Consider the following 113,493-nt stretch of genomic DNA (forward strand, 5'->3'; position numbering starts at 1 on the left):
GTCTGTCGCCGCCTCGGGCTGGACACCCTCGAGGCCAGCGATGGCCGCAGCGCCCTGGAGACCTGGCGCCGCGAGCGTCCGCAGATCGCGCTGCTCGATGCACGCATGCCCGGGCTCGATGGTCCCGGCTGCGCGCGGGAGATCCGGGCCAGCTCCGCAGGCGGCCCGCGCTGCCGCATCGTCGCCGTCAGCGCGCACCTGGAGCCCGACGAGCGCGCAGCCTTTCTCAAGGCGGGCGCCGATGCGATCCTGATCAAGCCCTTCGATGAACGCGAGCTGCTGCGCAGCATCGATCCGGGACTGTCCGGTCCGGAACCGGCTGCGGCCCGGCTCACCAGCGATCCGGAACTGCTCGCACTGCTGACCACCGAACTGCCTCAGCAGCTCCGCGATCTCGAACACGCAGTCGAGTCGCGCAATCTCGCCGCTGCCCGCGACGCCGCCCACACCCTGCGCGGCACTGCGGCGTTCTATCACCTCGCGCGGCTGCGCCAGACCGCATCGGCTCTGGAGGACTGGCTGCGCGACGCGAACACGCTGCACGCCGCCACGCGCAGCCAGCGCGAACTCGACAACGTGCGCCGCGCGGTCGGCGACACCCTCGAAGCGATCCGGGCGAAGTAGAGGAAGGCGCTACGATGTCGCGCCGCGTTCGAGCACGACATAGGCGCACACCACGCCGCCGTCGTCGCTCAGCGACACATGAGCAGCGCCGATCCCCAGCGCCCTCATGCGGGTCCGCATCCGGCGGCTGAACACCAGGCGCGGCCGCCCACTGCTCTCGCGCACCACGCCGGCGTCCTTGTAACCGACACCGGAGAAGCCGGTGCCGAGCGCCTTGACGAAGGCCTCCTTGGCGGCGAAACACATGGCGAGGGCACGCGCGGTGTTGGCGCGTGCGCGCACCTCGCGCAGTTCGGCCGCGCACAGCAGCCTGGTCAGCACGCGGCGACCATGGCGATCGAGCAGCTTCTGCATGCGCTCGACGCGCAGGATGTCCACGCCCACGCCGTAGATCGCCGCGGTGGCGGCCGCAGCGGGTGACTTCACCATCCGCGCGCGTCGGTCATCGCCCGGCGCATCTCGGCCACGGCCGCTGGCAGGCCGACGAACAGGGCGCGCGCGATGATGCTGTGACCGATGTTGAGCTCGACGATCGGTGCGATGCGCGCGATCGACGCGACGTTGTCCAGATTCAGCCCGTGCCCGGCGTGCACTTCCAGACCGGCCGCGTGCGCCTGCGCCGCGAAGCGCGCGATGCGCGCCCGTTCGCGCTGCTGCCGCGCACCGCGCGCCTCGGCATAGGCACCGGTGTGGATCTCGATGTGCGGGGCACCGGTGCGCAGCGCGGCCTTGAGTTGCGCCGGCTCCGGATCGATGAACAGCGCAACGGCGATGCCGGCACGCGCCAGCCGCCGGCATGCGGCCGAGATCTCGGCCTCGTGGCCGGCGACGTCGAGTCCGCCCTCGGTGGTCAGCTCCTGACGCCGCTCGGGCACGAGGCAGGCACACTGCGGCTTGACGCGGCAGGCGAAGGCCACCATGTCCTCGGTGACGGCCATCTCCAGGTTGACCGGCACCGGACAGCGCGATTTCAGGCGACGGACGTCGTGCTCCTGGATGTGGCGCCGGTCCTCGCGCAGATGGATCGTGATGCTGTGCGCCCCAGCTGCCGCAGCCAGCAGTCCGGCTTCGACCGGATCGGGGTAATCGGTCCCGCGCGCCTGGCGTACGGTGGCGACGTGATCGACATTGACCCCCAGGCGGATCGCTGCAGGGCGAGCTTGCACGGGACGCGGCATTGCGATGCGGTCTCCAGACGGTCGTGACGGCGCACGATAGCCCAAAGCGCGTCCGGGAATCACGCGCCGTCACGGCGCATGCGCCGCAGCAACGCCGCCGACTCCAGTTCGCGCCCGCCGAGCTGACGCCGGATCGATTCGCGCAGGACGCGGCGCAGTTCGCCGCGCAATGCGGGATCGTCGAAGCGCTCGTCGCGCAGCGCGCTCAGGCAGGACCCGCTGTAGCCCTCGCTGGCGATGACGAAACCGCCGTCGGCATCGAGCCGGTAGTGCGCGGCCGCATCGAGATGCCGTGGAAAGCGCAGTCCATAGCCGATCTCGGCGAGCAGACGCTTCTCGAACAGCCGCAAGCCACCCTCCGCCTCGCCGGCGGAACCCGTCAGGCAGGCCAACACCGCCTCATAGAGCGCGAACAGCGCCGGGTGCGGATCCTGCCGCGGCACCAGGCGCATCAACAGCTCATTGAGGTACCAGCCGAAGAACACCCGTTCACCCGTGAGCACGACGGGGGCGGACCGCGCCTCCGCCGCACGCAGGGTGCCCAGCTCACCACCGCTATACCAGGAAAGCATCAACGGCGCGAACGGCTGCAGGACACCGCGCAGCCGCGACTTCGGACCGCGCGCGCCGCGGGCCACCAGGCCGACCCGTCCCTGCGCCGGCGTGAAGACTTCGAGCAACGCACTGCTCTCCCGGTAGGGACGCTGCGCCAGCAGATAGGCCGGCTCCAACTGCACCTGCGCGCGCATCGCCGCCGCGAACTCAGTCGTCCGGTGTCAGGCCGAACCGTCGCAATGCCTTGGGGTCGTCGCTCCAGTTCTCGCGCACCTTGCACCACAGCTTGAGAAACACCTTGCGCCCGAACTGGCGTTCCAGCTCGCGCCGCGCTGCGGTGCCGACCTTCTTGAGCGTCGCACCGTTCTCGCCGATGACGATTTTCTTCTGCCCTTCCCGCTCGACCCAGACGATCGCACTGACGCGGTCGATGTCCTCGTCCCGCTCGTAGTGCTCGACTTCCACCGTGAGTGCGTAGGGCAGCTCCTCGTGCAGGTTGCGGATCAGCTTTTCACGCACGACCTCGGCGACTGTGAAATCGTCGCCGTGGGCGACGACCTGGCCTGGCGGATACAGGGCCGGGCCTTCCGGCAGCTGGGCGAGGATCTCGTCCACTAGCGGGTCCAGGTTGTCGCGGCGCAGCGCCGAGACCGGCACGACGAACGCGTACGGGCGCATCGCCGCGAGCTTGTGCAGCACCGGCAGCAACTCGGCGCGGTCCTTGAGCTGGTCGATCTTGTTGACGATCAGGCCGACCGGGGTGGTGCCGCGCGCCAGACGCTCGAACACGGCCTGATCCTCTTCGGTCCAGCGACCGGCCTCGACGACGAACAGCACCAGATCGACGTCGCGCAGCGCCGAGGCGGCCGCTTCGTTCATCACGCGGTTGAGCGCGCGCTTCTGCTGGCGGTGCAGGCCGGGCGTATCGACGAAGACGATCTGGTCCTCGCCCCGATGCAGCACGCCCTGGATGCGATGCCGCGTCGTCTGCGGCTTGTGCGAGACGATACTGACCTTGCGTCCGACCAGCGCGTTGAGCAACGAGGACTTGCCGACGTTCGGCCGGCCGGCGATGGTGACGATGCCGCTACGCATGGCCGTCTTCGAGCTGCGCCAGCATCGCCTGCGCCGCCTGTTGCTCGGCGCCGCGCCGGCTCGACGCCTGGGCATCGGCATGCACGTCGCCGTCGGTCAGCGAGCAGCGCACCCGGAAACGCCGCGCATGCGGGGGCCCTTGTTCCTCCAAGACCTCGTAACGCGGTAGCGGACGCGCACGCGCCTGCAGCCATTCCTGCAGGCGCGTCTTGGCGTCCTTGAGCTGCTCGGCCTCGGGGAGTTCGGCCAGCAGCGGCTGCAGCAGGTTCCGGCAGACCGTCCGCGCTTTGGCGAAACCGGCGTCGAGATACACCGCACCGAGCAGCGCTTCGACGGCATCGGCGAGGATCGAATCGCGGCGGAAGCCGCCCGACTTCAGCTCGCTTTCGCCGAGGCGGATCACCTCGCCCAGCCGCAGCTCACGTGCCAGACGCGCCAGGGATTCCTCGCGCACCAGGCCGGCACGCAGGCGCGACAGGGCGCCCTCCTCGGCCCCCGGCTTGTCCGCGTAGAGCGTGTCCGCGGCGACGAAGTTGAGCAGCGCATCGCCGAGGAATTCCAGGCGCTCGTTGTTGCGTCCGCCCAGGCTGCGGTGCGACAGGGCGCGATCGAGCAGCTCGGGATCGGCGAAGCGGTGGCCCAGGCGTGCCTGCAGACTGTCGAGCGGATCGCTCAAGACTGCGCGTTGGCGAGCGGCACGTCGTCCGCGAACTCGATGACGATCGAGATGTTGTAGAACAAGTGCTCGCGCGCTTCGTATTCGTAGCTCAGGAAACGGCCGGACTGGGTGCGCTTGACCTTGACGTCGGCCGGTTCGAGATACTTGATGTCCTCGATGTCCCAGTAACGCTTCAACGCGTTGCGCAGCTGGCCCGGCTCGGAACGGCCGCTCTCCGGATCGGCGGCGACTTTGTACACGGCGCGCGCGACCGCCATCTGATTCAGATAGATCGGCAGGCACTTCACCACGAGGATCGCCGCCAGGGCGATCACACCGAGCACGAACAGCATCCCAAACCAGCCCAGACCGCGTTGACGGCTCCGCATGCGCATGATCGCTCCTTTGGTCCGTACCACCTTTCAGCCCTACTTGATCCGTTTGCCGATGCGCGAAAAATCGATGCGGGTCTCGGCGCTGTCCCACGACATCCAGATCATGAAGGCCTTGCCGACGAGATTCCGCTCCGGAACTGTACCCCAACGGCGGCTGTCGTCCGAACCGTCGCGGTTGTCGCCCATCGCGAAGTACTCCCCCGGTGGGACGACGAACTCGAAGTCGTCCGGGCGCCGCGCAGGATTGACCAGCACGTGATGCTCGACGCCGGTCAGGTTCTCGGTCAGGCGATAGACCACGCCCGGCGGCGGCAGCCCCGGTGCGGTATAGACGCCGGCCGGCTGCAACGGCGCCGGCTCGCCGTTCACGAACAGCTGCTTGTCGCGGTAGGCGATGCGGTCGCCGGGCAGGCCGACGATGCGCTTGATGAAGTCCTTGCTCGGATCGACCGGCCAGCGGAACACGACGACGTCGCCGCGCTGCGGTTCCCCGGCCTTGAGGAACTTGTAGTGGAACACCGGGTCACGCAGCCCGAACGTGAACTTGTTGACCAGGATGAAATCCCCGACCAGCAATGTCGGGATCATCGAGCCGGACGGAATGCGGAACGGCTCGGCGACGAACGAGCGCAGCACCAGCACGATGAAGATGACCGGGAAGAAGGAGTTGCAGAACTCGACGAACGCGCCCGGCTTGGCGCCGTCGATGCGCTGTGCGCGGCGCGGTGCCAGGAGCCACCGGTCCAGCGCCCAGACCACGCCGGTGACCAGCGTCAGCGCCGTGAGAATCACCGCGAAGTCGATGTGAAAGTCCGTCATTCCTCTGCCCCGTTACCCCGCCGGCGCATCACTTCTTGCGATCGACGCCGAGCACCGCGAGGAAGGCCTCCTGCGGGATCTCGACGTTGCCGACCGCCTTCATGCGCTTCTTGCCTTCCTTCTGCTTCTCCAGCAGCTTGCGCTTGCGGCTGACGTCGCCGCCGTAGCACTTCGCCAGAACATCCTTGCGCAGCGCCTTGACCGTCGTGCGCGCGATGATCTTCGAGCCGATCGCCGCCTGGATGGCGATGTCGAACATCTGCCGGTGGATCACTTCCTGCATGCGCTCGCACAGGTCGCGGCCGCGCGTGTACGCGGCGTCGCGGTGCACGATGCTGGCCAGCGCATCGACCCTGTCGCCGTTGACCAGCACGTCGAGCTTGACCAGGTCGGCGGCCTGGAAGCGCACGAACTCGTATTCGAAGGACGCGAAACCGCGCGACACGCTCTTGAGGCGGTCGAAGAAGTCGAGCACGACCTCGGCGAGCGGCATCTCGACTTCCATCTGCACCTGCGAGCCGAGATAGCGCAGGTTCTTCTGCACACCGCGCTTTTCCATGCACAGCTGCATCACCGTACCGACGTAGTCCGGCGGCATCAGGATGCGCGCATTGATGATCGGCTCGCGGATCTCGTCGATCGAGCCCGGCTCCGGCAGGTCGGAAGGATTGTCGATGCGCACGACCTCGCCGTCGGTCTTGAGGATCTCGTAGACCACCGATGGCGCGGTGGTGATCAGGTTGAGGTTGTATTCGCGCTCCAGCCGCTCCTGCACGATGTCCATGTGCAGCATGCCGAGGAAGCCGATGCGGAAGCCGAAGCCCAGCGCGGTGGAGTTCTCCGGCTCGAACTGCAGGGCCGAGTCGTTGAGCCGCAGTTTCTGCAGCGACTCGCGGAAGTCCTCGAAGTCGTCGGCATCGACCGGGAACATGCCGGCGAACACGCGCGGCTGCACCTGGCGGAATCCGGGGACCGGCGTGTCGCAGGGCCTTGCCGCGAGCGTCAGGGTGTCGCCGACCGGCGCACCGAATATGTCCTTGATGCCGGCGACGACGAAACCGACCTCGCCGCATTCCAGCTGCTCCTTGAACACGCGCTTGGGCGTGTGCACACCGAGCATGCCGACCTCGTAATCACGGCCGGTGGACATCACGCGGATCTTCTCGCCCTTCTTCAGCGAACCGTTGACGATGCGCACCAGCGAGACCACGCCCAGGTAGTTGTCGAACCAGGAATCGATGATCAGTGCCTGCAGGCGGCCCGCCGGGTCCCCCTTGGGCGCAGGCAGCTTGTGCACCACCGCTTCGAGCACTTCCGGCACGTTCAGCCCGGTCTTGGCCGAGATGCGCAGTGCATCGAGCGCCGGGATGCCGATGATCTGCTCGACCTCCTCGCAGACCCGCTCCGGCTCGGCGTTCTGCAGGTCGATCTTGTTGAGCACCGTCAGCACTTCGAGGTTCTGTTCGAGCGCGGTGTAGCAGTTCGCCACCGACTGTGCCTCGACGCCCTGCGAGGCATCGACGACCAGCAGCGCGCCCTCGCAGGCCGCCAGCGAGCGCGACACCTCGTAGGAGAAATCGACGTGTCCCGGCGTGTCGATCAGGTTGAACTGGTAGAGCTCGCCGTCCCTGGCGCGGTAGTGCAGCTGCACGGCCTGCGCCTTGATCGTGATGCCGCGCTCGCGCTCGATCGGATTGTTGTCGAGCACCTGCTGCGTCATCTCGCGCTGCTCGAGGCCGCCGGTGAGCTGGATGAAACGATCCGCCAGCGTCGATTTGCCGTGGTCGATGTGGGCAATGATGCAGAAGTTGCGGATGTGATCCTGACGCACGGCGGATAGTGCTTGCATTGAAAAGCGGCGCCAGGAACGGCGCCGCCGGGGACAGAAGCTGGAGCGAAGTGGCGAAGTATAGCGTCTTAGCCGCTCGCGGCACCGATCCGATCGGGATCGAAGTGCCCCTCGGCGACCACCTCGCCGCGCTCGTCGAGCAGCACCGGGATGCGCCGCCCGAAGCGCATGCGCCACTCGGCGCGCTCATCGACGCAGGCGTGTTCGATGCGCCAGGCGGCCGTGGCCGGGTGGGTACGCAAGGCCTCCTCGAAGGACTCGCACAGGTGGCAGCCGTCGCGGCCCAGCAGCAGATAGGTCTTCACCGTCGCGTCACTTCTCCGCGACCGGCGGCACGTCGAGCGCGAGAAACATCGGTGCGCCGCCGCGCTGGACCAGCACGGCGATGGTCTGCCCGGGCGTCAACCGCGCGGCCACCTCGTCGAAGCGCGCCGGGCTGTCCACCACCTGGCCGGCGAGCTGGATCAGGATATCGCCGCTGCGCACGCCGGCCCGTGCCGCCGGCCCCTCGCCGACCTCCGTGACGAGGACGCCGCCGCCGACGATCTGCGCCGCCCGGCGCTCGTCCGCGCTCAAGGCACGCACCCTCATGCCCAGGCGCCTCGCCGGCGGCTGCGCCGGCGTCGCCGTGGGCTGCTCGGCGCGCAGCGTGCCGACCTCCACCTTGAAGCGGATCTCCTTGCCGTCACGCATCACGTCCAGCGTCGCGATCTCGCCCGGATCGGTGATGCCGACCATGTGCGGCAAGCCCCTCGAACTGGGCAGCGGCTCGCCGTTGTAACGCAGGATCACGTCGCCCTCGCGCAGCCCGGCGCGCGCCGCCGGGCTGTCGGCCAGCACGCGCGCGATCAGCGCGCCTTCGGCCTTGGCCATGCCGAACTGCCGGGCGAGATCGCGATCGACCTCCTGGACAACCACGCCGAGCCAGCCACGCGTGACCACGCCGGTGTCGCGCAGCTGGCGGGCGACCTTGGCGGCGATGTCGATCGGGATCGCGAACGACACGCCCATGTAGCCGCCGGACTGCGAATAGATCTGCGAATTCACGCCCACCACTTCGCCGGCGAGATTGAACAGCGGCCCACCCGAGTTGCCCGGATTGATGGCGACGTCGGTCTGGATGAACGGCACGTACTGCTCGGTCACCAGGGCCCGCCCCTTGGCCGAGACGATGCCGGCGGTCACCGAATAGTCGAAACCGAACGGCGAGCCGATCGCCAGCACCCACTGCCCCGGCCGCAGCTTCAGCGATTGGCCGATCTTGACGACCGGCAGATCCTTGGCGTCGATGCGCAGCAGCGCCAGGTCGCTGGCCTCGTCGCTGCCGACCAGCTGGGCGTTGAACTGGCGCCGGTCGAGCAGGCGCACGATGACCTCGCGCGCACCGCGGATCACGTGGTAGTTGGTCAGGATGTAACCGTCGTCCCAGAGGATGAAGCCGGAGCCCAGGGACTGCTGGTCGGGGAAGAACTCGTCGCCATCGGCGGGCTCGTCCTCCTGCTGCTGCTCGAAGAACTTGCGGAACCATTCGGGCGCCTCGTCCAGCCCATCGGGCACCGACGGTTCCGCGCCCTCGGCCGGCGGCGTCTCGGCCGGCACCGTGCTGATGTTGACGACGGCCGGCGACACCTGCTCGACCAGATCCGCGAAATCGGGATAGGACGCCGAGGACGGCGGCGCGCTCCGGCCGCACGACGACAGCAGCGGCAGGAACGCGACGGCCAGGCACGGCAGCAAGCGGACGACGGACGGCATGTACGGCTCCAGCCGTGGATGCGGGCGGACAGAAGTGCCGCGAATTTCAATGGATTCGCGCCCGAATTTCAAACGGGGCGCCGGCCGGCGCCGGTGACCTCAGGCTTGTGCGGAACGTGCGCAGGCCGCGCCGGCGTGCGCGTCCCTGCGCAGCAGCACCGGCCGGTAGCGCGGCGATGTTTCCGCATCGCGGCTGGCCACGCGCGCGGCCGCGAACCCTCCGGCCAGGCCGGCCAGGCCGAAACCGGCGACGAGCAGGTCGTGTGCCTGCAGCACCAGATGGGCGAAGGCCCCCGCCGCGAACATGCCGGCCAGCGGGACCAGATAAACCCACAGCGATGCGCGCATCAGCGCCGCTTCGTCCACGCCGACGATGACCGCGTCGCCGCAGCGAAGATCCTGCAGAGACCCTTCGACCCGGACCTGTGGCCGACTGCGGCCGACCAGGCGCGCGAGCACGCCGCCGCCGCAGCCGCGGCCCTGCGCACAGCGCGGGCAGGACTCAGGCCCGAAGGCCCGGACCCAGATCCGGCCGTCGCAGACCCGCACGACGATCGCGCGCTCCTCGATCACGGCGCGGGGCGCTCGCCGTCCGCCGGCAGCGGGCCGATCAAGGGCTGCGGCGCGACTACCGCCTCGTCGGCCGGCAGGTTCTCGCCGATCATGCGCACCGTCTGCGGCGGCGCCTCGCCGACCACGGTGACATGGACCCGGCCGATCAGCCGTCCGAACGCGTGCACCGCGCCCATGCTCGACTGGCCCTGGAAGCCCTGCACCGGCACCTCGCGGCGGGCGCTGAAGACCGAGACCGCCGAAAGACCGTCACTCAACAGGACGTGCTCGACGATACCCTTGCCGTCGGCGGTCGGGCGCAGCTCGCGCATGGTCACACGGAACCCCGGGGGCAGCTTGCGGAACTGCCAGGGCAGCGGTCCGACGACCGGACCCGCCAGCGGTCCGGCCGCGGCCGGCACCGGCTCGGACGACGGCTCGGCCGCCGGGTCCAGACCGGACCGGAACGCCTGCGCCGGAATCGAGGGCGGGAACTCGACTTCGGTGAACTTCATCTGCTCGAGCAGCTGGCCATCGCGCGCGATCAGGTTGACCTGCAGCGGCACGTCGGTCTCGCTGTCCGCACAGATGTGGTAGCCGTAGCGGAAATCGTCGCGCGGCGTGATCGCCAGGCCCCGGCAGCTGCGGCCCGCGACGCGGGCCGAACCGAGCTCCTGGAACTCGTACACCTGGGCGATTTGCGCGACGCGCTCGGCGCTCAGTTCCGGGAACAATCCCTTCGGCGTGGTGCGGTCCACGGTCACGCGCCGGTCCTTGGGCAACAGGCAGATCACCCGGCCGTCGCGCTTGAGCACCTCGCGCGGCGTGCCGTCGAGCGCCTGCACGCGCTCCATCTCCACGCCATCCTCGAAGCCGTGAATGACGCGCAGTGTTTCCAGACGGTCCTGGGTGCGATAGACGATCACACCCTGGTAATTCGCACTGCGCGCGGCCTCGCTCATGCGCACCAGCAGGTCCGCCGGTTCCGCCCCCAGTGCCGGCGCACAAGCCGCGGCACCGATCAGGCAACCCCAGGCCAGACGCACCAGGCGCATCAGCGCGGCTCCCCGGACAGCTCGGCGGACACCGGCATCGCCGCCGGTTCGCTGACGCTGTGCGCGGCGAAGCGCGCATAGGACAGGGTCGCACCCATGCCGCGGTTGGCCAGCGTGTTGCTGTGCTCGATCAGGTAGTCGCGCAGTTCGTCCGGAATCGTGCCGCGCCGCGCCTGCGCGGCGGCGTCGCTGTCCAGCGCGACCGACAACAGCTCGCGCGGGCGCCGCTGGGCGGGCGGCAGGGAGACCTCGCCGGCAACCTGCGGCACGCCCAGAAAACTGGGCGATCCGCCAGACTCGGCGGGACGCAGGTTGAGGCTGACGGCAATCGCCGCGACCGAGGCAGCGGCGGCGAGCCCGGCCAGCGGCTTCCAGTAGGTCCGCGCCCGCGGCCGCACCAGCGGCGTGACGCGGCCAGTGACCGACGCCGGCCGCTCGTCGAGTCGCGCCATGACCCCGGTACACAGGTCGGCCGCAGGCCTGCGGATGCGGACGCCTTCCAGCACATCGCGCGCCATGCACAAGCGGGTCCAGCTGGCCTTGAGTTCGTCGGAACGATCGAGCTCGTCGAGGATGCGGTCCAGCTCGCTGGCGGTACATTCGCCGTCGAGCAGCGCGGAAAGCGAGTCTTTAGCCATCGGGACACCTTGCGGCAGGCGATAAAAGCAGAACCACGAGAGCGTCAAAAAGTTCCATCTGCGTTCCGTCGTCAGTCGAGCAGGGGGCGCAGCGCGGTATCTATGGCCTCGCGGGCGCGGAAGATCCGCGAGCGCACGGTACCGATCGGACAATCCATCGCCTCGGCGATCTCCTCGTAGGACAGCCCGTCCAGCTCGCGCAGCGTGATGGCCTTGCGCAGATCCGGCGGCAAGGTCTGGATCGTGTGCTCCACCCTGTGCCGGATCTCCTCGCTCAACAGCTGGGCTTCCGGCGTGGCAACGTCGCTTAGATGTTCGGTGTGGCCGTAAAGTTCGGCATCGGCGATGTCGATGTCCTGCTCCGCCGGGCGCCTGCCGCGCGAAACGAGGTGGTTCTTCGCCGTGTTGATGCCGATGCGATACACCCACGTGTAGAACGCCGACTGACCGCGAAAGCCGGGCAGCGCGCGCCATGCGCGCACGAAGGTTTCCTGGGCGACGTCGGGCGCGTCGGCCTCGCCGACGAGACGGCCGACCAGCTGGATGATCTTGTGCTGGTACTTGCGCACCAACAGTTCGAAGGCGCGCTGATCGCCGGCCTGGGCGCGGAGCACCAGCTGTTCATCGATCGAGTTGTCGGGCATCTGGAGCGACCACGCTGAAGCGTGACGGCACGGTTACACTTGGAAAATGAGCCGGCGACAAGGCCGGCCCGGCAATCAGGACATTCTAGCAATACCGTGACCCGCGACATGAATCCCCCGAGCGCATCGAGCACCGACGTGCTGCTGATCGGCAGCGGCGCGGCCGGCCTGTCCTGCGCGCTGCGGCTCGCGCAGGCCGGCATCGCGGTCACGCTGGTGTCCAAGGGCGCGCTGAGCAGCGGCAGCACGCTATGGGCGCAGGGCGGTATCTCGGCGGTGCTCGATGCCGGCGATTCGGTGGAGAGCCATGTACACGACACCCTCGTCGCCGGCGCCGGCCTGTGCGACGAACGGGCCGTGCGCCACGCCGTCGAGCGCGGGCCGGACTGCGTGCGCTGGCTGATCGGTCAGGGCGTCGAGTTCACGCGTGACGAGGATGATCCGGTGGGCAACGGCCTGCACCTGACCCGCGAAGGCGGCCACAGTCATCGCCGCGTGGTCCATGCCGCCGACGCCACCGGCCGCGCCGTGGAAACGACGCTGTCCGGACTCGCCGCCACGCATCCGCGCATCCGCGTGCTGGAGGACCGGCTCGCCGTCGATCTGATCGTCGATCGCGCCGCCAACCGCGTCGTCGGCGCCTACCTGCTCGACGTCCATCATGGGGGTGTGCAGGCGCTGGCGGCGCGCGCCGTCGTGCTGGCCACCGGCGGCGCCAACCAGGTCTATCTGTACTCCAGCAACCCGCACGGCGCCTCCGGTGATGGCATCGCAATGGCCTGGCGCGCCGGCTGCCGCATCGCCAACATGGAGTTCATGCAGTTCCACCCGACCTGCCTGTATCACCCCGAGGCGCGCAATTTCCTGATCAGCGAGGCCTTGCGCGGCGAAGGCGCGGTGCTGCGCCTGCCCGACGGCGACGGACGGCCCGGCGAGCGTTTCATGCCGCGCTTCGACGAGCGCGGCGAACTGGCGCCGCGCGATGTCGTGGCGCGCGCGATCGACTACGAGATGAAGCGGCTGGGCCTCAAGCACGTTTTGCTCGACATCACGCACAAGCCGGCCGAGTTCATTCGCAGCCACTTCCCGAGCATCCACGCGCGCTGCCTGGAGCTGGGCATCGACATCACGCGCGAGCCGATCCCGGTGGTGCCGTCGGCGCACTTCACCTGCGGCGGCGTGTTGACCGATCTCGCCGCGCGCACCGACGTCGATGGCCTGTACGCGATCGGCGAGGTCGCCTGCACCGGCCTGCATGGCGCCAACCGCCTCGCGTCGAACTCCCTGCTCGAATGCCTGGTGTTCGCCGAGGCCGCGGCCAACGACCTGATCGAGACGCTGCCGGGGCGCCCGCCGCCGGGTCCGCTCGCTGCGTGGGACGAAAGCCGTGTGCGCGATTCCGACGAGGACGTCGTCGTTGCGCACAACTGGCTGGAGCTGCGCACCTTCATGTGGGACTACGTCGGCATCGTGCGCACGACCAAGCGCCTCGAACGCGCGCTGCACCGCATCGAGCTGCTCAAGCAGGAGATCCAGGACTATTACGGCAACTATCGCATCAGCGCCGACCTGATCGAACTGCGCAACCTGGTCACCGTGGCCGATCTGATCGTGCGCTCGGCGATGAGCCGGCGTGAGAGCCGCGGCCTGCATTACACGCTGGACTATCCGAATCTGCTGCCCGAGGCCCGGCCGACCGTGCTGCCCGGCCGCGGCTGATTTCGTATCCGGCCGTCATCGCATTGACGCGGATCAGTTCTGGCCCTCGGGCCGGCTCCGATCATCTGCGTCCGATATCGAGCGATATCGTGATCGGAGAAGCAGCACATGAAACGTACAGGATCCACCCTCGCCGCTCTGGCTGCCGCCGCTGTGTTGGGCACCGGCTCAGCCTTCGCCGCCGACAGCCCACTGCTGGTGCGCGTCGGCGCCCACAACGTCGATCCCAAGTCGGACAACACCGACATCGGCGTCAGCGTCGATAGCAGGCTCGGGCCGACCTTCAACATCGACTGGTACTTCACGCCACACCTGGCGCTCGACATCCTCGCGGCCCTGCCGTTCAAGCATGACCTGACGGCCAACGGCGACAAGATCGGCTCGGCCACGCACCTGCCGCCGACGGTGTCGCTGCAGTACCACTTCGCGCCGGGCGGCCGCATCGACCCGTATGTCGCGCTGGGCGTCAATTACACGATGTTCTGGGACACCAAGCTCGACGACGGCACGGCGCTGGATCTGGACAATTCCTTCGGCCTGGCCGGCCAGATCGGCGTCGATTTCGCCGTCGCGCCGAAATGGGTGGTTGGCGCCGATCTGCGCTACATCGACATCGACACGGACGCCGACATCGGCAACGGCGCCGTCAAGACCACCGTCGAGATCGATCCACTGGTTTACGGCATCAACGTCGGTTACCGATTCTGACCACCGCACCGAGCGCCTGACAGGGCGCGCAAGCGCCCGTCAACTGGGGAACGGCGCAAGCCGTTCCCCCTCTTTTTGTGCATCCTGCACGAGCCCGGGCCATCCGTGGCCCGGACTTTCAAAACAAGGGGTTTCTGCGATCTGCGCGGACGCGCCGGCTACTCTGCGGACAAGCGTGCGCGCAAACGCCGCAGCAGTTCCGGCGGCAGTTCGTCGCCGAGCAGCGCGCGCGCCGTGGAAGCGCCATCCTGGAGCCGGAATCGCAGGACGAGCAGCGCCGGATGCACGATCGAATCGGGCATCAGTTCGGCCTGGGCTTGTGCCCCATCCGCGCGGTGCAGGGTCCATCCACCCTCGGCGTGCCAGACCATGCGCGTCCATGCCCGCGGTCCGAACCCCAGTGCCCGATGACGCCGCACCCAGACCCACGACCCGGCGAGCCCGAGCACACAGGCCAGCATCGGCAACATCGGCGGCTGCGCGGCCAGCAGCAACGCGAAACCGATCAGATGCAGCACGAATGCCCAGCGCAGCGCGCGCATCGATGGGCGCGGACTCAGATCAACGGTGGATACGAAGCTGTTCGACAATGGCGAGGTATTCGTCGGGCGGCGTTTCGTAGCCCATGACCCAGGCCCAGATGTCCGGATCCTCGGCCAGCGTGATCAGGCGCAGGAACTCCGCTTTCTCTGCCGCCGGCGCCGCGTGGAAACGCGCCGCGTAGTAGCGCTCCATCAGCACGTCGAGTTCCTTCATGCCGCGGCGCAACAGCCAGCGCAGGCGCCCGTCGGCTGCTGGCGGAGTGTCCGGTTGCGACGTTCCAGTCTGCGGAGTGGAAGACTCCATGCACGGCCCCGCCGTCACGGGAAACGGGACACCACGGTGCTCAGACCGTTCTCTCGACGATCATCTGCTTGATGCCGGCGATGGCCTTGGCCGGATTCAGCCCCTTGGGGCAGGTCTTCGCGCAGTTCATGATCGTGTGGCAGCGGTACAGCTTGAACGGGTCTTCCAGCGCGTCGAGGCGCTCGCCGGTGGCCTCGTCGCGCGAATCGACCAGCCAGCGGTAGGCCTGCAGCAGGATCGCCGGACCGAGGTAGCGGTCGGAATTCCACCAGTAGCTCGGGCACGAGGTCGAGCAGCAGGCGCAGAGGATGCATTCGTAGAGGCCGTCGAGCTTGGCACGGTCCTCTTCCGACTGCAGGCGCTCGCGCGTCGGCGCCGGCGAGTCGGTCTTCAGCCACGGCTCGATCGACGCCAGCTGCGCGTAGAAGTGCGTCATGTCCGGCACCAGGTCCTTGACCACCGGCATGTGCGGCAGCGGATAGACCTTGGCGTCGCCCTTGATCTCGTCGCAGGGCTTGATGCAGGCGAGCGTGTTGGTGCCATCGATGTTCATCGCGCACGAACCGCAGATGCCCTCGCGGCACGAACGGCGGAAGGTCAGCGTCGGATCGACTTCGTTCTTGATCTTGATCAGCGCGTCGAGGACCATCGGCCCGCACGCCGCCATGTCCACTTCGTAGGTATCGACGCGCGGATTGGCGCCGGTCTCCGGATCGTAGCGGTAGATCTTGAAGGTCTTGACGTCCTTCGCCCCCGCCGGTGCCTGGAAGGTCTTGCCGGCGGACTTGTCGATCTTCGAGTTCTGCGGAAGGGTGAACTGAGCCATCTTGGTTTACTCCGTAAACCCGTGATCCGTGATCCGTGATCCGCGATTCGGCGCAGCTGAGCTTCTACGAATCACCAATCACCAATCACCAATCACGGCAGTATCAATATTTGCGGGCGACCGGCGGGATGTGCTCGACCTCGTTGTCGAGCGGCTGCATGTGCACCGGCCGGAAGTCGATCTTCACGTCCGTCGGCGACGTGCGCCAGGCCACCGTGTGCTTGAGCCAGTTCTGGTCGTCGCGCTCCTTGATGTCGTCGCGGGCATGCGCGCCGCGCGATTCCTTGCGGTTCTCGGCGCCGACGATGGTCAGCAGCGCCTGGCCGAGCAGGTTGTCGAGTTCCAGCGTCTCGGCGAGATCCGAGTTCCAGATCATCGAACGGTCGGACACGGCCAGATCCTGCTCGAAGTTCTCGATGATCCCCTTGAGCTTGACGATGCCTTCCTGCATCAGCGACCCCTCGCGGAACACTGCGCAATGCTTCTGCATGGTCTTCTGCATGTCGAGCCGGATCTTCGCCGTCGCCGTGCCACCCTTGGCGTTGCGGAACTTGTCGAGACGCGCCAGCGCACGGTCTTCCGAGGCATTGGAGATCTTCTTGTGCGGCTGGTTCGGCTTGACCAGCCTGGCGGCCTGGATCGCCGCGGCACGGCCGAACACGACGAGGTCGAGCAGCGAGTTCGAGCCCAGGCGGTTGGCACCGTGCACCGACACGCAGGCTGCCTCGCCCACCGCCATCAGGCCCGGCACGACGGAATCCGGGTTGCCGTTCTTGAGGGTCACGACTTCGCCGGTGTACAGCGTCGGGATGCCGCCCATGTTGTAATGCACCGTCGGCACCACCGGGATCGGCTCCTTGGTGACATCGACGCCGGCGAAGATCTTCGCCGACTCGGAGATGCCCGGCAGGCGCGCGTGCAGCACTTCGGGCCCCAGATGTTCGAGGTGCAGATGGATGTGATCGGCTTCCTCGCCGACGCCGCGACCTTCGCGGATCTCGGTGGCCATCGCACGCGACACCATGTCGCGCGGCGCCAGATCCTTCACGCTCGGCGCGTAGCGCTCCATGAAACGCTCGCCGTTCCTGTTGGTGAGGTAGCCGCCCTCGCCACGTGCGCCCTCGGTGATCAGACAGCCGGCACCGTAGATGCCGGTCGGGTGGAACTGCACGAATTCGAGATCCTGCAGCGGCAGGCCGGCGCGCAGTACCATGCCGGCGCCGTCGCCCGTGCAGGTGTGCGCGCCGGTGCACGAGAAATAGGCGCGGCCATAGCCGCCAGTGGCGAGAATCACCATGTGCGCGCGGAAGCGGTGCAGCTGTCCGGTCGCAAGATCCCACGCAAGCACGCCCTTGATCGAGCCGTCATCGTCGGTCAGCAGGTCGAGCGCGAAGTACTCGATGAAGAACTGCGCCTTGCACTTGAGCGACTGCTGGTAGAGCGTGTGCAGCATCGCGTGGCCGGTGCGGTCGGCGGCCGCGCAGGTGCGCTGCGCCGGCGGGCCCTTGCCGAACTCGGTGGTCATGCCGCCGAACGGGCGCTGGTAGATCTTGCCTTCCGGCGTGCGCGAAAAGGGCACGCCATAGTGCTCCAGTTCGATGACTGCGTTCATCGCCTCGCGCGTCATGTACTGGATCGCGTCCTGGTCGCCGAGCCAGTCGGAGCCCTTGACCGTGTCGTAGAAATGCCAGCGCCAGTCGTCGCGGCCCATGTTGCCGAGCGCCGCCGAGATGCCACCCTGCGCGGCTACCGTGTGCGAGCGCGTCGGGAACAGCTTGGTGATGTTCGCGGTCTTGAGCCCGGCCTCGGCCAGGCCCAGCGTCGCGCGCAGGCCGGCGCCGCCGGCGCCGACCACGATCGCGTCGTATTCGTGATGAACGATGTCGTAAGCAGCCATGATTATTCCTTAGGCCAGTGCGATCTTGAGCACGGCGAAGATGCCCGCGGCGGCGACCACCACGTGCGCGAACTTGGACAGCAGCAGCGCGGCGAGCTTGCGCCCCTCGCTGCCGACGTAATCCTCGATGACCACCTGCACGCCGAGCATCGAGTGATACAGGGCGGTGCCGATGAACAGCACCAGCACGACGGCGACCGACGGCGCCGCCACCCAGTGGCGCACCGCGTGGTAATCGGTCTGGCCGGTGGCCAGCATCGCCACCGAGAACGTGAACCACAGCGCCAGTGGGATCAGCGCGACCGCGCTGACGCGCTGCACCCAGAAATGATGGACGCCCTGCTTGGCCGAACCGAGGCCGCGGGCGCGGGACAGGGGAGAACGCAGGCTCATCGGGATCTCCTCATGCGTAGCAGGCGATGGCCCAGGCCGCAGCCGTGAGCGTCAGCGAAACCACGACCACGGCGTAGCCGGAACGCTCGGCGGTCTTCAGTTCGAAGCCACGGCCGATGTCCCAGAACAGGTGGCGGATGCCGTTGCACAGGTGATACATCAGCGCCCACGACCAGCCGAACAGCAGTACCTGGCCGTACCAGGCCGTCAGCTGCGCGCTGTACGCCGCATACCACTGCGGCCCGCCGGCGAGCGCGACCAGCCAGCCGGTCAGCAGCAGCGTGCCCAGGCTCAGCCCGATGCCGGTGATGCGGTGCGCAAACGACAGCAGGGAGGTCCACTGGAAACGGTAATACTGCCCCAGCATGAACGGCGATAGCGGACGACTGCCCGCCGATGGTTTTGTACTCATTCCGGCTCCCCAGAGCGGCTGATCGGGATGTGATTTCTCAAAGGCTAGAAGTCGATGCAGCGGCCGTTCTTCTCCCAGTCGCCGTAACGTGTCGGCTCCGGCCCATCGGTGCGGCCGCCAATTTCCCGCACCGGCTTCTGCTGTTGTTCGAGGAATTCGGCCAGAGGAAGGGCGTCGCGAGCCGTCGCCGGCTCGGTGGGCTGGGATGCGGACATCTGCGGTATGGACACGGGATAATGCGGCCTGTCTAGCCGCCATAGTGTCGCAAATCCGCACGGTCCTGAGCAATGAACGACCTCACCGCCGTCGATCTGTCCGAACACGCCTTCATCCGCGTCCAGGGTGCCGAGGCCCTGGACTTCCTCCAGGGACAGCTGAGCAGCGATCTGCGCCTGCTGACCGCCGAGCGCGCACAGATCAGCAGCTACAACAGCCCGAAGGGCCGCATGCTCGCGGTGCTGCACCTGTTGCGCAACGATGGCGAGATCCTGATCGAGCTCCACACCGCGGTGGCCGCGAGCGTGCTCCAGCGCCTGCGCATGTTCGTGCTGCGCGCGAAGCTGTCGCTGGAACGGGCCACGGAGCTCCGCGCGATCGGTCTGGTCGGCGAATCCGCGGCGCGGTCGCTGGCCGCGGCCGGCCTGCCGGTTCCGGGCCAGCCGCTGGACTGCGCCCACGACCCGCAGCGTCGGCTGATCGTCATGCGTCGCATCGGCGCATCACCGCGCTACAGCCTGATCGGACCGCAGCCCGCACTCGCGCCCCTGGCCGAGCGCTGGTCGCCGCTGCGCGAGCACTCGGCCTGGCGCCGCGCCGACATCGAAGCCGGCGTACCGGTGATCTACCCGCAGACCAGCGATCACTTCGTCCCGCAGATGGCCAATCTCGACCGTCTCGGCGGCATCAGTTTCGACAAGGGCTGCTACACCGGCCAGGAGATCGTCGCGCGCGTGCATTACCTGGGCCAGCTCAAGCGGCGCCTGTTCGTCTGTCGTGTCGATGGCGCGGCGCCGTCGCCGGCCGAGAGTGTCGTCTCGGGCCATCCCGCGGCGGCTGCAGGCGAAATCGTCGATGCGGTCGAAACCGGCGACGGTGGCGCGCTGGCCACCGCCGTGCTGCAGCTCGGCGCCGTGGAGTCGGCCGATCTGCGGCTAACCGATGGCCGCGCGCTGCACCTCCAGCGCTGAGAACCAGCGCACGCGCGGACGCAGCTTCGGGATTACACTGCCATCGTTCGATGTGCGCCCGGGCGCTGCGCCGCACCGCCCCGACCGATCCGGAGATGACGATGCGCCGCTTGCTGCTGATCACCGCACTGTGCCTGCCGTTGTCCGGAATCGCGTTTGAGCCGCAGCTGGCCGATCTCGACAGCTTGCCGCTGCACGTCGCACCCGCAGCAGTGACCGGCAAGGCGATCGAGGCCGCGCGCGCCGTCAAGGGCAGCGGGCCGGCACTGTTTGCGGTCACCGTGCCGCTGCCGGTCGGACTCGACGGGGGTATCTGGGATGCGGTCGATGCCGACACGCTGCGCTGGCGCACGCGCGTGTATTCGGCGACGGCACGCTCGGTGGTGATGGAGTTCTCGCGCTTTCACCTGCCGGCCGGCGCGGAGCTTTGGATCTACGACGCCGACGGCAGCACCGTGCAAGGCCCCTACACCGCCGCCCACCACAATCCTGACGGCGGACTGTGGACGGCGCTGGTGCCGGGCGAAACCGCCGTCATCGAGTTGCGCGTGCCGCGCGCGGCACGCGATGAGGTCCGGCTGCAACTGGGCCAGCTCGGCCACGGCTACAAGAATGCCCGCGATCTCGGGGATTCGGGCGCCTGCAACATCGACGTGATCTGCCCGCTCGGCGACGACTGGCGCGACGAGATCCGCGCCGCGGTCAAGCTGCAGATCCCGGTGGTCGGCGGGGTCGGCGTGTGCAGCGGGACCTTGGTCAACAATCTTGCCGAGAACAACAAGCCCTATGTGCTGACCGCTTCGCACTGCGGGATCGGCGATGCCGGCAGTCCGGCGTCCGGCGTCGTCGTGTACTGGAACTTCCAGAACAGCGTCTGCGGCGGCACGCCCGACGCCGGCGACACGCAGAACCAGACCGGGGCCGTGCTGCGCGCGCGCGACCGCAACACCGACCTGTCGCTGATCGAGCTGAACCAGGTGCCCAGCAGCGCGTACAACGTGTACTACGCCGGCTGGGACGCGAGCGGCACCGGCGGCACGAGCGGCGTCACCCTGCACCACCCGTCCGGCGACGCCAAGAAGATCAGCCAGTTCACGAATCCGCTGACCCAGTCCACGGTGCAGATCGAACAGGGGGGGCCGAACATCCCGGCCTGGCGGGTCAGCTGGGCGCAGGGCACCACCGAGCAGGGCTCGTCCGGATCGGGCCTGTGGAACCAGAACCGCCAGATCGTCGGCGTGCTGTCCGGCGGCGCGGCCGCCTGCGCCGGCAGCGTCGGCAACGGCCAGCCGGACTACTACGCGCGCCTCGAAACGCAGTGGCAGGCCACCAGCCAGGCCTCCGGGCAGCTGAAAGCCTGGCTCGATCCCAACAACACCGGCCAGCGCAAGGTCGCAGGCCGGAATCCCGGGGCCACGCCGTCGCCGTCGCCTTCGCCCTCGCCTTCACCGACACCGACGGCGGGCGGCGGCGGTGGTGGGGGCGGCGGCATGCCTGTGCCTGCTGTGCTGTGCTTGTGTCTGGCCGCGCTGGCACGCCGGTACGTCGCTTGAGGTGGGCATGGCCGCTGGCACTGGCCCTGACTGCCAGCCTCGCGCCGGCGTCGGACTTGCGGGTCGATCCGCGTGACCTGGACGCGCTGCCACTGCACAGGGCGGACGCAACGGCCATCGCCGCGGCGGTCGCAGACGCCGACATGGTCAAGGGGTTCGGGCCGACGCTGTTTGCGGTCACCGCGCCGCTGAATCTGACGCTCGCCGATGGTCGCTGGGATGCGCCCGCTTCGGGGCGGCAGCGCTGGCGACTGCGCGTGCACTCTGCGGACGCACGCTCGCTGCTGCTGTATTTCTCGCGCTTCAATCTGCCCGAAGGTGCGGCCCTGTGGATCTACGACGCCCAGGGGCGGACCGTCCGGGGACCGTACACGTCGGCGAATGGCATCGCCGACGGCACCTTGTGGACGGCGATGGTGCCGGGCGACACCGCCGTCGTCGAGCTGCAGGTGGACGATGCCCAGCGCGACCGGGTCGAGCTCGCATTGGCGCGCGTCGGGCACGCGTACAAGAACACGGCGCAGCTCGGCGATGCCGGCGCTTGCAACATCGACGTCGCCTGTCCGCTCGGCAACGACTGGCGCAACGAAGTGCGCTCCACCGTGAAGCTGCAGATTCCGGTCAGCTTCGGCCTGTTCGTCGGCCTGTGCACGGGAACGCTGGTCAACAACACGGCGCAGGACGACCGCCCCTTCGTGCTGACCGCCAATCACTGCGGCATCGGCAGCCTCGGCAGTCCGGCATCCGGCGTGGTCACCTACTGGAACTTCCAGAACAGCGGCTGCAACGTCGTCAACGCAACCGACGCACAGACGCAATCGGGTGCGACACTGCGCGCCAGCGACCGCGGCACGGACCTGGCGCTGATCGAACTCGATCAGCACCCGGACGCCGCGTTCGGGGTGTACTACGCCGGCTGGGATGCCACCAGCGGCACCGGCGCCCGCCGCGGCGTGAGCCTCCATCACCCGTCCGGCGACGCCAAGAAGATCAGCCAGTTCAGCACGCCACTGTCGCCGTCCACCGTCCAGCTCGGTCCCCTCGGGCCGAACGTGCCGGCGTGGAAAGTCCAGTGGTCGCTGGGAGCCACCGAAACCGGCTCTTCCGGCGCCGGCTTGTGGAACGAGAATCGCCAGATCGTCGGCGTGCTGTCCGGTGGAAACTCGGCCTGCAGCGGCAATGTCGGCAACGGCCAACCCGACTACTACGCGCGCCTCGACCACCAATGGCTCGCCTCGTCCCAGCCCTCCGGCCAGCTCAAGGCCTGGCTGGATCCGATCGACAGCGGCTGCAGGGCGGTCGGCGGCAAGAATCCCGGCAACGCGGCGGCGGTCAGCTGCGACGCCGGCTCCGGCGGTGGGGGCGGCGGCGCGCTGAACGTCGCCGCGCTGCTGGTGCTGCTCGGTGCGCTCAGCGCACGCCGTGCATCGCGCGCCTGAGCAGCGGCGTCAGCAGCAGCACGAGCAGGCCGGCGCCCAGACCGATCCAGACCATCGTCGAGAACAGGCCTTCGTACTTGGCCGCAGCTTCGGCCATGTCGAGTGCGCTGCCTTCCGGGATCTCGATCGACGCGAGCTTGCCGAACTGCGCCGCCAGCACTTCCGAATAGGCCGTCGCCAGCCAGAACGCGCCCATCATCACGCCGACGACGCGCGCGACGGACAGGGTCGTGACCGCCGACAAGCCGATCGGTGACAGGCAGACCTCGCCGATTTCGAGCAGCAGGTAGGCCAGCACCAGCCACCAGACGCTGGCCATCGCCCCGGTCGCGGCGATCTCGGCGGCGGCGATCAACGGCAGGAAGGACAGGCCGGCGACGGCCAGGCCGATCGCCATCTTCAGCGGCGTGCTCGGATTGAGTCCGCGCCGTTCCAGGTACGGCCATAGCCAGGCAAACAACGGCGCCAGCGCGACGATGAAGAAGGCGCCGAGGAAGGTCAGCGAACCGGCGGTCTGCGGCACCAGCACGACGTCGTGGGCGAGCGCCAGCACCAGGCCCAGCGCCATCAGCGCGACCATGCCGTGCGCGAGGCCGCGCCGGCCGCGATCGGCGGCGGCGAGCGCGGCGACCATCAGCACCGGGCTCGCCGCCAGCGCGAAGATCGCCCAGGGCAGCGCCGTCTGCCCATCGACCGCGACCCCGAACAGGTCCTTGGTCAGCAGGCGGTCGGTGAAGGTGATCCACGAGCCATAGGTCTGCTCGTACATCGTGAAGAACACCAGCACGGCAAGAATCAGCACGACCAGCGCGATCATCTGTCCGCGCTCCGCGGCCGTGCACCGGGCCCACAGGAACCAGACGAACCAGGCGACGAAGGCCAGCGCGATCAGGTGCATCGCGCCGTGCACGGTCCAGGTGCGCTGGATCAGCTGCCAGACGACGAGCACGCCGCCGGCACCGCCGAGGTAGATCCAGATCTCGCGCGGCAGTCCGGCGACGCGCTCGCGCAGTTTGGCCGGGTCATTGGGCTCGGCATGGCCTTCGAGATACTTCTGCCCCCACAGGAACACGCCCAGGCCGGCGACCATGCCGATGCCAGCGGCGCCGAAGCCGTACTTCCAGCCGTAGGTCTCGCCCAGGAACGCACAGACCAGGCTCGCGAACAGCGCACCGACGTTGATGCCGGCGTAGAACACGGTGAAACCGGAGTCGCGGCGCGGGTCGTTCTCGCCATAGAGCTTGCCGACGATGGTCGAGATGTTGGGCTTGAGAAAGCCCACGCCCATGATGATCAGCGCCAACGAGAGATAGAACACCTGCAGCGCGGATTCGTCGCGCACGACCACGCCATCGACGACGCGCGCCTTCTCGCCCTCGACGGCCATGCCCAGATGGCCGAGCACCAGCAGGATGCCGCCGAACACGACGGCCTTGCGCATCCCCAGATAGCGGTCGGCGAGTAGGCCGCCGATCACCGGCACCGCATAGACCAGGCCGCCGTAGGCGCCAAGCAGGTCGTAGCCGGCGTCGTCGCCGAACAGGTGGTACTTGAGGATGTACAGCAGCAGCAGCGCCTTCATGCCATAGAAGGAGAAGCGCTCCCACATCTCGGTGAAGAAGCAGACGTACAGGCCCTTCGGGTGGCCCAGGAAATTGCCCGGGCGCACATCGGCGGTCGTGGTCATGGTGGTCCGGCTTAAGTGAGTTGCCGGCGAGTATAGGCACGCGCCCGCCGTCATCGCTGAGGCTTTCCCCCCAGTCCGTCGGCAGGGCGAATCCGTTTAACATCGCGACTCGCCTCCCGGAGCCGTACAACGATGCGATCCCTGCTCGCGGGCACCGTGCTCGCACTCATCGCCCCCACCGCCATGCCCTCGCCCACTCCCAACGGTCCGCGCCCCTTCACCGCCGACGACCTGGTGCGCCTCGAGCGCGTCTCCGACCCGCAGCTCTCGCCGGACGGGCGGCAGGTCGTCTACACGCTGCGGCGCACCGACTGGGACCAGAACAAGGGCGTGCTCGACCTGTGGCTGCTCGACCTCAAGTCTGGTCAGACGCGCCAGCTGACCCGGGCCGAGGGCAATCACAGCGATGCGCGCTGGTCCGCGGACGGCCGCTGGATCTATTTCCTGTCCACGCGCAGCGGCAGTTCACAGGTGTGGCGGCTCGATCTGACCGACGGCGGTGATGCCAAGCCGGTGACGGAGCTGCCGCTGGCGGTCAACAACTTCGCGCTCGCGCCGGATGGCAGCCGCGTCGCGGTGGCGATCGACGTCTTCCCCGACTGTGCGGACCTGGCCTGCAGCAAGCAGCGCCTCGACGAACGCGCCAAGCAGAAGAACAGCGGCATGCGCTTCGACAAGCTGTTCATCCGCCACTGGGACAGCTGGAAGGACGGCACGCGCTCGCAGCTGTTCACGCTCACGCTCGGCGCCGACGGCAAGGCCGCGAACCCGGTCCACGTCAGCAAGGGCATCGACGGCGACACGCCGTCCAAGCCCTTCGGCGACGCCAGCGAATACGCGTTCTCGCCGGACGGCAAGCATCTGGTGTTCACCGCGCGCATCGCCGGCACGACCGAGGCCTGGAGCACCAACCTGGACCTTTGGTGGGTGCCGGCCGATGGCTCGGCGGCGCCGAAGATCCTGACGCCGACCAATGCCGCGATGGACGTCGGTCCGGTGTTCTCGCCGGACGGCCGCTATCTGGCCTGGCGCGCGATGAAGCGCCCGGGCTTCGAGGCCGACCGCTTCGCGATCCTGCTGCGCGATCTCAAGACCGGCGACACGCGCGAAGTCGCGCCCGACTGGGACCGCTCGGCCGACGGCCTGGCGTTCTCGCACGACGGCAAGACACTGTACACGGCAGCCGACGATCTCGGCAGCCATCGCCTGTTCGCCGTCGATGTCGCCAGCGGCAAGGTCGAGGCACTGACCGGTGCGGGCCACGTCGCCGGCTTCTCCGTCGGCGCGGACCACATCATCTACGGCTTCGACACGCTCAACAGCCCGGTCGATCTCCATCGGCTCACGCTCGCCGACGGCAGGACCGCGCGCCTGACCCGGCACAACGCGGAACTGCTCGCCGACGTGCGCTTCGGCGACTACGAACAGTTCCGCTTCGCCGGCGCAGGCGGCGACACCGTCTACGGCCACGTGATGAAGCCGTGGAACTACCGCAAGGGCAAGAAGTATCCGGTCGCCTTCATCATCCACGGCGGGCCGCAGGGCAGCATGGGCAATGACTGGCATTACCGCTGGAACCCGGCGGTGTACGCCGGCTGGGGCTACGCGGTGGTGTTCATCGACTTCCACGGCTCGACGGGCTACGGCCAGGCCTTCACCGACGCGATCTCCGGCGACTGGGGCGGCAAGCCGCTGGAGGACCTGCAGAAGGGCTGGGCGCACGCGCTCAAGACCTACGACTTCCTCGACGGCGACCGCGCCGCCGCGCTGGGTGCGAGCTACGGCGGCTACATGATCAACTGGATCGCCGGCAACTGGCCCGACGCGTTCAAGGCGCTGGTCAATCACGACGGCATCTTCGACAACCGCAGCATGTACTACTCCACCGAGGAGCTGTGGTTCGACGAGTGGGAGCACGGCGGCCCGCAGTTCCTCAACCCCGCCAACTACGAGAAGCACAACCCGGCCAACCACGTCGCGCAGTGGAAGACGCCGATGCTGGTGATCCACGGCGAGAAGGACTACCGCGTGCCGCCCGAACAGGGCATCGCCACCTTCACCGCGCTGCAGCGGCGCGGCATCCCCAGCCAGCTGCTGATCTTCCCGGACGAGAATCACTGGGTGCTGAAGCCGCAGAACAGCGTGCAGTGGCACGAGACGGTCGGCGCCTGGCTGAAGCGCTGGATCGGCAACTGAGGACCAGGACATGAAGACCCAGCTCCTGACGGCATCGGTCGGCGCACTGCTCGCCAGCTGCGCGACTCAGGCTCCGGTCGTCGCACCGGCCGCGTCGCCGCAGCCGGACGCGGCCGCGCTGGACAGCATCACCGCCGACGACCTGCTGCGCCACGTCCGGGCGCTGTCGTCGGACGCCTTCGAAGGCCGGCTGCCCGGCACGCTGGGCGAGGCCAAGACCGCGGCCTACCTGATCGAGCAGTTCAGGACGATGGGCCTCGCCCCAGGCAATCCGGACGGCAGCTACGTACAGCGCGTGCCGCTGGTCGGCATCACCGGCACGCCGAAGATGCAGCTGTGGGCCGGTCCGAAGAAGTTCGAAATGAAGCCCGGCACGGACTTCGTTGCGGTGACCTCGCGCTTCGTGCCCGAGGTGAGCGTGCGCGACAGCGAGCTGGTGTTCGTCGGCTACGGCGTGCAGGCACCCGAGTACGGCTGGGACGACTACAAGGACGTCGATGTACGCGGCAAAACGATCGTCATGCTGATCAACGACCCGGCCGTGCCGCGTGCCGACGATCCCGCCCGGCTCGACGACAAGATGTTCCGCGGCAAGGCGATGACCTACTACGGCCGCTGGACCTACAAGTACGAGATCGCCTCGAAGCTCGGTGCCACGGCCGCGATCATCGTCCATGAGACCGAACCCGCCGGCTACCCCTGGGCGGTGGTGCAGAACAGCTGGAGCGGCGAGCAGTTCGAACTCGCAGCGGCCGACAAAAACATGGGCCGCGTGCCGGTGCAGGCCTGGATCAGCAACGAGCGTGCGCGCGAGCTGTTCGCCGCCAGCGGACTGGATTTCGACGCCGCCAAGGCCGCGGCGGTGCGCCGCGACTTTCGGCCGATGCCGCTCAAGGCTCTGGCGAACTTCTCGATCCGCAACAGCCTGCGCGAAGTGCAGTCGCAGAACATCGTCGCCCGCCTGCCTGGATCGGACCCGGTGTATGCCGACGAGCACGTGCTCTACACCGCACACTGGGACCACCTGGGGCGCAATCCGTCGCTGCCGGGCGATCCGATCTTCAATGGCGCGCTCGACAACGCCACCGGCGTCGCCGGCCTGCTCGAGATCGCCGAGGCTTACGCCAGGCTCCCCGAAGCGCCGAAGCGCTCGGCACTGTTCATGGCGGTAACCGCCGAGGAGCAGGGTCTGCTCGGCGCGCGGCACTACGCGACCCAGCCCCTGTATCCGCTGTCGCGCACGCTCGCGGTGATCAACATGGACGGCCTCAACCCCTGGGGGCCGACGCGCGACATGCAGGTGATCGGCAGCGGCCAGACCACGCTCGAAGACCTGCTGCAGGACGTTCTCGCTCGCCAGAACCGCGTCGTCGCCGCCGACGCCGAACCGGAGAAGGGTTTCTACTACCGTTCCGACCAGTTCGAGCTGGCCAAGGTCGGCGTGCCGGCGCTCTACGCCGACAGCGGCTCGGAGGTGATCGGCAAGCCCGAGGGCTATGGCCTGCAGAAGCGGCGCGAGTACACCGCCAACGACTATCACAAGCCGTCGGACGAAGTGAAACCCGACTGGGATCTGAGCGGTGCCGCGCAGGACATGCGCGTGCTGATGGAAGTCGGCTGGCGCGTCGCCAACGAGCGCCACTGGCCGCGATGGAAGGACGGCTCCGAGTTCAAGGCCGTGCGCGAGGCACAGCTGGCGCAGCCGTAGGCCGGACGCACCCGCCGGCGCAGCCGATCCTATGCGGCGCGCAGCAGACCGAGCGACTCCTGGTAGCTGCTGGCCAGCGGACCTTCGCTGCCGAGGGCGAAATCGGGCTCCAGATCGAGTTTGGCGAAGGCGGGGATGCCGTCCGGCACCGGCTCGCCGCCTTTGTCGGCACGCAGGCGCAGCACGGCGACGATGACCACGTCGGCATAGTCGGCGGCGCCCTCGTGCGCGCGCCGCAGGTCCGGCCACTGCACCGGCAGATCGACCAGTTCCGCCGGGAAATGCCAGGCGCGCAGCACCATGCTGCCGACGCGCGGCGCCAGGCGATCGATCACCTCGTCGAGTTCCGCCGGCGTGTCGATGGCATCCGTATGCGCCTCGGCCATGCGCAGGATCGGCAAGGTGCCGACGCGGTGGATCAGGCCACCGAGCATCGCCAGCTCCGGCTGCAGCAGCGTGCATTGCGCCGCCAGCGCGCGCGCCAGCGCGGCCACCTCGACGCTGTCGCGCCAGCACGTGCCGAGCCGTTCCTTGAGCATCGGGCTGTTGCTGCGGAACATCTGCTCCAGCACCAGCCCGTTGACCAGCAGGCGGGTGTACTGCAGGCCCAGCCGCGTCACCGCCTGCTGGATGCTGTCCACGCTGCGGCCGCCGCGCACCGCGGCGCTGTTGGCCACCCGCAGCAGACGCACGGCCAGGGCCGGATCGGACTGGATCTCCTTGACGACCGCGGCCACCGCGACGTCCTCGTCACGCAGCAGCGCCTGAATGCGCAGCGCCACCTCCGGCAGGGTCGGCAGGGTCAGGCGATCGTGGGTCAGCGCATCGACAACGATGCGATAGAAGCGGTCGGCGATGGCCATGCGCGGGCGTTCGGAAAGGGTCCCGCGCACATCTTGCGCCTTCGTCGCCGCGCCTGCATCCGGCCCGCGACGAACGTGCCGGAAGTCAGCCTGAACGGAGCCGGGTCGTCACACGCCGATCAGACGGCGGCAGTCAACCCCGCATTCACGACGTGGTGCCGCTCGCGCAGCACGCGACCCATGCGCTCGCGCCCGAAGGCGTCCGTGTATCGGCCCTCGTGCCAGGCCAGATGCCCGCCGATCATCACCTGGCGCACGACGCCCTGCGGCCGGTTGACGAGCTGGTGATGCGCAAACGCGTCGCGATAGACGTACTCGACGCTCGCGTCCGGATCGTAGCGGCGCAGCGCCTCGGGATCGACGACGACCAGGTCCGCGCGCGCACCGACCGCCACCGTGCCGACGTCCAGGCCGAAGAACTCGGCCGGCTCCTGCGTCAGCCGACGCACGGCCTGCGCGACGCGTTCCAGGCCGTCCTGCTGCGCGATCCGGAGCGTGCGCAGGTTGCCGTCGTAGAAGGCCATGTTGGTCAGGTGCGCGCCACTGTCGTTGAAGCCGGGCAGCAGCAGCGGATGGAACAGCAGCCTGCGGATCGTTTCCGGATCGCGGTTGGCGGTCACCGTCCACCAGCGCAGCTCCGTGTCGTAGCGGCGCAGCAGGTGCAGGAAGAAGGCGCAGTCGTCGCCCACCGGCGCGGGGAAACTGGCGAAAGCCTCGGCCTCGGCGCTGCTGCGTGCGCCCTGTGCGTCCTGCTGCCAGCGCTGCAGGCGCTCGTAGACCGCCTGCATCGTCTCGCCGCTCCAGTCCGGCACCGGGCAGCGGTCGATGGTCATGTCGCGCAGATCGCGCGTCAGCACGTTGTCGTCCATGCGCAGCCAGCGCTTGAGCCGGGCGAGACTGAAACCCTGCTTGCCGCGCATCCACATGCGCCGGAACTCGGCCTGCCAAGCCGGATCGGCCATGATCGCGGCGCGGCCGGCGCGGTCCTCGAGTTCGCACTCGTTGAGCCGGCGCAGCACCGGCACTTCCTCGGCGATCGGCGTGACCACCCCGTCGCTCCACACCTTGAACGGCGCCGACAGCGCCTGGAAACGGAACACGCCGCGCAGCAGCCGGGAGTTCAGCAGGCGCGACAGGATCAGTCCCAGACGCACGATCGAACGGTTGGTGGTGACGTCGATCGCCGCGACCGCGGTGGTCTTGAGCGGGCGACCGTACAGGCGCCCGGAGGTCAGCAGGAAATTGCGGAACACGGCGAGCTTGTCGTCCTTGGGCGGCGTCGCCTGCCAGACGCGACCCCAGCGGCGCACCACCGCAGTCAGGCGCTTGAGCTCCGCGAAGGACGCGAACTGCGTCGGGATCTGCTTGTGCGTGTTCGGCGCGTTCGCCAGGTAATGGAACGGCAGCGCGTCGGTCGAGAAACCGACATAGCCCTCGCGCATGCCCTTCTCGACCAGCGCCTCCATGCGCGCCAGTTCGTCCTCGGTCGGATCGCGGCTGACCGAGTCCTTCAGGCCCATGACCTCGATGCGCAGCATCGAGTGCGGGATCATCGGCACGACGTTGGGCCCCAGCGGGAGGCGGTCGAAGTGTTCGAGGTAATCCGCCGAATCCTGCCAGTCCACGCGGTCGGCGACCTTGCGCAGCACGTGCTTGGGCACGTTCTCGACGCGCGCGAAACAATCGACGATCGGGTCCGCGCCGTCGCGGCGCTGCGCGCCATAGGCCAGACCGAGGCTGCAGTTGGCGACGACCACGGTCGTCGTGCCGTGGCGCACCGCCTCCGGCAGCTGCGGTTCGACCTCGACTTCGAGATCGAAATGCGTGTGGATGTCGAGCAGGCCCGGCATCAACCACTGGCCGTCGGCGTCGATCACCCGCTGCGCCTGCGCCGGGTCGAGACCCGGCCCGATTGCGGCGATGCGGCCATCGCAGACCGCCACGTCCGCCCGCTGCGGCGGCGCACCGCTGCCATCGAACACCCAGGCGTTCCTGAACAGGCCATCCCAGGCCTTGCGTCCACCGTCCATGACCTACTCCTCCCAACAGTCCGCCGGCATCGTAAGGCGTCATCGCGGACGCCACCGATGGGAATATTGGCCCACTGGCCGCGGCGCCGGTCCGCCTCTAAAGCCCGACGACCATCACCACCCCGCCGAGCGCCAGCGCCACGCCCAGCACCTGCCGCGGCCGCACCGGCTCGTTCAGGAAGACCGCCGCGAGCGGCAGGATGAACACCGCCGCGAGTTCGTTGAGCACCGCGGCGATCGAAGCCTGCGTGTACTTGTAGCCGGCCAGCCACATCATCATCGACAGATAGGTGCCGACGAAGGCGCCGGCGACGATCGCCGGCCAGTGCGCGACGCCCCGGTACGCGCGCCACAGCACGCCAAGTTCGCCACGCGCCACGGCGATCAGCAGCATGCCGCCCAGCCCGGCGGCCACGCGCAGGCTGACGACCCAGAGGAACGTGTACTGCTCCAGCATCGGCTTGGCGATGACCACGCCCAGCGCCATCAGGAACACCGAGAACACCGCCCAGGCCACGCCCGCGCGCAGCGCGCGCCCATCGATCCCGGAGCCGGCACGGCTCCAGGTCACCAGCACGATGCCGCCGAGCACCAGGCCCACGCCGGCGAACTGCCCTGCTCCCAGGCGCTCGCCCAGATACAGGAAGGACAGCAGGATCACGGACGGCGAATACAGCGCCTGCGCGACCGCCATGCGGCTCGCGCCGATCGAATTGAGCGCACGGAAATACAGCGTGTCGCCGGCGGCGATGCCCAGGAACCCGGACAGCAGGATGAGGCCGACGTGCGCTGCCGGAATCGACGGAACCGCCGGGCCGTCCACGATCAGAACGGTGAGCGCGAACAGCGGCAGCACCATCGCGTTCTTGACCAGGTTGAGCGCGAACGGCGGCAGATGCTCGCCGGACTTCTTGAACAGGATGACGGCGATCGCCCAGGCCAGCGCGCAGCCGAGTGAGAACAATTCGCCGAGGCCCATGGATGGACGGTCAGTCGTGCGGTCGCGCAGTGTACGGCATGCCCCGCGCTCCGCCGCTCACCCGCGCAGGTCGCGCGCCCAGGTTTCGGCCCAGCGGCTGACCGGCTCGAACAGCGCCAGCAACTCGCGGCCGCGCACCGTCAGCGCGTAGCCGGCGTCCGCAGGCTCGACCAGCCTGGCCTCGCGCAGCTCGGCGAGGCGCTGGTTCAGCACCGACGGCGACATGCCCGAGCAGGCCGCCTGCAACGCACGGAAGTTCAGCGGCTCGCCGCGCAGCTCCCACAGCACGCGCAGCGTCCAGCGCCGGCCGAGCAGGTCCAGCAGCATCATCACGGGGCGGCCGCTGCGCGAGCCGCGGACGCGGCGATCGATCAGAGTCATGTTGCGCTACGTTTTCAGAAGCACTATGCTTCGATTATCGTAGCACTGGAGCCGCCCGATGTCCGCTCGTCTCGTTCCGCTCGATCCGCCCTACACCGCCGAGATCCAGGCTGCGTTCGATGTCGTCATGCGCGGCGCGCCGCCGCTCAAGCTGTTCCGCACCGTCGCGCACAACCCGCGCGTACTGCAGCGGATGATGGCCGGCGGCCTGCTCGATCGCGGCAGCATCCCGATGCGCCTGCGCGAGCTGATGATCCTGCGCACGACCGCGCTGTGCGGCGCCGAGTACGAATGGGGGGTGCACGTGGCCGCGTTCGCCGCGAAGGCGGGCCTGAGCGAGGCCGAGTGGCGCGCGACCGCCAGCGGCGCCGATCCGGGCAGCTGGAGCGGACCGGACCGCCTGGTTCTGCGGCTTGCGCAGGCGCTGTACGACACGCACACGGTCGATGACGCGCTGTGGGAAGCGCTCGCCGCGGCGTTCGACCCGGCGCAATGCATCGAGCTGATCATGCTCGCCGGCCAGTACCACGGCATCTCGTTCCTGCTGAACGCGCTGCGCGTCGAGCACGAATCCGGCGCGCCACGCTGGAGCGCCGGCGCCTAAGCCCAGGAGGCTCAGGGCTTCGCGCGGGAGAGAATGCCGGTCGTCGAATAGCCCTGGTGGAAGTCCAGCACGACGACCTGTCCGCCGTGAGCCACCACCGCGTCGTAGCCGGCGATCTGCTCGGGCCGGTAGTCGCCGCCCTTGACCAGCAGGTCGGGCAGCACCGCGCCGATCAGGCGTGCCGGCGTGTCCTCGGAAAACGGCACGACCCAGTCCACGCTGCGCAGGCCCGCGAGCACGCGCATGCGATCGGCGCAGGCGTTGACCGGACGCGTCGGACCCTTGAGCCGACGCACCGAGTCGTCGTCGTTGACGGCGACGATCAGCACGTCGCCGAGCCGGCGCGCGGCTTCCAGATATTTCACGTGACCGACGTGCAGGATGTCGAAGCAGCCGTTGGTCATGACGATGGTCTCGCCACGCGCGCGCGCTGCCGCCACATGCGCCAGCAGTGCGGTTTCATCGAGCACGCCGATGTCGTCCTGCGGATGCCGCAGCGCGGCTTCCAGCTCGGCACGCGTCACGCTCGCGGTGCCGAGCTTGCCGACGACGATGCCGGCGGCGACGTTGGCGAGGCGACAGGCCTGCGGCAATTCCATGCCGGCGGCCAGACAGGCCGCGAGCGTGGCGATCACCGTGTCGCCGGCACCGGTGACGTCGAACACTTCACGCGCCTCGGCCGGCAGGTGCAGCGGCTGCTCCTGCGCCGCGCGCAGCAGGCTCATGCCCTTTTCGCTGCGGGTCAGCAGCAGCGCATCCAAGCCGAGCGCGGCGCGCAGCGATTCGGCGCGCGCGAGCAGATCCTCGTCGTCCGCTGCGACGCCGGCGACCGCTTCGAGTTCGGCGACATTGGGGGTGAGCAGCGTCGCGCCGGCGTAGCGCGCGTAATCCCTGCCCTTGGGATCGACCAGCATCGGCTTGCCGGCTTCACGTGCGCGCGCGATCAGCGCAGCGACTTCGACCAGCGTGCCCTTGCCGTAGTCGGACAGCACGACGACATCGCAGTCGTCCAGCCGCTCGGCGAAGCGCTGCTGCAGCACCGCGCGATCGAAGGCGCCGGCCTGGGCGAAGGACTCCTCGAAGTCCATGCGCAGCAGCTGCTGGTTGCGCGACATCACGCGCAGCTTGGTGATCGTCGGCAGGCGCGGCGACTCGATCCAGTCGGCCTCGACGCCGCGATCGGCCATCGCCGCCCGCAGCTGTTCGCCGTCGGCGTCGGCGCCGATCACGCCGAGCAGGCGCACCTGCGCACCGAGGCTGGCGATGTTGAGCGCGACGTTGGCCGCGCCGCCGGGGCGCGTCTCGTCGGCGCGCACGCGCACGACCGGCACCGGCGCCTCCGGCGAGATGCGCTGCGTCGGCCCGGTCCAGTAGCGGTCGAGCATCACGTCGCCGACCACCAGCACGCGGGCACGGGTGAAATCGGGAAGTGACGCCGTCACGACAATGATCCTCCCGCGTCATTCCCGCGCACGCGGGAATCCAGATTCCGGACCGATCGCGCCCGCACCCTGGATGCCCGCCTTCGCGGGCATGACGAAAACGGAAAGGAGCGCAACGCGGGCATCAGATCAGTGCCAGCCACTCCGGGTATTTCTCGCTGCGGCCCTTGACCTGGTCGAGATAGGCCTTCTGCAGCTGCGCGGTGATCGGCCCGCGCGATCCGGCGCCGACCGGACGGTTGTCCACCTCGCGGATCGGCGTGACTTCGGCGGCGGTGCCGGTGAAGAAGACTTCGTCGCAGACGTAGAGCTCGTCGCGCGTGATGCGACGCTCGCGCACCTCGTAGCCCAAATCCTTGGCCAGCTGCATGACGCTGCGGCGGGTGATGCCGTCGAGCGCGGAGGTGACATCCGGCGTGCTGATCACGCCGTTGCTGATGACGAAGATGTTCTCCGCGCTGCCTTCGGCGACATAGCCCTCGGGGTCCAGCATCAGCGCTTCGTCGTAGCCATCGCGCAGCACTTCGTTGAGCGCCATTGAGGAGTTGAGATAGTTGGCGTTGGCCTTGGCACGGCACAGCGAGGCATTGACGTAGTGGCGCTGGAACGAGCTGGTCTTGATGCGGATGCCGCGCTCCATGTTGTCGGCACCCAGATAGGCGCCCCAGGTCCACGCGGCGATGATCACGTGCGTCTGCAGGCCGGCGGCGCGCAGGCCCATGCCTTCCGAACCGTAGAACACCATCGGCCGGATGTAGGCCTCTTCGAGCTTGTTCGCGCGCAGGACTTCCTTCTGCGCCTCGTTGAGCTGCTCGGGCGTCCACGGCATCTTCATGCCGATGATCTTCGCGGAGTTGAACAGACGCCGGGTGTGGTCCTCCAGCCGGAAGATCGCCGTGCCCTTGGGCGTCCTGTACGCACGCACGCCCTCGAAGCAGCCGACGCCGTAGTGCAGCGTGTAGGTCAGCACGTGCGTCGTGCATTCGCGCCAGGGCCTGAGTTCGCCGTCGTACCAGATGTAACCGTCGCGGTCGGCAAAGGACGTCATGTTCGGAATTCCGGGGTCGCAAAGAAACGAGCGGCAATTATAGGGCCGGCATATCATCTTGCGCTCGAAAAACCTCGAAGACCGTGCCCGTCACCCCGTCCGCTCCCGCCCGCATCCTCATCGTGCGCCTGTCGGCGCTCGGCGACCTGGTGTTCTGCACCAGTCTGCTCGACGGTCTGCGCCGTGCCTTTCCGGACGCACACATCGCCTGGCTGGCGCAGTCCGGCTTCGCCGGCGTGCTGCGCGACGATCCGCGCCTGGACGAGCTGATCACGATCAGCAAGGACACGCTGAAGTCGCCGGCCGCGTTGTGGCGGCTGCGCCGCGAACTGCGTGCTCGCCGCTTCGACTGGGTGATCGACGCGCAGGGCCTGGCCAAGTCGCGCGTCCTGGCCTGGCTCGCCGGCGGCACGCGCCGCGTCGGTTTCCGCTCGAAGGAACCGCTTGCGTTCCTGCTGCACGAACAGTTCGACAAGGGTGGCGACCCGGCAGACATCGCCTCCGAATACCGCTATCTCGCCGAACGGCTCACCGGCGCACCGGCGGCCGCGCCGCGGCTGCCGGTTGCCGCGGCCGCTGCCGCGCGCGTCGCAGAAGCGATGGCCGCCCGACGGCTCGCGTCCGGCTTCCTCGCCCTGTGCCCGTTCACGACGCGTCCGCAGAAGCATTGGCCCGACGAGCACTGGCCCGCGCTGGCACGGCGCCTGGTCACCACCGGCCTCGGGCCGTGCGTGGTCTTCGGCGGTCCGGCCGATCGCGAGCACGCGCAGCGACTCGTCGCCCAGATGCCGGCCGGCAGCCTCAACCTGGCGGGCCAGACGGCACTGCCGGATCTGGCCGCATGGCTGTCGCAGGCCCGTGCAGTCGTCGGCGTCGACACCGGCCTCACGCACATCGGCATCGCCGTGCACACGCCAACCATTGCGCTGTTCGGATCGACCTGTCCTTACACGCAAGGCGCGGAGTCGCCGCTGCGCGTGATCTACGACGGCTTGCCCTGCGCGCCCTGCAAGCGGCGCCCGACCTGCAACGGCGCATTCACCTGCATGAGACAACTCACTCCGGAGCGCGTGGCCGACGCCGTGACCGACCTGCTGGGTCGCGTCCGATGAAGATCCTTCACGTCGAAACCGGCATGCACCTCTACGGCGGGGCGCAGCAGGTCGCCTACCTGCTCGATGGCCTGGCCCTACGTGGAATCGAGAACGTGCTGGTGTGCCCGCCCGGCGCCGCGATCGGCGCGAAGTTCCGCGGCACCGGAGTCAAGGTCGTTGAAGTGGCCTGCGGCGGCGACGTCGATCTGGGGTTCATCTTCCGCCTCAAGCGTGTGATTGAACGGGAGCGCCCGCAGCTGGTCCACCTGCACTCGCGCCGCGGTGCGGACGTGCTCGGCGGCCTCGCCGCCCGGCTCGCCGGGGTACCGGCGGTACTGTCGCGGCGTGTCGACAATCCCGAAGCCGGCTGGTGGGCGCGCCTGAAATACCGCCAGTACGCGCGCGTGATCTGCATCTCCGAGGGCATCGCCGCAGTGCTGCGCGCAGAGGGCGTCGATGCGGCGCGCATCCGCGTCGTGCGCAGCGTGGTCGATGCGCCGGCGTGGACATCGCCGGCGCCGCGCGCCGAGTTCCTCGCCGAATTCGGCCTGCCCGCGAACCGGCCGGTCACCGGCGTGGTCGCGCAGCTGATCGAGCGCAAGGGGCATCGCGTGCTGTTCGAGGCACTCGCGCGCCTCGCGCCCGGGCGGCGGCCTTTGCTGATCTGTTTCGGCCAGGGCCCGCAGCGGGATGCGCTGGAAGCCGAAGCCGCGCGCCTGGGCCTCACCGACGACGTGCGCTTCGCCGGCTTCCGCACCGACCTGCCGCGCTGGCTGGGCTGCCTGGACCTGCTCGTGCATCCCGCCTACATGGAGGGACTGGGCGTGTCGCTGCTGCAGGCCGCCGCTGCCGGCGTGCCGATCATCGCCAGCCGCGCCGGTGGCATGCCGGAAGCCGTGCGCGACGGCGAGAACGGCCTGCTGGTGCCGCCCGGCGACGTCGGCGCGCTGCAGGCCGCGCTGGAACGCGTGCTCGGTGACGATGCCCTGCGCCTGCAGCTCGCGCGCGGCGGTCCGGCGCTGATCGCGCGCGAGTTCTCGATGGACGCGATGGTCGAAGGCAATCTGACCGTCTATCGCGAGGTGCTGGGGACCCGCACCCTGTCGGAATCACCGACCAGCTTGCCGTAAAGCGCGCGGTAGGCCGCGACGGTCGCGGCCTCGCTGTAGCGCTTCTCGAAATGCTCGCTGCCGCGTTGCGCCAGCTCCAGGCGCAGCCCTGGCTCTTCGAGCAGCCGTCGCCAGCGCTCGGCCAACCCGGCGGGGTCCGCGACGGCACAGAGCAGGCCGGTGACGCCCTCCTCGATCAGTTCCATGCCGCCCGCGCTGCGCGTGCTGAGCACCGGCAGTCGCTTGCTCCATGCTTCCAGGATCACGTTGCCCAGGGGCTCCTCGCGCGACGGACAGATCATCAGGTCACCCAGCGCCAGCGCCGCGACCGATGTATCGAGCCAGCCGGTGAAATGCACGCGCGCCTGCAATCCGGCATCGCGCGCCTGCGCTTCGAGCGCCGCACGCGACCGCCCTTCCCCCATCAGGATCAGATGATGTGTCCGGCCGGCGATCTGCTGCGGCAATGCGGCCATGGCCGCCAGCAGATCCTGGAAACCCTTCTTGGGCACGAGACGGCCGAGCGCGACCGTGACCAGCGCATCGTCCGGGATACCGAGGTCCCGCCGCGACATCGGCGGCGGACGCGCGTCGATGGGAACGAAGTTGTCGATCCAGTGCACGCGATCCGCGGGAAAGCCGCCACCGACGAGCCAGTCGCGCAGACCGCGCGTGTTGACGACCCAGGCGTCGGCGTGGCGGAAGTTGCGCGGCCGGTAGTAACCGCCCAGGCGCGCGACATGGACGACACCGGATGGCGCGCGCGTCAGCCACGTCGCGCGCGTCGCCCAGGTCTGCACGACCGGATACGCACCTTCGCGCAGCAGTCGGCGGATGCGCAGCACGCTCGACAGATCCAGTGCATTGCGCATCGGCACTTCGAAACACTGGCGATGCCCGTCCAGTGCGGCGCGGACGTCCGAGCCGCTGCGCGTGACCGCATCCGCGGGCATGCCGGCGCGGGTCAGTGCGCGCACGAGGCGCACGAAACTGTTCTCGGCACCGCCCATGGTCTGGCTGCCGATGATCTGCAGGCTGCGCAGCGCGCTCATGGTCGAAGGTTTCCGTCCAGGATCATGGTCGAAGCTCTGGCGTGGGCTTACCTCTGGTGCCGTGTCCTGCCCCACAGCGCCGGCCATCACGGCAGCCCCAGCAGATCAAGATAGCGCCGCGCGCTGGTCTGGGCACGGTATTCCTCGACGGCGGCACGCAGTTCGGTGGCAGGCAAGGGCTGGTGCAGCGTCTGCCGCATCGCCTGCGTCATCGCCGCGACATCGCCGACCGGCACCAGCGGCCCGTAACGCCCGCCGTCGAGAATCTCGCGCGGGCCGCTCGGGCAGTCGGTCGACACGCTCGGCACTCCCAGCGCCAGCGCCTCGGTCAGCGCGTTGGGCGAACCCTCCCACGCGGACGACAACACGAACAGATCCGCGCGCGCCAGCCAGGCGTAGGGATTGGTCTGAAAGCCGGCGAGGTGGAGCTCGTCCGCCACGCCCAGCTCGCGCGCCAGTCCTTCGAGAACCGCACGGTCCCTGCCTTCGCCAAGGATGATCAACCGCGATGGTCGTTCCGGCTGCAACGCGGCGAAGGCGCGCAGCAGCGTCGGAAAGTCCTTCTGCCGGGTGAGTCGGCCCATACCGATGATGACCGGTACGGTCTTGTCGGCCAGCCAGGGGTGCGGCACCGGCTCGGCCGCCTGCTCGGCCAGCCGCGGGGTGATCACCGGGTTGCGGATCACGACGATGCGCTCCGCCGGCAGGCCGGTGACGCGCTGCGTGTCCTCCTTGACGCCCTGCGAAACCGCGATCACGCCGGACGCGAGCGGGTACAGGCGCCGCATCGGGAACACGCGCAGCCAGCGGCTGAACGCATCCTTGCGCTCGAGCGCCGCCGAAAGATTGGTGCCCAGCCGGATCCACAGGGGCATCTGCAGGCCGGCACGGCGCCGCGCCTTGATCGCCGCGCGGCCGGCGCGGTCCTTGGCGACCAGCAGCGCATCCGGGCGTCGTTCACGCAGATAGCGTTCGATCTCCGGCACGCTGGTCCATGCGTGCCGCGCGTTGAGGTGGATGACGTTGACGCTGGACGGAATGCGGCTGGCATGCCCGCCACCGGCCTTGATCGCCAGCAGATCGACCTGCACGTGCTTCGCAAACTCGGCGCACAGGTTCGTGACCATGCGCTCGACGCCGCCGTCGCCGGAGAAGGAGATCAGAACGGCGAGGCGTTTCATGGATGCGTCCCGGCTGCACGGAGCGGCAACGCGAAGGCACGCAGATAGGCGTCGGTGGCCGCCTCGATCTCGTAGGGCCGCGCAGCCTGCTGCAGCGTTTCGCGCGGCAAGGGGTGGTCCAGCACGCGCTCGAGCGCATCGGCCAGCGCGCGGTCGTCGCCGACCGGCACCAGCGGGCCGTAACGACCGTCACCCAGGATTTCGCGCGGGCCGCTGGGGCAGTTGACGGCGACGCTCGGCGTACCACAGGCCAGAGCCTCGATCAGCACGAAGCCGAGCCCCTCCCAGCGTGAGGTCATCGCAAACGCCGCGGCGTGCGCCATGAACGCATAGACATCGGTGCGGAAGCCGGGGAAATCGACGTCCGCGGCCACGCCCAGCGCGTCGGCGAGGGCGCGCAGGGCGTCCAGCCGTTTGCCGCGACCGACGATCACCAGCCGGCAGGTCCGCCGCGCGCGCAGTCGCGCAAATGCACGGATCAAGGTCTCGAAGTCCTTGCGCGCGGACAGCTCACCGACGCCGACGATCACCGGCAGCGCATCCGGCACGAACCACGGATGTTCGGGCGGCGGCGGTCGCGCGGCGAACAGTTGCGCGGGTACGACGGGACTCTCGACGGGGCGGATGTGCTCGCGCGCCAGTCCGGTGTAGCGCGCCATGTCGTCGGCCACGTCGGCGCAGGTGACGATCACCTGGTCGGCATGGCGGTAGAGCCGCCCCATCGACGTCCGCTGCAGCCAGCGCTCGAACGCGCCGCGGTGCTGCAGATCGATCGAGATGGTCGTGCCGGAGCTGAGCACCAGCCGCGTGCCCCTGGCGCGGGCGAGCCAGCGCGCAAGCAGAGCCGTGCGGTTGACCTTGTCCTTGTCGGAAAGCAGCACCGCCGGCCGATCGCGGCGCAGGTAACGGATCAGGGCGAACAAGGCCAGGTAAGTCGTGCGGACGCCCGTGTCGATGATCCGCACGCCGGCCGGCACCTCGGCGAGCTCGGGGCCGTGCCGGCGCACCTTCAGCAGATCGACCTTGTACCCACGACCGGCGAGCGCCGGGATCAGGTGCCGCATCGCCCGGTCCACGCCGCTGTGCCCGGACGTGGACATGAACACGGCGATGCGCCCGCGATCTACGCGATCCATGCCAGGGGATCCTCCTCCGCGGAAGGCACCGCCGTCGCGCCCTCGATGAACAGGCGATACCAGATGGCGAACTGCATCAGGCTCCAGACTTCGCGCGTGACGTCCCCGTGCCGCTGCTGCCGGACGAGCAGCTCGGCAACGGCCTGCGGCCGGCACCACGCCCGGATCGCGGCGCTGTTCACCAAGCGCTCGGCCAGCGACTGCACGAACGCGCCACGCAGCCATTCGCCGACCGGGACGTGGAATCCACGCTTGTGCTGCCAGAGATGCGTCGCGGGAATGAAGGATTCGGCCCAGCGCTTGATGAACAGCTTGCCGGCGCTGCGTGACACCTTCAAGGCATCGGGCAACGACAGGCCGAACTCGACCACGCGATGATCGAGGAACGGCACGCGTCCCTCGACGCTGTGGGCCATCAGCATGCGGTCGGCCTTGACCAGTAGATCGTCCGGCAGATTGGTCTGCAGATCGACGTACTGGCGACGCTGCAGATCACTCCACGACTTCGGCGTCTCCTGCCAGGCGCGGATGACCGGCATCCGGTAAGCGGCCAGTGCCGGCTGGAGTTCGGGAACGAACAGCCGGCGCACCCAACCGGGGTCCAGTTCCGGACGCACGCGGAATCCGCCGCTGCCCGGATAGCGCAGCGCCTTGAAGGTCCGCTCAAAGGAATCCGGACGGTACCGTCCGTAGCCCGCAAAGGCCTCGTCCCCGCCTTCGCCGCTGAACACGACCTTGAGCTCGCGTCCGGCCGCCTCGGCCAGGGCCAGTGTCGGCAGGCAGGCGTAGTCGCGCATCAGGTCGTCCGCCGCCCACACCGAGCGCGGCAGGCGGCGGAACACCGCCCCGGCATCCAGGCGGATCGAACTGTGCTCGGTGCCGAACAGCCGCGCCATCGCCTCGGCGCCGTCGAGCTCGTCGCGTTGCTGCGCATCGCTCCAGCCGATCGAGAAGGTGCGGATCGGCCGGTCGTGGTAGCGCCTGAGCTGCCCCACCAGCACGGCGGAATCGACGCCGCCGGACAGGAACACGCCGTAGGGCACATCCGAGCGCATGTGCTCGCGCATCACCCGTTCGAACAGGGGTTCCCACTCGGCCACCGCCTCGTCGTGCGTCAGACCGTGGCGCGGCGCGACGTCGAGCGCGCTCCAGTAGCGCTGCGTCTGGATCGACAGGTCGGGACCGATGCGCAGGGCGCAACCGGCCGGAACACGCTCGACGCCGGCGATGACGGTCTCGGCGCCCGTCGAAAACTGATTCTGGAAGAACTGCGCCAGCGCGCCGGCGTGAATCTGCCGCTGCGGCAGCAGCGGCACCAGCGCCTTGAGTTCGGAGGCGAACAGGATGCGGTCCGGCAGGCGCGCGATGTACAGCGGCTTGATGCCCAGACGATCGCGCACGAGCCACAGCTCGTCGGCCGTGTGGTCGTAGAGCGCGCAGGCGTACATGCCGTTGAGCCGCCTGAACGCATCGCGGCCCCAGTGCACGTAGCCATGCAGCGCGACTTCCGAGTCCGAATGCGTCAGCGGCCGCGCGCCCAGCGCCTCCAGCTCGGCGCGCAGTTCGACGTAGTTGTAGATCTCGCCGTTGCAGACCAGTGCGTAGCGCTTCTGCGCATCGAACAGCGGCTGATGGCCGCCGGCGACGTCGATGATCGCCAGTCGCGTGTGCGCGATGCCGAATCGACCCGACACGTAGGTGCCCGTGTCCTCGGGCCCGCGGTGCGTGAGGGTCGCCGCCATGCGCTGCAGGTCGACATTGTCGACCGTCCCTTCGCGCAGAACCATACCCGCGATTCCGCACATGAGCCGACTCTACTTCCGGTCCAATTCGTCGCCGGCGCGGGGCTTCTCGCCACCCTTGCGGCTCATGATGCGATCGAAAGCTGCGAAGTCCGCGCGCGCCTTGCGGGACTCGAAAAACTCGACAGCCTCCAGCGCCGCCAGCTTCTCGGCTACGGCGCTGCTGACAAACTGGTTCACACTCGTACCTTCTTCACGCGCGACGCGCGCAACCGCCGCCCGAAGCGAGCGCGGCAAGCGCAATGGGTAGGTCGACACAGCCTTCATGACAGACTCCTGACTGTTTCCGACGGCCGCAACAGCGAAATCCCGAATCTTTGCGGCACGTCACCAAAATCGCGGTGGTTGAAGCTCACCAGAGCGTCAGCGCGTCCGTTGACCGCCGCTTCGAGCACCATTTCGTCGGCCGGATCCCGCAACTGCGGCCGCCAGAGGTAATGGACAACAACCGGCTCGACCAACGCCGCCAGTGCATCAAGGAACTGGCGACGTTCGCGTACCGTCAATCCGGACGCGCGCAAATGGCTTTGCTCGGCGCACTTGGCCTCGTACTCAATGAACAGCGGCACGCTGGCCAGCAGCCGCACGCGACCGCGGCGTGCGCGCCTCAGCAGTTCCGCCGACGCCCCGGTCGGGCTGCGCAGCGCGGCGACGACGACATCGGTGTCCAGAACCAGACGCATATGCGCATGATATCACCGGCGATGTCTACGAAGTAGTGACTTGCTGCGGATCGAAGCGGTAGCCGAGCACCTCGACATCGCGGGCGAAATACCGCCCGACGAGTTCGGCGAGGTCGTCGCTGTAGTAGCTGCGGTAGTCCTTGCTGCGGTCGGTCGCCTGGCGCTTGTGCGGCAATTCGATGACCGGCACGCCGATCGTCCTGCAGATGTGCGCGAAGTCCTCGTGCAGGTTCTCGTAGCGACCGAGGTAGTTGGTCAGCACCTTGCCGTGCAGGTCGATCAGATAATCGGTCTGCGGCGTGATCGCCGTGTCGAGGTGATACTGGTACGGGCGCTGCGGATCGAGCTTCCAGCGCGTGAAGGACTCGAAGGATTCGTGGCCTTCGAGCAGGTGCGGGCGCTCGCGCTTGAGGTGGTGATAGCTCGACACCTGCAGGTCCCAGGGATTGCGCACGAAGGCGAACTTGAACAGTCCGTCGAAGAATTCCTGGGGCAGCATCTCCTGCGCGCAGATGATCTTGGCGTGCCGCGGCAGCTTGGCGGCGATGCGGTGCCCGGTGAGGTGCGACAGCCGTGAGCAGATGAACTGCGCGACATAGTACGGGTCCTTCCACTGCAGCGACTTGAGCGCCGCGCGCACGCTGGTGCCGCCGGTCTTGGCGATGTGGACGTAGAGGAAGTTGTAGCGATTGGACAGGAGCATCGGCATATGATGCCAAAAGCCGCGCGGACACCGGGTACGGATATCCGGTTTGCGCTACCCTCGCCGCCCGCCACTGGTGCGATTCCCGGATACGAGCACGATGAAATCCCTGGCCATCCTCGCGCATGACTTCGGCGACGGCGGGGTCGAACGCATGGTGATCAACACCTGCAACGGCCTCGCCGAACGCGGCGTGACGGTTTATTTGTTGATGTCGGATGTCCGTGCGCGCTTCATCGATGCCCTGTCGCCGCAGGTCCGGTTGATCACGCTCGGCCGCGAGCACCCGCAGGCCCGCGTGGTGGACTTCCTGCGCGAACATCAGCCCGGCGTGATGATCACGGCCAAGCTCACCGACGACGCGCTCGCGCTGCGCGCCCGCACGCAGGCCGGGCTGCGGACGCCGCTGTACTTCCGCGTCGGCAATCCCCTGGTCGGACGTCTGCTGGCGCGTTCACGCAATCCGTTGCGCCGCTGGTGGCAAATCCGTTCCATGCGCCAGCTCTATGCCCAGGCCGACGGCTGCATCGCGGTGTCGCGCGGGATCGGCACGGACCTCGTCGAGAACCTGAAGGTGCCCCCGTCGAAGGTGCATGTCCTGCCCAATCCGACCGTGACACCGACCCTGTTCGAACAGGCACGGCAGACGCCGGCCCACCGCTGGTTCGAGGGCGCCGATGCCGGGCTTCCCGTCGTCCTCGGCATCGGCGGACTGCGCAAGCAGAAGAACTTCGGCGTACTGGTGCAGGCATTCGCGCAGGTCCGCGCACGGCGCCCCTGCCGCTTGCTGATCCTCGGCGACGGGCGCCAGCGCCAGCGCTTGCTGACCCTGGCCGCGCGACTGGGGGTCGGCGACGATGTCGATCTGCCCGGGTGGCAGACCAATCCCTACGCCTACATGGCCCGCGCCTCGGTGTTCGCACTGTCCTCCCTATGGGAAGGCTCACCCAACGTGCTGGTCGAAGCGGCCGCACTGGGCGTCCCCGTGGTCGCCGCCGACTGCGTCGGTGGCGGTGCGCGTGACATCCTGCAGGACGGTCGCTGCGGCGAGATCGTCCCGCCCAACGACGCGGCCGCACTTGCCGCCGCGATCAGCCGCGCGCTGGAGACCCCCCTGCCGGCAGAGCGCATCCGCGAGGCCGCGACGCCGTTCACCGTCGCCAACAGCGCGGCCGCGTACATCCGCGCCTTGGGCCTCGACCCGCCCGCCGGCTGACGGCTCGGCCTCCTAGTGCCAGTCGAGACAGATGTTGCCGATCCCCTGCTCGCGCACGCGCTGACGGATCCTGCCCAGGCGCGCCGCCAGTTCCGGCGAGAAGCGCTCGTGCGTCTCGACGAGGATCAGGTCGATGTCGCGGTAGATGCCATCGTCGAGCATGGCCTCGACGATGTCGGCCTCGTAGCCCTCGACGTCGAGCTTGAGGATGCGCACCTTCTCGGGAAGCGCCTTGAGGTAGGCGATCAGATCCACGACCTCGACCTCGCCGGCCGGCGCGGCGCCGTGGATGTCCCGATGGATCAGCGAGCTGGACTCCGTCGCCTGCAGCCCGGCACCGTCGAGCGCAGCGCTCTGGAATATCGGCGCCACGCCGGGACTGGCGCCGACCGCCTTTTCTTCCAGTCGCAGGTTCGCTTCGCCAGACAGGCGCGCCTTGAACGCGCGCAGCGCGACCGGATCGGGCTCGAAGGCGATCACCTTCATGCCCTGTCGCAGGAAGAACTCGGAGACCACGCCGACATTGGCGCCGCAATCGACCACGAGCGAGCCGGGCGGCAGTTCGCGCAGCAGCTTGCGCATGCGCAGCACCGCGGCCTTGTAGTGCGTACTGCGGTCACCGGGCTTGCGGTATCGACGATAAAGATTCCACCGCAGCCACATCAGCCAGTAGTTACCGGAAAACTTGGCAGACATCGACGCTCCCTCCCGTGAGCCGATACGCAGGCGCAAGATCATAGCCTGCGCAAACCGAGGACTCGGACGACGGCGCTATGCCTGCAGCACGCGCCGGCGCACGTCGAGCACGGTGGCGCGCTCCTGCACGAACTCGTCCGCGGCCGCCAGCGACGATTCGTTCTGCAGGGCGCGCTTGTGCGCCCAGCCGCGGAACGTCCGGTAACAGCGGATCAAGGCGTCGCGATCCTGCCCACCGATACTCCCGGCGCGCTCCAGTGCCTCGAGCTGGCGCCAGTTGTCACTCCATTCGACGATGCCGGCATCGTGGTGGGCGTCGCGCAGCACGAGGAACTGGGTGATGAACTCCAGATCGACCAGCCCGCCCTCGCCCTGCTTGATATCCCAGACCTCGGACGTGGACTTGTCGAGGTTCGCGCGCATCTTCGCGCGCATCTCCACGATCTCCTGCCGCAGCCGGTCCGGGTCGCGCGGCTGCATCAGCACCTCGCGGCGGATGCGCGTGAAGGCATCACCGATGCCGGTGCTGCCGGCCACCCAGCGCGCGCGGGTCAGCGCCTGGTGCTCCCAGGTCCAGGCTTCATTGCGCTGGTAGCTCTCGAAGCTGGCGACGCTGCTGACCAGGAGCCCCGAGCGGCCGTTCGGGCGCAACTCCATGTCCACCTCGTAGGCGCGTCCGGCGGGTGTCTGCGTCGCGAGCCAGTTGATCAGCCGCTGCGCGAGCCGTGCGAGATAGGTGCCGTTGTTGATGCTGCGCGGCCCACCGGCGCTGTCGGCGTCGAGCTGGTCGCAGTCGTGCAGGAACACCAGGTCGAGATCGGAGCCGTAACCCAGTTCGACGCCGCCGAATTTGCCGTAGGCGATCACCGCGAAGCCGGCCGGCGTGCCGTCGTTCCTGAGCGGCGCGCCGTATTGCGCGCGCATCTCCTGCCAGGCAAAGGCCAGCGCCTGACTGACGATCGCCTCGGCAAGCCAGGTCAGCCGGTCGCTGACCTTGACCAGCGGCAGCGCCTCGACCAGATCCGCGGCGGCGACGCGCAGCGTGATCTCCTTCTGATAGTGGCGCAGCAGGTCCATCGCCTGCTCGGTGTCGGCCGGCGGATGCAGCGGCTCGGCGCGGCGCGCCAGCTCGGCGAACAGTTCGGCACGCTCCGGCGGCGCGTACAGCGCGCGCGCGTCGAGCAGGCTGTCGAGCACGATCGGCGCGTGGGCGATGAACTCGGTCAGCCACGGACTGGCCGCACACAGACGCACCAGCGTACCGCGCGCGGCAACCGACTCGCGCAACAAGGTCAGGTAGGTGCTGCGACCGGCCACGGCCTCGACCACGCGCAGCGTCCGCACCAGCGCGGTCTCGGGTTCGGCGTGGGTGAGCGCCAGCTCGACGATCTCTGCCAGCAGCGCACGCAGTTTCTGCACGGCTTCTTCGCGCATCGCGCGCACCAGCCGCACCTCGCGCAAGGACTCGAACTGTGCAAGCACGGCCTGCGGGTGGCGCCGGAAGCCTGCCGCATACAGCGCTTCGAGCGCGGCGTCGCCGGTCAGCGCCCCGCTCCACAGCGCATCGACCAGCTGCTGCTGCACGCTCTCCGGCGCATGGTGCCGGGTGGCGAACACGCGCGCGAACTGGGCACGGACGAAGCTGCGGACTTCGGTCACGCGCGCGACCAGCGCTGCCCAGTCCTGGAAGCACAGCGCGGCGACCAGCGCGGCGCGCGCATCTTCGGCCATCGGCAGCGCATGCGTCTGCTGGTCGGCGTACATCTGGATCGCGTTCTCGAGCCGGCGCAGGAACACGTAGGCCTCGTCGAGCCGTTGCGCATCGCCGGCGTCGAGATAGCCATTCTCGCCGAGGTAGCGCAGCACCGGCCGCAGCCGGCTGTCGCGCAGTGCAGCGACGCTGCCGCCGCGCACCAGCTGGAACGACTGCACGATGAACTCGATCTCGCGGATGCCGCCGGCGCCGAGCTTGACGTTGTCTTCGAGTCCCTTGCGCGCGACCTCGTCCTCGATCAGTTTCTTGAGCTCGCGCAACGCACCGATCGCGTTGTAGTCGAGATAGCGGCGATAGACGAAGGGCCGCAGCGCGCGCAGCAGGCGCTCGCCCGCTTCGAGATCGCCGGCGATCGGCCGCGCCTTGATCAGCGCGTAGCGCTCCCACTCGCGGCCATGCACCTGGTAGTAGTCCTCCAGCGCCGGGAACGAAGCCGACAGCGCGCCGGCCGACCCGAACGGCCGCAGCATCGTATCGACGCGGAACACGAAGCCGTCCTCGGTCTGCGCGAGCAGCAGCTTCGTCGTCTCCTGCGCGAGCTTGATGAAGTATTCGTCCGAACTGATGCTGCGTTCGCCATCGGTCTCACCGCTGTCGGTGTGACAGAAGATCAGGTCGATGTCGGACGAGAAGTTCAGCTCGCGCCCGCCCAGCTTGCCCATACCCAGCACCACCGGCCGCACGATCTCGCCATCGGCGCCGCGCGGCACGCCGTGGCGGGCCTGCAGGCGGTTCTCGACACCGCGCAGGGCGGCAGCGACACAGGCATCGGCCAGGTCGGAGAGGTCGCGCAGGGTTTCGTCGAGCCCGGCGGCGCCGGCGAGATCGCGCAGGGCGATACGCGCCATCTCGCGCCGGCGCGCCCGCCGCAAGACACGCGCCACCATGGCGGGATCGGCGGCGACTGCGCCATCGACACGCGCCGCCAGCTCGCCGTGACGATAGGAACGCTCGAAACCGTCCAGGTCGTCGGCGTCGAGAGCCGCGAGCGCGGCACGCAGGAAGCGGCTCGCCGCGAGCACACGCGGCAGTTCGGATGCCAGCGTCGGCAGACGTGGAGCGAGCGCGACGATCAGTTCGTCCATGCGGATCAGCGTTCGCCCTTGAGGGCGATCCAGGTCTGGCGCGACTGGCCGACGCAGCGGCCGTCGGCGCCGAACAGCGCGGTGCCGGCCCGATGCTTGCGGCCGTCCACACCCAGCGTCCAGCCGGAGACGATGCAGCGTTCCCCTGCACGCACACTGCCGTCGAATCGCGCGCTCATGCGGCCGAGCAGCATCGCCGGACCGGGATCGAGACCGGCCGTCGCGGCCCAGTAGCCGGCACAGTCGATCGCGGCCCACAGCACCGGCACCGGCAGCGTGCCCTGCGCATCGGCGAGCGAGTCGTCCGCGATCCAGGGTGCGGCGACGATGCCGTCGCGCCACGGCCCGCTGAAGATGCGCAGCCCGTCGTGTTCGGCGCGGTCCGGTCCGCAGGCGAAGCAGGTCGGGTAGTCGTGCCGGCGGAATCCGGCGTAGCGCGTCGCCGCCAGGACGGCCGCCTCGAAGTCGGGACGCGGCGGCGGTGCCGGCCAGTCGGCGTCGATGACCCGCGCCTCGGCGATCACCTGTCCGTCGCACGTCATTCGTGCCGCGTGGCCGGATACGTCGATCTGCAGATCGACACCCAGCGGCGGCGGCGCCTTGAGCGTGACCTCGACGGAACCCGGCAGGTGCTGCGCGAGCAGCCCGCAGCTGTAGCCGCCATTGCCCGAGGCCGGCGGGCCGCAGAAGCGCGGATCGATGAGGACGTTCACAGCACCGGCCGGCGCTGCGCCCAGGGCCTGGCCTGTTCCAGCTGCGCGGCGAGACGGAACAGCAGATCCTCGGCGCCGAAGGGCGCGATGAACTGGACGCCGATCGGCAGGTTTTCGGCGGTCCAATGCAAAGGCACCGACATCGCCGGCGTGCCGGTGAGATTGGCGAGCTGCGTGAATGGCACCTTGGCCAGACTGTCGCGCGCCAGCTGTTCGACCATGCCGCTGCCGTGCAGCAGGCGGCCTGCACGCAGGCCCAGCAGCAGCGACCGGGCGATCTGCTGCCAGCGCGGCAGTTCGAGCTCGCCGATACGCATCGGCGGCTGTGCGAGCGTCGGCGTCATGTACAGCGCGTAGCGCTGGTGGAAACGGCCCAGCGCGCGTGCGTAGTCGTTCCAGCGGCGGCGCGCGAGCACGTAGTCGCCCGCCGACAGTGTGCGGCCGAGCAGACCGAGCACGCGCGTGTCCGGCTCGAAATCGGCTTCGCGGGCGCCGGCGACCGCACCCCAGTGGGCGATGTCGGCGGCGACCTGGCCCATGTACATCGTCAGGTAGTCACGGGCGAGCGCGTCTCCGTCCACGTCCGGTGCCGCCTCCTCGACGTGATGACCCAGACTTTCGAGCAGCCGCGCCGCATCGACCACCGCCTGCACGCAGTCGGGGTGCACGTCGGTGCCGATCGGCGAGCGCGTGCAGAAGGCGATGCGCAGACGCCCGGGCTCGCTGCGCAGTTCTTCGAGATACGGCCGCGCGGGCGGGCGGATCTCGAAGGGCGCGCCGACGTCCGCACCGTGAATCGCGTCGAGCATCGCCGCGCTGTCGCGCACGCTGCGCGACACGACCAGATCCGACGACGCGCCCTCCCAGGCCTCGCCCAGACGCGGCCCCAGCGGCACGCGCCCGCGCGACGGCCGCAGGCCGAACAGGCCGCAGCAGGCGGCCGGGATGCGGATCGAACCGCCGCCGTCGTTGGCGCCGGCCAGCGGCACGATGCCGGCGGCCACGGCCGCTGCCGCGCCGCCGCTCGATCCGCCGGGCGTGCGCTCCAGATTCCAGGGATTGCGCGTCGCACCCCAGCGCAACGGCTCGGTGCAGCCCTTGAGCGCGAGCTCCGGTGAATTGGTCTTGCCGAAGACGACGGCACCGCTGCGCAGGAAGCGCTCGGTGATCTCCGCATGCGTGGCGGGCACGTAGTCGCGGATCGCCGCGCTGCCGACGGTCGTCGGCACACCGGCGTAATCCTGGATCACGTCCTTGACCAGGAAGGGCACGCCGGCGAACGGCCCCGTGAGCGGCTGCCGCACACGCTCGCGGGCGATCTCTTGCATCGAGATGACGATCGCGTTGATCTTCGGGTTGACGGCATCGGCGCGTGCGATCGCCGCCTCCAGCAGCTCCGCCGGCGTAACCTGTCGCTCGCGCACCAGCGCGGCGAGTCCGAGCCCGTCGTGGCGCTGGTAGTCGTCCACCGAAATCATGCCCATGCTCTCCTGTGTGTCGTGCGCGTCATAGCCTAGCCCGAAGCGCCGGGCTCACGAGCGGAACACGAAATAGACGGCGCCGACCATGCACAACGCGGCCCACAGGTAGTCCCACTTGAGCGACTGCTGCATGTACATCAGCACGAACGGCACGAACACGATCAGCGTGATGACTTCCTGCAGGATCTTCAGCTGCGGCAGCGTCAGGACCGTGTAGCCGATGCGGTTGGCCGGCACCTGGAGCATGTACTCGAACAGCGCGATACCCCAGCTCAGCAGCACGGCGACGATCCACGGCGACTCGCGCAGGTCGCGCAGATGGGCATACCAGGCCAGCGTCATGAAGACGTTCGATGCGACCAGCAGGCCCACGGTCTGTCCGATGGTGCTCCAGTTCATCGCTCCTCGCTCCCGTACGAAAAAGGCCCCGCGATCCGGCGGGGCCCCGAGTCACAGACGACCTCGATGGTCGATCAGTCGTCACCCGATGCGAATCCGAGCAGGTGCAGCAGGCTCGTGAACAGATTGTAGATGGCCACGTACAGGGAAATGGTCGCCAGCACGTAGTTGGTCTCGCCACCGCTCACGATCTCGCCGGTCTGGTACAGGATCATGCCGCACATCAGCAGCGCGAACATCGCCGAGATGCCCAGCGCCAGCGGCTGCAGATAGACGCCGAACAGCGAGGCGACGAGCAGGCCGATGCTCAGCACGAACGCCAGCAGGATGCCGCTGAACAGAAAGCCGCGCATGAAGCTGAAATCCCGGCGGGACTTCACCGCGTAGGCAGACAGGCCGACGAAGATCGCGCCGGTCAGCCCGAACGCCATGCCGACGATCTGCGAGCCGTGGGCAAGACCCTTGAGGTAGACGTTGAGGACCGGCCCCAGACCGAAGCCCAGCAGCCCGGTGACCGCGAACACCACCCAGATACCGGCTTCGGAGTTCGCCGTGCGCGGCACGACGAACCACAGCAGGCCGAGCGCGGCCAGCGAACAGAGCAGGCTCAGGCCGTAGGGCACACCGATGGCCAACGACAGGCCGGCCATCGCGGCGCTGAACAGCAGGGTCATCGACAGCAGCAGGTAGGTGTTGCGCAACACTTTTTGCGCGCCGTCGGCGGCAGGGTCGTAGACCACCGAGGTGCGCGCCGGCACGCCGTGGGCGCGGACGGGGACGGGCCGCAGATTGTCGTTCCAGCTCATCGGAGTCTCCAGGGACAAAGAGTTGGGGTCGGGATTGTAGCCAGATTGACCACCGGCCCGCGCCGCAGTTCCCGGCCGCCGCCGCGCCGACGGCCGTGCGGCGCCGGGCAACGAGGCTCTGCGATCGGATTTGACCGGCACGCCCGCTCGCGTATCTTAAGCAGACAGGGCGCGTCAGATGCCCGGACACGAGGACCCGACGCGATCCGGCCGTACAGTCGGGAGGGACTGACCATGGGCGCCAAGGCGCATTTCTCGCGGTTTCTCGGCGCGCATCCGCAGCGTCTGCACTTTTGCGCGCACAGCCATCATCCCTGGCCGGACGTGAGCTTCGAGGCGCAGCAGCAGGCCTGGCTCGACGCGGCGGACCTGATCGACGCCAAGTGGGACAAGGTGTTTGGCGAGATCGTCCCGACCGCGCAACATCATCTCGCGCGGCTGCTCAACCTGCCCGACCCCGGCACGATCTGCTTCGGCGCGAACACGCACGAGTTCGTCCTGCGGCTGCTGTCCTCGATCGAGGCGCAGCCCTTCCGCGTGCTGACGACGGACAGCGAGTTCGTCAGCTTCGACCGCCAACTGCGCCGCCTCGAAGAAGCCGGCCGCGCCGAGGCTACCCGCGTGCCGGTCGAACCGTTCTCCAGCTTCGTCGCCCGTTTCACCGAGGCGGCGCAGGCCGGCGGCCATCACCTGATCTATCTCAGCCACGTGTTCTTCAACTCGGGCTACTGGATCGACGACCTGCGACCGATCGTCGATGCGGTGCCGAGTCCGCGCAGCCTGGTCGTGATCGACGGCTACCACGCCTTCATGGCCGTGCCGATCGACCTGGGCCGCATCGCCGCGCGGGCCTTCTACCTGGGCGGAGGCTACAAGTACGCGATGAGCGGCGAAGGCGCCGCGTGGATGCACTGCCCGCCCGGCCAGGTTGCGCGCCCGGTCAACACCGGCTGGCTCGCCGAGCTCGCGCAGCTGAGCCAGCGCCACGGCACGGCGCTGACTTACCCGGACTCCGGCAGCCGCTTCTGGGGCGCGACCTTCGATCCCACCGCGCTGTATCGCTTCAACGCGGTGATGGACTGGGCACGGCGCCATCAGCTGAGTGTGCCGGCGATCCGCGCCCATGCGCTCGAACTGCAGCGCGAGTTCCTGGTGCTGCTCGACCGGCTGCGCCACCCGGTCCTGTCGCGCGCCGCGCTGGTGCCGCCGGAGCCGCTGCCACGCGGCAACTTCCTCGCGTTCCGCCATCCGCAGGCCGCCCACGCGCACGCACAGCTGCAGGCGGCCGACGTCGTCAGCGATCGGCGCGGCGACCGCCTGCGCATCGGCTTCGGGATCTATCAGGACCGGACCGACGTTGCCGAGCTGGCACGCCGGATCGGCGCGCTGCACTAGCAACCGGGGCCGTCTTGCCGCCTCCGCCGTGTGCGACGCGCCACTCAGAATGGGATGAAGGACCGATCGCGCGTGTAATGGATGTAGCCGAGACTGGCGCCGGCGCGCAGGCCGACGCCGGTGCGGATCGGCGCCAGCACGATGTCGCCGCTGCGCTGGTAGTTGACGCTGAAGCCGGCGACGACGTAGAGGCTGCCATCGACCGCAGGGAAGCGCTGGAACAGGTCGCGGCTGTCGTGCAGGTTGTAAACCAGCGTGAACACCTTGGACGCGCTGCCGCCGAAATCCCAGCCGACGGTCGGACCCTGCCAGTACACCGGCAGGCTCCCGCCGGTCTTGAAGCGCAGCGTCCCCTCACCGAAGCGCAGGCCGACGACCGCGGCGCCGCCGCCCTCGCGGCCGAGCACGTAAGCCGTCGGCCGGCCGTGATCGGAGAACGTGCGCTCGATCGCCTTGGCCAGATTCTCGCTGGTCTCGCCGAAGAACTGCGAAGCCTCGCGGGCGATCTCCTCGGCACTGTAGGTGTCGCCAGGCGTGGCCTGCGCCGCCATGTCGCCGCGCTCGGGCGAATCGGCCTGCGCAACGAGGATTGAGCGCGGTGGCTCGGGCTGGCGCGGCGCGTCGTAAGCCCGCGGCGCGGTGCAGGCCGCCAGCAGTACCGGCAGCGCCAGGAGGAGTGTGCTCTTCATCTGGAATCCCTCTTTGCGGAAATGGGCGGCATCGTCACCGCGGACGGATGAACCCGCGCTGACACGATTCATGCGGGCGCCGCCGGTTCTGCCTCGACCTTCATGCGCAGCCGCACGAAGTCGGCGTGCCCTATGAACAGCAGCTCGGCGATCTGGCGGATGCGCGCCTCCTCATGCGGCGCGACGCGTCCGTCGGCATAGGCCACACGCCACAGCCATTCCAGAAGCTCGCATTTGGCCGCAGGGTCCAGCTCCGTGTTGAGCGTGCGCAGGAACCCGTGCAGAGAAACCGCGGCGCGTGACTGGTCGAACGCCTGTTCGATCAGCTGCGCCGACTGCCGCGCATCGAGCCCGAGAACCGCGGCCAGCGCGGACTGCATCGCCTGCCGCTCGGCGGGCTGATCCTCGAAGTCGGCGCGCGCGGTCTCCACCAGCAGCACCGCCATCGCCAGATGACGCGGCGCGGGCCCGGACTGCGGCGCGGCCGCGCGCAGCCGGCGAGACAGCTTGTCGAACATGCCCACTTCAGAAAGACAGGCCGAAGCGCAGGTTGTAGGCGTTGTTGTCGCCGATGCGTTCGTACTCGGGCGTCAGTTCGAGCAGGCCCAGCCCCAGCCGCAGCCCGGCGAAGAAGCGCTCGCGGTCGGCCTCGACCTCGCGCAGATTGGCCAGTTGCGCGGCCGAGCCCTTGGGCGTCGCCGTCGCCCAGACATAACCGGCGCCGATGTAGGGTGTCAGGATCGCGAAACCCTTCGACAGCGAGACGTCGGCGTTCCAGGCCTCGTAATCGAAGTCGTCGATGCCGTCGGTGCGCGTGTACGCGCCGCGCACCGCCAGCGCCGGCTGCGCCACGCCGCCTTCGAGAATCGCATAACGCAGTTCGGCGCCATACACCTTGACGCTGGTGTCCGGCACGGCGGTGAAAAACGCACCGACGTCGATGCCGAACGGCAGCCCCTTGCTGGCGACGATGCCGGCCATGCCGACCGCATCGACGTCCGTGCCGGTCAGCGTGCGCCATGCATCCCTGTTCTCGGTGGTGGTGTAGTTGGCGAACACGCCGAGGCCGATGCCGGTGATGCCCGTCGCCTCGGCCGGCCCGAGCTGCTTGTAGTTCAGCGCCGCGGCGACGTCCTTGACCACGCCTTCGAACGCGACCTGGCAGGTATTGCCGGCGGATACGCAGTCCACGCCGAACTCCGTGGCCGCAAGAGCCGGCGCGGCGGGCAGGACGAACGAGCAGAGCAGTAGCACGCGACGCATGGAGATCTCCTTCGGGATTCGTGAGCGGCGGCGAGAATAGCAGAGCGCGGCTGAACGCCCGCTCAACCGAGCTGGCGCTGCAAGAACGCCTGGACGATGCCTCCCAGCTCGGTCAGACGGCCGTGAAAGAAATGACCGACACCATCGAGCGTCACCAGCTCCGGCGGCGGATCATAGGCATCGAGCACGGCCTTGGTGTTGCCGTAGTCCACGACTTCGTCGTCGAGACCATGCACCACGAGCCACGGGCATGGCGGACGCTGCGGCACCGCCTCGTCGCCGACGTACTTGCCAAACGGCGGCGCGATGCTGACCTGCGCGACCGGATGAAGGTGACGCGCAGCGCGCACGCTGACCCACGCGCCGAACGAAAAGCCCATCAGCACCACGCGCGCGCCCGGCAGCCGCTCGTGCATCCAGTGCACCAGGAACTCGACGTCGTCGGTCTCGCCGTGCCCGCCATCGTGGCGGCCTTCGCTGCGGCCGACACCGCGGAAGTTGAAGCGCAGCGCATAGACGCCGGACTTCTGCGCGCTCGCCGCCAGCATGTACGCGACCTTGTTGCTCATCGCTCCGCCGAACAGCGGGTGCGGATGACAGACGATGGCGAACACCGGCGGCACTCGCGGCTGCAGAGGCGCCGCCAGCAGTGCCTCGATGCGTCCGGCCGGTCCGGGGATCAAGCGTTCTTCGGTCGTTCCAGGCGGAGGCAGTGCGTGCACGTGGGTCATGGGCGGGGCGATCGGAACCGAGTCGCGGAGCGCGTGCCGGCTCGCGCTTGCGAGTCCGGGAGTCGCTGCCTATAGTTTGACATCAACTACTTGAACGCAAATTTGGGGGATCTCGATGCGTAACATCCTTCTGGCGCTGACCACCGGTACGGTCGTCTGCGGCACGAGCCTGCTCGCCGCAGCGGCGGCGCCGGATTCGCGGCAGCCCGAGGCGCGCGCCTATCTGAACTTCAGTTTCGGCGGTGCCGCACCGGCGTCCGAGTCGTTCTTCTACGGCCTGCGCATCGATCGCCCGCTCGGCCTGGACGAAGCGCCCGCAGAACGGCCCGCGCTGATGGCGGTGGAGTTCGATCGCGCCGGCTTCTCGGCTGCGAGCATCAACGGCATGCCGTTCGTGCGCCAGCTGCGCCTGAACCAGGACGAAGCCGCCGCGGGCGGAACGCAGTGGACTGCGATCGACTGGGGGCTGCTGGCCGCCGGCGTCGTCGGCCTCGGGTTCGTCGTCGCGGAAGTGGCGAACAGCGAGAGCGAGTCGCCCGATCCGGCGCCCGGCTCGACGGCCGGCGGGGCCACGACAGGGGGCGGGACGACCGGTGGAACCTGCCTGCCCGGCACACCCCTCTGCCTGCCCTACGACGCGCACGATGGCGGTTTGGGTTTCGGCTCCACTGCGCAGGTCATCGATCTCGACGGCGGGACCGGTTACATGGGCGACCTGATTCGGCAGTGATGCAATGAGCACCTGATCAAGGGGAGCCGCCGGCTCCCCTTGTCGTTTGGGCATCCGCATCCTCGACTTCCATGGACTTCACGCAACGCTATCCACGACTCGCGGAGATCTTCGGCATCGACCTGCGCACGCTGGCGCTGTTCCGCGTCGCGCTGGGCACCGTGCTGTTCTGCAATCTGCTGCTGGCCTTCGGCGATCTGTCGGCATTCTGGACCGACGCCGGCGTGATGCCGCGCAGCTGGCTGTTGCAGTTCGACGCACCGCAGCGCCTCTCCGTCTATCTGGTCGGCGGTCAGGCGTGGTTCGTCGCCACGCTGATGGCCGCGCAGACCGTGCTCGCGCTGATGTTCGCGCTCGGCTGGCGCACGCGGCTCGCGAGCATCCTGTCCTTCGTGCTGTGGGCCTCGCTGCTCAATCGCAATCCGGTCGTTCTCATCGGCGGCGACCTGCTGATGGCCTGCCTGCTGTTCTGGGCCATGTTCCTGCCGCTGGGGGCGCGCTATTCGGTGGACGCCGCGACGGCCGAAAACCCGCCGCCGACACGGAACCTGCACGTCTCCTGGGCGTCGCTGGGCCTGCTGCTGCAGGTGATGTCGGTGTATTTCTTCAGCGCGATCCTCAAATCGGGCCATGAGTGGGTGCCGGATTACACCGCGGTCTATTACGCGCTGTCACTGGACCGGCACGTCCTGCCGCTGGGCAGGCTGCTCAACGAATTCCTGCCGCTGACCCGGCTGCTCAGCGCCTACGTCTGGTGGCTGGAATTGCTCGGGCCGATCCTGATCTTCTCGCCGGTGTTCCTGAGGCCGCTGCGCTTCGGGCTGATGCTGGCGTTCATGCTGATGCACGTCGGCTTCCTGCTGTGCCTGGAGCTCGGGCATTTCCCCTACGTCAGCCTGTCCTCCCTGACCGTGTTCTGCGGCGGCTGGGTCTGGGACCGGCTCGGCGAGCGCCATGCGCGCCGGCATCCAGTGGCACCGCGCATCTACTACGACCGCGACTGCGGTTTTTGTCTGAAATCGTGCCGCCTGCTCCAGCAGTTCCTCGTGTTGCCGCGCGCCGACATCGCACCGGCGCAGGACACGCCGCGCGCGCGCACGCTGATGGAAGCCAATTATTCCTGGGTCGTGATCGACGCCGACGAACAGGCCTATCTCAAATGGCCCGCGTTCGCGATCCTGGTCAAGCATTCGCCGCTGCTCGGCTGGCTGTGGCCGCTGTTGCGTGTGCCGGCCCTCGGGCGGCCCGGCAACGCCGTGTATGACTTCGTCGCCCGCCATCGCGGTGCATTCGGCCGGCTGACGGCCTGGCTGCTTCCGTCGCGCGGAGTCCGCTGGGAAACCGGCCGCGTCGGCCAGACCCTGGCGGCGGTCTTCGTGTTGCTGGTGCTGGTCTGGAATCTTCATACGATCGGCATGCCACCGCAGCGCAGCTACGCCGCGCTGACGCCCCTGTTCCGCACACTGCGCATCGACCAGCTGTGGAACATGTTCGCGCCGTTCCCGCTCAAGGAAGATGGCTGGCTGATCGTGCCCGGCCGCCTGGCCGACGGTAGCGAGATCGACGTCCTGCACCCCGAACGCGGCGCGCCGAGCTACGACAAGCCGGCACTGTATTCGCAGGATCACGGCAACATCCGCTGGCTGACCTATCGCGGACGCCTGTGGGAACGCCAGTTCGCCGAACAGCGGCTCTACTACGGCAAGTATCTGTGCCGAACCTGGAACGCCGACAAGCTGGACGGCGAGGCACGCAACCGGCGTCTGATGACGTTCAAGATGATCTACGCACTGGAGATGACGCCGCCGCCCGGCACGCCGGCCAAGGTCGAGCAGCAGGTGCTGTGGCGCCACGAATGCTTCCCGGACGAAACCAAGGGCCAGGTGCCTTGACCGTCATGAACCTGGTCGATATCGGAGCCAACCTCGCACACGACAGTTTCGACGCCGACCTCGACGCCGTGCTCGAACGGGCTGCCGCTGCTGGCGTCACGCAGATCGTCGTCACCGGCAGCTCGGCCGACAGCAACCGCAAGGCGCTCGCACTCGCGCGTCGCCACCGCGGCCGCCTGCATGCGACCGCCGGCCTGCATCCACACCACGCCGCGGACTGGAGCGATGCGCTCGCCGCACAGATCCGCGAGCTGGCGACGCTGCCGGAGGTCGTGTCGCTGGGCGAGTGCGGGCTCGATTACTTCCGTAACTATGCCTCGCACGACGACCAGCGTCGCGCCTTCGCCGCCCAGCTGGCGATCGCCGCCGACACGCACCGGCCGTTGTTCCTGCACCAGCGCGACGCGCACGCCGACTTCCTGGCGATGCTGCGCGAGCACCGGCCGCAGCTCGGCAAGGTGGTCGTGCACTGTTTCACCGACACCCAGGCCGCGCTGGAAGACTATCTCGCGCTCGACTGCCACATCGGCATCACCGGGTGGATCTGCGACGAACGCCGCGGCGCGCACCTGCTCGAAGCGGTACGGATCATCCCGGACGAACGGCTGATGATCGAAACCGACGCGCCCTATCTGCTGCCACGCACCGCACCCAAAGTCTCGCACCGCCGCAACGAACCGGCCTTCCTGGTCTGGATCGTGCGCGCGCTCGCGCAGGCGCGCGGCCAGACGGAGGCACAGATCGCGCAGGCGACGCGCGCGACGGCGCGCGCGTTCTTCGGATTTCCCGCAGTATCGGCCTAGTGGCGGCTCAATCCGTCACCGCACCCTTCGACGCGCTGCCGACCAGCTTGGCGTACTTGGCGAGCACACCGCGTGTGTAGCGCGGCGCCGGCTGCTTCCAGGCCGCGCGCCGCCGCGCCAGTTCGGCATCGTCCACGTTGAGCTGGATCAGGTGGCGGTGTGCGTCGATGGTGATGCTGTCGCCCTCCTCCACCAGTGCGATCGTGCCGCCGACGAAGGCCTCGGGCGCGACGTGGCCGACAACCATGCCCCAGGTGCCACCGGAGAAGCGGCCGTCGGTGATCAGGCCGACGCTCTCACCCAGACCCTTGCCGACCAGTGCCGACGTCGGCGCCAGCATCTCGCGCATGCCGGGCCCGCCCCTGGGGCCCTCGTAGCGGATCACCAGCACGTCGCCCGGTTTGATCGTGTCGGCCATGATCGCGGCCATGCACTCGTCTTCCGAGTCGAACACGCGCGCCGGCCCGGTGATCGCCGGATTCTTCAGGCCGGTGATCTTGGCGACGCAGCCCTCGGTGGCGAGATTGCCCTTGAGCACCGCCAGATGGCCCTGCTTGTAGATCGGCCGGTCGATCGGCCGGATCACATCCTGGTCCGCACGCGGCGTGTCCGGCACCGCCTCCAGGGCCTGTGCCAGCGTCTGTCCGGTGATCGTCAGCGCATCACCGTGCACCAGCCCGGCCTTGAGCAGCATCTTCATCACCAGCGGCACGCCGCCGGCGCTGTGGAAATCGGTGGCGACGTACTTGCCGGAGGGCTTGAGATCGCAGAGCACCGGCGTGCGCAGGCGGATGGTTTCGACGTCCTCGATCGCGAACGGCACCTGCGCCGCGTGCGCGATCGCCAGGTAATGCAGCACGGCGTTGGTCGAGCCGCCGGTGGCCATCACCAGGGCGATCGCATTCTCCAGCGCCTTGCGCGTGACGATGTCACGTGGCTTCAAGTCGCGGCGGATCGCCTCGACCAGCACCCGCGCCGACTCGGCCACCGAATCGGCCTTCTCGGGATCCGGGCAGGCCATCTGCGAGGAACCCAGCAGCGACATGCCCAGCGCCTCGAACGACGACGACATCGTGTTCGCCGTGTACATGCCGCCGCAGGCGCCGGTCGTCGGGCAGGCGTTCTTCTCGATGCCCTCGAAGTCCTCCTTCGACATCTTGCCCGCCTGGAACGCGCCGACCGCCTCGAATGGCGAGACGATGGTCAGCGCCTGCCCTTTCCAGCATCCGGGCTTGATCGTGCCGGCGTAACAGAAGATCGCCGGGATGTTCATGCGCAGCATCGCGATCATCGCGCCCGGCATGTTCTTGTCGCAGCCGCCGATCGCAAGCAGACCGTCCATGCACTGGCTCGATGTCGCCGTCTCGATGCCGTCGGCGATGACCTCGCGCGACACCAGTGAGAACTTCATGCCTTCGGTGCCCATCGAGATGCCGTCGGTGACGGTCGGCACGCCAAAGGTCTGTGGCATCGCCCCGGCGTCGCGCAGTGCGGCGACCGCGCGATCCGCCAGCGGCTGGATACCGGCATTGCAGGGATTCATCGTCGAGTGGCCGTTGGCCACGCCGACGATCGGTTTTTCGAAGTCGGCATCCGTGAAGCCGACGGCGCGCAGCATCGCGCGGTTCGGCGAGCGCTGGACACCCTGGGTGATCAGCTTCGAGCGCCGGTTGAGCGGTTGGGACATGACTGGAACGATCTGTGAACGGGGGGTGCGTTATTGTACGCGTGCCGCACGCAGCGGTCCGTCGAGCCGCGTCCGCCGGGAGAAGCGCCACGCCAGGCCCGCCGCGGCCAGTGCCAGCGCGACGATGAAGGCCCACCAGATGCCGAGCGGCCCGAGACTCGTATCGAAGCTCAGCCAGACGGCCACCGGCATGCCGACGATCCAGTAGGCACCGACCGTGATGAGCATCGGCACGCGCGTGTCCTTGAGTCCGCGCAGTGCGCCATTCGCGGTGGCCTGCACGCAGTCGAAGATCTGGAACAGCGCCGCGAGATAGAGAAACGGCACCGCGATCGCGGCCACGCGATCGTCGGCGGTGTACAGCGCGATGATCGACGCCGCGAACAGCGCCATCGCGCTGGCCGACAGCACGGAGAATCCGACGCCGAGCAGCATGCCGGCCTGGCCGCGCAGGCGCGCCGACGACCGGTCGCCGGCGCCGGCGGCGAGACCGACGCGCACCGTCGTCGCGAATCCGATCGACAGCGGCACCATGAAGGCCATGGCCGCGACGTTGATCGCGATCTGGTGTGCCGCGACCGCGCCGGCGCCGAAGCGCGCCATCAGCAGCGCGCAGATGTTGAACATCCAGGACTCCGCCGCGACGATCGCCGCAATCGGCAGCCCCAGGCGCAGCACCTCGGCCGCTTCGCCGCGCAGCTGCGGAAAGCCGCCGCGGAACACCTGCAGGCCACGCAGCGGCGCGAGCTGTCGATAGAGCGCCGCGTAGATCGCCGCCATCGTCAAGCCGCTGCAGACGGTCGCCCACGCACAGCCCGCCGGACCCAGCGCCGGCAGGCCGAGCTTGCCGTACATCAGCACGTAGTCGAGCACCGCATTGACGCAGAAGCCGACGATGCCGGCGGCCAGCGCGACGCGGGTGAGACCGTGCCCTTCGGCCACATTGCGCGCGACGAAGCACAGGCAGAACGGCACCGCTCCCCAGGCAATCGCGCGCATGTATTCCGTAGCGTAGGCGGACACGGTGGATCCCAGATCGAGCAGGCGCACGATCGGCGCGGCGGCCAGAAGCATCGTCAGTGTCCACAGCAAGCCCAGGCCGAGTGCGAATGCTGCAGTACCGCGCACGAAACGCCCGGTCTCGGCGGCATCCCGTCCGGCGCCGATGCGCTGCGCGACGATCGGCGAGCAGGCCATCAGCACACCGGAAAAGACCGTGAACAGCAGGAACCAGACATTCGACCCTACCGCGACCGCCGCCAGCGCATCCCCGCCGAGGCGTCCGGCCATCAGCGTATCGACCGTACCCATGCCCATGAACGTGAACTGGGTGGCGATGATCGGCAACGCGAGGCGCAGGTTGGCGCGCAGCTCGGCACGCAGTTCGGGACGTCTGAGGAGAGCCATCGGAAGAGTTTCGCGGTCGCGCGCGGACCGGCGCGGTCCGGACCTCGGCGGTGATGCGTATTGTAAGTCCCGGCCGGAAGTCGCCGGACGCTGTCAGGACCGCGTCAAGTCCCGAAGTTGATCTTGGCTTCGAGATTGGTGCGCGAATCGGCGTTGGTCAGGGCCTCGTCCAGTGTGATCGTTCCTTCCTTGAACAGGCCATACAGCGACGCGTCGAAGGTCTGCATGCCCTTGTCCGACGACTGGTTCATCGCTTCCTTGATCTCGTCGATGCGCTTGTTGAGGATCAGTTCCTGGATGTAGGGCGTGTTGATCATCACCTCGATCGCCGCGCAGCGCTTGCCGTCCTTGCGCCGCACCAGGCGCTGCGAAATGATCGCCCGCAGCGTCAGCGACAAGTCCATGTACAGCTGGTCGCGCAGCGACTCCGGATACAGGTTGACGATGCGCTGCATCGCCTGATAGGCGTTGTTGGCATGCAGCGTCGAGATCGCGAGGTGCCCGGTATTCGCCAGCTGGATGCAGGCATCCATCGTTTCGCGCGTGCGCACCTCGCCGACGAGGATCACGTCCGGCGCCTCGCGCAGCGCGCTCTTGAGCGCGCGCTCGTAGCTGATCGTGTCCTGGCCGACCTCGCGCTGGTTGATGATGCTCTTCTTGTTCGGGTGGATGAACTCGACCGGATCCTCGATCGTCAGGATGTGACCGGACTGCGTTTCGTTGCGGTGATTGATCATCGCCGCCAGCGTGGTCGATTTTCCGGAACCGGTCGCGCCGACCATCAGCACCAGACCGCGCTTGTGCAGGATCAGATCCTTGAGCACCGGCGGCATGCCGGCGATCTCGTCGAGCCGCGGCACGCCGGCGCGGATGTAGCGCAGCACCATGCTCAGCGATCCGCGCTGGTTGAAGATGTTGACGCGGAAGCGACCGAGTCCGCCCGCCTCCGTGGCGAGGTCGATCTCCAGATGCTGTTCGAGATACTGCTGCTGCTCCGCGGACAGGATCGACATCGCCAGTTCCTTGACGACCTCGCGCGTCAGCACGTTCTTGCCGATCGGCACCAGCTCGCCCTCGATCTTGATCTGCGCCGGCGCGTTGGCGGTGAAGAACAGGTCGGAGCCGTTCTTCTCGACGCACAGCTTGAGGTACGGCAGGATCTTGAGCATGAATGTTCCCGGCTGACGTCAGCGGCGCATCACGTTGGCCGAATCGTCTTCCTTCATCTGCATCTTCTTCACCATCTCGTCGTCCATCAGGTTCTGCCGGGCACGCTTGGACTCCAGCTTCACCTTGAGGCGCAGCTCGTTCTGCGAATCGGCGTTGCGGATCGCCTCGTCGTAGCTGATCAGCCCATCCTCGAAGAGCTGGAACAGGAACTGGTCGAAGGTCACCATGCCCTGTTCGTTGGAACGCGCCATCACTTCCTTGATGCCGGCGACCTCGCCCTTGAAGATCATGTCGGCGATCAGCGGCGAATTGATCATGATCTCCATCGCCGCGACACGGCCGCCCCCCTCCTTGCGCACCAGTCGCTGCGAGATGATCGCCTTGAGGTTTAGCGACAGGTCCATCAGCAGCTGCTCGCGCTTCTCCTCCGGGAAGAAGTTGATCACGCGGTCGAGCGCCTGGTTGGCGCTGTTGGCGTGCAGCGTCGCCAGCACGAGGTGGCCGGTTTCGGCGAAGTTGACCGCGTACTCCATACCCTCACGGGTGCGGATCTCGCCGATCAGGATCACGTCCGGTGCCTGGCGCAGCGTGTTCTTCAGCGCGTTTTCCCACGAGAACGTGTCGGTGCCGACCTCACGCTGCGTGACGAGGCAACCGCCATGCGGGTGCACGTACTCGATCGGATCCTCGATCGTGATGATGTGTCCGCGCGAGTTCTGGTTGCGATAGCCGACCATCGCCGCCAGCGAGGTCGATTTGCCCGAGCCGGTCGCGCCGACCATGAGGCACAGTCCACGCTTCTCCATCACGATCTTCGCCAGCTGCTGCGGCAGGCCGAGCTGCTCGAACGTCGGGATCTCGGTGTTGATCGTGCGCAGCACGCCGCCGACACGGTTCTGCTGCACGAAGGCGTTGACGCGGAAGCGCCCGATCCCGGGCGGCGCAATCGCGAAGTTACACTCGTTGCTGGCCTCGAACTCCTTGATCTGGCGGTCGTTCATCAGCGACCGCATGATGATCGCCGACGCCTCCGGCGGCAGCGGCTTGTCCATCACCGGCGTCATCTGTCCATCGAGCTTGATCGCCGGCGGGAAGCCCGCGGTGATGAACAGGTCCGACGCGCCCTTCTGCTTCATCAGTGAAAGCAGCTGCTGCACCAGCTTGATCGCTTGTTCGCGGTCCATCTCATCTCTCCGTCACGGCCTTCACACCGTGAAGCTGCGCGGGTCGGCGGACTTGGTGCGCGCCTCCTCGATCGAGGTGACCCCCTTGCGTACCAGCTCCTTGAGACACTGATCGAGCGTCTGCATGCCCTCCTTCTGGCCGGTCTGGATGGCACTGTACATCTGCGCGACCTTGTTCTCGCGGATCAGGTTGCGGATCGCCGGCGTGCCGATCATGATCTCGTGCGCGGCGACGCGACCACCGCCCTTCTTCTTCAGCAGGGTCTGCGAAATCACCGCCCGCAGCGACTCGGACAGCATCGCCCGCACCATGTCCTTCTCCGCGGCGGGAAACACGTCCACGATGCGGTCCACCGTCTTGGCTGCCGACGACGTGTGCAGGGTGCCGAACACCAGGTGACCGGTCTCGGCGGCGGTCAGCGCGAGCCGGATGGTCTCCAGATCGCGCATCTCGCCGACCAGGATCACGTCGGGGTCCTCGCGCAGCGCCGAGCGCAGTGCCTCGTTGAAGCCGAGCGTGTCGCGGTGCACCTCACGCTGGTTGATCAGGCACTTCTTCGAAGGATGCACGAACTCGATCGGATCCTCGACGGTGAGGATGTGTCCGTACTCGTTTTCGTTGATGTGGTTGATCATCGCCGCCAGCGTCGTAGATTTGCCCGAACCGGTGGGTCCGGTCACCAGCACGATGCCGCGCGGATACTCGGAAATGTCCTTGAAGATCGCCGGGCACTTGAGATCCTCCAGCGTCAGGATCTTCGACGGAATCGTGCGGAACACCGCGCCCGAGCCGCGCGAATGGGTGAACGCATTGACGCGGAAGCGCGCCAGCCCGGGGATCTCGAACGAGAAGTCGGTTTCGAGGAACTCGTCCCAGGCCTTGCGCTGCTTGTCATTCATGATGTCGTACACCATGTCGTGGACCTGCTTGTGGTCCAGCGGCGGCAGGTTGATGCGCTTGACGTCGCCATCGACACGGATCATCGGCTCGACACCGGCCGACAGGTGGAGATCGGAGGCGCCCTGCTTGGCGCTGAAGGTCAACAGCTGTGCAATATCCATCCGGATTCCCTGTGGCGCTCGTCGGCGCGGCACGATGCGATGCGCCAGACGTTATCGGCAATTCTCCACCGAGGCAATATGACTTCGATCGCGCAGAACCTGCAGACCGTACGCCAGCGGATCGCGCGCGCCTGTGTCGCCGCCGGGCGGCCGCTGGACAGCGTGCGCCTGCTCGCGGTGAGCAAGACCTTCGACGTCGATGCGCTGCGCGCAGCGGCGGCGGCCGGCCAGCGCGAGTTCGGTGAAAGTTACCTGCAGGAGGCTCTGGCCAAGCAGCAGCAGCTGCGGGATCTCGATCTGGTCTGGCATTTCATCGGACCGGTGCAGTCCAACAAGACGCGCGCGCTGGCCGAGTCCTTCGACTGGGTGCATGGCATCGACCGCATCAAGGTCGCGCAGCGGCTGTCGGACCAGCGGCCCGCACGGCTGCCGCCGCTCGACGTCTGCGTGCAGGTCAACATCTCCGGCGAGGCCAGCAAGTCGGGCTGCGCGCCCGCCGAAGCGCTCGACCTGTGCCGTGCAGTCGCCGCACTGCCGCGGCTGCGCCTGCGCGGCCTGATGGCGATTCCGGCGCCGGCCCGCACCGACAGCGATCCGCGCCTGCCCTACCGGCAGCTGCACGCGCTGTTCGAGACGATCCGCAGCGCCGGCATCGCGCTGGACACTGTCTCCGCCGGCATGTCGGACGACCTCGAAGCGGCGATAATGGAAGGATCGACCCTGGTCCGTGTCGGGACCGCACTTTTTGGACAGCGAACCAAGCCATGAGTCCGCAAGATGCCGCCAAGCGCGCAGCCGCCGAAGCCGCCCTCCAGTACATCGAACCCGGCGAAGTGCTCGGCGTCGGCACCGGCTCGACGGTCAACCACTTCATCGACCTGATCGCCGAACGGCGCCTGCAGGCCGACATCCCCGGCGCCGTGTCGTCGTCGAACGCCAGTACCGAGCGCCTGCACAAGATCGGCGTCAAGGTGCTGGACTTGAACCAGACCGGGACACTGTCGCTCTACGTCGATGGTGCCGACGAGGCCAACCGCCACCTGCAGCTGATCAAGGGCGGCGGTGCGGCACTGACGCGCGAGAAGATCGTCGCGGCGGCCAGCCGCAAGTTCGTCTGCATCGTCGATGAGTCCAAGCTGGTCGGCGTGCTCGGCAAGTTCCCGCTGCCGGTCGAGGTGATCCCGATGGCGCGGTCCTACGTCGGCCGCGAGCTGACGCGCCTGGGCGGCCGGCCGGTATTCCGCGAAGGCGTCACCACCGACAACGGCAACGTGATTCTCGACGTGCACGGACTCGACATCGTCGATCCGGTGCGGCTCGAAAACGAGATCAACGGACTTGCCGGCGTGGTCTGTGTCGGCCTGTTCGCGCGCCGGCCTGCCGACGTGCTGATCGTCGGCTCGCCATCCGGCACGCATGTGCTGAAGGCAGCCTGAGGCGGCCGGACAACGGTCACGCGCAGCACGCACGGAGAACGCTGGGACGGGCGTGCAAGCGCTGCCGCCCGCCCGCTACGCGCGAACCATGCGTTGGCGTCGGCTACCGGCGACGCGCACCGCCGCGCCGGGCGTCGCGCGGCTGCTCCTCGTTGACCTTCATCGGCTTGCCGCGCAATTCCCTGCCGTTGAGGCCGGCGATCGCCGCCCGCGCCTCGTGGCCTTCCATCTCGACGAATCCGAAGCCCTTGCACTGGCCGCTGAACACGTCGTTGGCCAGCTTGATCGAAAACACCTTGCCGAACGCGGCGAACAGATCGTTGAGCTCGCGCTCGGTGGTGTCGGTCGGCAGATTGCCGGCAAAAACTCGCTTCATGCGCTCCTCCTGGGAGATGAATGGCTCAACGACCGCCGTGACGATGGCCGCGCTGCTGCGGCCGCCCGCGGCGCGCGGACGAGGCATCCGCGCGTCCGCCGTGGCCGGCATGCGCCGGCTTGTGCGCTTCCTGGCGACCGCCGCCGCGCGGCGTCCGGCGGGCCGGACGCGGTGCGCGTTCGACGGGCTCGGCGGCGCGATCCGGGCGCGGGCTCGGCGTGAAGCCTTCGACCTCGAAGGCCGGCACGCTGCGGCGCAGCAGCTTCTCGATGTCGCGCCACTCGCCGTACTCCTCGCGGCACACCAGCGAGATCGCCTCGCCGGTCTGGCCCGCGCGGCCGGTACGGCCGATGCGGTGCACGTAGTCTTCCGGGACTGACGGCAACTCGTAATTGACGACATACGGCAACTGGTCGATGTCGAGCCCGCGCGCGGCGATGTCGGTGGCCACCAGGGCACGCACTTCGCCGGCCTTGAAACCGGCCAGGGCCTTCAGGCGCGCGTTCTGGCTCTTGTTGCCGTGCAGTGCGGCGGCGGGAATGCCGTCCCGGATCAGACGTTCGGTGAGCCGGTTGGCGCCGTGCTTGGTCCGCGTGAACACCAGCACCTGCGGCCAGTTGAAGCGGCTGATGATGTAGCCGAGCAACTCGGCCTTGTGTGCCTTGTCGATGAAGATCGCGCGCTGCGTCACCGCCTCGGCGGCGCTGTTGCGCGGCGCGATGTCGATGGTCACCGGATCGTGCAGCAGACCCTCCGCAAGCTTGCGGATGTCCGGCGAGAACGTCGCCGAGAACAGCAGGTTCTGGCGCTGCTTCGGCAAACGCTCGATGACGCGGCGGATGTCGCGGATGAAACCCATGTCGAGCATGCGGTCGGCTTCGTCGAGCACGAAGAACTCGACCTGCGACAGGTCGATCGTGCGCTGGCCGACGTGGTCGAGCAGGCGGCCCGGCGTCGCGACGACGATGTCCGCGCCGCGCCGCAACGCGTCGATCTGCGGGTTGATGCCGACACCGCCAAAGATCAGCACCGTGCGCAGTCCGTGCAGGTGACGGCCATAGGTGCGCACGCTGTCCTCGACCTGCGCCGCGAGTTCGCGCGTCGGCACCAGCACCAGCGCACGCACCGGCCGCCGTCCGCTCGCCTGCTTCGGCGCGGCGTGCAGCCGCTGGAGCATGGGCAGCGTGAACGCGGCGGTCTTGCCGGTGCCGGTCTGGGCGGCGGCGAGCAGGTCGCGGCCGGCGAGGATTTCGGGGACCGCGCGACTCTGGATCGGGGTGGGCGTGGCATAGCCCTGATCGGCCAGCGCACGCAGCAGTTCGGGCGCGAGGCCCATCGAATCGAATGACATCAAGACTCCTGAACACACCTGCACGGCGAATTTCGCGCCGAGGCCGGTTCAGGCGATGGGGCGGGAACGACGCAGCGACGTCCGTCGCTGACGGGTTTGCGGCAGAGCGGCCAATGGCCGCGGAACTGGGTGCGCAAACCGGGATGCGCCACACAAACGGCGCGTAGTATAGCCGGTTGGCACCTGTGCGGGGATTCTCCTACTCTTCGACATGAGGCACGCAAATAGCGTGCCGCGCTTCCCCCCGACGATGGAGCCCCCATGAACCACCTGCCGATCAGAGGCCTGCTGCTCGCGGCCGCGCTGTTGACCCCACCCGCTCAAGCCGACACCTGGAAGGATCTGAAGAGCGCGGCCAAGCAGCAGGCTGCGCAGAAGGCCGAAGAGGAACTGAACCTGCCGCAAGCCGCCACGGCCGGCGCCAAGGTGTACTTCATCGAGCCCAAGGACGGTGCCGAGGTCACCGGCCCGGTGCGTGTCGTGTTCGGCCTGTCGGCGATGGGTGTCGCGCCTGCCGGCATCAATCAGGCGGGCACCGGCCACCATCACCTGCTGATCGACGACCCGGCCGTCGATTTCACCCAGCCGCTGCCCGCCACGGAGCAGATCAAGCACTTCGGCGGCGGCCAGACGGAAACCGTGCTGTCATTGAAGCCCGGCAAGCACACGCTGCAGCTGCTGCTGGGCGACTGGAAGCACCAGCCGCACAACCCGCCGGTCCTGTCCGACAAGATCACGATCACGGTGAAGTGAACGCGGCGATGCGCAGTTTCCAGTTGCCGGCTTCCAGAATCGGCGGCTGGCCCGGCTGCTGACTGGAAGCCACTCACCGGAACCCGCCACTCGATGAAGTCCTCACTCGGCCTGCGGCTCGGCCAGTCGCTGACGATGACACCCGCGCTGCAGCAGGCGATCCGCCTGCTGCAGCTGTCCAGTCTCGACCTGCAGCAGGAGATCGAACAGGCGCTGGACTCCAATCTCCTGCTCGAACGCGACGAAGGCGAATCCGCGGGCGAGGACACGCCGGCACCCGAGCCGGCCGAGGCCGCAGCCGAGCAGACTGCGGCGCTGGAACTGCGCGAGGACGGCGACATCCCCGAGGAAATGCCGGTCGATGCCGCATGGGACGATGTCTTCGACGACCTGCCGGCCCCTGCGCGCAGCGGCGACGACGAAGAACTGCGCGACTTCCTCGAAGCCAACCTGCGGCGCAGCACCGGCCTGCATGAGCATCTTCTCGATCAGGCGCGTGTCGCACCTTTCGATGAACGCCAGGCGCAGATCGCCGAGTTCCTGATCGACGCGATCGACGAAGAGGGTTACCTGCGCAACTGGACCGAGCTGCTCGCGGAGATCGAAAGGGCCCTCGGCGCGCACACCGAGGAAGTTGAGGCGGTGCTGTGCCTGGTACAGGAATTCGACCCGATCGGCGTCGGTGCCCGCGATCTGGGCGAATGTCTGCGCCTGCAGATCGAGGCGATGCCGGCCCGCACCCCGGGCGCGCAGACCGCGCTGCGGCTGGTCACGGAGCACCTGGCGCTGGTTGCACGCCGCGACGTGGCGGCACTGGCCAAGGCAGCCGACCGGCCGGCCGAGGACATCCATCAGGCATTGACGCTGATCAAGGCGTTGCAGCCCCATCCGGGGCGACCTTTCCAGTCACATGAATCCGAATACATCTCCCCGGACGTCTTCGTCCTGAAACGCAACGGCCGCTGGACCGTGAGCCTCAACCCGGAGCACATGCCGCGCCTGCGCATCAACAGCCACTACCAGGGGCTGATCCGCCGCGCCGACACGTCCCGCGACCAGCAGATGCTCAAACAGCACCTGCAGGAGGCGCGTTACTTCATCAACAGCCTGGAAGCCCGCAATGAAACTCTGCTGCGGGTCGCGCAGTCCATAGTTGAAGAACAGCGGGCTTTCCTGGATTATGGGCCTGAGGCGATGCGGCCCCTGGTGCTGCGAGACATCGCCGAACAGCTGGGCATCCATGAATCGACGGTTTCACGCGCCACAGCCAACAAGTACATGCTCACGCCACGTGGGCTCTTCGAACTCAAGTATTTCTTTTCCAGCCACGTGCAGACCACCGGTGGTGGCGTCTGCTCGGCCACGGCAATCCAGGCCATGATCAAGCGCCTGATCGCGGCCGAGGATCCGGCGCGCCCACTGTCCGACGCGACACTGTCGGAACTGCTGCTCAAGGAAGGCATCCAGGTCGCGCGCCGCACGGTCGCCAAATACCGCGAGGGCCTTGGGCTTCCCCCATCGCACGAGCGCAAACCGCCGGCCTGATGCGCCGGCTCCCCACGAAGGAGGTACGCGATGAATCTGAACATCTCCGGTCACCATGTCGAAGTCACGCCGCCGCTGCGCGAGTACGTCGTCAGCAAGCTCAAGAAGCTCGAACGGCACTTCGATCACCTGATCAGTGCGGAGGTGATTCTGTCGGTCGAGAAGCTGCGCCAGAAGGCCGAGGCGACGATCCACGCCAGCGGTGCGAATCTGCACGCCGAGGCCGTGGATGGCGATCTGTACGCCGCCATCGATCTGCTGTCCGACAAGCTGGACCAGCAGACCCGCAAGCACAAGGACAAGACGCGCGACCACCACCAGAAGGAGGCGCACAAGCGGATGGCGACCTGAGGTCTTCCCCCCGACCCTACGCGAACCGGCCGGCGCAGGTACAATCGCGGCATACGGAAGGGCCCGGGCACTTCTCGTTCCCGGGCCCTTTGCCGAGGCAAACGGAAAACTTTCACGCCATGAAAATCGCCGAAATCCTGTCGCCCGAGCGCGTCGCGCACGGCCACACCTTCACCAGCAAGAAGAAAGCGCTCGAAGAGCTGTCCAGCCTGCTCGCCCGCGGCGTCCCCGGGGTGCAGGCCGCCGACATCCTCACCAGCCTCTCGGCGCGCGAGAAACTCGGCAGCACCGGACTGGGCCACGGCGTGGCGATCCCGCACGGGCGCATGGCCGGCGTCAGCCAGAGCGTCGGCGCGTTCATGCGCCTGAAGCACCCGCTCGATTACGACGCCCACGATGGCCAGCCGGTGGACCTGATCTTCGGCCTGCTGGTCCCGCAGGGCGCCACGGAAACCCACCTCAAGCATCTGGCCGCGATCGCCGAGATGTTCTCGGATACCGCGTTCTGCCAGCAGGCAAGGGCCGCGGCCGACGAAGGCGCACTGTACAAGCTGATCAGCGCCCACACGCCGGCATCCTGATCGGCGCGAAAGCCCGCGCCGGATGGCGATCACGCACGACGAACCCGCGACGCTGCATGGCGTGCTGATGCGCGTGCATGGGATCGGCGTGCTGCTGACCGGCGCCAGCGGCGTCGGCAAGAGCGAGCTGGCACTGGAACTGCTGACGCGCGGTCACCGGCTGGTCGCGGACGACGCCCCCGAGTTCACGCGCCGCGGCGCGCGCATCCATGGACGATGCCCGCCGCTGCTGTCGGGCTTCCTCGAAGCGCGCAGCCTCGGCATTCTCAACGTGCGGCGGTTGTTCGGCCCGCGCAGCGTGCAATCCCGCTCGACACTGGATCTGCTGATCGCGCTGGACCTTCCCCAGACGCGTGCGGAGACCGGCCTGGAGCGATTAAGCGGCCGCCGCGGCAGCCGCACGGTGCTCGGCGTCGAGGTTCCGGAAGTCTTCATTCCGATCCGCCTCGGACACAATCTCGCCGTCCTGGTCGAAGCCGCCTGCCGCGACCTGATACTCCGCCGGCGCGGCTACCACGCCGACGACGATCTGAGCCGCCGGCAGTTGCGCGAAATCAGCAGGCAGCATCGCGCCGCGGCAGCGGCCGCCAAGCGCATCAGACCGCGGCGTGTCGCAGGCGGTGCGACATCATGAAGCTGGTGATCGTCAGCGGCCAGTCCGGCGCCGGCAAGACCGTCGCGCTCAAGCAGTACGAGGATCTCGGCTACTACTGCATCGACAACCTGCCCCTGCAACTGGTCGGCCCGATTTCACGGCGCGCGCTGCGTGCCGCCGAATCCCGCTACGACAAGCTCGCGATCGGCGTCGATGCACGCGAAAGCCCCCAGGAGATCGCACGTTTCCCGCGCTACGTCGAGCGCCTGCGCGAACGCGGCGTCCAGACGCACATCGTCTATCTGCGCGCCGAGGAGTCGGTCTTGCTGCAGCGTTACTCGGAGACACGGCGCCGCCACCCGCTCGCCACCGGCGAAGTGTCCCTGGCCGAGGCGATCCGTCTCGAGCGGGATCTGCTCGCGCCGATCGCCAGTGTCGCCGATGCAACCATCGACACGACCAGCAAGAACCTGCACGAGCTGCGCGAGGAGATCCAGAGCCAGATCCCCGGCGGCGGATCGGGCACCCTGACGGTACAGCTGGAGTCCTTCGGCTTCCGCAACGGCCTGCCCGACGACGCCGATTTCGTGTTCGATGTCCGCTGCCTGCCCAATCCGCACTGGGAACCGACGCTGCGCCGCCTGACCGGCCGCGATTCGGCGTGCATCGCCTGGATGCAGCGCCATCCGGTCGTCGAGCGCATGGTGCGTGACCTGCACGGCTTCCTGACCCAGTGGCTGCCGGAGTACCGACGCCAGGATCGCGCCTATCTGACGGTCGCGGTCGGCTGCACCGGCGGCCAGCACCGCAGCGTCTATGTCGTCGAGCGGCTCGCCACGCTGCTGCGCGACCGCTACGAATCCCTGTCGGTGCGCCACCGCGAGATCTGGAGCGGCGTCAACCGCCGCGAGGCGGAGAGGCCCGGAACGTGAGCGTCGGACTGCTGCTGGTGACACACGGCAAGCTCGGGCACTACCTGCTCGAAACCCTGCGCGACATGATCGGCGAGCTGCCGCTGGCGGCCGACGTACTCGAAGTGCGGCGCGTCTCCGCCCACGACGTCCTGATCAGCCAGGGACGCAAGATGATCGAGCGACTGGACTCGGGCGACGGCGTGCTGATCCTGACCGACGCGTTCGGCTCCACGCCCAGCAACATCGCCAACAAGCTGCGCACCGACGAGCGCACGACGGTGGTCGCCGGAGTCAACCTGCCGATGCTGGTGCGCATCTTCAACTACCCGAACCTGCCGCTCGCGGACATGACGCGCAGCGCCGTCGAGGGCGGCAGTCGCGGCATCATCGAGTGTCCACGTACATGAAGAAGCGTCCCGTCTCCGCTTTCCAGATTCCAGGCGCGCTGGCCGGCCTCGGCGTTGACGGGATACTGGAAACTGCCCACCGGAAACTGCCCTGATGGAACGCACCGTCACGATCGTCAACAAGCTCGGCCTGCATGCGCGGGCCGCCGCCCGCCTGGTGACACTGGCGAGCAAGTTCGCCGCGGACGTGCGCATCCGCAAGGACGGCCGCGAGGTGAGCGGCAAGTCGATCATGGGCGTGATGATGCTCGCCGCCGCCAAGGGCGCCGAGATCACGCTGATCGCCGAGGGCAGCGACGCACAGCAGGCGCTCGACGAACTGGCGCAGCTTGTCGCGGACAGGTTCGGGGAGGAGGAATAACAAGCCATGAGCCTGTGGCTCTCCGGCATCGGCGTTTCGCGCGGCATCGCCATCGCGCGCGTGCAGAAGATGCACGGCGGCGAGCTGGACATCCCCGAGTACGCGCTGTCGGCATCGGATGTCGAGGGAGAAGTGGTGCGTTTCTACGGCGCGCACCGGCGGGCCAAGGAGCAGCTGCGCGAGGTGCGCGCGCGCATCCCGGAAAGCACGCCCGGCGACATCGCCGCGTTCATCGACACGCACCTGCTGATGATGGACGACCGCTCCATCACCGACACCACCGTCGCGCACATCCGTAACGACCGCATCAACGCCGAGGCCGCGCTGCAACGCACACGCGATGCACTGATGGCGGTCTTCGAGCAGATGGACGACGCCTACCTGCGCACGCGCCGCGACGACGTGGAGCACGTCTGCAGCCGCATCCAGCGCATCCTGCTCAAGTCGGAGCGGCAGCTGCCGGCCAGCGGCGAGCGCGGCGAGACCTTCGTCATCGTCGCCGACGATGTCACGCCGGCCGACATCATCCTGCTCGCGCAGCAGCAGATCGCCGCCTTCGTCACCGAGTACGGCGGCCCGCTGTCCCACACCGCGATCCTGGCGCGCAGCCTCGCCATCCCGGCCGTCGTCGGCCTGCGCGACGCGCGGCGCCTGCTGCGCGAGGGCGAGCCGCTGATCGTCGATGGCGAGGCCGGCCACGTCATCGCCGACCCGGATGCGCAGGCGCTGGCCTTCTACCGCGACAAGCAGGCTGCGCAGGTGCGCCACCGCGCCGGCCTGGCCCGCCTCAAGGGCCGCGCGGCGACCTCGCGCGACGGCGTGCACGTCCGTCTGCTGGCCAACATCGAGCTGCCGGAGGACGCGCGCGTCGCCGAGGAAGCCGGCGCCGAGGGCGTCGGGCTGTACCGCACCGAGTTCCTGTACATGAATCGCAAGGAACTGCCGAGCGAGGACGAGCAGTACGAAGCCTACCGCCGCATCGTCTCGGCGGTGTCGGGCACCATCACCATCCGCACGCTGGACCTCGGCGCAGACAAGCAGGTGGACAGCGGCCGCAGTCACGGCCCGCTGCCGACCAACCCTGCGCTCGGACTGCGTGCGATCCGGTTGTGCCTGCGCGAACCGGACCTGTTCCGCGTGCAGGTCCGCGCCCTGTTGCGCGCCTCCGCGCACGGCCGTGTGCAGATCATGCTGCCGATGATTTCCAGCCTGCAGGAATTCCGCCAGGCCAGTACGTTGATCGCGGCGGCGCGCGAGGAATTGCACGCCGAAGGGCGGCCGATGGCGGAAGACGTGCCGATCGGCGCGATGATCGAGGTACCGGCGGCGGCGATCGCGGCACGTCAACTCGCGCGCCACGCGCGCTTCTTCTCGATCGGCACCAACGACCTGATCCAGTACACCCTGGCCATCGACCGCGTCGATGACGAGGTCAATCATCTCTACGACCCGCTGCACCCGGCGGTACTGCAGCTGATCCGGCAGACGATCGACGCAGGGCGCGGTGCCGGCATTCCGGTGGCGATGTGCGGCGAGATGGCCGGCGATCCGCGGTTCACGCGCCTGCTGCTGGGACTCGGCCTGACCGACTTCTCGATGCACCCGGCGAGCGTGCTGGAGGTCAAGCAGATCGTCGTGGAGTCGAACGTCGCGCAGCTGCGCGACGCCGTCGCCGCGGCGCTCGAATGCCTCGAACCGCAGGAGATGCGCGAGCGCATCGCCGCGCTGGCCTGAGCGGGTCGCCCCGCCGCGCTCACAGCCCGGCCAGCGTGCCCCCGAGCAGGAGCAGAAAGCCGACGATCTCGCCGGCGGCGAGCAACCACGTACCGGTGGTCGTCGTGAAGCGGCGCTCCTTGAACTGATTGTCGGTGCGGTTGGCGATGCCGAGAACGATGTAGGTGACGATCGCCGTCGCGAAGAACCCGATCAGCAGCGCGACGGCGACGAGATTGAGCCAGCCCGGCCAGACCGACCAGCCGGCGAAGTGCCACACCAGCAGTCCGGCAAAGCTGTAGAACAGCGCGCTGCGGTGTGCGATATCGACATAGGGCGGCGCCAGGTGCGTGACGCTGTCGAGCATGTGCCGCCACTTCCACACGCCGGTGAACAGCCCGACCGCGAAAAACAGGCCCGAACCCGCCGCCGCGAGCTGCTGCGCGCCACTCATCTCACCCATCGTCATGATGATTTCCCGCCCTGATCGAAGTGCCGACCCGCGCGTCCAGTATGCCGGCACGGCCGCGTCGGGTCCGGCTCACTATAATCGGCCGCTACCGCAACCCGGACTCGAACGGAGGATCGACAGTGGAAATCAGGAATCACGTGTTCATCGTCACCGGCGGCGCGTCGGGGCTGGGCGAAGCCACCGTGCGCCGCTTCGTCGCGGCGGGCGGCAAGGCGGTGATCGCGGACATGAACGTCGAGCGCGGCGAGGCGCTGGCCAGGGAACTGGGTGAGCGCGCGCGCTTCGTCCGCTGCGACGTCTCGCAGGACGCCGATGCCCGGGCCGCGGTCGGCGCGGCGACCGAAGGCTTCGGCCGCCTCGACGGGCTCGTGAACTGCGCCGGCGTCGGCACGCCGGCCAAGGCGGTCGGCAAGGACGGCCCGCTGCCACTCGATCAGTTCGAGAAGGTGATCCGCATCAACCTGACCGGCACCTTCAACATGATCCGCATCGCGGCCGCCGCGATGCAGGCGCAGTCGCCCGCGCCGACCGGCGAACGCGGCGTGATCATCAACACCGCGTCGGTCGCGGCCTTCGACGGCCAGATCGGCCAGCCGGCGTATGCCGCGTCGAAGGCCGGCGTCGTCGGCATGACGCTGCCGCTGGCGCGCGAGTTCGCGCGTTTCGGCATCCGCGTGATGACCATCGCGCCGGGCCTGTTCCTGACGCCGATGATGAAGGGCCTGCCGCAGGAAGCGCAGGACTCGCTCGGCCAGCAGGTGCCGTTCCCGCCACGCCTGGGACAGCCGGAGGAGTTCGCGCAGCTCGCGCAGTCGATCGTCGAGAACGTGATGCTCAACGGCGAGACGATCCGCCTCGACGGCGCGATCCGCATGGCACCGAAGTAAAAACTGCCCCACCGGGCACTGCGGTGGCGGCGCAAAGGTACAGTGCCGTGCGGAGCCATCGGGACGAGACGCAAATGACCATCGAACACTTCGACGTGCTGATCGTCGGCGCCGGCCTGTCCGGCATCGGCGCTGCGCATCATCTCCAGCAGCGCTGCCCCGGCAGGCGCTACGCGATTCTCGAAGCGCGTGAGCGCATCGGTGGCACCTGGGACCTGTTCCGTTACCCCGGCATCCGCTCGGATTCGGACATGTTCACGCTCGGCTACGTGTTCCGGCCGTGGACGGCGGCCAAGGCGATCGCCGACGGCCCCGACATCCTGCGCTACGTCAACGATACGGCGCGCGAAGCTGGCATCGACCGGCACATCCGCTTCCAGCATCGGGTGAAGAAGGCGTCGTGGTCGTCGGACGACGCGCGCTGGACGGTCGAGATCGAACGCGGCAGCGAACGCGAACCGCTGCGCATGAGTTGCGATTTCCTGTACTTCTGCAGTGGCTACTACCGCTACGACCGCGGCTATGCGCCGGACTTCGCCGGCGTCGAACGCTTCAGGGGCCGACTCGTGCATCCGCAGGCCTGGCCGGAGGATCTGGACTACCGCGGCAAGCGCGTGGTCGTGATCGGCAGCGGCGCCACCGCGGTCACGCTGGTGCCGGCGATGGCCGGCGAAGCGGCGCACGTGACCATGCTGCAGCGCTCGCCCACCTACGTGCTGTCCCTGCCCGCACGCGACGTCATCGGCAACGCGCTGCGCCGCGTGCTGCCGAGCCGCGCGGCCTATGCACTGACGCGCTGGAAGAACGTGCTGCTCGGCCAGTTCTTCTACCAGCTGTGCCGGCGCAGGCCGGCGCTGGCGAAGAAGCTGCTGCGCAAGGGCGTCGCCGCGCAGCTGCCGGCGGACTTCGATGTCGATACGCACTTCAAGCCCCGCTACAACCCCTGGGATCAGCGCGTCTGTTTCGTCCCCGACAACGACCTGTTCCGCGCGATCCGGCAGGGCCGCGCGAGCATCGTCACGGACCGCATCGAAGGCTTCACCGAGCACGGCGTCCGCCTGCAATCGGGCGCCGAACTCGCTGCGGACATCGTCGTCACCGCCACCGGCCTGCAGCTGCTCGCACTCGGCGGGGCGCAGCTGACGGTCGATGACCGGCCGGTCGATCTGGCCAAGACGCTCAGCTACAAGGGGCTGATGCTCGGCGGCGTGCCCAACATGGCCTATTGCATCGGCTACACCAACGCCTCGTGGACACTCAAGGCCGACCTGGCCTCGACCTACGTCTGCCGCCTGCTCAACCACATGGCGCGATGCGGTTACCGCCAGTGCGTCGCGCGCAACACCGATCCGAGGGTGCGCGAAGAACCGCTGATCGATTTCTCATCCGGCTACGTGCAACGCGCCATCGATCAGTTCCCGAAGCAGGGGTCCAGGGCTCCGTGGAAGCTCCGTCAGAACTATCTACTCGACCTGCTGAACCTGAAGTACGGCCGGATCCAGGACGACGCCCTGCAGTTCTCGGGAGAGCCGACGGTCGTCGAGGCGGCCGCCGGCGCCGGTTCCTGATCGCGCGCGCACCGGGCAGCTGAGGGGTTTCACTCAGCCCTGTAGGCGTAGTGCCGCAGTAACATTGGACGTTTTCCGACGAAGGGCGGCCTGCCACCGCCACGGGGAGATTTCCGATGACCATCCTGCGCGCCTGTGCGGCCACTGCCGCGCTCCTGTGTTCCCTGTCCTCGCTGGCCGCCGATCCGGCCAGCGGCACGCTGACGCCGGGTTCCGGTCCGATCGTGTTCAGCTCCGGCCCCTTCCTGTCGGCCAATCCGACGCCGGTCCCGCTGCTCGACAACGGCCCGACCTGCGACAGTCCTGCGCCGGCCTGCGACAGCTTCGAGCTGACCGTGTCCTTGCCCGCCGGTTACACCGCGGCCCACAACGCCGACTTCGTGCGCGTGACGATGAGCTGGGTCGATACCGGTGGCGGCGCCTCCGACTACGACCTGTGGATCTACAAGGGCCAGGTGGATGCCACCGACGGCGGTGACACGCCCCCGTTCAAGGCGGCGAGCAGCGCCAATCCGGAAGTCACGCAGATCGTGCCGCTGGCCGACGGCGACACCGTCTATACGATCAAGATCGTCCCGTACACCCCGAGCGGCGAGATCGTCACGACGACGATCGAGTTCGTCACCGGCGACAACATCACCACGGACCCCAGCTTCGGCCTGCTGGACAATCCGGCGACGCCGGGCATACCGCGCTACCAGAACTTCGCGCCGACCGGCGTCAGCGCCGAGGCCGGAAACGGCGAGTGCAACATCGGCTTCAACGTGCACACGCTGCGCATCATGTTCATGTGCTTCGGCAACGGCAGCGTCTATCGGCTGACCACGCCGGAGAATCTGGTCGAGCCGCTGCCCGAGGCCTGCCCGGCGCAGTGGGAGGACGTGACACCGCTGGCCACCAGCGGCCCGCAGCCGGTCGCCGATCCGATCCTGTTCACCGACCGCGTGTCGGGACGTACTTGGGCGTCCAACCTCACGGTCGGCCCGAACGTCTCGTATGCGTTCACCGACGATGATGGCGACAACTGGATCGACGCCGGCGCGGGCGGCCTCGCCGGCGCCGATCACCAGACCATCGGCTCCGGACCCTACCCGGCCGACTTCGCGCTGCCGCATCCGTTGCACGACAACGCCGTGTACTTCTGCTCGCAGGCGCTGGTCGGCCCGGCCGGCTGCGTGCGCAGCGACGACGGCGGCGCCACCTGGGGTCCGCCGACGCTGGCCTACGACGGCAGCGTCTGTGGCGGTCTGCACGGCCACGTGCGCGTCGCCAACGACGGCACGGTGTGGCTGCCTGTCGCGACCTGCGGCGAGGGCACCGGCTATGCCGTCAGCACCGACGCCGGTCAGACTTGGACGGATCGCATGGTGCCGAACACGCTGGCCGGCAGCGGCAGCGACCCGTCGATCGCGCTCGACGACGACAACACCGCGTATTTCTGCTACGTCAACGGCGACGGGCATGCCCGCGTCGCCGTCAGCCGCGACCGCGGCCAGACCTGGACCGACGACACCGACCTGGGCGCCGCCCACGGCGTCGTCAACGCCACCTTCCCGGAGGCTTGGGGCGGCAGCAGCGGCCGCGCTGCCTGCGGCTTCCTCGGCACCGACCGGCTCGGCAACATGGAGTCGCTCGACTTCCCCGGCCTGTGGTACCTGTTCATCGCCCACACCTACGACGGCGGCAAGACCTGGACCACGGTCAACGCCACGCCCGCCGATCCGGTGCAGGGCATCGGCGGCATCTGGCACAGCGGCGGCGGCAATCCCAACCGCAACCTGCTCGACTTCAACGAGGTCACCGAGGATCAGCTCGGCCGCGTGCTGTTCGGCTACGACGACGGCTGCGTGCGCGATTGCGCCAAGTCACCGCTCGACAATCCGCAGTCGTTCACCGCGGTGATGAAGGTCGCGCGCCAGACCGGCGGCAAGACGCTGCGCGCCGAACACGACCGGCCCGAGCCGCGCGCGCCGGCCAACGCCTGCCTGTCCGGCACGCGCGACCAGTTCGCCGCCAAGCTGAACTGGCTCGCCCCCGACCACGGCGGCGCCGCGATCACCAACTACAAGGTGTATCGCAGCACCTCGCCGACCGAGCCCGGCGTCTTCGTCGGCAACGCGGGCCCCAAGCTCGGCTACCTCGACCGCAGCGCCGATCCCAACGTCGAGAAGTACTACTACACGGTGGTCGCGGAAAACGCCGCCGGCGAAGGCGTCGCCAGCAACAAGGTCGAGCTGCCGGTCGTCGAGCGGGTGATCGAGAACCTGTGCGTGCTGCCCGGCTACACGCTGTTCAGCGACGCCAGCGGCGACTACGACACGGCGCTCGCCACCGGTACCTCGGCGCACGACCTGCTGCTGCTGCAGGTCGCGCAGCCACCGGTGACCGATGGCGTGACGAAGCTGGTGTTCACGCTCAAGGTGGCCGACCTGCGCACGCCGCCGCCGAGCGCGGCGTGGTTCGTGTCCTTCCGCGCACCGAACGGGGAGCTGCGCGGCGTGCGCATGGCCACGGACCAGGGCTCCGCGCGGTTCTTCTCGTACACCGTCGGCCAGAGCAGCGGCGGCATCACCGACGGCCGCTTCGTCGCCGCCGAAGGCCCGATCGAAGCCGAAAGCAACTACACGGCCGACGGCATCATCACCTTCGTCGTCAAGGCCAGCGACGTCGGCGGCACCGGCGCGCCCGGCGAAACCTACACCGAGTTCAACGCCGGCAGCGTGCAGACCTATGGCGCGGCCGGGACCGGCGCCGCCGATGCCATCGATGGCATGCCCAACGGGCTGGCCCGCCAGGGCCGGATCACGCTCAGCCCCAACGGCCAGTGCCCGGACATCCTGCCGGACGACGACACGCCGCCGGGCGGCACGACCGGCGGTGGCGCAGGCGGTAGCCGCGATCAGGGCCGCTTCGGCGGCGCGATCGGCGGCGCGGCGCTGCTGGCGTTGCTGGGCCTGCTCGGCTTGCGCCGCCGCATCGCGGCCTGAAGTCTTCGCGCCGACCGACCCGCCCGGATCACTCCGGGCGGGTTTTTTGTGCCCGATGAAACGCGCGGTCGAGGTGCCCTTGATCATAATTCCAATGATCGTTAGATTGTTATCGTGAAAAAACGCGAACTCAAGAATCTGCTGTATGAGCAGGTCGCGCGCATCGGCAGGGCGGTCGCCAGCCCCCGGCGCCTGGAACTGCTGGAGCTGCTGGCGCAGGGCGAGAAGACCGTCGAGACGCTGGCGCAGGAGTTGTCCGTCGATATCAAGCTGACCAGCGCGCATCTGAAGGCCCTGCGCGAAGCCCGCCTCGTCGCCACGCGACGCAACGGCAAGCACGTCGTCTATCGCCTCAGCGGCAGCGACGTCGCCGACCTCTGGGTGCGGCTGCGCGAAGTCGCCGAGACGCACCTGCTCGAAATGGGCGCGGCGCTCGCCCAGATCGCCGCCCATCCCGCCGAGCTGACCCCGACCTCGCGCAAGGCGCTGCTCGACAGGGCGCGGCGCGGCGAAGTGGTGCTCATCGACGTGCGCCCGAAGGCGGAGTACGACACCGCCCACCTGCCCCACGCGCGCTCGATGCCGCTCAGCGAACTCGAACGGCGCATGACCGAACTGCCGAAGGACCGCGAAGTCGTCGCCTACTGCCGTGGCCCGTTCTGCCTGCTCGCCGACGAGGCGCTCAAGCTGCTGGCCAGACGTGGCTATCGCGCACGCAAGATCACCGACGGTGTCAGCGAATGGCGCGCCGCCGGCCTGCGGCTGGACACCTCGTTGGCCGCTGCCGGCGGGGTCGCATGAACACCATTCTTCTCATCGTCAACGACGCACCTTGCGGCAACGAACGCGCCTACAACGCCCTGCGCCTCGCCGGCGCGCTGGCCGCCCGCGCCGAAGTGACCGTGCGTGTATTCCTGGTCGCCGACTGGACCGTCGAGGCGGACAAGGTGCTGGTGTTCTGAACCGCCGTACGGACGCAGCCCGGGCCACGGCCACGCTCCGCCCCCGCGACTTGACCAAGGAAAAGCGACCAATGGCTTCGTCGGCAGTCCCGCGGAGTGATCACCCGTCGTCCCCGCACGTCCGCCTGGGCCTGCATGAGAACCTCGGCCAGTTTTCGCTGCTGGTGCTGGTCAACGCCTTCGTCGGCGCGATGGTGGGGCTGGAGCGCAGCATCCTGCCGGCCATCGCCGAGCAGGACTTCGGCATTGCGGCACGCTCGGCGATTCTGTCGTTCATCATCGCCTTCGGCGTCACCAAGGCGCTGACCAACTACTTCGCCGGACGGCTGGCCGACCGCTACGGCCGCAAGCACGTGCTCGTCGCCGGCTGGCTGGTCGCGGTACCGGTGCCGTTCGTGCTGATGTGGACGCCGCACTGGGACTGGGTGCTGGCCGCCAATGCGTTGCTCGGCATCAGCCAGGGCCTGACCTGGTCCGCGACGGTGATCATGAAGATCGACCTCGTCGGACCGCGCCGGCGCGGCCTGGCGACGGGGCTCAACGAGTTCGCAGGCTATTTCGCCGTCGCCGGCAGCGCACTGGCGACCGGCTGGCTCGCTGCGGCCTACGGCCTGCGCCCGCAGCCCTTTTACTTGGGCGTGCTGTATGTCGTCGCCGGCCTGGCGCTGTCGTTCTTCGCGGTGCGCGAGACGCGGCATCACGTCCTGCACGAAGCCGGCCGGCACGCGGCCCCGCACACGCCGGTCCCGAGCCCGCGCGAGGTCTTCCTGCGCACCTCGCTGACCGATCGCAACCTATCGAGTGTCAGCCAGGCCGGACTGGTCAATAATCTCAACGACGGCATGGCCTGGGGCCTGTTTCCGCTGGTATTCGCCGCGGCCGGCATGACGCTGGCGCAGATCGGCCTGCTTGCCGCGATCTATCCGGCGGTCTGGGGCCTGGCGCAGATCGTCACCGGTGCGCTGTCGGACCGCATCGGCCGCAAGCACCTGATCGCTGCGGGCATGGGCGTACAGGCGATCGGCATCGCACTGACCGCGCAGGCCAGCGGCTTCACTGGGTTTGCGCTCGGTGCGGTGCTGCTCGGACTCGGCACGGCGATGGTCTATCCGACGCTGCTCGCTGCGATCGGCGATGTCGCCCATCCGGCCTGGCGCGCCTCCGCGGTCGGCGTCTATCGGCTGTGGCGCGATCTGGGCTACGCCGTCGGCGCGCTGCTTGCCGGCTTCACCGCCGACGCCTTCGGCCTGGCACCGGCCCTGTGGCTGGTCGCGGTCCTCACCGCTTTATCCGGCCTGGTCGTCGCCCTGCGCATGCGTGAAGCAGCGGCAGCGGCGGACATGAAAACGCCGGGCACGAGGCCCGGCGTTCAAGGACAGTTCTGAGTCGGATCAGCTGCCGCAGGCCGACGAACCCGGATACTTGTTCTCGTCGACGACGACCACGTCGCGGATCCACTGCTCGATCAGCTGCAGTGCCTCGTCATCGACCACGCTGCGCGCCAGCGGTGGCATGCGCGCAGCCGGCGTCGTCGCGCTGTGGCCGATGCGGAACGGCAGGATCGAATCCGCGAGATTGCCCGGGTTGATGTCGTGGAAGCGCGTGCCGTTGTCCGTGCCTTCGCGGCCGGTCGCGGTCGGCCGCTTGCAGATGCCGTAGCTGGTATCGACCTTGCGGATCGAATCCAGATACAGGCCGGTGCTCGCGGCGAAGCCGCGCACGTTGTGGCAGTGCTGGCAGTTCACTTCCAGCCAGGCGCGCGCGCGCGCCTCGACATCCTGCGCGGAACCGGCGGCGAAGCCCGCATCGCCCGGCTTGTTGTAAACCGGCACGCGCTCGATCTTCGTCGCCACCTGCGTCGCCGGATCGACACCGAGGTCCGCCGGGCAGCCGGTCATCAGGCCGTTGCTGCACCAGTACGCGATCTGGTTCTGGCCGAACACCGGATGGTTGGGCGCGACGAAGGTCGATTCGGGCCGATAGGGCTTGTTGAGGAAACGCACCTTGGGCCCGATCGGCACCGCGCCCGGCTCACCATCCTCGCGGCCGTGGCAGCTCAGGCACTGGTTGCCGTTGGGGATGAGATAGCTACTGGTCGAACCGGAGTGCGTGAGGCCTGAATCGACGTCGGTGGTCTTGTAATTCAGCGTGGCCACACCACCGCCGAGCGCTAGCCGCGCCACGCGCCTGCCGTTCTCGGTGCCCCAGATATAGGGCAAACCGACCCAGCGCACGCGCCCCTTGGAGTTGACGCGCTTGATGATCAGGCGCGTCTCGATCGGCGTCTCGGTACCGGCCGCCTCGTCCGCCACCGTGAAGGTCTTGGCGATGATCGTGCCCGCGGGGAAGTCGATCGTCATGTTCGGACCGCTGATCGCACCGCCCTCGGACGCATCGTGATAGACCGCGGCCTGCCCATCCGGGATGTAGGCGACGCGGTACTTCACCGTGTAGTCGGAGAACAGCTTGCTGGTCAGCGAGAACGGCACACCGCGGCCGTTGGGCGCGCTGCGCGGATCTTCCGGATTGGAGAACAGGTGGTACTGGTCCAGCGTCGGGCAGTTCACCTTGGCGGCCGCGGCGTAGTTCACGGCACCGGCACTGCCGCCTTCGCACAGCTGGCGGATCTCGGCCTCGGTCGGCGCCGGGTCGTAGTCGCCGCTGCGCACGAACGGCGGAATCACGACCGCCGGCAGACGCGGCAGGTTGCGCCCGCCGTAGGCGGACGGACACTGGTGCGCGCTCATGTTGAAGCTCGACGCGAAGTTCGCCACGTCCGTCGCCGCGAGTCCGGCCAGCAGCGAGGTCACGCCGGCCGGCGACGACGGATCGGCCAGCGCCGCGGCGATGACCGGCTCCAGGCCCTTGGTGCCGTGGAAGTTGGCGAACCTGAGGCTGTCGTTGGAGAAGTCGTTGTCCTCGTCGATGCATGACGCCCACCAGTCCGGCACCTTGCGCTGCTTGCTGGCGTCGAACTTGTACTGGTTGTAGTGGCACTCCGGATTCGGGTCGGCGCTGCCGAGCTGCGGCTTGCCGCGCGCATCGGCCGGCACGTCGTTGCCGTTGGCATCCTTCGGATACGGGCAGTCGGACCAGTTGTCGAGCAGGCCGTCCCAGACGATGTGCGCGCCGCGGTAGCCGAGACTGTTGACGCCCGGCGTGCCGGCGGCACCGGCGGCCGCGCAGGTGGCCAGGTTGAGCGGATTGAGGCAGCCCGCCGCGTTCTTCAGGCCGACCAGCGCCGGCAGGAAGTGCGCGACGTTGACCGACTGGATGTCGTTGCTGGTCGGCACCGGCAGGCGGTTGCCGTTGTTGCGGAACGTGTTGCGGAAGATATGCACGCCTTCGCTGTACCAGTCGATGCGCTTCTCGAACGGCCGGCCGGCACCTTCCGGGAACAGCTCGTAACTGACGTGGATGATGCCGCCGGTATTGTTGTTCTCGAAGACGTTGTCGTAGATGTCGATGCGGTCGTACGACAGCGTGATCATGCCGCTGCCCGGCGGCACGTTGCCGACGAAGCCGCCGGACGTGAAGTTGTAGGTGTTATTCATGCGCGAGACGTTGCCGTGCATGATCGAGCGGTCGCCGTACTGGCGCAGGCCGTCGAGGTCGTAGATCAGGAAGCCGCCGGTGTTGCACTCCGCGACGTTGGTGTCGTACTCGCCACCCTGCACGTTCTCGATCTCGAAGCCGAACACGTTGAACGCGGCGCGGCTCTTGCGGATGATCGCGTTGTTGGTCTGGCCGACGTAGATGCCGGCGTCCGATGCGCCGATCGACTCCGCCTCCTCGATCAGGATGTTCTCCGACGACACCGGGTAGATGCCGTAGCGGCCGGACTTGGGGCTGACCGTGTAGTCCGGCGAGGTCGTGTCACCGAACTCGTTCTCCGGCGCGGTCGGGTCCTGCGTCGCCGGATCGGTGCACGGCACGTTGAGCAGCTTGGCGTTGTCGGCGAAGGCATTGGCCGCGGTGATCGGCGTGGCGCTTTCGCGGCCGCCGCCGGACGACCAGATCGCGCGCACGCGGCGGATCGTGCCGTGATCCACACCGCGGAACTCGATGCCGTTGCCGCCGGTGTCGAGGACGGTCAGGTCCTCGATCCACAGGCCGTGCACGTTGACCGCGAGGATGCCTTCCGGCGCATTGTTGTTCTTGAACGACAGGACCGTCCGGTCCTTGCCGCAGCCCTTGACGTGCACGTCCTCGGTGTTGATCAGCTGCAGCGAGGATTCCAGCTCGAAATAGCCGCAGTCGAACTGGATCACGTCACCCGGCGCCGCCTGCACCATCGCCGCGATCATGTCGCGCGTGGCGTTGGCACCCGGCTTGATCAGATAGGTGCGTCCGTCGCCGCTGCCGCCACCACCGGGAGCCGGGCCGCCCGCGCTGCCGCGCTCGCCACCGCCGCAGGCGGCGAGCAGGACCAGACCCGAAAGTACCGCAGCCCGGCGCAGTGTCCGGCTCCAGCGAAGAAACATTCCCAGCTCCTGGTGAAATCAGTGGCCGCACGCACGGCATTCTCGGCAAGGCACGCATTTTATGGTGCCCGCGGTGCAGCGGATTAGTAGAAATCACTCACAGGGAGCGAGGACGCGGCCCGTAGCGGAGTCGCACGGATGCCGACCGGGCGACTCCTTTGATACGGATTTTCCTAGAACGAGAAGTCCTTCTTCTTGCCGCCGGCGACCTGCTTGAGCAGATCTTCGATCGCGCCTGGGCTGGACATCAGCTTGCCAAAGGTCATCATCGTCAGGTCGGGATGCCAGACGGCCATGCGGAAACGCATGTGCATGGCGATGACGTTGCGGTCGTCCACGAGCACCTGGTAGGGCAGATAGGGCGTGGTCTTGATCTCGAACATCTTGTCCACGGTGTCGGCCATGATGTGCTTGTCGTTGGCCCGCTGGTCGCTGACCTGCGCGCGCGAGACGCCGAAGACCGTCTGCTTCCGGCCGGGGATTTCCAGCTTGTACACCAGCGCGGTGCCGCCGACGTTCTTGTTCAGGTTGGCTTCGACTGCGCTCACCGCTTCCTCGTAGGTCTTGTGCGTTCCGAGCTGGTAGAAGTCGTCGAAGCGCTCCATGCCGACCATGTAGTTGAACGACTTCAGGTCCTCGGCGCTGCGTCCCTTCTCGGTGCCGTAGCGCTGCTGCGCACCGAGGCCCGATTCCAGACGCGCGGCGACGGGGGACAGGTCCTCGCCGAGCCGGTAGGCTGCGGCGAGATAGCGCAGGTTCAGATAGCTGACCTGGTTCTGCCCTTTTTCCTGCGTGACGGCGACATGCTGCACGGCGCCGAAGCCGCCGTAACGGGACTTCGTCGCCGCGTCCCTGAGGTCGGCATCGGTCACGGCCACGACCTGTGCTCCCGGATACGGCGAGAACTCGCCGATGATCTCGAAACCGGTGGCGCGCAGCTTGTCCTTGACCGTGGCCACGGAGGCTTCGATCGGTCCCTGTTCGGTGTAGGCCAGCACGTAGGGTTGCAGGTTCTCCGCCTGTGCGGCCGTGCCGGCGACGAGCAGCAGCGCCGCGGCACCATGGATGATGCGTTTCATCGTCATGTCTCCCCTCATTCGAAGCGATAGGTGTAGCCCAGCGTGATCTGCCACTGGTGCATGTCCAGATGGATGTCCTGATCGTTGGGATCGGCGCCGAACGAGTTCGACGTGTCGGCGCCGGTGAGCAGGTCGAGCATGGTCGCGTCGGTGTTGCTCAGCGCGTTCTTGCCGACGATCGGATTGGACTTGGCGTACATCGCCGCCAGCGACAGGCCGGTCGTGCGCGAGTACTGGTAGTCGAGGCCCAGTGTGTAGTGCTCCTCGATCACCGCCGGCGCGAGGATGTTGAACAGCACCTCGGAGTCCGGAATCGGCTGGTCCGCCTTGCTGTAGCCGGCGCGGAACTTGAACGCGGCAAACTTGTACTGCACGCCGAACTTGTGGGTGACGACGTCCCGCCAGCCAAAGCCCGGACCGGTCGCGGCGCCGAGGCAGGCGCCGCTGGGATCGTTGCTGCCCTGCAGGCCGTTGGTCAGGCCGTAGAACAGCCGCGGGATCGCGCAGTTGTTGACGAAGTCGTTGGTGTCGAACGGATTGCCGACCGACTTGACCTCGCTGAAGTTGGTGCGCTGGTAGTCATAGACGAAGCGGAAGTCGGAATTGAAGTGCAGCGACACGCCGACGTTCCAGGTCGAGGGAATGTCGAAGCCGCCATCGTCGGCGAACAGACCCGCGTACTCCTTGAACTCGGTCATGCGGATGCGCGTCTGGTACGAGCCGCCCAGGCCCACACCCGGGATCAGGCCGGTGAGAAAACCGATGCGCCCGCCGTAGCCGTAGGACCACTCGTAGCCGTTGTCGCTGACCTTGTCCGGCTTGTTGGAGAACTTCGAGAAGGCCATCAGGCCGTCGGCGCGGAAGCGCTGGCCGGCGAGCACCGGCGCGATGCCGATCGACGAACGCTCGCCGAGCTTACGCGCGTAGTGCGGGACGATGAACATCTGGATCAGATCGACGCTGGCAGTCGGGTCGTCGTTGCCGCAGAAGCCGGCCATGTCGCCGGCACCGTTGACCGGACTGCCACCGCCGAAGCTGCCGCCGCACTCGGTTTCGAGGCTGATGATCCCGAGCGGGTCGGCAAAACCTTCACCGAAATGCGTGGTGTTGCCGTGGTACTCGGTGTTCATGCCGCCGTTGCCGTACATGGCGATGCCCCAGCTCGACACCTCGTCGATCGGCGCGACGTAGGCGATGCCGGGGATGTAGTACAGCTCGTTGTCGGAACCGACGCGGCCCTCACTGATGCGCATGATGCTGTTCTGCGCACCGCTGCCAACCGGGCCGGCGCTGTAGTCGCGCACCGGCGAGAACACGCTGAAGTTGATGTCCAGCCGCTCGCCGACCCAGGCGGAGCCCGCCGGATTGATCGTCACGATCAGCGCGTCCTCGGTCAGCGCGGTACCGGCGCCGCCGAGTGCGTTCTGCGAGGCGCTGTAGCCGTGCGCGAAATAGCCGTTGGTGGCCATGGCCGGCGCCGCGGCGCACAGCGCGGCGGTGGCCGCGAGGCCCAGCCCGGCGCGGACGAAATGGCGGATCGAACGTCGATGCGGATTTTCCCTGCTGCGTGGATTCATCGGACTGACACTCCCCTGACTGAATACGGAACCGAATACGGATGCGCTGAAATCGGAACAACGCGGCGAACTGCGATCGGCACTCGTCCCGCCCACCCCGGAACGGACTCCCTCATCGATGTGTGATCGCATCTGCGTGCACTCCTCCTAAATATGTTGTCTGGCACGCCGGGCATCGCGCCCGGCTATCCCGGCGGCTGAGGCGGCGCGAGACTCTCGCGCTCCATCTCCAGATACACCGCGTAGGCATTGGCCCGGTGGCCTTCGGCGAACGCCGCGAGCCCGGACCAGGCATCCCAGCGCGCGCGCGCGTACGCCTCGTCGAAAGGCAGCAGGTCGGCGACCGCCTGACGCATCTGCGCGCGCAGATCGAGCAGGTAGTCGCGCGTCAGCCGCAGGGCCGCCTGTGCATCGGTCGAGGCGGTGCCGTGCCCCGGTACGAGGACGCGCGCACGCGGGTCGGCGAGCTTGTCGAGCGCGGCGAGCCAGCCGGCGCTGTCGGCGTCACCGAGGAACGGGATGCGGCCGGCGAACACGAGGTCGCCGGTGAACAGCACGCCGTCCGGCAGCACGAGCATCGACAGATCCTCCGGGCTGTGCGCGGGGCCGACGTGACGGATGTCGAAGCGCACGCCGCCGAGTGTGAAGTCGAAATCGCCATCGACCCAGTGATCCGGCTCGATCAGCTCGAAGTCCGCAGGGATCCAGGGCGCGAGCGTCTCCCGGCGCTGGGCCAGACGCGTGCGCGCCGGTTCCGAGTCGAGATAGATCTTCGCGCCCCGATGCGCCCAGATCTGCGCGCCGGCAACGCGCAGCGGCGCCAGCCCGTAGGCGTGGTCGGCGTGGTAGTGGCTGAGGATCACGCGGCGGATCGGCGCCTGCGTGCGACGCCGGATCTCGGCGAGCAGCGCCGCACCCAGCGCCGGCGTGCCCAGGGCATCGAAGACCACCACGCCGTCGGCGGTGACGACGAAGCCGGCGTTGGCATTGAAGCCGCGGTTCTCGCGCGTCGCCGCGCCGGCCTCGCCCTCCACGTACCAGGTATGCGGGCCGATCTGCCGGCTGCGCAGATCGATCGGGGGTTCCGCGCTCGCACCGCAGGCCGCAGCGGCGATGGCGCCGGTCAGCAGCACGACGGCGGCGCGGCGAGGTCTCATGCCTGTTCGGCCAGCCCGGGATTGCTGCCGACGCCGATCAGGCGCGGCTGGTTGAGCCTGGGCGGGGCAAGCACCTTGCGGTCGCGCAGATGGCGCGCGACGACGTCCCAGACCGGCTCGCCCTTGGCATCCGGCGACACCGAGGCCCAGCCGGCGACACGGTACTTCTTGGCCGCGTCGAGCGGCTTGCCGTCCAGGCGCAGGTCCTGGATGCGCTTGCCGATGCTCTGCGCCGGCTCGATCGCATAGCTCAGGCCACCGACGCGCACCATGTCGCCACCCTGCTGGTAATACGGATCGGCGTTGAAGATGTTGTCGGCGACGTCTTCGAGGATCGCCTTGATCTGCTCGCCGGAAAACTCGTTGACCGTCACGCTCGGATAGGTGATCGCGGTCTGGTCCATCAGCCGCTCCATCGTGATCGGATCGCCCGGCAGTAGCGTCGTGCCCCAGCGGAAACCCGGCGAAAACGCGATCGGCGCCTCCTTCTGCACCATCAGCGCGTCGAGAATCAGCTGGTCGAAGCTGCCGTTGAAGTTGCCGCGCCGGTACAGCAGCCCTTCCGTGACCGCTAGCTGCTCTTTGAGCTGCTTCTCGAACGGCGCGCGGTGCCGCTCGATCAATTTCTGCATGTCCGGATCGGCCGGCAGCAGGTTGGCGAACACCGGCACGAGGCGATAGCGCCACGCCTTGAGCTGGCCGCCACGCACGTCGCAGTCGAGCACGCCGAGGAACTTGCCGCTGCAGCCGACATTGGTCACCAGCGTCTGGCCACCGGCGTTCCTGACGACGACCGGCTCCGGCACGGCATCGTGCGTGTGCCCGCCGAGGATCGCGTCGAGCCCGCGCACGCGGCTGGCCAGCTTGAGATCGACGTCCATGCCGTTGTGCGACAGCAGCACGACCAGCTGCGCACCCTCGGCCCGGGCCTTGTCGATGTGCGGCTGCAGCCGGTCTTCCTGGATGCCGAAGCTCCAGTCCGGCACGAAGTGGCGCGGATTGGCGATCGGCGTGTACGGGAAGGCCTGGCCGATGACCGCGACCGGCACGCCATTGACCGCGCGGATCACGTAGGGCCGGAACACCGCATCGCCGAAATCCGTGGTCTGGACGTTGTGCGCGACGAAGTCGATGCGGTCCTTGAACGGCCCGTCGATGATCGCCTGCACGCGTTCGGCGCCGAAAGTGAATTCCCAGTGCCCGGTCATGACATCGACGCCCAGCGCGAGCTGCGCATCCACCATGTCCTGCGCGTTCGTCCACAGCGAAGTCGCCGATCCCTGCCAGGTGTCGCCGCCGTCGAGCAGCAGCGCGCCCTTGCGCGCACTGCGCAGACGCTTGACCAGCGTCGCCAGGTGCGCGTAGCCACCGACCTTGCCGTAGGTGCGCGCCGCCTGCGTGAAGTCGAGATGGGTCAGTGCGTACGCCTCGCGCGTGCCGGGCTTGACCCCGTAGCGCGACAGCAGCGCCTCGCCGACCAGGTGCGGCGGCCGGCCGAAGCTCTCGCCCAGCCCGAGATTGACGCTCGGCTCGCGGAACCACACCGGCAGCAGCTGCGCGTGACTGTCGGTCATGTGCAGCAGGCTGACGTTGCCCAGCGGCGGGATGTCGTAGAACGCGGCGCCGTCCCCGTGCGCCAGCGCCTGCGGGGCCTGCAGCGTGAAGCGTGCCGCCGCCGAGGCAGCGAGCAGGCGCACGAACTCGCGTCGGCTCAGGCTCATCGCGCCGTCCTCACTGATTCACCGGTGACGCGGGATCGAACAGCAGTGCCATGACGTCGCGGATCTGCTGCTCGGTGAGGATGTTCTTGTGGCCGAAGCGCGGCATCGTGCTGCACGGCATGAAGGCCTGCGCGTTGTAGATCTTGGCCCAGGTGTACTTGAGCATCGACTCGCTGTTGCCGCGCAGCTTGCCGTACTGCTTGAGGCTCGGACCGATCGTGCCGTAGGCGATCTCGGCCTCGGCGAGCTGGTGGCAGGCGTAGCAGTTGCCACCGGAAGGCTTGGCCGGGTCGTCGCTGGACTGCAGGCCGGTGCCGGTCTGCGCGATCTTGTCGCCGTTCTTCCAGTCGCCGAGGTACTGGCCGTCGGCCGGATAGCGGATCGTCGCCGTGTTGTCGGCGATGATCTTCGCCGCGGCTTCGCCGGACAGCGGTGCGCCGGTCGAGCAGGCCTTCTGCGTCGCATCCTGGTCGAGCCGATCGAGCGTGGCCTGGCCCTTGGGCGTGAACGAGGACAGCAGCACGCTCTTGACGTCCGCGGCGCTCGCCGCGCCGGCGGCGCAGGCCAGACACAGGGCGATGCTCAGGACCCGGGTTTTGGTCATCGACATGGGGATTCTCCGTGCGCCGGCTCAGCGCTTGAGCGCCGGCGCCGTCAGCTCGCCGCCTTCGGCATTACGCGCGAGAAACATCGTCAGTGCGATCGCCGCGTCCGAGCCGTACTCCAGATCCGGCAGGCGCTGCTGGCGGAAGCAGTCGTTGAGGCGCCACTCCATCGTGCGCAGTTCACCCTGCGAGATGCGGTAGGCCGGCCAGCTGGTGTAGGCGGTGCGCGCGTCGGCCGGATCGGTCAGGTTCGGCAGCGCCTGCAGGCGGATGCGCTTGCCGGACGCGGCGTGGCAGGTCGAGCAGGAGAAATCGTGCGGACCGGCGCGGTAGAAGAAGATCGCGCGTCCGGTCTCGTAGGCCGCCTTCTCCTTGGGATGATCGAAGGGCACGGCCATCTTCCGCCCCTTCGACAGCGACACCGCGTAGGCGGTCAGGGCCTCCATGTCGGAGCGCTGGTCGTCGCCATTGCCGAAACGGATCTTCAGCAGCTCCGCCGGCGCGATGCCCTGCAGGGTCTGGGCGCACCAGACGATGCGCGACTCCAGATCCTGCACGCGGTCCGCGTCCTTGAAGTAACGCGGCAGCTGCGCATAGGCGCCGGCGACCACGCCCTTGCCCAGGCCCAGGTCGCAGCCACTCAGGTCGGCGTTCTTTGGCCCGCGCGCCGTCTTCCACAGTTCCTCGCCGCGCATCTCCCAGAAGATCGCCGGGTTGTCGTCGCCGAACATCGCACGGTACTCGGCGATGGGGTCGCTGTCCTGCGCCGCCACCGGTGCGGCGAGCGCGCCGGTCAGCGCGACCGCCACCCACTTCAAGAGTCCGCTTCGCATCGCTCTGTCTCCTGCCGGCACCCGACCGCGGTCCGGGTGTCCGCTCTACGGCTTGATGTAGGCGTAGCGCTCGCGCGACTGCAGCCGCGCCAGTTCCGCCACGCCCGAAGTGACGATCTCGATATCGTCCAGCACCTGCTCGCGCTCGATGTGCCGCGCGATCAGCGTGTTGTTGCACACCTTGAACTTCACGCCGTCGGCCTGCAGTTCCTCGACGATGAGCTGGAACGGGTAGCCGCCATCGGTCTTCGCGCCCTTGAGCATGAAGTCGATGCCGTCGCCGAGGCCGACGACCGCGATCTGCGCGGCCGGATCGGCGACCAGGTGATTGCGGATGTTGCGCAGCCCGCGCCGGGCCTGCTCCAGCCCGGCGTCGAAGTGATAGACCGCGCGCACCCGCGCCACGTCCTGCGCAGCCACCGGCGCATCGCCGGCCCATGCCGGCGCCGCCGCCGTGGTCCAGCCGGCGCCGAGCATGATCGCGATGAGCAGGTGCGCGCGCATGGCGCTACGCGATCGCCGCCTCGTCGGTGCGTGTGTCGCCCTTGGTGTCCTTCCAGGTCACGCTGATCGTGTCGCCCGCGGCAGCGCCGGTGAAACGGAACGCGAGATACGGGTTCTTCGACACTGCCGGGCCCCAGTCCGCGGTCAGCACCGTCCTGCCCTTGCAGCTGACGGTCACGGTGTCGATGTAATGTGCCGGCACGGTCGTGCCATCCGGATTCTTGCGCTGGCCGGTTTCCATCGGGTGCGCCATCAGGATCTTCACGTCCACCTTGTCGCCGGCCATCGTCGCGCGGATGCGCATGGGATCTGCCATCTTCGTTCTCCTTTATCCGCCGCAGCCGCCGAGCGTGACCTTGACGGGCTTCTGCGCGTAGAAATAGCCGCTGCTGGTCTGCACCAGCGCAATCACGTTGCAGGTCTCCGCAACCTTGACGCGGGTGGCAACGTAGGGATCGGTGCCTTCGGGCAGCACGAAGCGGGCGGCGAGCACGCTCGGGTTCTTCTCGATGAGAATCGAGATGCTCTGGGTTCCGGCCAGCTTGCTCTCGACGGTCACCGGCACGACGGCGCCGTTCTCGGCGATCTCCGGTGTCGTCAGCACGACATCGGCGGATTCCTTGGCGCTGCCGCCGCCGTAGGCGCTCAGCACCGCATCCATCGACTTGGCCTCGAAGGCCCGATGATTGCGCTCGGCCGCCAGCGCCGCGAGCGGGCGCAGCACGGTGACGGCGGCCAGCGCCGCGGCCCACTGGCCGACGCTGGCGAGGAAATGACGGCGTGTGGCTTTCATCGTCACGAACCTCACTCGGTCGGGGCGCCGGCGAGCACCCAGGCGACGATCTTCTGCACGTCGGCTTCCGGCACCTGGGCATTGGGCGGCATCGGCACCTGGCCCCAGACGCCGGCACCGCCGGCGCGCACCTTCGCCACCAGCGCGGCCGGCGCCGCCTTGTCGCCGGCGTACTTCTTGGCGATGTCGTGGAAGGCCGGGCCGACGATGGCCTTGTCGGGACTGTGGCAGGCCGTGCAGGCGTACTGCTGCGCGAGCTTGAAGCCGGAGGCATCGGCCGCCACGGCCAGCGCGGGACTCAGCAGGCCGGCCGCGAGCGCGCCCAGGGTGAAGCCGCTACGGAGGGAACGAAGGGAGAGAAAGGACATGGGATCGATCCTGACGATGTCGGAGGGGTGGGAGAAAGCTTACTGGGTGGCGGCCTCGGGCGCGCCGTGCAGCACCCAGTCGATGAGCGCCTGGCGGTCGGCCTCGGCAACGCCGGTCTGCGGCGGCATCGGCACCGGGCCCCAGTTGCCAGCGCCGCCCTTGGCGAGCTTGTCGAGCAGTGCGGCCGCGGCGCCGGCCTGCCCTTTGTACTTGGCCGCGACGTCGTGGAACGCGGGGCCGACGATGCGGTTGGCGATGCCGTGACAGGCGAGGCAGCCATGCTGCTGCGCGAGCTTGAAGCCGGCGCTGGTGGCCGCATCCTTCTTCGCACCGCTGTCTCCGGCCGCTTCGGCGGCACTGGCGTAGCCGGCGTAGCGGCGAAAATCCTTCGAGACGTCACCGTACATCTGCGCGGTGAAGTTCGGCGGCAGCTGCGAGGTGATCTCGACGGTCTTCTCGCAATCCTTCATGCACAGCGTGTTGCGCACATCGGGCTTGCCGGTCACCGAACCCATGCCGTGATCGCGCGTGTAACCGTCGCGGTTGGGCATCTGCACCTTGGGCAGCGAATCCTGGTCGAGCACCGCATCCGCCGGCAGGATGTCGTTCAGGTGCAGGACGTAGGCGGTGATCGCGTAGGTCTGGTCGGGCGTCAGCGATTTGGGCGCGGTGAACGGCATCGCCCGGTAGATGTAGTCGTACAGCGTCGTCGCGTAATTGAGCTTGCTGCCGACGGTGCGCATCGGGGTATCCGTCTTGAGCGAGCCGACGCCGCCGGCCAGCGCCATGTACTGGCCGCCCTCGCCGAAGGTGCCGTGGCACACCGCACACTTGTCGTCGTACAACATCTGGCCGTCGGCCACGGAACCGCTGCCCCTGGGCAGTCCCTGACCATCGGGGCGCACGTCGATGTCCCACTCGGCGATTTCGGCCGGGGTCGCCGCACGGCCCAGGCCGTAGTTCGCCGCTCCCGCGGGCACCGCGGCCGTCAGCGCCAGCAGCGCGGCGGCCAGCTCAGACCTGGACATTGTGGACCTCCCCGCTCGGATCCACCTTCCAGGTCTGGATCGCATTGTTGTGATAGATCGAGCGCGTGCCGCGCACCTCGCGCAGCTGGCGCATCTTCGGCTGCACGTAGCCGGTCTCATCCACTGCGCGGCTCTGCAGCAGCGCGGGCTCGCCGTTCCAGTTCCAGTCGATGCGGAAGCGCGTCAGCGCCTTGGGCAGGATCGGGTCCTGCAGTTCGGCGGTGCGCCAGTTGCGCCCGCCGTCGGTGGACACGTCCACGCGCTTGATGCGCCCGCGCCCCGACCAGGCCAGGCCGGTGATCGGGTAGTAACCCTTGTCGAGCAGCTTCTGGCCGCCCGACGGCGAGGTGATCACCGATTTGCACTCCTGGATCCAGGTGTACTGGCGGCTCATGCCGCCGGGCATCAGGTCGCTGTAGTGCAGGCTCTCCTCGCGATGGCTCCACGGCTGGTCGCCGACCTCCAGCCGCCGCAGCCACTTGACGCTGGACACGCCCTGCACGCCCGGCACCAGCAGGCGCAGCGGATAACCGTTCTCCGGGCGGATCATCTCGCCGTTCTGGCCGTAGGCGACGAGGACGTCGTCGAGCGCCATCTCGATCGGCAGCGTGCGCGTCAGACTGGCGGCGTCGGCACCTTCCGCCAAGATGTACTTGGCCTTTTTCTTGTCGAAGCCACAGTCGTCCAGCAACGTCGACAGCATCACGCCGGTCCACTCGGCGCAGGACAGCATGCCGTGCGTGTACTGCACCGTCGGCACCGAGACGTTGGCCCATTCCATCGCCGAGTTCGCGCCACACTCGACGAAGTGGATGCGCGACACCGACGGGAAGCGCATCAGGTCGTTCATCGTGTAGATCTTGGGCTGGCGCACCAGGCCGTTGATCATCAGGCGATGCTGGTACGGATCGATGTCCGGGCGACCGCCATGATTGCGCTCGAAGTGCAGGCCGTTGGGCGTGATGATGCCGAACAGGTTCTGCAGCGGCGTGAACACGACCGAGGACTGCGGCGTCGTCGTCAGGCCCGGCGATTCGCGGCGGATGACGTGCTTCTCGAATTCGGAAGGCAGACCGTAGGGATTCGCGCCGACCGGCTTGCCGAGGGTCTTCGACCAGGGCGGCACGCCGAGTGCGGATTCGCCAGCTGCGAGCGCCGTGCCGGCCGCCGCCGCGGCCCCGCCGCCGAGCAGGGTCTTGAGCGCACGACGGCGCCCCTTGGCCATCGGCGACAGAAAATTCTCGGGCGCCGGAACGATGCGTCCCGGCTTGGGGGGGACCTGCGTCATCTCTTCTCCTCGCGACAGGACGACGGCGATGTATCGGCGACTCTAACAAACCCTCCGGAGTATTTCATCGGGTCCGCCTCGCGCAGGCGCGCCGCGTCGGATCGCCCGCGCGCTGCGTCCGCGCGCCCGGCCGCGCGCGCCGCTGGAGATCGGTCGGGCGTCTCTGTGAATACGGGTATCGGTATCATCGGCACAGCGCTCCGGCGCTCGCCTTGAAGCATAGCGGGCATCGGACTACAATTCCACTCAGGAATATCGTTATTTCTTTTAGTTATATATAACTCGGGCTCCGCATGATCTTCCGGCAGTTCTTCGATCCGGTTTCGAGCACCTACACCTACCTGCTCGCCTCGGGCCGTGGCCGCGAGGCGCTGATCATCGATCCGGTCAAGGAGCAGACGGCCCAGTACCTGGACGCGATCGATGCGCTGGGACTCAAGCTGGTGCGCGCGATCGACACGCATACCCACGCCGATCACATCACCGCGCTCGGCGAGCTGCGTGACGCCACCGGCTGCGTGACGCTGATGGGCGAGTACACCAAGGCGCAGTGCGTGTCGGCGCGCGTGCGCGATGGCGAGATCCTCGATGTGGACGGCATCCGCCTGCAGGCGATCTATACGCCGGGACACACCGACGAGTCCTTCAGCTTCGTGCTCGGGCCCGATGCGCCGCGCGCGGTGTTCACCGGTGACGTGCTGCTGATCCGCGGCACCGGACGCACCGACTTCCAGGCCGGCGACCCGCACAAGAGCTGGGATTCGATCGTCAACAAGCTATTCCGCCTGCCCGACGACACCGTGGTCTATCCAGGACACGACTACAAGGGCTGGACCTCCTCCTCGATCATCGAGGAGAAACAGCGCAACCCGCGCCTCGCCGGCAAGACCGAAAGCCAGTACGTCGAGATCATGCGCAACCTCAAGCTGCCCAACCCCAAGCTGATGGACATCGCCGTGCCGGCGAACCTCGCCTGCGGGCAGGCTTGACCGACCAACACGCAAGCGGCGTCCGCGTGACCGATCGCCCGCGCCACTGGCTGCCACTGCTGGCCGATCTGCGCGCGGGCAACGGCGCGCTGCTGGCCGAGGACGCCCTCGCCGGCACCATCACCGCGATCCTGCTGATCCCGCAGGCGCTGGCCTATGCCCTGCTCGCCGGGCTGCCGCCGCAGGTCGGGCTCTATGCGAGCGTGGTCCCGGTCATCGTCTATGCCTGGCTCGGCACCAGCCGCACGCTCGCCGTCGGCCCGGTCGCGGTGGCGGCCGTCATGGTGTCCGCAGCCCTGATCCCGTTTGCGGGCGGCGATCCGCAGCGCTATCTCGCCGGTGCACTGATCCTGTCCGCCTCGAGCGGCGTGATCCTGCTGCTGATGGGCGCGCTGCGCCTGGGCTGGCTGACCCACTTCATCAGCCATCCGGTGCTGTCCGGCTTCACGACGGGCGCGGCGATCTTCATCGTCGCCACGCAGCTGTCCTCGCTCAGTGGCATACCGGTCCCGCGCGAGGCCGGATTCATCGCGATCTTCCTCGAGATCGGCCAGCAGGCTTCGCGTCTGAATCCGGCCACGACGGCTTTCGGCCTCATCTCGCTGGCGCTGCTGGTCCTGGCCCGCGAGCCGCTCAAGCGCCTGCTCGTCGCCCGCGGTGTCCGGCCGGAGCGAGCCGCGGTGCTGTCGCGCATGGCACCGCTGTTCGTGGTCGCGGCAGCGACCCTGGTGTCCGCCGCGCTCGACGCGCACCAACGCCACGGCGTCGCCGTCGTCGGCACGATTCCGCAAGGGCTGCCCGGGCTTTCGCTGGCCTTCCTGCACGCACCCGGCTGGCTCGCGCTGCTGCCGTCCGCGGCGCTGATCGCGCTGATCGGCTATGTCGAGAGCATCGGTGTGGCCAAGGCCCTGGCCTTCCGCCGCGGCGAGAAGATCGACCCGGACCAGGAGCTGATCGCGCTGGGCGCGACCAACGTCGCCGCGGCCTGTGCCGGCGCGATGCCGGTCGCCGGCGGCTTCGCCCGCTCGATGGTCAATTTCGATGCCGGCGCACGCACGCAGCTCGCGGCCATCGTCACCGCGCTGTGGGTCGGGCTGGCCGCCTTCCTGTTCACCGGCCTGCTCGCCAGCCTGCCGAAATCCGTTCTGGCGGCGATCATCGTCGTCGCGGTCTGGCAGCTGGTGGACCTGCGCGCACTGCGGCACACCTGGGCCTACGACAAGGGCGACGCCGCGGCGCAGGCGCTGACCATCGCCGGCGTGCTGATGCTGGGCATCGAGCACGGACTGCTCGCCGGCGCGGCGCTGTCGCTGCTGCTGTTCCTGTATCGCACCAGCCGGCCGCACATCGCCGTCGTCGGCCGCGTCGGTGAATCCGAGCACTACCGCAACGTGCTGCGCCACCCGGTGCGCACCTGGCGCGGGCTGTTGCTGGTGCGCATCGACGAGAACCTGTACTTCGCCAATGCGCCGCGCGTCGAGTCCGAACTGCACCGCCTGATCGTCGAGCATCAGCCGCTGAATCACGTCGCGCTGATCATGTCCGGCGTCGCCTATGTGGACAGCAGCGGGCTGGACGTGCTCGACACGCTGGAACGCGGCCTTTCCGCGCGCGGCATCCACCTGCATCTCGCCGAGGTCAAAGGTCCGGTGATGGATCGCCTGGCGCACACCGGACTGATCCAGCGACTCGGCAAGGCGCGCATCCACCTTTCGGCGCACGAGGCCGTCTGCGCGATCCGCGGGTCCGCCGAGCCGGGCTGATCGCGGCGCCGGCAACCGGCCGGTTGCCGTAAGATCGACGCGCCGCGCCGGCATGCGTGGCGACACCATAACGCTGGAGGAGAGACATGCCACACCGACTGCCTCGCGCAGCCCCGTATCGCTTCCGCCGCGGGGCGGCGCTCGCTGCCGGCGCCGCGCTCGGCGCCACCCTGTCGGCTTCTGCGATCGTGCCGTTCGGCCAGCCCGCGCCGGCCGACGTCTATGACTACCCGGCCTACCTGTTCATCCGCGACGGCGACTGCTCGACCGGCAGCCCGGCATCCGGGTCGGAACTGGCGGCCGCCAACTTTCCGTGCAGCGGCGAATACAAGTTCACCGACTTCCGCGAGCCGCCCGGCTTTTCCGAGAGCTATGACCCGCTGGTCGCCAACAACCCGCAGGAGCTGTACGGCGTGATGGGCGCGGCGACCAACCGCGCCTGGGAAGTGAGCACCGGCCGGCCCGACGTCGTCATCGCGGTGATGGACTCGGGCATCCGCTGGCACGAGCGCCAGGAATCGCTGGTCAACAAGCACTACCTGAACCGCCGCGAGCTGCCGATGCCGCAGGGCGGCCCCAATCCCGGCGACACGCGTTTCGGCGGTTACGACGTCAACGGCGACGGCGTGTTCAACATGGCCGACTACGCCGACGACAGCCGCGTCACCGACGTCAACGGCAATGGACTCAAGGATCCGCAGGACCTGATCCACCTGTTCAGCGACGGCGTCGATGACGACGGCAACGGCTATGTCGATGACATCTCCGGCTGGGACTTCTTCGAGAACGACAACGACCCCTGTGACGAGGTCGAATACGGCCACGGCACCGGCGAAGCCAAGGACTCGTCCGCCGAGGTGCCGCTCGATCGAGGCTCGCAGTGCCCGAACTGCATGGTGATGTCGCTGCGCGTCGGCGATTCGTTCGTCGCCGACGTCACGCACTTCGCCTCGGCCGTGGTCTATGCGGTGGACAACGGCGCCGCGGTCGTGCAGGAAGCGCTCGGCACGGTCACGCACACCAGCTACGGCCAGGCCGCGCTCGACTACGCCTACACGCGCGGCGTGATCGTCAATGCGTCCGAGGCCGACGAGAACGCCAGCCACCACATGTGGCCGGCAGCCTACGACAAGACCATGACGGTCAACTCGGTGCATCCGGCCAACACCGCACCGCTGGCGCGACCGTACAGCTACCTGTACTTCAATGCCTGCACCAACTTCGGCGCCTACACCTATGTGTCGATCCCGTCCGACAGCTGCTCGTCGGAAGCGACCGGGCGCTCGTCCGGCATCTCCGGCCTGCTGCAGTCGGCGGCGCGCAACGCACACGAGCGCGGCCAGCTGTCCCGCTACCGCGACGACGATGGCAGCACGCGCAGCTTCCCGCTGTCGGCCGAGGAGATGCGCCAGCTCTGGCGCGTGTCCGCCGACGACATCGACTTCTCCTCGCCCTGCCCCGGCCCGCACGCCTACTGTGACCAGGCGCCGGACGACGTGCTCGTGCCCTATGCGCCGGCCAACAACTACGTCACGACGATCCCCGGCGCGGCGCGCTACAACACCGTGCAGGGCTGGGATTTCTTCACCGGCTATGGCCGCGCCAACAACGGCCGGCTGCTGCGCCACATCGGCCGTCAGGGCGTCACCGGCGTCGGCGACCGCATCGAGGGACCGGCGAGCCTGACCGCGCAGGACCGCATCCCGCCGGAGGCGTATATCGAGTCACCGCGCTGGTGGCGCCAATACGGCTATCGCAGCGACCGCTCGCTGCTGATCCCGGATGATCCGCTGCTGCCGGACATGATGGTGATCCGCGGCCGCGTCGCCGCCAACCGCGTCACCGCGCAGGGCGGCACTTACGACTACGTGCTCGAATGGGCGCCGCACGTGCAGGGCCTCGACTACCTCGCCGCCGGCGGCCAGTCCACGGCCGCTGCCGGCAGCGCCGAACGCTCGAACGGGCCCTGGTACGAGATCCGCCGCGAGACCGGGCTGACGGCGGCGCACAGCGGCGAGCTCGGCCGCATCGCCATCGGCGAGATCGCTACGCGCCAGGCCGCGGCGACGAATCCCTTCACCACGGCCACCGACCCGGTCAGCGCGCACCTGCCGGAGTCGCACGCCATCCGCCTGCGCCTGCGCGTGATCGCGCATCCGGCGAACAGCGCCGACACGATCGCCAACGAGGCGGTGATGCAGAAGCAGGTCGATGTCTATGCGGCGACCGAGACGGTGATGCGCGACGATCTGGGCCTGCGCGGCAAGCCCAGCGACGGCGGCGGCTCGCCGAGCTTCCACGACATCGACGGCGACGGCCGCGACGAGCTGCTGCTCTACACCGGCGACGGCCTCGTGCATGCCTACACCGACGTCGTCGCCGGCACCGAGCTGCCGGGCTGGCCGGTACGCAGCCTGCCGCTGTCCACCGTCGGCCTGCACGGCCCCGGCAGCGCGGCCTACATCCCGCTGCACGGCGACAACGCCTACACGCGCGGCGACGTGCCGGACGATTTCCTGTCGCCCTTCCTGCTCGGCGCGCCGGCGATCGCCGATCTCGACGACGACGGCATCGTCGAGATCATCGCCGCCGATCACGAGGGCCGTCTGTATGTGTGGGAACCGGACGGCAGCCTGCGCGCAGGCTTCCCGGTCACCGTCGATTACAGCCTGTCGCGCGAAGCGCCCTGTGGCCCGGCGACGCGGCCGGATTGCGACGACTTCGCGCCGGTCAAGCTGCGCAACAAGCTCAACCGCCGCGACTGGGGCTTCATCAGCAATCCCTCCGTCGGCGACATCGATCCGGCCTATCCGGGCCTGGAGATCGTCGCCGGCGCCAGCGACGGCCATGTCTATGTCTGGCACGCCGACGGCACGCCGATGAGCGGCTGGCCGGTGATCCTGCGCGACCCGGCCAAGGTCGCCGACATGGACCCGCAGACCCGCTTCGTCACCTACACGCCGGATTCCGGCGCGCGCTTCGGCATGAAGATCCTGCGCACGCCGGCGCTCGCCGACATCGACGGCGACGGCCAGCTCGACATCGTCGTCGGCAACAACGAGGAATACGTCGAAACACCCAACGCGACGATCGACCCCGCCTACCAGGCGGCCGGCCTGCTGCTCGGGCCCGGCAATGCGCGCGTCTATGCGCTGTGGAACGACGGCGCCGACCATCCCGCCACCCCGGCGCAGGCGGCGACGCCGCACACCCAGGACCAGGCCTACAAGCCCGGCTGGCCGGCGAAGCTGGCGATGCTGATCACCGAACTGCTGCCGACGGTCGGCTCCGGCGTCAACACGCAGCCGGTGATCTTCCGGGATGCCGCATCCGGCGCGGTGCGCATCGCCGTCGCTTCGGCCGCCGGCTCCGGCTACGTGCTCGCCGCCGACGGCCGCTCGGCGCTCGGCACCGGCCCGGACGGCAAGGCCGTCACGCTCGCCAACGCCGTGAAGGGGCCGCTCAGCACCGCCGCCGACCTGCCGAGCCTGATCGCGGTCGGCGGCCTGGCGGCCGGCTCGATCGACGGCGGCCTGCACATGACCATCGCCGGACCGGGCGCCGGCCTGCGCCGCGCGCTGTCGATCGCCGCGGTGGACGAGCGCTCGATCGGCGCCGAGGATCACCTGCAGCTGTGGAACGCCGCGACCGGCCAGTACGAGCCGAATGCGCCGCTGACCGTCAACGACCTGCAGTTCCTCAACGCGCCGATCTTCGCCGACGTCACCGGCGACGGCCGCGCCGAAGTGATCCAGGGCACCGCGATCAACGACACGGTGATCGCCGGCGCCACCAGCACCGACCTGACCGCGACCCGCCATCACACCGGCGGCTGGACGGTGTCCTCGGCCGCGGTCGGGCGCGCGCCGGTGCCGGGCAGCGACGCCGGCTTCCTGCATCTGGCCACGGTGACGCGCGAAGGCTATCTGCGCCTGTATCGCACCGCCGTACCCATCAACGGCACTGCCGACTGCACGGCGCTGTCGCAGTGGCCGGAAGTCAGCCACGACGCGCGCCGCACCGGCAACTACAACACCGATGCCGAACGGCCCTACCCGGTGCGCGATCTGGCGGCGACCGTCAATGGCGCGCAGGTCACACTCCACTTCGTCGCCACCGGCGACGACCGCGACTGCGGCCGCGCGGCGGAGTACCGCGTGCGGGTGTCGGCCGGCGCGGTCGAACCGGACTGGGCCGCGGCCACGCCGCTGGGCGCGGCCTATCCGGTCGGCGCGAACGCAGGCGCGGCCGATGCGCTGACGCTGCCGGCGCTCGCCGATGGCGTGCATACCCTGCTGCTACGCGCCTATGACGACGCCGGCAACGGCTCGGCGGTACGCGCGGTCAACGTGCAGATCGGCGGCGGCGGAACCACCACCGGCGGAACGACGGGTGGGACGACGACCGGCGGCACGACCGGCACGACCACGGGAGGCACCACCGGCGGCAGCACCACCGGTGGCACGGCCGGTGGCACGACCACGGGCGGCACGACCGGTGGCACGACCACGGGCACGACCACCGGCGGCAGCCCACGCCGGTCGGGCGGTGCGCTGACAGAGCAGTGGCTGTGGATTCTTCTATGCTTCGCACTGCTGCGCGCACGACGCCGCGCCCCTGACATCCACTGACCACGCACCCCCTGCGGAGATCCCCCCATGCGGACGTACCTCAGCCTGTCTTCGATCGCGCTGCCGGCCGCCGGCGCAGCACTGCTGCTGGCGGCCTGCGGCAAGAGCGACCGGACCGCACCGGCGGCACCCGCCGCGACCCCCGCGCCCGCAGCCCGCGTCGATGCGCAGCGACTGGTCAAGGCGGACAACGAACCCGACCAGTGGCTCAGCCACGGGCGCACGTACTCCGAGCAGCGCTACTCGCCGCTGGCGCAGATCAACGAGCAGAACGTCGCCGGGCTGGGCCTGGCCTGGACCTACAAGCTCGACATCGACCGCGGCACCGAGGCCACACCGCTGGTCATCGACGGCGTGATGTACACCACCGGCGCGTTCAGCATCGTCTATGCGCTCGATCCGCGCACCGGCGCGCTGCTGTGGAAGTACGATCCCGAGGTGCCCAAGGCGGTCGCCGGCCGCGGCTGCTGCGGCCCGGTCAACCGCGGGCTCGCCGCGTGGAACGGCAAACTGTTCGTCGGCGCCTACGACGGCCGCCTGATCGCCCTCGACGCCAAGACCGGCAAGCCGGTCTGGTCGGTCGTCACCGTCGATCAGTCGCAGAACTACACGATCACCGGCGCGCCGCGCGTGATCAAGGGCAAGGTGCTGATCGGCAACGGCGGCGCCGAACTGGGCGCACGCGGCTACGTCAGCGCCTACGACGCCGAGACCGGCGCGCTGGCCTGGCGCTTCTACACCGTGCCCGGCGATCCGAAACAGGGACCGGAGAGCGAGGCCCTGGAGATGGCGCGCAAGACCTGGTCCGGCGACGAGTACTACAAGCAGGGCGGCGGCGGCACGGTCTGGGATTCGATGGCCTACGACCCCGAACTCGACCTGCTCTACATCGGCACCGGCAACGGCTCGCCGTGGAACATCAAGTACCGTTCCGAGGGCAAGGGCGACAACCTGTTCCTGTCGTCGATCGTCGCGCTCAAGCCGGACACCGGCGCCTACGTCTGGCACTACCAGACCACGCCGGGCGACAGCTGGGACTACACGGCCACGCAGCACATCATCCTCGCCGACCTGAAGATCGACGGCCAGGAACGCAAGGTGCTGATGCAGGCGCCGAAGAACGGCTTCTTCTTCGTCATCGACCGCGTCACCGGCGCGTTCATCTCGGCGAAGAACTTCGTGCCGACCAACTGGGCCTCCGGCTTCGACGCGAACGGCCGGCCGATCCTCACCGGCGAGGCCGACTACAGCCAAGGCCCGAAGCTGGTCACGCCCAGCGCCTTCGGCGCGCACAACTGGCAGCCGATGTCGTACAACCCCAGGACCGGGCTGGTCTACGTCCCGGCGCAGTTCACGGCGATGCTCTACGAGGACTTCGGCCAGCGTCCCGCGGTCGCGCCCAACCTGTGGAACGTCGGCGTCGCACCGATCCGCCTGCCCGACGATCCGGACGAACTCGCAAAGATCGGCGTCGATGGCTCGCGCGGCATGCTCGTCGCGTGGGATCCGGTGCAGCAGAAGCAGGTCTGGGCGGTGGACTACGAAGCGCCGTGGAACGGCGGCACGCTGACGACGGCCGGAAATCTCGTCTTCCAGGGCACCGCCGACCGCAGGGTCGTCGCCTACGCCGCCGACAGCGGCAAGCTGCTGTGGCAGGCATCGGCCAACACCGGCGTCATCGCCGCACCGATCACCTACCGCATCGATGGCGAGCAGTACATGACGGTGATGGCCGGCTGGGGCGGCGTGTTCGCCACTGCGGTCGCCGGCGCGCTCGAACCGCAGACGCGCATGCAGCCGGAAGCGCGCATCCTCACCTTCAAGCTCGGCGGCAAGGCCACGCTGCCGGAACCGCGCAACCTGCCGGTCGCGGTGCCGCAGCCGCCCGAGGTCACCGCCACGCCGGAGCAGATCGCCCTCGGCAAGGACCTGTACCACGGCGTCTGCGCGTCGTGCCACGGCGTCGCCGGCATCAGCTCCGGCCTGGTCCCGGACCTGCGCTACATGTCGGCACAGACGCACGCCGAGTTCAACGCCATCGTCGCCGGTTCGCGGGCCGTGCGCGGCATGCCGCCCTTCGGGCACCTGCTGCCGCCGGAGCAGATCGAGCTGATCCACCAGTACCTGGCACAGCAGAGCCACGCCCTGCTCAAGCACACGGCCACGGCCCAACCCTGAGCCCGACGAGAGCCCGGATGCGCCTGTTCAGCAGCAAGACATCACCGTACTCGCGCAAGGTGCGCGTCGCCCTGATCGAGCTGGGTATCGCCGACCAGGTCGAGGAAATCCTCGCCGACCCGTTCAATCCACCGCCGGACCTGCTGGCAGCCAATCCGCTGTCGAAGATCCCGACGCTGGTCACCGATCGCGGCGAGGCGCTGCCGGACTCCGGACTCATCCTGGAGTATCTGCAGTCGCGCCACAGCGGCATCGCGCCGCTGCCGCGCGGCAGCCGGCGCTGGGCCGCACTGCGCCTGCAGCAGGTGGCCGAGGGCATCATCGATGCCGCGGTGGCGACCGTGCTGGAAAAGCGCCGGCCCGAAAGCATCGTCTACACGCCGTATCTCGACCGCCAGGCCGAAGTCATTCGGCGCAGCATCGACCTGCTGGAACGCGAAGCCGGCAGCCTCGGCCTGCAGACCCCGAGCGTCGTCGAGATCACCGCCGGCGTCGCGTTGGCGTATCTCGATCTGCGCATGCCTTATCTGGAATGGCGCAAGCACGCGCCGCAGCTCGCGGCCTGGCACGCCGCGTTCTGCGAACGGCCGTCGATGCAGCAGACGGCGCCGCCGGCGGCGTGAGCCGCACGCTGCGAGTCTTCGCCGTCGCCATCGCATTGACGCTGGCCGCCTGCGGCGGCGGCAAGGCGGTGCGCGTCGATCCCGCCCTCCGTCATCAGATCGTGCTCGACGCGCTTGGCCAGGTCGGCCGGCCGTATCGCTACGGCGGCGCGACGCCGGAGGGCTTCGACTGCAGCGGACTGGTGCAGTACGTCTTTGCTCAGACCGGCATCCGTCTGCCGCGCACGACGCTCGAACAGCGCGCGGCCGGCGACCGCATCGACGCGAGCGACATCGAACCCGGCGACCTGCTGTTCTACCGCTTCGCGCGCAGCGGCGCGGTGGACCACGTCGCGATCTACCTCGGCGAAGGCCAGGCCATCCACGCGCCCGCCTCCGGCCGCGCCGTCATCGTCGCCGCGATCGACCTGCCGTACTGGCGCAAGCACTTCGTTGAGGCGGTGAGAATCCTGAGATAGCCACTACAGGAGGATCCGCGGCCTTTCGCTCAGGCTGCCGAGCAGCAGCGCGTTGAGCCGCTTGACGAACGCGGACGGGTCTTCGAGCTGGCCGCCTTCGGCGAGCACCGCCTGTCCGTAGAGCAGCTCGACCAGATCGCTGAAGGCGGCTTCATCCGCCGCGTCCTTGAGCCGTGCGACCAGCGGGTGACTGCCGTTGAGTTCGAGGATCGCCTTCGACGGCGGCAGGCTCTCGCCGGCGCGCTTGAGGATCTCCTCCAGCCGCCGCGACAGCGCATGCTCGGCCGCGACCAGGCAGGACGGCGACTCGGTCAGGCGTGACGACAGGCGCACCGACTCGACGCGGCCGCCGAGCACGCGCTGCGCGCGTTCCAGCACCTCCTTGAACTCGCCCTCGAGCCGCGCCTTGTCCGCGGTTTCGATCCTGCTTTCCACGTCCTTGGATGCGCGCGCCACCGATTCCAGCTTCTTGCCCTGGTACTCGGTCAGGTGCGACACGAGCCATTCGTCGATGCGGTCGGTCAGCAGCAGCACCTCGAAGTTCCGCGCACGGAAACCCTCCAGGTGCGGGCTGCCGCGCGCGGCGGACAGGGTGTCCGCGGTGAGGTAGTAGATCTTGTCCTGCCCATCCGGCATGCGGCCGAGATAGGCATCCAGCGACACCTCCGGCCTGTCGGTCTGCGCGGTCGAATGGAAGCGGCACAGTCGGGCGATGCGCTCGCGGTTGCCGGCATCCTCGACGATGCCTTCCTTGAGCACGGCGCCGAAGGCGGTCCAGAACTTCGCGTAGTCGTCGGGACGCTTCTCCGCCAGTTCGTCGAGCAGGTCGAGCACGCGCTTGACCAGTGCGCTGCGGATCTTCTCGACCGTGCGGTTGTTCTGCAGGATCTCGCGCGACACGTTGAGCGGCAGGTCGGCGGTATCGACCAGGCCGCGCACGAAGCGCAGGTACGGTGGCAGCAGCTCGGCCGCCTTGTCCATGATGAAGACGCGCTTGACGTAGAGCTGCACGCCGCGCGCGTGCTCGCGGTCCCACAGGTCGAACGGCGCAGTAGCCGGGATGTACAGCAACGAGGTGTATTCGAGCGTGCCTTCGACGCGGTGATGCGCCCAGGCCAGCGGCTTGTCGAAGTCGTGCGAAAGGTGTTGGTAGAACTGCTCGTAGTCCTCGTCCTTGAGCTCGCTCTTCGGACGCGTCCAGAACGCGCGCGCCTGGTTGAGCGTCTCCGGCTCGCCCTTGTCCTTCTTCAGGCGGATCGGCAGGCCGATGTGGTCCGAGTAGCGCCGCACGATCGCACGCAGCCGGTAGTCCTCCAGGAACTCCCGCGCATTGTCACGCAGATGCAGGATCACCTCGGTGCCGCGATCGGTCTTGAACGAAGGCTCGACGGTGAACTCGCCCTCGCCGTCCGACTCCCAGCGCACCGCGTCGGCGTCGGCACGCTTGGTCAGCACGGTCACGCGGTCGGCGACGATGAACGCGGAGTAGAAACCGACACCGAACTGGCCGATCAGCTGCGCGTCCTTCTTCTGGTCGCCGGACAGGGCTTCGAGGAAGCGCCTGGTCCCCGAGCGCGCGATCGTGCCGAGGTTGTCGATCACTTCCTCGCGCGACATGCCGACGCCGTTGTCGCGCACCGTCAGCGTGCCGGCGGCGGGGTCCGCAATCAGTTCGATGACGAGCTCGTCGGCACCGAGCATCTCCGGCTTGCCGATCGCCTCGAAACGCAGCTTGTCGCAGGCATCGGAGGCATTGGAGATCAGCTCGCGCAGGAAGATCTCGCGGTTGGAGTACAGCGAATGGATCATCAGGTGCAGGACCTGACGCACTTCGGCCTGGAACTCCCGCTTCTCGCTAGTGGCCTGCGGCGTGTCTGCCGTCGCACTCATCGTCTATGACTCCCGGTTGTCATTCGTGATGCGGCAGCAGTGGGGGCGGAAATCACGCTTTCAAGCGCGCACGAAAAACCCCGGGGCCCGTGACGGACCCCGGGGTCGAAACCGCGACCGGACGCAGGCGCCGTAGCCGGCGCTGGCGCTCAGGACAGCTTTTCGGCGATGCGCGCAGCCTTGCCGGACAGGTCGCGCAGGTAGTACAGCTTGGCGCGACGCACGTCGCCGCGGCGCTTGACGCTGATCTCGGCGACCTGCGGGCTGTAGGTCTGGAACACGCGCTCCACGCCCTCGCCGTGCGACACCTTGCGCACGGTGAACGCGGAGTGCAGGCCGCGGTTGCGCTTGGCGATGACCACGCCCTCGAAGGCCTGCAGGCGCTCGCGGTCGCCTTCCTTCACCTTGACCTTGACCTCGACGGTATCGCCGGCACGGAAGTCCGGGACCTTCTTGGTCATCTGCTCCGCCTCAATCGCGGAAATGATCTTGTTCGCGCGCATCGTCTTCACCCAAAAAACTGCGGTTACCCGTTGACTCGCTGTTCGGAGATGAACTCCCCGAGCAGCGTCCTTGCCTCGTCGTCCAGCTCGATCCCCTCGAGGAGATCGGGCCGCTTCAACCACGTCTGTCCCAGGGCCTGCTTCAGGCGCCAGCGCGCGATGCGCGCATGGTCACCGGACAGCAGCACCTCCGGCACCGCCTGGCCGCGCCAGGTTTCCGGGCGCGTGTAGTGCGGGTGATCGAGCAGTCCGTTCGAGAACGAATCGTTCTCGGCCGACTGCGCGTGCCCCAGCACTCCGGGCAGCAATCTTGCCACGGCGTCGATGACCACCATCGCCGCCAGCTCGCCGCCGGACAACACGAAGTCGCCCAGCGACAGCTCGAAATCCACTTCCGCCTGCACGAAGCGCTCATCGAGCCCTTCGTACCGGCCGCAGAGCAATATCAGGCTCTGCTCCTGCGCCAGCCGTTCCGCCCATCGCTGGTCGAAACGCTCGCCCTGCGGCGACATCAGCACCACCCTGGGTGCCCCGCCGAGCGACCTCTTCGCCGCCGCCACCGCGGCCGTCAGCGGCTCGGCTTCCATCACCATCCCCGGCCCGCCGCCGTAAGGCCGGTCATCGACGCGGCGCCAGCGGTTCCCGCTGCTGTCGCGCAGGTCGCGCGCGTGCAGCGACAAAGCTCCGACTTCGACCGCGATGCGCGGCATGCCGTGCCGTGCGACCTGCTCAACCCACTCGGGGAACAGGCTGATCACCTCGATTCGCATCTCAGTAATCCGCGTCCCACTCGCACAGGATGCGTCCTGCCGCCAGCTCCACGCGCTTGATGATGGGGCCGCGCACGAACGGGATCAGCCGTTCGGAACCCGCGTCGTCCACCACCAGCACATCCTGCACGCCATTGCTGGTCACGTCCCGCACACGGCCGAGCCGCGCGCCGGACCTGCCCACCACGTCCAGGCCGATCAGATCGACCCAGTAATACTGCCCTTTCGGCAGCTTCGGCAGGTCCTCCCTGCCGACTTGAATCTGTGCGCCGACCAGGCGCGCCGCAGCATCGCGGTCGTCGATCGCCTGGCC

At 68.4% G+C, this 113,493-nt stretch carries 109 protein-coding genes (2 of these 109 only partly in view); 39 read left to right on the forward strand and 70 right to left on the reverse strand.

All coding sequences use genetic code 11. The annotated features are described in order from the left end of the window. Window positions 1–624 carry the end of an ATP-binding protein gene (locus AAG565_RS00545; RefSeq protein ID WP_348817578.1) on the forward strand. The gene continues 1,671 nt to the left of window position 1, outside the view, so the window shows 624 of its 2,295 coding nt (coding positions 1,672–2,295); its start codon lies beyond the left edge, outside the window; its stop codon occupies window positions 622–624. A gap of 9 nt (window positions 625–633) precedes the next feature. Here AAG565_RS00545 and acpS read toward each other — a convergent pair whose 3' ends face one another. The 14 genes from acpS to rpoE form a co-directional block, all read right to left on the reverse strand. Beyond that, on the reverse strand, window positions 634–1,053 hold the full coding sequence (acpS, locus tag AAG565_RS00550) for a holo-ACP synthase (protein ID WP_348817579.1): 420 nt from the start codon (window positions 1,051–1,053) through the stop codon (window positions 634–636). Continuing rightward, window positions 1,047–1,790 (reverse strand): pyridoxine 5'-phosphate synthase, encoded by a 744-nt coding sequence (gene pdxJ / locus AAG565_RS00555; RefSeq protein WP_348817580.1) that lies wholly within the window; start codon window positions 1,788–1,790, stop codon window positions 1,047–1,049. Before pdxJ ends, acpS begins: the two co-directional genes overlap by 7 nt. Window positions 1,791–1,861: 71 nt before the next feature. Beyond that, the gene (gene recO, locus AAG565_RS00560) at window positions 1,862–2,551 is read right to left on the reverse strand and encodes a DNA repair protein RecO (protein ID WP_348817581.1); all 690 of its coding nucleotides are present in this window, start codon (window positions 2,549–2,551) and stop codon (window positions 1,862–1,864) included. 13 nt (window positions 2,552–2,564) lie between these two features. Then, window positions 2,565–3,452, reverse strand: a complete 888-nt coding sequence (gene era / locus AAG565_RS00565) for a GTPase Era (protein ID WP_348817582.1) — start codon at window positions 3,450–3,452, stop codon at window positions 2,565–2,567. Beyond that, window positions 3,445–4,128 (reverse strand): ribonuclease III, encoded by a 684-nt coding sequence (gene rnc / locus AAG565_RS00570; protein ID WP_348817583.1) that lies wholly within the window; start codon window positions 4,126–4,128, stop codon window positions 3,445–3,447. The genes era and rnc overlap by 8 nt, the downstream gene beginning before the upstream one ends. Further along, complete coding sequence (locus AAG565_RS00575) at window positions 4,125–4,505, reverse strand: DUF4845 domain-containing protein (RefSeq protein ID WP_348817584.1); 381 nt, start codon at window positions 4,503–4,505, stop codon at window positions 4,125–4,127. Before AAG565_RS00575 ends, rnc begins: the two co-directional genes overlap by 4 nt. Before the next feature lie 33 nt (window positions 4,506–4,538). After that, a complete protein-coding gene (lepB, locus tag AAG565_RS00580) occupies window positions 4,539–5,324 on the reverse strand; it encodes a signal peptidase I (protein ID WP_348817585.1) in 786 nt (261 codons plus the stop codon). A gap of 28 nt (window positions 5,325–5,352) precedes the next feature. Then, entirely contained in the window at window positions 5,353–7,173 is a 1,821-nt protein-coding gene (lepA, locus tag AAG565_RS00585; protein ID WP_348817586.1) for a translation elongation factor 4, read from the reverse strand. Between the two features lie 68 nt (window positions 7,174–7,241). Beyond that, the gene (locus AAG565_RS00590; protein WP_348817587.1) at window positions 7,242–7,478 is read right to left on the reverse strand and encodes a glutaredoxin family protein; all 237 of its coding nucleotides are present in this window, start codon (window positions 7,476–7,478) and stop codon (window positions 7,242–7,244) included. Window positions 7,479–7,485: 7 nt separating this feature from the next. Further along, entirely contained in the window at window positions 7,486–8,928 is a 1,443-nt protein-coding gene (locus AAG565_RS00595; RefSeq protein WP_348817588.1) for a DegQ family serine endoprotease, read from the reverse strand. Between the two features lie 99 nt (window positions 8,929–9,027). After that, on the reverse strand, window positions 9,028–9,501 hold the full coding sequence (locus AAG565_RS00600; protein ID WP_348817589.1) for a SoxR reducing system RseC family protein: 474 nt from the start codon (window positions 9,499–9,501) through the stop codon (window positions 9,028–9,030). Continuing rightward, window positions 9,498–10,535, reverse strand: coding sequence for a MucB/RseB C-terminal domain-containing protein (locus tag AAG565_RS00605; protein ID WP_348817590.1), 1,038 nt, complete (start codon window positions 10,533–10,535; stop codon window positions 9,498–9,500). Before AAG565_RS00605 ends, AAG565_RS00600 begins: the two co-directional genes overlap by 4 nt. Beyond that, window positions 10,535–11,173: a sigma-E factor negative regulatory protein gene (locus tag AAG565_RS00610; RefSeq protein WP_348817591.1), complete on the reverse strand. Its 639-nt coding sequence runs from the start codon at window positions 11,171–11,173 to the stop codon at window positions 10,535–10,537. Before AAG565_RS00610 ends, AAG565_RS00605 begins: the two co-directional genes overlap by 1 nt. A 71-nt stretch (window positions 11,174–11,244) precedes the next feature. Further along, window positions 11,245–11,817: an RNA polymerase sigma factor RpoE gene (gene rpoE / locus AAG565_RS00615; protein ID WP_348817592.1), complete on the reverse strand. Its 573-nt coding sequence runs from the start codon at window positions 11,815–11,817 to the stop codon at window positions 11,245–11,247. Window positions 11,818–11,925: 108 nt separating this feature from the next. Here rpoE and nadB point away from each other — a divergent pair, with 108 nt between their 5' ends. Together nadB and AAG565_RS00625 are read left to right on the forward strand one after the other, a co-directional pair. Continuing rightward, window positions 11,926–13,536, forward strand: a complete 1,611-nt coding sequence (gene nadB, locus AAG565_RS00620; protein WP_348817593.1) for an L-aspartate oxidase — start codon at window positions 11,926–11,928, stop codon at window positions 13,534–13,536. 108 nt (window positions 13,537–13,644) lie between these two features. Continuing rightward, on the forward strand, window positions 13,645–14,244 hold the full coding sequence (locus tag AAG565_RS00625; RefSeq protein ID WP_348817594.1) for an OmpW family outer membrane protein: 600 nt from the start codon (window positions 13,645–13,647) through the stop codon (window positions 14,242–14,244). 158 nt (window positions 14,245–14,402) lie between these two features. Here the strand turns inward: AAG565_RS00625 and AAG565_RS00630 are convergent, their stop codons facing one another. From AAG565_RS00630 to AAG565_RS00660, 7 genes are all read right to left on the reverse strand, one after another. Beyond that, window positions 14,403–14,834, reverse strand: a complete 432-nt coding sequence (locus tag AAG565_RS00630; RefSeq protein ID WP_348817595.1) for a protein YgfX — start codon at window positions 14,832–14,834, stop codon at window positions 14,403–14,405. After that, entirely contained in the window at window positions 14,806–15,090 is a 285-nt protein-coding gene (locus tag AAG565_RS00635) for a succinate dehydrogenase assembly factor 2 (protein ID WP_348817596.1), read from the reverse strand. The genes AAG565_RS00630 and AAG565_RS00635 overlap by 29 nt, the downstream gene beginning before the upstream one ends. Window positions 15,091–15,130: 40 nt before the next feature. Next, a complete protein-coding gene (locus tag AAG565_RS00640) occupies window positions 15,131–15,916 on the reverse strand; it encodes a succinate dehydrogenase iron-sulfur subunit (protein WP_348817597.1) in 786 nt (261 codons plus the stop codon). A 103-nt stretch (window positions 15,917–16,019) separates the two neighbouring features. After that, entirely contained in the window at window positions 16,020–17,813 is a 1,794-nt protein-coding gene (gene sdhA, locus AAG565_RS00645; protein WP_348817598.1) for a succinate dehydrogenase flavoprotein subunit, read from the reverse strand. A gap of 9 nt (window positions 17,814–17,822) precedes the next feature. Beyond that, the gene (gene sdhD, locus AAG565_RS00650) at window positions 17,823–18,206 is read right to left on the reverse strand and encodes a succinate dehydrogenase, hydrophobic membrane anchor protein (protein ID WP_348817599.1); all 384 of its coding nucleotides are present in this window, start codon (window positions 18,204–18,206) and stop codon (window positions 17,823–17,825) included. Between the two features lie 10 nt (window positions 18,207–18,216). After that, window positions 18,217–18,618 carry a succinate dehydrogenase, cytochrome b556 subunit gene (sdhC, locus tag AAG565_RS00655; protein ID WP_348817600.1) on the reverse strand — a complete coding sequence of 134 codons (402 nt, stop codon included), beginning with the start codon at window positions 18,616–18,618 and terminating at the stop codon, window positions 18,217–18,219. Window positions 18,619–18,662: 44 nt separating this feature from the next. Further along, window positions 18,663–18,833: a succinate dehydrogenase assembly factor 4 gene (locus tag AAG565_RS00660; protein WP_348817601.1), complete on the reverse strand. Its 171-nt coding sequence runs from the start codon at window positions 18,831–18,833 to the stop codon at window positions 18,663–18,665. 72 nt (window positions 18,834–18,905) lie between these two features. On the opposite strand from AAG565_RS00660, the gene AAG565_RS00665 reads away from it, so the two are divergent. From AAG565_RS00665 to AAG565_RS00675, 3 genes are all read left to right on the forward strand, one after another. Beyond that, window positions 18,906–19,805, forward strand: a complete 900-nt coding sequence (locus tag AAG565_RS00665) for a folate-binding protein (protein ID WP_348817602.1) — start codon at window positions 18,906–18,908, stop codon at window positions 19,803–19,805. A 101-nt stretch (window positions 19,806–19,906) separates the two neighbouring features. Beyond that, a complete protein-coding gene (locus tag AAG565_RS00670) occupies window positions 19,907–21,358 on the forward strand; it encodes a trypsin-like peptidase domain-containing protein (RefSeq protein ID WP_348817603.1) in 1,452 nt (483 codons plus the stop codon). Further along, a complete protein-coding gene (locus tag AAG565_RS00675; RefSeq protein ID WP_348817604.1) occupies window positions 21,355–22,797 on the forward strand; it encodes a trypsin-like peptidase domain-containing protein in 1,443 nt (480 codons plus the stop codon). Before AAG565_RS00670 ends, AAG565_RS00675 begins: the two co-directional genes overlap by 4 nt. On the opposite strand, the gene AAG565_RS00680 is transcribed toward AAG565_RS00675, so the two are convergent. After that, window positions 22,769–24,484, reverse strand: a complete 1,716-nt coding sequence (locus tag AAG565_RS00680; protein WP_348817605.1) for an oligopeptide:H+ symporter — start codon at window positions 24,482–24,484, stop codon at window positions 22,769–22,771. The two genes, AAG565_RS00675 and AAG565_RS00680, sit on opposite strands and share 29 nt — an antisense overlap. Before the next feature lie 183 nt (window positions 24,485–24,667). Here AAG565_RS00680 and AAG565_RS00685 point away from each other — a divergent pair, with 183 nt between their 5' ends. Then, a complete protein-coding gene (locus AAG565_RS00685; RefSeq protein ID WP_348817606.1) occupies window positions 24,668–26,680 on the forward strand; it encodes a S9 family peptidase in 2,013 nt (670 codons plus the stop codon). 10 nt (window positions 26,681–26,690) lie between these two features. Then, the gene (locus AAG565_RS00690) at window positions 26,691–28,388 is read left to right on the forward strand and encodes a M28 family metallopeptidase (protein WP_348817607.1); all 1,698 of its coding nucleotides are present in this window, start codon (window positions 26,691–26,693) and stop codon (window positions 28,386–28,388) included. 29 nt (window positions 28,389–28,417) lie between these two features. On the opposite strand, the gene AAG565_RS00695 is transcribed toward AAG565_RS00690, so the two are convergent. The 4 genes from AAG565_RS00695 to AAG565_RS00710 all read right to left on the reverse strand — a co-directional run bounded on the left by AAG565_RS00695 (window position 28,418) and on the right by AAG565_RS00710 (window position 32,641). Beyond that, window positions 28,418–29,251, reverse strand: coding sequence for an HDOD domain-containing protein (locus tag AAG565_RS00695; protein ID WP_348817608.1), 834 nt, complete (start codon window positions 29,249–29,251; stop codon window positions 28,418–28,420). 119 nt (window positions 29,252–29,370) lie between these two features. Next, window positions 29,371–31,281 (reverse strand): amidohydrolase family protein, encoded by a 1,911-nt coding sequence (locus tag AAG565_RS00700; RefSeq protein WP_348817609.1) that lies wholly within the window; start codon window positions 31,279–31,281, stop codon window positions 29,371–29,373. A 97-nt stretch (window positions 31,282–31,378) separates the two neighbouring features. Continuing rightward, a complete protein-coding gene (locus AAG565_RS00705) occupies window positions 31,379–32,260 on the reverse strand; it encodes a DMT family transporter (RefSeq protein ID WP_348817610.1) in 882 nt (293 codons plus the stop codon). 57 nt (window positions 32,261–32,317) lie between these two features. Beyond that, window positions 32,318–32,641: a helix-turn-helix domain-containing protein gene (locus tag AAG565_RS00710; RefSeq protein WP_348817611.1), complete on the reverse strand. Its 324-nt coding sequence runs from the start codon at window positions 32,639–32,641 to the stop codon at window positions 32,318–32,320. Window positions 32,642–32,699: 58 nt separating this feature from the next. On the opposite strand from AAG565_RS00710, the gene AAG565_RS00715 reads away from it, so the two are divergent. Further along, window positions 32,700–33,245 (forward strand): carboxymuconolactone decarboxylase family protein, encoded by a 546-nt coding sequence (locus tag AAG565_RS00715; protein ID WP_348817612.1) that lies wholly within the window; start codon window positions 32,700–32,702, stop codon window positions 33,243–33,245. 11 nt (window positions 33,246–33,256) lie between these two features. Here the strand turns inward: AAG565_RS00715 and hldE are convergent, their stop codons facing one another. Both hldE and AAG565_RS00725 read right to left on the reverse strand, forming a co-directional pair. Continuing rightward, a complete protein-coding gene (gene hldE, locus AAG565_RS00720) occupies window positions 33,257–34,687 on the reverse strand; it encodes a bifunctional D-glycero-beta-D-manno-heptose-7-phosphate kinase/D-glycero-beta-D-manno-heptose 1-phosphate adenylyltransferase HldE (protein WP_348817613.1) in 1,431 nt (476 codons plus the stop codon). Window positions 34,688–34,811: 124 nt separating this feature from the next. Continuing rightward, on the reverse strand, window positions 34,812–35,735 hold the full coding sequence (locus tag AAG565_RS00725; protein ID WP_348817614.1) for a branched-chain amino acid transaminase: 924 nt from the start codon (window positions 35,733–35,735) through the stop codon (window positions 34,812–34,814). Window positions 35,736–35,818: 83 nt separating this feature from the next. Here AAG565_RS00725 and waaF point away from each other — a divergent pair, with 83 nt between their 5' ends. Together waaF and AAG565_RS00735 are read left to right on the forward strand one after the other, a co-directional pair. Next, entirely contained in the window at window positions 35,819–36,847 is a 1,029-nt protein-coding gene (waaF, locus tag AAG565_RS00730) for a lipopolysaccharide heptosyltransferase II (protein WP_348817615.1), read from the forward strand. Continuing rightward, window positions 36,844–37,959 carry a glycosyltransferase gene (locus tag AAG565_RS00735; RefSeq protein ID WP_348817616.1) on the forward strand — a complete coding sequence of 372 codons (1,116 nt, stop codon included), beginning with the start codon at window positions 36,844–36,846 and terminating at the stop codon, window positions 37,957–37,959. The genes waaF and AAG565_RS00735 overlap by 4 nt, the downstream gene beginning before the upstream one ends. Here AAG565_RS00735 and AAG565_RS00740 read toward each other — a convergent pair. The 7 genes from AAG565_RS00740 to AAG565_RS00770 all read right to left on the reverse strand — a co-directional run bounded on the left by AAG565_RS00740 (window position 37,902) and on the right by AAG565_RS00770 (window position 44,495). After that, a complete protein-coding gene (locus tag AAG565_RS00740) occupies window positions 37,902–38,990 on the reverse strand; it encodes a glycosyltransferase (RefSeq protein ID WP_348817617.1) in 1,089 nt (362 codons plus the stop codon). The genes AAG565_RS00735 and AAG565_RS00740 overlap by 58 nt on opposite strands. 86 nt (window positions 38,991–39,076) lie before the next feature. Further along, window positions 39,077–40,171, reverse strand: a complete 1,095-nt coding sequence (locus tag AAG565_RS00745; RefSeq protein WP_348817618.1) for a glycosyltransferase — start codon at window positions 40,169–40,171, stop codon at window positions 39,077–39,079. Next, window positions 40,168–41,307: a glycosyltransferase gene (locus AAG565_RS00750; RefSeq protein ID WP_348817619.1), complete on the reverse strand. Its 1,140-nt coding sequence runs from the start codon at window positions 41,305–41,307 to the stop codon at window positions 40,168–40,170. Before AAG565_RS00750 ends, AAG565_RS00745 begins: the two co-directional genes overlap by 4 nt. After that, on the reverse strand, window positions 41,295–43,112 hold the full coding sequence (gene asnB / locus AAG565_RS00755; protein WP_348817621.1) for an asparagine synthase (glutamine-hydrolyzing): 1,818 nt from the start codon (window positions 43,110–43,112) through the stop codon (window positions 41,295–41,297). Before asnB ends, AAG565_RS00750 begins: the two co-directional genes overlap by 13 nt. A 9-nt stretch (window positions 43,113–43,121) precedes the next feature. Continuing rightward, window positions 43,122–43,376 carry a toxin-antitoxin system HicB family antitoxin gene (locus AAG565_RS00760; RefSeq protein ID WP_348817622.1) on the reverse strand — a complete coding sequence of 85 codons (255 nt, stop codon included), beginning with the start codon at window positions 43,374–43,376 and terminating at the stop codon, window positions 43,122–43,124. Continuing rightward, a complete protein-coding gene (locus AAG565_RS00765) occupies window positions 43,373–43,792 on the reverse strand; it encodes a putative toxin-antitoxin system toxin component, PIN family (RefSeq protein ID WP_348817623.1) in 420 nt (139 codons plus the stop codon). Before AAG565_RS00765 ends, AAG565_RS00760 begins: the two co-directional genes overlap by 4 nt. Before the next feature lie 25 nt (window positions 43,793–43,817). Beyond that, the gene (locus tag AAG565_RS00770) at window positions 43,818–44,495 is read right to left on the reverse strand and encodes a sulfotransferase family 2 domain-containing protein (protein ID WP_348817624.1); all 678 of its coding nucleotides are present in this window, start codon (window positions 44,493–44,495) and stop codon (window positions 43,818–43,820) included. Window positions 44,496–44,595: 100 nt separating this feature from the next. On the opposite strand from AAG565_RS00770, the gene AAG565_RS00775 reads away from it, so the two are divergent. Next, the gene (locus tag AAG565_RS00775; protein WP_348817625.1) at window positions 44,596–45,711 is read left to right on the forward strand and encodes a glycosyltransferase; all 1,116 of its coding nucleotides are present in this window, start codon (window positions 44,596–44,598) and stop codon (window positions 45,709–45,711) included. Window positions 45,712–45,723: 12 nt separating this feature from the next. Here AAG565_RS00775 and AAG565_RS00780 read toward each other — a convergent pair whose 3' ends face one another. From AAG565_RS00780 to AAG565_RS00805, 6 genes are all read right to left on the reverse strand, one after another. Continuing rightward, window positions 45,724–46,407, reverse strand: coding sequence for an FkbM family methyltransferase (locus AAG565_RS00780; RefSeq protein ID WP_348817626.1), 684 nt, complete (start codon window positions 46,405–46,407; stop codon window positions 45,724–45,726). A 75-nt stretch (window positions 46,408–46,482) separates the two neighbouring features. Further along, window positions 46,483–49,266 (reverse strand): bifunctional [glutamate--ammonia ligase]-adenylyl-L-tyrosine phosphorylase/[glutamate--ammonia-ligase] adenylyltransferase, encoded by a 2,784-nt coding sequence (glnE, locus tag AAG565_RS00785; RefSeq protein WP_348817627.1) that lies wholly within the window; start codon window positions 49,264–49,266, stop codon window positions 46,483–46,485. A 5-nt stretch (window positions 49,267–49,271) separates the two neighbouring features. After that, entirely contained in the window at window positions 49,272–49,979 is a 708-nt protein-coding gene (locus AAG565_RS00790) for a hotdog fold domain-containing protein (RefSeq protein ID WP_348817628.1), read from the reverse strand. Further along, a complete protein-coding gene (locus AAG565_RS00795; protein WP_348817629.1) occupies window positions 49,976–51,457 on the reverse strand; it encodes an amidase in 1,482 nt (493 codons plus the stop codon). The genes AAG565_RS00790 and AAG565_RS00795 overlap by 4 nt, the downstream gene beginning before the upstream one ends. A gap of 54 nt (window positions 51,458–51,511) precedes the next feature. Further along, on the reverse strand, window positions 51,512–51,859 hold the full coding sequence (locus AAG565_RS00800) for a DMT family protein (RefSeq protein WP_348817630.1): 348 nt from the start codon (window positions 51,857–51,859) through the stop codon (window positions 51,512–51,514). 74 nt (window positions 51,860–51,933) lie between these two features. Further along, window positions 51,934–52,665: a Bax inhibitor-1/YccA family protein gene (locus AAG565_RS00805; RefSeq protein WP_348817631.1), complete on the reverse strand. Its 732-nt coding sequence runs from the start codon at window positions 52,663–52,665 to the stop codon at window positions 51,934–51,936. Between the two features lie 234 nt (window positions 52,666–52,899). On the opposite strand from AAG565_RS00805, the gene AAG565_RS00810 reads away from it, so the two are divergent. Continuing rightward, window positions 52,900–54,060 (forward strand): aminotransferase class V-fold PLP-dependent enzyme, encoded by a 1,161-nt coding sequence (locus AAG565_RS00810; RefSeq protein WP_348817632.1) that lies wholly within the window; start codon window positions 52,900–52,902, stop codon window positions 54,058–54,060. A gap of 44 nt (window positions 54,061–54,104) precedes the next feature. Here the strand turns inward: AAG565_RS00810 and AAG565_RS00815 are convergent, their stop codons facing one another. The 4 genes from AAG565_RS00815 to AAG565_RS00830 form a co-directional block, all read right to left on the reverse strand. Then, window positions 54,105–54,749, reverse strand: a complete 645-nt coding sequence (locus AAG565_RS00815) for a DUF1134 domain-containing protein (RefSeq protein WP_348817633.1) — start codon at window positions 54,747–54,749, stop codon at window positions 54,105–54,107. 68 nt (window positions 54,750–54,817) lie between these two features. After that, window positions 54,818–55,267: a TerB family tellurite resistance protein gene (locus tag AAG565_RS00820; protein WP_348817634.1), complete on the reverse strand. Its 450-nt coding sequence runs from the start codon at window positions 55,265–55,267 to the stop codon at window positions 54,818–54,820. Window positions 55,268–55,274: 7 nt separating this feature from the next. Then, the gene (locus tag AAG565_RS00825; RefSeq protein ID WP_348817635.1) at window positions 55,275–56,012 is read right to left on the reverse strand and encodes a DUF6588 family protein; all 738 of its coding nucleotides are present in this window, start codon (window positions 56,010–56,012) and stop codon (window positions 55,275–55,277) included. A gap of 62 nt (window positions 56,013–56,074) precedes the next feature. Continuing rightward, complete coding sequence (locus tag AAG565_RS00830; protein WP_348817636.1) at window positions 56,075–56,695, reverse strand: alpha/beta fold hydrolase; 621 nt, start codon at window positions 56,693–56,695, stop codon at window positions 56,075–56,077. 163 nt (window positions 56,696–56,858) lie between these two features. Here AAG565_RS00830 and AAG565_RS00835 point away from each other — a divergent pair, with 163 nt between their 5' ends. The 3 genes from AAG565_RS00835 to AAG565_RS00845 all read left to right on the forward strand — a co-directional run bounded on the left by AAG565_RS00835 (window position 56,859) and on the right by AAG565_RS00845 (window position 60,168). Further along, a complete protein-coding gene (locus AAG565_RS00835; protein ID WP_348817637.1) occupies window positions 56,859–57,473 on the forward strand; it encodes a hypothetical protein in 615 nt (204 codons plus the stop codon). Window positions 57,474–57,544: 71 nt separating this feature from the next. Next, a complete protein-coding gene (locus tag AAG565_RS00840) occupies window positions 57,545–59,365 on the forward strand; it encodes an HTTM domain-containing protein (protein ID WP_348817638.1) in 1,821 nt (606 codons plus the stop codon). Between the two features lie 5 nt (window positions 59,366–59,370). After that, window positions 59,371–60,168 carry a TatD family hydrolase gene (locus tag AAG565_RS00845; protein WP_348817639.1) on the forward strand — a complete coding sequence of 266 codons (798 nt, stop codon included), beginning with the start codon at window positions 59,371–59,373 and terminating at the stop codon, window positions 60,166–60,168. A 7-nt stretch (window positions 60,169–60,175) separates the two neighbouring features. On the opposite strand, the gene ilvD is transcribed toward AAG565_RS00845, so the two are convergent. The 5 genes from ilvD to AAG565_RS00870 form a co-directional block, all read right to left on the reverse strand. After that, a complete protein-coding gene (gene ilvD / locus AAG565_RS00850) occupies window positions 60,176–61,855 on the reverse strand; it encodes a dihydroxy-acid dehydratase (RefSeq protein WP_348817640.1) in 1,680 nt (559 codons plus the stop codon). A 30-nt stretch (window positions 61,856–61,885) separates the two neighbouring features. Then, on the reverse strand, window positions 61,886–63,262 hold the full coding sequence (locus AAG565_RS00855) for an MATE family efflux transporter (protein ID WP_348817641.1): 1,377 nt from the start codon (window positions 63,260–63,262) through the stop codon (window positions 61,886–61,888). Window positions 63,263–63,366: 104 nt separating this feature from the next. Beyond that, window positions 63,367–64,431 (reverse strand): PilT/PilU family type 4a pilus ATPase, encoded by a 1,065-nt coding sequence (locus tag AAG565_RS00860; RefSeq protein ID WP_348817642.1) that lies wholly within the window; start codon window positions 64,429–64,431, stop codon window positions 63,367–63,369. A gap of 18 nt (window positions 64,432–64,449) precedes the next feature. After that, on the reverse strand, window positions 64,450–65,616 hold the full coding sequence (locus tag AAG565_RS00865) for a PilT/PilU family type 4a pilus ATPase (protein ID WP_348817643.1): 1,167 nt from the start codon (window positions 65,614–65,616) through the stop codon (window positions 64,450–64,452). Window positions 65,617–65,637: 21 nt separating this feature from the next. Continuing rightward, on the reverse strand, window positions 65,638–66,678 hold the full coding sequence (locus tag AAG565_RS00870; RefSeq protein ID WP_348817644.1) for a type IV pilus twitching motility protein PilT: 1,041 nt from the start codon (window positions 66,676–66,678) through the stop codon (window positions 65,638–65,640). A 78-nt stretch (window positions 66,679–66,756) separates the two neighbouring features. On the opposite strand from AAG565_RS00870, the gene AAG565_RS00875 reads away from it, so the two are divergent. Together AAG565_RS00875 and rpiA are read left to right on the forward strand one after the other, a co-directional pair. Then, window positions 66,757–67,446 carry a YggS family pyridoxal phosphate-dependent enzyme gene (locus AAG565_RS00875; RefSeq protein WP_348817645.1) on the forward strand — a complete coding sequence of 230 codons (690 nt, stop codon included), beginning with the start codon at window positions 66,757–66,759 and terminating at the stop codon, window positions 67,444–67,446. Continuing rightward, complete coding sequence (rpiA, locus tag AAG565_RS00880; RefSeq protein ID WP_348817646.1) at window positions 67,443–68,114, forward strand: ribose-5-phosphate isomerase RpiA; 672 nt, start codon at window positions 67,443–67,445, stop codon at window positions 68,112–68,114. Before AAG565_RS00875 ends, rpiA begins: the two co-directional genes overlap by 4 nt. Before the next feature lie 103 nt (window positions 68,115–68,217). Here rpiA and AAG565_RS00885 read toward each other — a convergent pair whose 3' ends face one another. Both AAG565_RS00885 and AAG565_RS00890 read right to left on the reverse strand, forming a co-directional pair. Next, on the reverse strand, window positions 68,218–68,490 hold the full coding sequence (locus AAG565_RS00885) for an RNA-binding protein (protein WP_348817647.1): 273 nt from the start codon (window positions 68,488–68,490) through the stop codon (window positions 68,218–68,220). A 25-nt stretch (window positions 68,491–68,515) separates the two neighbouring features. Beyond that, on the reverse strand, window positions 68,516–69,841 hold the full coding sequence (locus tag AAG565_RS00890) for a DEAD/DEAH box helicase (protein WP_348817648.1): 1,326 nt from the start codon (window positions 69,839–69,841) through the stop codon (window positions 68,516–68,518). 261 nt (window positions 69,842–70,102) lie between these two features. Here AAG565_RS00890 and AAG565_RS00895 point away from each other — a divergent pair, with 261 nt between their 5' ends. The 9 genes from AAG565_RS00895 to ptsP all read left to right on the forward strand — a co-directional run bounded on the left by AAG565_RS00895 (window position 70,103) and on the right by ptsP (window position 77,082). After that, a complete protein-coding gene (locus AAG565_RS00895) occupies window positions 70,103–70,594 on the forward strand; it encodes a DUF4399 domain-containing protein (RefSeq protein ID WP_348817649.1) in 492 nt (163 codons plus the stop codon). Window positions 70,595–70,687: 93 nt separating this feature from the next. Next, window positions 70,688–72,139 carry an RNA polymerase factor sigma-54 gene (locus tag AAG565_RS00900; protein ID WP_348817650.1) on the forward strand — a complete coding sequence of 484 codons (1,452 nt, stop codon included), beginning with the start codon at window positions 70,688–70,690 and terminating at the stop codon, window positions 72,137–72,139. A gap of 30 nt (window positions 72,140–72,169) precedes the next feature. Continuing rightward, a complete protein-coding gene (gene raiA, locus AAG565_RS00905; protein ID WP_348817651.1) occupies window positions 72,170–72,490 on the forward strand; it encodes a ribosome-associated translation inhibitor RaiA in 321 nt (106 codons plus the stop codon). Window positions 72,491–72,609: 119 nt separating this feature from the next. Then, window positions 72,610–73,071 carry a PTS IIA-like nitrogen regulatory protein PtsN gene (gene ptsN, locus AAG565_RS00910; RefSeq protein ID WP_348817652.1) on the forward strand — a complete coding sequence of 154 codons (462 nt, stop codon included), beginning with the start codon at window positions 72,610–72,612 and terminating at the stop codon, window positions 73,069–73,071. A gap of 22 nt (window positions 73,072–73,093) precedes the next feature. Continuing rightward, window positions 73,094–73,705, forward strand: a complete 612-nt coding sequence (locus AAG565_RS00915) for a hypothetical protein (protein WP_348817653.1) — start codon at window positions 73,094–73,096, stop codon at window positions 73,703–73,705. Further along, window positions 73,702–74,598: an RNase adapter RapZ gene (gene rapZ / locus AAG565_RS00920; protein WP_348817654.1), complete on the forward strand. Its 897-nt coding sequence runs from the start codon at window positions 73,702–73,704 to the stop codon at window positions 74,596–74,598. The genes AAG565_RS00915 and rapZ overlap by 4 nt, the downstream gene beginning before the upstream one ends. Continuing rightward, entirely contained in the window at window positions 74,595–74,987 is a 393-nt protein-coding gene (locus tag AAG565_RS00925; protein WP_348817655.1) for a PTS fructose transporter subunit IIA, read from the forward strand. Before rapZ ends, AAG565_RS00925 begins: the two co-directional genes overlap by 4 nt. Before the next feature lie 91 nt (window positions 74,988–75,078). Next, window positions 75,079–75,348 (forward strand): HPr family phosphocarrier protein, encoded by a 270-nt coding sequence (locus AAG565_RS00930; protein WP_348817708.1) that lies wholly within the window; start codon window positions 75,079–75,081, stop codon window positions 75,346–75,348. A gap of 6 nt (window positions 75,349–75,354) precedes the next feature. Next, complete coding sequence (gene ptsP / locus AAG565_RS00935) at window positions 75,355–77,082, forward strand: phosphoenolpyruvate--protein phosphotransferase (protein WP_348817656.1); 1,728 nt, start codon at window positions 75,355–75,357, stop codon at window positions 77,080–77,082. Window positions 77,083–77,101: 19 nt separating this feature from the next. On the opposite strand, the gene AAG565_RS00940 is transcribed toward ptsP, so the two are convergent. Continuing rightward, window positions 77,102–77,530 carry a hypothetical protein gene (locus AAG565_RS00940; protein ID WP_348817657.1) on the reverse strand — a complete coding sequence of 143 codons (429 nt, stop codon included), beginning with the start codon at window positions 77,528–77,530 and terminating at the stop codon, window positions 77,102–77,104. A 122-nt stretch (window positions 77,531–77,652) separates the two neighbouring features. Between AAG565_RS00940 and AAG565_RS00945 the strand changes: the two genes are divergently transcribed. The 6 genes from AAG565_RS00945 (at window position 77,653) to AAG565_RS00970 (ending at window position 85,322) form a co-directional block, all read left to right on the forward strand. Continuing rightward, window positions 77,653–78,420 carry a 3-hydroxyacyl-CoA dehydrogenase gene (locus AAG565_RS00945; protein ID WP_348817658.1) on the forward strand — a complete coding sequence of 256 codons (768 nt, stop codon included), beginning with the start codon at window positions 77,653–77,655 and terminating at the stop codon, window positions 78,418–78,420. A gap of 74 nt (window positions 78,421–78,494) precedes the next feature. Further along, complete coding sequence (locus AAG565_RS00950; RefSeq protein WP_348817659.1) at window positions 78,495–79,988, forward strand: NAD(P)/FAD-dependent oxidoreductase; 1,494 nt, start codon at window positions 78,495–78,497, stop codon at window positions 79,986–79,988. Between the two features lie 116 nt (window positions 79,989–80,104). Further along, entirely contained in the window at window positions 80,105–82,975 is a 2,871-nt protein-coding gene (locus tag AAG565_RS00955; protein WP_348817660.1) for an exo-alpha-sialidase, read from the forward strand. A gap of 114 nt (window positions 82,976–83,089) precedes the next feature. Then, on the forward strand, window positions 83,090–83,776 hold the full coding sequence (locus tag AAG565_RS00960) for an ArsR family transcriptional regulator (protein ID WP_348817661.1): 687 nt from the start codon (window positions 83,090–83,092) through the stop codon (window positions 83,774–83,776). Next, window positions 83,773–83,937: a hypothetical protein gene (locus AAG565_RS00965; RefSeq protein WP_348817662.1), complete on the forward strand. Its 165-nt coding sequence runs from the start codon at window positions 83,773–83,775 to the stop codon at window positions 83,935–83,937. The genes AAG565_RS00960 and AAG565_RS00965 overlap by 4 nt, the downstream gene beginning before the upstream one ends. Window positions 83,938–84,008: 71 nt before the next feature. Further along, a complete protein-coding gene (locus AAG565_RS00970; protein WP_348817663.1) occupies window positions 84,009–85,322 on the forward strand; it encodes an MFS transporter in 1,314 nt (437 codons plus the stop codon). Between the two features lie 6 nt (window positions 85,323–85,328). On the opposite strand, the gene AAG565_RS00975 is transcribed toward AAG565_RS00970, so the two are convergent. The 13 genes from AAG565_RS00975 to soxC all read right to left on the reverse strand — a co-directional run bounded on the left by AAG565_RS00975 (window position 85,329) and on the right by soxC (window position 99,375). Further along, entirely contained in the window at window positions 85,329–88,421 is a 3,093-nt protein-coding gene (locus tag AAG565_RS00975; protein WP_348817664.1) for a parallel beta-helix domain-containing protein, read from the reverse strand. A gap of 173 nt (window positions 88,422–88,594) precedes the next feature. Then, window positions 88,595–89,500, reverse strand: coding sequence for a hypothetical protein (locus AAG565_RS00980; RefSeq protein WP_348817665.1), 906 nt, complete (start codon window positions 89,498–89,500; stop codon window positions 88,595–88,597). 14 nt (window positions 89,501–89,514) lie between these two features. After that, window positions 89,515–91,077: an outer membrane protein transport protein gene (locus tag AAG565_RS00985; RefSeq protein WP_348817666.1), complete on the reverse strand. Its 1,563-nt coding sequence runs from the start codon at window positions 91,075–91,077 to the stop codon at window positions 89,515–89,517. Between the two features lie 185 nt (window positions 91,078–91,262). Further along, a complete protein-coding gene (locus AAG565_RS00990) occupies window positions 91,263–92,234 on the reverse strand; it encodes an MBL fold metallo-hydrolase (protein ID WP_348817667.1) in 972 nt (323 codons plus the stop codon). Beyond that, complete coding sequence (gene soxB, locus AAG565_RS00995; RefSeq protein WP_348817668.1) at window positions 92,231–93,955, reverse strand: thiosulfohydrolase SoxB; 1,725 nt, start codon at window positions 93,953–93,955, stop codon at window positions 92,231–92,233. The genes AAG565_RS00990 and soxB overlap by 4 nt, the downstream gene beginning before the upstream one ends. A gap of 10 nt (window positions 93,956–93,965) precedes the next feature. Beyond that, entirely contained in the window at window positions 93,966–94,559 is a 594-nt protein-coding gene (gene soxX / locus AAG565_RS01000; protein ID WP_348817709.1) for a sulfur oxidation c-type cytochrome SoxX, read from the reverse strand. Between the two features lie 27 nt (window positions 94,560–94,586). Next, the gene (gene soxA, locus AAG565_RS01005; RefSeq protein WP_348817669.1) at window positions 94,587–95,393 is read right to left on the reverse strand and encodes a sulfur oxidation c-type cytochrome SoxA; all 807 of its coding nucleotides are present in this window, start codon (window positions 95,391–95,393) and stop codon (window positions 94,587–94,589) included. A gap of 45 nt (window positions 95,394–95,438) precedes the next feature. Beyond that, the gene (locus tag AAG565_RS01010; protein WP_348817670.1) at window positions 95,439–95,897 is read right to left on the reverse strand and encodes a DsrE family protein; all 459 of its coding nucleotides are present in this window, start codon (window positions 95,895–95,897) and stop codon (window positions 95,439–95,441) included. 4 nt (window positions 95,898–95,901) lie between these two features. Further along, a complete protein-coding gene (soxZ, locus tag AAG565_RS01015) occupies window positions 95,902–96,213 on the reverse strand; it encodes a thiosulfate oxidation carrier complex protein SoxZ (RefSeq protein ID WP_348817671.1) in 312 nt (103 codons plus the stop codon). Between the two features lie 12 nt (window positions 96,214–96,225). After that, window positions 96,226–96,690, reverse strand: coding sequence for a thiosulfate oxidation carrier protein SoxY (soxY, locus tag AAG565_RS01020; RefSeq protein ID WP_348817672.1), 465 nt, complete (start codon window positions 96,688–96,690; stop codon window positions 96,226–96,228). An 11-nt stretch (window positions 96,691–96,701) separates the two neighbouring features. Next, window positions 96,702–97,058 (reverse strand): c-type cytochrome, encoded by a 357-nt coding sequence (locus tag AAG565_RS01025; RefSeq protein WP_348817673.1) that lies wholly within the window; start codon window positions 97,056–97,058, stop codon window positions 96,702–96,704. A gap of 39 nt (window positions 97,059–97,097) precedes the next feature. Next, the gene (locus AAG565_RS01030) at window positions 97,098–98,087 is read right to left on the reverse strand and encodes a c-type cytochrome (RefSeq protein WP_348817674.1); all 990 of its coding nucleotides are present in this window, start codon (window positions 98,085–98,087) and stop codon (window positions 97,098–97,100) included. Further along, window positions 98,074–99,375 carry a sulfite dehydrogenase gene (gene soxC, locus AAG565_RS01035; protein ID WP_348817675.1) on the reverse strand — a complete coding sequence of 434 codons (1,302 nt, stop codon included), beginning with the start codon at window positions 99,373–99,375 and terminating at the stop codon, window positions 98,074–98,076. The genes AAG565_RS01030 and soxC overlap by 14 nt, the downstream gene beginning before the upstream one ends. Window positions 99,376–99,668: 293 nt before the next feature. On the opposite strand from soxC, the gene AAG565_RS01040 reads away from it, so the two are divergent. The 6 genes from AAG565_RS01040 to AAG565_RS01065 all read left to right on the forward strand — a co-directional run bounded on the left by AAG565_RS01040 (window position 99,669) and on the right by AAG565_RS01065 (window position 110,017). Next, a complete protein-coding gene (locus AAG565_RS01040; RefSeq protein WP_348817676.1) occupies window positions 99,669–100,364 on the forward strand; it encodes an MBL fold metallo-hydrolase in 696 nt (231 codons plus the stop codon). A gap of 26 nt (window positions 100,365–100,390) precedes the next feature. Beyond that, window positions 100,391–102,127: a sulfate permease gene (gene sulP / locus AAG565_RS01045; RefSeq protein WP_348817677.1), complete on the forward strand. Its 1,737-nt coding sequence runs from the start codon at window positions 100,391–100,393 to the stop codon at window positions 102,125–102,127. Between the two features lie 86 nt (window positions 102,128–102,213). Further along, window positions 102,214–106,758, forward strand: coding sequence for a hypothetical protein (locus AAG565_RS01050; RefSeq protein WP_348817678.1), 4,545 nt, complete (start codon window positions 102,214–102,216; stop codon window positions 106,756–106,758). 27 nt (window positions 106,759–106,785) lie between these two features. After that, window positions 106,786–108,936 carry a PQQ-dependent dehydrogenase, methanol/ethanol family gene (locus AAG565_RS01055; protein WP_348817679.1) on the forward strand — a complete coding sequence of 717 codons (2,151 nt, stop codon included), beginning with the start codon at window positions 106,786–106,788 and terminating at the stop codon, window positions 108,934–108,936. Window positions 108,937–108,953: 17 nt separating this feature from the next. After that, entirely contained in the window at window positions 108,954–109,559 is a 606-nt protein-coding gene (locus tag AAG565_RS01060; protein ID WP_348817680.1) for a glutathione S-transferase N-terminal domain-containing protein, read from the forward strand. Continuing rightward, a complete protein-coding gene (locus AAG565_RS01065; protein ID WP_348817681.1) occupies window positions 109,556–110,017 on the forward strand; it encodes a C40 family peptidase in 462 nt (153 codons plus the stop codon). The genes AAG565_RS01060 and AAG565_RS01065 overlap by 4 nt, the downstream gene beginning before the upstream one ends. A gap of 3 nt (window positions 110,018–110,020) precedes the next feature. Here the strand turns inward: AAG565_RS01065 and htpG are convergent, their stop codons facing one another. From htpG to rimM, 4 genes are all read right to left on the reverse strand, one after another. Then, window positions 110,021–111,907, reverse strand: coding sequence for a molecular chaperone HtpG (gene htpG, locus AAG565_RS01070; RefSeq protein ID WP_348817682.1), 1,887 nt, complete (start codon window positions 111,905–111,907; stop codon window positions 110,021–110,023). Window positions 111,908–112,056: 149 nt separating this feature from the next. After that, window positions 112,057–112,410, reverse strand: a complete 354-nt coding sequence (rplS, locus tag AAG565_RS01075) for a 50S ribosomal protein L19 (RefSeq protein WP_348817683.1) — start codon at window positions 112,408–112,410, stop codon at window positions 112,057–112,059. 23 nt (window positions 112,411–112,433) lie between these two features. Then, the gene (gene trmD, locus AAG565_RS01080; protein ID WP_348817684.1) at window positions 112,434–113,180 is read right to left on the reverse strand and encodes a tRNA (guanosine(37)-N1)-methyltransferase TrmD; all 747 of its coding nucleotides are present in this window, start codon (window positions 113,178–113,180) and stop codon (window positions 112,434–112,436) included. Between the two features lies 1 nt (window position 113,181). Then, a protein-coding gene (rimM, locus tag AAG565_RS01085; RefSeq protein ID WP_348817685.1) for a ribosome maturation factor RimM crosses the window boundary here: on the reverse strand, window positions 113,182–113,493 show its 3' portion. 210 nt of this gene lie beyond the right edge of the window; only the last 312 of its 522 coding nucleotides appear in the window; its start codon lies off the right edge, out of view; its stop codon occupies window positions 113,182–113,184.

This window comes from Fontimonas sp. SYSU GA230001, assembly GCF_040066175.1.
In the GTDB taxonomy this organism is placed as follows: domain Bacteria; phylum Pseudomonadota; class Gammaproteobacteria; order Nevskiales; family Nevskiaceae; genus Solimonas.

Coding starts and splice junctions, on each gene's coding strand:
- AAG565_RS00670 (WP_348817603.1), top strand. CDS start 19,907: ATGCGCCGCTTGCTGCTGATCACCGCACTGTGCCTGCCGTTGTCCGGA.
- rplS (WP_348817683.1), bottom strand. CDS start 112,410: ATGCGCGCGAACAAGATCATTTCCGCGATTGAGGCGGAGCAGATGACC.
- AAG565_RS00895 (WP_348817649.1), top strand. CDS start 70,103: ATGAACCACCTGCCGATCAGAGGCCTGCTGCTCGCGGCCGCGCTGTTG.
- AAG565_RS00950 (WP_348817659.1), top strand. CDS start 78,495: ATGACCATCGAACACTTCGACGTGCTGATCGTCGGCGCCGGCCTGTCC.
- asnB (WP_348817621.1), bottom strand. CDS start 43,112: ATGTGCGGAATCGCGGGTATGGTTCTGCGCGAAGGGACGGTCGACAAT.
- sdhD (WP_348817599.1), bottom strand. CDS start 18,206: ATGAGCCTGCGTTCTCCCCTGTCCCGCGCCCGCGGCCTCGGTTCGGCC.
- soxA (WP_348817669.1), bottom strand. CDS start 95,393: ATGCGAAGCGGACTCTTGAAGTGGGTGGCGGTCGCGCTGACCGGCGCG.
- glnE (WP_348817627.1), bottom strand. CDS start 49,266: ATGGACGAACTGATCGTCGCGCTCGCTCCACGTCTGCCGACGCTGGCA.
- AAG565_RS00605 (WP_348817590.1), bottom strand. CDS start 10,535: ATGCGCCTGGTGCGTCTGGCCTGGGGTTGCCTGATCGGTGCCGCGGCT.
- soxX (WP_348817709.1), bottom strand. CDS start 94,559: ATGACCAAAACCCGGGTCCTGAGCATCGCCCTGTGTCTGGCCTGCGCC.
- AAG565_RS00890 (WP_348817648.1), bottom strand. CDS start 69,841: ATGTCATTCGATTCGATGGGCCTCGCGCCCGAACTGCTGCGTGCGCTG.
- AAG565_RS00635 (WP_348817596.1), bottom strand. CDS start 15,090: ATGGAGTCTTCCACTCCGCAGACTGGAACGTCGCAACCGGACACTCCG.
- AAG565_RS00970 (WP_348817663.1), top strand. CDS start 84,009: ATGGCTTCGTCGGCAGTCCCGCGGAGTGATCACCCGTCGTCCCCGCAC.
- AAG565_RS00965 (WP_348817662.1), top strand. CDS start 83,773: ATGAACACCATTCTTCTCATCGTCAACGACGCACCTTGCGGCAACGAA.
- AAG565_RS00815 (WP_348817633.1), bottom strand. CDS start 54,749: ATGAAGAGCACACTCCTCCTGGCGCTGCCGGTACTGCTGGCGGCCTGC.
- AAG565_RS00775 (WP_348817625.1), top strand. CDS start 44,596: ATGAAATCCCTGGCCATCCTCGCGCATGACTTCGGCGACGGCGGGGTC.
- AAG565_RS00690 (WP_348817607.1), top strand. CDS start 26,691: ATGAAGACCCAGCTCCTGACGGCATCGGTCGGCGCACTGCTCGCCAGC.
- rpoE (WP_348817592.1), bottom strand. CDS start 11,817: ATGCCCGACAACTCGATCGATGAACAGCTGGTGCTCCGCGCCCAGGCC.
- AAG565_RS00835 (WP_348817637.1), top strand. CDS start 56,859: ATGCGTAACATCCTTCTGGCGCTGACCACCGGTACGGTCGTCTGCGGC.
- htpG (WP_348817682.1), bottom strand. CDS start 111,907: ATGAGTGCGACGGCAGACACGCCGCAGGCCACTAGCGAGAAGCGGGAG.
- AAG565_RS00870 (WP_348817644.1), bottom strand. CDS start 66,678: ATGGATATTGCACAGCTGTTGACCTTCAGCGCCAAGCAGGGCGCCTCC.
- AAG565_RS00845 (WP_348817639.1), top strand. CDS start 59,371: ATGAACCTGGTCGATATCGGAGCCAACCTCGCACACGACAGTTTCGAC.
- AAG565_RS00595 (WP_348817588.1), bottom strand. CDS start 8,928: ATGCCGTCCGTCGTCCGCTTGCTGCCGTGCCTGGCCGTCGCGTTCCTG.
- AAG565_RS00745 (WP_348817618.1), bottom strand. CDS start 40,171: ATGAAACGCCTCGCCGTTCTGATCTCCTTCTCCGGCGACGGCGGCGTC.
- AAG565_RS00985 (WP_348817666.1), bottom strand. CDS start 91,077: ATGAATCCACGCAGCAGGGAAAATCCGCATCGACGTTCGATCCGCCAT.
- AAG565_RS00760 (WP_348817622.1), bottom strand. CDS start 43,376: ATGAAGGCTGTGTCGACCTACCCATTGCGCTTGCCGCGCTCGCTTCGG.
- AAG565_RS00765 (WP_348817623.1), bottom strand. CDS start 43,792: ATGCGTCTGGTTCTGGACACCGATGTCGTCGTCGCCGCGCTGCGCAGC.
- lepA (WP_348817586.1), bottom strand. CDS start 7,173: ATGCAAGCACTATCCGCCGTGCGTCAGGATCACATCCGCAACTTCTGC.
- era (WP_348817582.1), bottom strand. CDS start 3,452: ATGCGTAGCGGCATCGTCACCATCGCCGGCCGGCCGAACGTCGGCAAG.
- soxC (WP_348817675.1), bottom strand. CDS start 99,375: ATGACGCAGGTCCCCCCCAAGCCGGGACGCATCGTTCCGGCGCCCGAG.
- AAG565_RS00855 (WP_348817641.1), bottom strand. CDS start 63,262: ATGGCTCTCCTCAGACGTCCCGAACTGCGTGCCGAGCTGCGCGCCAAC.
- lepB (WP_348817585.1), bottom strand. CDS start 5,324: ATGACGGACTTTCACATCGACTTCGCGGTGATTCTCACGGCGCTGACG.
- AAG565_RS00915 (WP_348817653.1), top strand. CDS start 73,094: ATGGCGATCACGCACGACGAACCCGCGACGCTGCATGGCGTGCTGATG.
- AAG565_RS00610 (WP_348817591.1), bottom strand. CDS start 11,173: ATGGCTAAAGACTCGCTTTCCGCGCTGCTCGACGGCGAATGTACCGCC.
- AAG565_RS00860 (WP_348817642.1), bottom strand. CDS start 64,431: ATGCTCAAGATCCTGCCGTACCTCAAGCTGTGCGTCGAGAAGAACGGC.
- AAG565_RS01050 (WP_348817678.1), top strand. CDS start 102,214: ATGCCACACCGACTGCCTCGCGCAGCCCCGTATCGCTTCCGCCGCGGG.
- AAG565_RS00700 (WP_348817609.1), bottom strand. CDS start 31,281: ATGGACGGTGGACGCAAGGCCTGGGATGGCCTGTTCAGGAACGCCTGG.
- AAG565_RS01055 (WP_348817679.1), top strand. CDS start 106,786: ATGCGGACGTACCTCAGCCTGTCTTCGATCGCGCTGCCGGCCGCCGGC.
- AAG565_RS00980 (WP_348817665.1), bottom strand. CDS start 89,500: ATGAAACGCATCATCCATGGTGCCGCGGCGCTGCTGCTCGTCGCCGGC.
- AAG565_RS00770 (WP_348817624.1), bottom strand. CDS start 44,495: ATGCTCCTGTCCAATCGCTACAACTTCCTCTACGTCCACATCGCCAAG.
- AAG565_RS00800 (WP_348817630.1), bottom strand. CDS start 51,859: ATGAACTGGAGCACCATCGGACAGACCGTGGGCCTGCTGGTCGCATCG.
- AAG565_RS00975 (WP_348817664.1), bottom strand. CDS start 88,421: ATGTTTCTTCGCTGGAGCCGGACACTGCGCCGGGCTGCGGTACTTTCG.
- AAG565_RS00735 (WP_348817616.1), top strand. CDS start 36,844: ATGAAGATCCTTCACGTCGAAACCGGCATGCACCTCTACGGCGGGGCG.
- trmD (WP_348817684.1), bottom strand. CDS start 113,180: ATGCGAATCGAGGTGATCAGCCTGTTCCCCGAGTGGGTTGAGCAGGTC.
- AAG565_RS01025 (WP_348817673.1), bottom strand. CDS start 97,058: ATGTCCTTTCTCTCCCTTCGTTCCCTCCGTAGCGGCTTCACCCTGGGC.
- AAG565_RS00710 (WP_348817611.1), bottom strand. CDS start 32,641: ATGACTCTGATCGATCGCCGCGTCCGCGGCTCGCGCAGCGGCCGCCCC.
- AAG565_RS00885 (WP_348817647.1), bottom strand. CDS start 68,490: ATGAAGCGAGTTTTTGCCGGCAATCTGCCGACCGACACCACCGAGCGC.
- AAG565_RS00940 (WP_348817657.1), bottom strand. CDS start 77,530: ATGACGATGGGTGAGATGAGTGGCGCGCAGCAGCTCGCGGCGGCGGGT.
- AAG565_RS00750 (WP_348817619.1), bottom strand. CDS start 41,307: ATGGATCGCGTAGATCGCGGGCGCATCGCCGTGTTCATGTCCACGTCC.
- soxB (WP_348817668.1), bottom strand. CDS start 93,955: ATGAGCCTGAGCCGACGCGAGTTCGTGCGCCTGCTCGCTGCCTCGGCG.
- soxY (WP_348817672.1), bottom strand. CDS start 96,690: ATGAAAGCCACACGCCGTCATTTCCTCGCCAGCGTCGGCCAGTGGGCC.
- AAG565_RS00825 (WP_348817635.1), bottom strand. CDS start 56,012: ATGCGTCGCGTGCTACTGCTCTGCTCGTTCGTCCTGCCCGCCGCGCCG.
- AAG565_RS00865 (WP_348817643.1), bottom strand. CDS start 65,616: ATGGACCGCGAACAAGCGATCAAGCTGGTGCAGCAGCTGCTTTCACTG.
- AAG565_RS00685 (WP_348817606.1), top strand. CDS start 24,668: ATGCCCTCGCCCACTCCCAACGGTCCGCGCCCCTTCACCGCCGACGAC.
- AAG565_RS00805 (WP_348817631.1), bottom strand. CDS start 52,665: ATGAGCTGGAACGACAATCTGCGGCCCGTCCCCGTCCGCGCCCACGGC.
- AAG565_RS00820 (WP_348817634.1), bottom strand. CDS start 55,267: ATGTTCGACAAGCTGTCTCGCCGGCTGCGCGCGGCCGCGCCGCAGTCC.
- recO (WP_348817581.1), bottom strand. CDS start 2,551: ATGCGCGCGCAGGTGCAGTTGGAGCCGGCCTATCTGCTGGCGCAGCGT.
- rpiA (WP_348817646.1), top strand. CDS start 67,443: ATGAGTCCGCAAGATGCCGCCAAGCGCGCAGCCGCCGAAGCCGCCCTC.
- sdhA (WP_348817598.1), bottom strand. CDS start 17,813: ATGGCTGCTTACGACATCGTTCATCACGAATACGACGCGATCGTGGTC.
- AAG565_RS00780 (WP_348817626.1), bottom strand. CDS start 46,407: ATGTCTGCCAAGTTTTCCGGTAACTACTGGCTGATGTGGCTGCGGTGG.
- nadB (WP_348817593.1), top strand. CDS start 11,926: ATGAATCCCCCGAGCGCATCGAGCACCGACGTGCTGCTGATCGGCAGC.
- AAG565_RS00705 (WP_348817610.1), bottom strand. CDS start 32,260: ATGGGCCTCGGCGAATTGTTCTCACTCGGCTGCGCGCTGGCCTGGGCG.
- AAG565_RS00900 (WP_348817650.1), top strand. CDS start 70,688: ATGAAGTCCTCACTCGGCCTGCGGCTCGGCCAGTCGCTGACGATGACA.
- AAG565_RS00955 (WP_348817660.1), top strand. CDS start 80,105: ATGACCATCCTGCGCGCCTGTGCGGCCACTGCCGCGCTCCTGTGTTCC.
- ptsP (WP_348817656.1), top strand. CDS start 75,355: ATGAGCCTGTGGCTCTCCGGCATCGGCGTTTCGCGCGGCATCGCCATC.
- AAG565_RS00665 (WP_348817602.1), top strand. CDS start 18,906: ATGAACGACCTCACCGCCGTCGATCTGTCCGAACACGCCTTCATCCGC.
- AAG565_RS00575 (WP_348817584.1), bottom strand. CDS start 4,505: ATGCGCATGCGGAGCCGTCAACGCGGTCTGGGCTGGTTTGGGATGCTG.
- AAG565_RS00660 (WP_348817601.1), bottom strand. CDS start 18,833: ATGTCCGCATCCCAGCCCACCGAGCCGGCGACGGCTCGCGACGCCCTT.
- raiA (WP_348817651.1), top strand. CDS start 72,170: ATGAATCTGAACATCTCCGGTCACCATGTCGAAGTCACGCCGCCGCTG.
- acpS (WP_348817579.1), bottom strand. CDS start 1,053: ATGGTGAAGTCACCCGCTGCGGCCGCCACCGCGGCGATCTACGGCGTG.
- AAG565_RS01030 (WP_348817674.1), bottom strand. CDS start 98,087: ATGTCCAGGTCTGAGCTGGCCGCCGCGCTGCTGGCGCTGACGGCCGCG.
- AAG565_RS01040 (WP_348817676.1), top strand. CDS start 99,669: ATGATCTTCCGGCAGTTCTTCGATCCGGTTTCGAGCACCTACACCTAC.
- AAG565_RS00740 (WP_348817617.1), bottom strand. CDS start 38,990: ATGAGCGCGCTGCGCAGCCTGCAGATCATCGGCAGCCAGACCATGGGC.
- AAG565_RS00625 (WP_348817594.1), top strand. CDS start 13,645: ATGAAACGTACAGGATCCACCCTCGCCGCTCTGGCTGCCGCCGCTGTG.
- AAG565_RS00840 (WP_348817638.1), top strand. CDS start 57,545: ATGGACTTCACGCAACGCTATCCACGACTCGCGGAGATCTTCGGCATC.
- AAG565_RS00725 (WP_348817614.1), bottom strand. CDS start 35,735: ATGACGTCCTTTGCCGACCGCGACGGTTACATCTGGTACGACGGCGAA.
- rapZ (WP_348817654.1), top strand. CDS start 73,702: ATGAAGCTGGTGATCGTCAGCGGCCAGTCCGGCGCCGGCAAGACCGTC.
- sdhC (WP_348817600.1), bottom strand. CDS start 18,618: ATGAGTACAAAACCATCGGCGGGCAGTCGTCCGCTATCGCCGTTCATG.
- ilvD (WP_348817640.1), bottom strand. CDS start 61,855: ATGTCCCAACCGCTCAACCGGCGCTCGAAGCTGATCACCCAGGGTGTC.
- AAG565_RS01010 (WP_348817670.1), bottom strand. CDS start 95,897: ATGCGCGCGCACCTGCTCATCGCGATCATGCTCGGCGCCGGCTGGACC.
- AAG565_RS00795 (WP_348817629.1), bottom strand. CDS start 51,457: ATGATTTCGGTGGACGACTACCAGCGCCACGACGGGCTCGGACTCGCC.
- AAG565_RS00680 (WP_348817605.1), bottom strand. CDS start 24,484: ATGACCACGACCGCCGATGTGCGCCCGGGCAATTTCCTGGGCCACCCG.
- AAG565_RS00990 (WP_348817667.1), bottom strand. CDS start 92,234: ATGAGACCTCGCCGCGCCGCCGTCGTGCTGCTGACCGGCGCCATCGCC.
- AAG565_RS00875 (WP_348817645.1), top strand. CDS start 66,757: ATGACTTCGATCGCGCAGAACCTGCAGACCGTACGCCAGCGGATCGCG.
- AAG565_RS00715 (WP_348817612.1), top strand. CDS start 32,700: ATGTCCGCTCGTCTCGTTCCGCTCGATCCGCCCTACACCGCCGAGATC.
- ptsN (WP_348817652.1), top strand. CDS start 72,610: ATGAAAATCGCCGAAATCCTGTCGCCCGAGCGCGTCGCGCACGGCCAC.
- AAG565_RS01060 (WP_348817680.1), top strand. CDS start 108,954: ATGCGCCTGTTCAGCAGCAAGACATCACCGTACTCGCGCAAGGTGCGC.
- AAG565_RS00695 (WP_348817608.1), bottom strand. CDS start 29,251: ATGGCCATCGCCGACCGCTTCTATCGCATCGTTGTCGATGCGCTGACC.
- AAG565_RS00810 (WP_348817632.1), top strand. CDS start 52,900: ATGGGCGCCAAGGCGCATTTCTCGCGGTTTCTCGGCGCGCATCCGCAG.
- soxZ (WP_348817671.1), bottom strand. CDS start 96,213: ATGGCAGATCCCATGCGCATCCGCGCGACGATGGCCGGCGACAAGGTG.
- AAG565_RS00640 (WP_348817597.1), bottom strand. CDS start 15,916: ATGGCTCAGTTCACCCTTCCGCAGAACTCGAAGATCGACAAGTCCGCC.